94 protein-coding genes, 3 tRNA genes and 2 rRNA genes (1 of these 99 running past the window's edge) are annotated in these 91,773 nt (G+C 49.3%); 56 read left to right on the top strand and 43 right to left on the bottom strand.

Features of this window, described 5'->3' with window-relative positions:
* The 7 genes from J9260_RS17890 to dapA all read right to left on the bottom strand — a co-directional run bounded on the left by J9260_RS17890 (nucleotide 1) and on the right by dapA (nucleotide 7,783).
* A 23S ribosomal RNA gene (locus J9260_RS17890) occupies nucleotides 1–2,444 on the bottom strand.
* A 270-nt stretch (nucleotides 2,445–2,714) separates the two neighbouring features.
* A tRNA-Ala gene (locus tag J9260_RS17885) sits at nucleotides 2,715–2,790 on the bottom strand.
* A gap of 23 nt (nucleotides 2,791–2,813) precedes the next feature.
* Nucleotides 2,814–2,890, bottom strand: a tRNA-Ile gene (locus J9260_RS17880).
* A 90-nt stretch (nucleotides 2,891–2,980) separates the two neighbouring features.
* Nucleotides 2,981–4,477 (bottom strand): 16S ribosomal RNA (locus J9260_RS17875).
* The 16S and 23S rRNA genes sit together here with 2 tRNA genes alongside, the layout of an rRNA operon.
* 522 nt (nucleotides 4,478–4,999) lie before the next feature.
* Nucleotides 5,000–5,764 carry an MBL fold metallo-hydrolase gene (locus J9260_RS17870; RefSeq protein WP_210219048.1) on the bottom strand — a complete coding sequence of 255 codons (765 nt, stop codon included), beginning with the start codon at nucleotides 5,762–5,764 and terminating at the stop codon, nucleotides 5,000–5,002.
* Nucleotides 5,764–6,879 (bottom strand): outer membrane protein assembly factor BamC, encoded by a 1,116-nt coding sequence (gene bamC, locus J9260_RS17865; RefSeq protein ID WP_210219047.1) that lies wholly within the window; start codon nucleotides 6,877–6,879, stop codon nucleotides 5,764–5,766. The genes J9260_RS17870 and bamC overlap by 1 nt, the downstream gene beginning before the upstream one ends.
* A 16-nt stretch (nucleotides 6,880–6,895) precedes the next feature.
* Nucleotides 6,896–7,783: a 4-hydroxy-tetrahydrodipicolinate synthase gene (gene dapA / locus J9260_RS17860; RefSeq protein ID WP_210219046.1), complete on the bottom strand. Its 888-nt coding sequence runs from the start codon at nucleotides 7,781–7,783 to the stop codon at nucleotides 6,896–6,898.
* An 89-nt stretch (nucleotides 7,784–7,872) separates the two neighbouring features.
* On the opposite strand from dapA, the gene J9260_RS17855 reads away from it, so the two are divergent.
* Genes J9260_RS17855 through J9260_RS17845 form a run of 3 tightly spaced genes read left to right on the top strand, consistent with a single transcriptional unit; the run spans nucleotide 7,873 to nucleotide 10,400 of the window.
* Nucleotides 7,873–8,352, top strand: a complete 480-nt coding sequence (locus J9260_RS17855) for a peroxiredoxin (protein ID WP_210219045.1) — start codon at nucleotides 7,873–7,875, stop codon at nucleotides 8,350–8,352.
* Nucleotides 8,353–8,365: 13 nt separating this feature from the next.
* The gene (locus tag J9260_RS17850) at nucleotides 8,366–9,784 is read left to right on the top strand and encodes a PhoH family protein (protein WP_210219044.1); all 1,419 of its coding nucleotides are present in this window, start codon (nucleotides 8,366–8,368) and stop codon (nucleotides 9,782–9,784) included.
* Nucleotides 9,785–9,797: 13 nt separating this feature from the next.
* A complete protein-coding gene (locus J9260_RS17845) occupies nucleotides 9,798–10,400 on the top strand; it encodes a DedA family protein (RefSeq protein WP_210219043.1) in 603 nt (200 codons plus the stop codon).
* Here the strand turns inward: J9260_RS17845 and J9260_RS17840 are convergent.
* Nucleotides 10,397–11,287 carry a LysR family transcriptional regulator gene (locus J9260_RS17840; protein WP_210219042.1) on the bottom strand — a complete coding sequence of 297 codons (891 nt, stop codon included), beginning with the start codon at nucleotides 11,285–11,287 and terminating at the stop codon, nucleotides 10,397–10,399. The genes J9260_RS17845 and J9260_RS17840 overlap by 4 nt on opposite strands.
* 103 nt (nucleotides 11,288–11,390) lie before the next feature.
* On the opposite strand from J9260_RS17840, the gene J9260_RS17835 reads away from it, so the two are divergent.
* The 3 genes from J9260_RS17835 to J9260_RS17825 are packed head-to-tail and all read left to right on the top strand — an operon-like array spanning nucleotide 11,391 to nucleotide 13,227.
* Entirely contained in the window at nucleotides 11,391–12,086 is a 696-nt protein-coding gene (locus J9260_RS17835) for a pirin family protein (RefSeq protein WP_210219041.1), read from the top strand.
* A 10-nt stretch (nucleotides 12,087–12,096) separates the two neighbouring features.
* Nucleotides 12,097–12,645, top strand: coding sequence for a cytochrome b (locus J9260_RS17830; RefSeq protein ID WP_210219040.1), 549 nt, complete (start codon nucleotides 12,097–12,099; stop codon nucleotides 12,643–12,645).
* A 21-nt stretch (nucleotides 12,646–12,666) separates the two neighbouring features.
* Nucleotides 12,667–13,227 (top strand): YceI family protein, encoded by a 561-nt coding sequence (locus J9260_RS17825; protein ID WP_210219039.1) that lies wholly within the window; start codon nucleotides 12,667–12,669, stop codon nucleotides 13,225–13,227.
* A 19-nt stretch (nucleotides 13,228–13,246) separates the two neighbouring features.
* Here the strand turns inward: J9260_RS17825 and J9260_RS17820 are convergent, their stop codons facing one another.
* From J9260_RS17820 to J9260_RS17805, 4 genes are read right to left on the bottom strand one after another with little or no spacing between them, the layout of a single operon-like run.
* Nucleotides 13,247–14,839, bottom strand: coding sequence for a sensor histidine kinase (locus J9260_RS17820; RefSeq protein WP_210219038.1), 1,593 nt, complete (start codon nucleotides 14,837–14,839; stop codon nucleotides 13,247–13,249).
* 22 nt (nucleotides 14,840–14,861) lie between these two features.
* Nucleotides 14,862–15,773 carry a ribosome small subunit-dependent GTPase A gene (gene rsgA, locus J9260_RS17815; RefSeq protein WP_210219037.1) on the bottom strand — a complete coding sequence of 304 codons (912 nt, stop codon included), beginning with the start codon at nucleotides 15,771–15,773 and terminating at the stop codon, nucleotides 14,862–14,864.
* Nucleotides 15,774–15,817: 44 nt separating this feature from the next.
* Nucleotides 15,818–16,141 (bottom strand): c-type cytochrome, encoded by a 324-nt coding sequence (locus J9260_RS17810; RefSeq protein ID WP_228292336.1) that lies wholly within the window; start codon nucleotides 16,139–16,141, stop codon nucleotides 15,818–15,820.
* 12 nt (nucleotides 16,142–16,153) lie between these two features.
* Complete coding sequence (locus J9260_RS17805) at nucleotides 16,154–17,392, bottom strand: M48 family metallopeptidase (RefSeq protein WP_210219036.1); 1,239 nt, start codon at nucleotides 17,390–17,392, stop codon at nucleotides 16,154–16,156.
* A 65-nt stretch (nucleotides 17,393–17,457) separates the two neighbouring features.
* On the opposite strand from J9260_RS17805, the gene orn reads away from it, so the two are divergent.
* Nucleotides 17,458–18,003: an oligoribonuclease gene (orn, locus tag J9260_RS17800; RefSeq protein ID WP_210219035.1), complete on the top strand. Its 546-nt coding sequence runs from the start codon at nucleotides 17,458–17,460 to the stop codon at nucleotides 18,001–18,003.
* Here orn and gloB read toward each other — a convergent pair.
* Complete coding sequence (gloB, locus tag J9260_RS17795) at nucleotides 18,000–18,779, bottom strand: hydroxyacylglutathione hydrolase (RefSeq protein ID WP_210219034.1); 780 nt, start codon at nucleotides 18,777–18,779, stop codon at nucleotides 18,000–18,002. The genes orn and gloB overlap by 4 nt on opposite strands.
* Nucleotides 18,780–18,928: 149 nt before the next feature.
* Here gloB and cysQ point away from each other — a divergent pair, with 149 nt between their 5' ends.
* Nucleotides 18,929–19,720 (top strand): 3'(2'),5'-bisphosphate nucleotidase CysQ, encoded by a 792-nt coding sequence (cysQ, locus tag J9260_RS17790; protein ID WP_210219033.1) that lies wholly within the window; start codon nucleotides 18,929–18,931, stop codon nucleotides 19,718–19,720.
* Here cysQ and J9260_RS17785 read toward each other — a convergent pair.
* Nucleotides 19,712–20,107, bottom strand: coding sequence for an SseB family protein (locus tag J9260_RS17785; protein WP_210219032.1), 396 nt, complete (start codon nucleotides 20,105–20,107; stop codon nucleotides 19,712–19,714). The genes cysQ and J9260_RS17785 overlap by 9 nt on opposite strands.
* Before the next feature lie 132 nt (nucleotides 20,108–20,239).
* On the opposite strand from J9260_RS17785, the gene J9260_RS17780 reads away from it, so the two are divergent.
* The 3 genes from J9260_RS17780 (at nucleotide 20,240) to J9260_RS17770 (ending at nucleotide 22,069) form a co-directional block, all read left to right on the top strand.
* Nucleotides 20,240–20,542: a hypothetical protein gene (locus J9260_RS17780; protein WP_210219031.1), complete on the top strand. Its 303-nt coding sequence runs from the start codon at nucleotides 20,240–20,242 to the stop codon at nucleotides 20,540–20,542.
* Between the two features lie 116 nt (nucleotides 20,543–20,658).
* Complete coding sequence (locus tag J9260_RS17775; RefSeq protein ID WP_210219030.1) at nucleotides 20,659–21,060, top strand: hypothetical protein; 402 nt, start codon at nucleotides 20,659–20,661, stop codon at nucleotides 21,058–21,060.
* Entirely contained in the window at nucleotides 21,050–22,069 is a 1,020-nt protein-coding gene (locus tag J9260_RS17770) for an amidoligase family protein (protein ID WP_210219029.1), read from the top strand. Before J9260_RS17775 ends, J9260_RS17770 begins: the two co-directional genes overlap by 11 nt.
* Here the strand turns inward: J9260_RS17770 and J9260_RS17765 are convergent, their stop codons facing one another.
* Nucleotides 22,070–23,854, bottom strand: coding sequence for an ABC transporter ATP-binding protein (locus J9260_RS17765; protein WP_210219028.1), 1,785 nt, complete (start codon nucleotides 23,852–23,854; stop codon nucleotides 22,070–22,072). It abuts the gene before it with no gap.
* Nucleotides 23,855–23,941: 87 nt separating this feature from the next.
* A complete protein-coding gene (locus tag J9260_RS17760) occupies nucleotides 23,942–24,844 on the bottom strand; it encodes a c-type cytochrome (protein WP_246499533.1) in 903 nt (300 codons plus the stop codon).
* Nucleotides 24,845–25,060: 216 nt separating this feature from the next.
* On the opposite strand from J9260_RS17760, the gene J9260_RS17755 reads away from it, so the two are divergent.
* A tRNA-Arg gene (locus tag J9260_RS17755) sits at nucleotides 25,061–25,136 on the top strand.
* An 11-nt stretch (nucleotides 25,137–25,147) separates the two neighbouring features.
* On the opposite strand, the gene rluB is transcribed toward J9260_RS17755, so the two are convergent.
* The 3 genes from rluB to J9260_RS17740 are packed head-to-tail and all read right to left on the bottom strand — an operon-like array spanning nucleotide 25,148 to nucleotide 27,661.
* The gene (gene rluB, locus J9260_RS17750; RefSeq protein ID WP_210219027.1) at nucleotides 25,148–26,059 is read right to left on the bottom strand and encodes a 23S rRNA pseudouridine(2605) synthase RluB; all 912 of its coding nucleotides are present in this window, start codon (nucleotides 26,057–26,059) and stop codon (nucleotides 25,148–25,150) included.
* Nucleotides 26,060–26,069: 10 nt separating this feature from the next.
* Nucleotides 26,070–26,864: a glutamate racemase gene (gene murI, locus J9260_RS17745; protein WP_210219026.1), complete on the bottom strand. Its 795-nt coding sequence runs from the start codon at nucleotides 26,862–26,864 to the stop codon at nucleotides 26,070–26,072.
* Between the two features lie 2 nt (nucleotides 26,865–26,866).
* Nucleotides 26,867–27,661, bottom strand: a complete 795-nt coding sequence (locus tag J9260_RS17740; RefSeq protein WP_246499532.1) for an inositol monophosphatase family protein — start codon at nucleotides 27,659–27,661, stop codon at nucleotides 26,867–26,869.
* 52 nt (nucleotides 27,662–27,713) lie between these two features.
* Here J9260_RS17740 and J9260_RS17735 point away from each other — a divergent pair, with 52 nt between their 5' ends.
* From J9260_RS17735 to J9260_RS17720, 4 genes are read left to right on the top strand one after another with little or no spacing between them, the layout of a single operon-like run.
* Complete coding sequence (locus tag J9260_RS17735; RefSeq protein WP_210219025.1) at nucleotides 27,714–28,127, top strand: phosphate-starvation-inducible protein PsiE; 414 nt, start codon at nucleotides 27,714–27,716, stop codon at nucleotides 28,125–28,127.
* Nucleotides 28,124–29,236, top strand: coding sequence for a ferrochelatase (gene hemH / locus J9260_RS17730; RefSeq protein ID WP_210219024.1), 1,113 nt, complete (start codon nucleotides 28,124–28,126; stop codon nucleotides 29,234–29,236). The genes J9260_RS17735 and hemH overlap by 4 nt, the downstream gene beginning before the upstream one ends.
* A complete protein-coding gene (locus J9260_RS17725) occupies nucleotides 29,233–29,973 on the top strand; it encodes a competence/damage-inducible protein A (protein ID WP_210219023.1) in 741 nt (246 codons plus the stop codon). The genes hemH and J9260_RS17725 overlap by 4 nt, the downstream gene beginning before the upstream one ends.
* A gap of 8 nt (nucleotides 29,974–29,981) precedes the next feature.
* Nucleotides 29,982–30,902: an LpxL/LpxP family acyltransferase gene (locus J9260_RS17720; protein ID WP_210219022.1), complete on the top strand. Its 921-nt coding sequence runs from the start codon at nucleotides 29,982–29,984 to the stop codon at nucleotides 30,900–30,902.
* On the opposite strand, the gene sctJ is transcribed toward J9260_RS17720, so the two are convergent.
* The 7 genes from sctJ to J9260_RS17685 form a co-directional block, all read right to left on the bottom strand.
* Nucleotides 30,896–31,525 carry a type III secretion system inner membrane ring lipoprotein SctJ gene (gene sctJ, locus J9260_RS17715; protein ID WP_246499530.1) on the bottom strand — a complete coding sequence of 210 codons (630 nt, stop codon included), beginning with the start codon at nucleotides 31,523–31,525 and terminating at the stop codon, nucleotides 30,896–30,898. The genes J9260_RS17720 and sctJ overlap by 7 nt on opposite strands.
* Nucleotides 31,525–32,085 carry a hypothetical protein gene (locus tag J9260_RS17710; protein WP_210219021.1) on the bottom strand — a complete coding sequence of 187 codons (561 nt, stop codon included), beginning with the start codon at nucleotides 32,083–32,085 and terminating at the stop codon, nucleotides 31,525–31,527. The genes sctJ and J9260_RS17710 overlap by 1 nt, the downstream gene beginning before the upstream one ends.
* A gap of 12 nt (nucleotides 32,086–32,097) precedes the next feature.
* Entirely contained in the window at nucleotides 32,098–32,463 is a 366-nt protein-coding gene (locus J9260_RS17705; protein ID WP_210219020.1) for a tetratricopeptide repeat protein, read from the bottom strand.
* Nucleotides 32,464–32,531: 68 nt separating this feature from the next.
* On the bottom strand, nucleotides 32,532–32,750 hold the full coding sequence (locus tag J9260_RS17700; protein ID WP_210219019.1) for a hypothetical protein: 219 nt from the start codon (nucleotides 32,748–32,750) through the stop codon (nucleotides 32,532–32,534).
* Nucleotides 32,751–32,870: 120 nt separating this feature from the next.
* Nucleotides 32,871–33,086, bottom strand: a complete 216-nt coding sequence (locus tag J9260_RS17695; RefSeq protein ID WP_246499528.1) for an EscE/YscE/SsaE family type III secretion system needle protein co-chaperone — start codon at nucleotides 33,084–33,086, stop codon at nucleotides 32,871–32,873.
* The gene (gene sctD, locus J9260_RS17690) at nucleotides 33,083–34,408 is read right to left on the bottom strand and encodes a type III secretion system inner membrane ring subunit SctD (RefSeq protein ID WP_210219018.1); all 1,326 of its coding nucleotides are present in this window, start codon (nucleotides 34,406–34,408) and stop codon (nucleotides 33,083–33,085) included. Before sctD ends, J9260_RS17695 begins: the two co-directional genes overlap by 4 nt.
* Before the next feature lie 9 nt (nucleotides 34,409–34,417).
* Entirely contained in the window at nucleotides 34,418–35,089 is a 672-nt protein-coding gene (locus J9260_RS17685) for a hypothetical protein (protein ID WP_246499526.1), read from the bottom strand.
* Between the two features lie 231 nt (nucleotides 35,090–35,320).
* Here J9260_RS17685 and J9260_RS17680 point away from each other — a divergent pair, with 231 nt between their 5' ends.
* The 10 genes from J9260_RS17680 (at nucleotide 35,321) to sctO (ending at nucleotide 44,723) form a co-directional block, all read left to right on the top strand.
* A complete protein-coding gene (locus tag J9260_RS17680; protein WP_210219017.1) occupies nucleotides 35,321–36,394 on the top strand; it encodes a hypothetical protein in 1,074 nt (357 codons plus the stop codon).
* A gap of 52 nt (nucleotides 36,395–36,446) precedes the next feature.
* Nucleotides 36,447–37,505, top strand: a complete 1,059-nt coding sequence (locus J9260_RS17675) for a FliM/FliN family flagellar motor switch protein (RefSeq protein ID WP_246499524.1) — start codon at nucleotides 36,447–36,449, stop codon at nucleotides 37,503–37,505.
* 3 nt (nucleotides 37,506–37,508) lie between these two features.
* Complete coding sequence (gene sctR, locus J9260_RS17670) at nucleotides 37,509–38,162, top strand: type III secretion system export apparatus subunit SctR (RefSeq protein ID WP_210219016.1); 654 nt, start codon at nucleotides 37,509–37,511, stop codon at nucleotides 38,160–38,162.
* A gap of 4 nt (nucleotides 38,163–38,166) precedes the next feature.
* A complete protein-coding gene (sctS, locus tag J9260_RS17665) occupies nucleotides 38,167–38,439 on the top strand; it encodes a type III secretion system export apparatus subunit SctS (protein ID WP_210219015.1) in 273 nt (90 codons plus the stop codon).
* Nucleotides 38,439–39,221, top strand: a complete 783-nt coding sequence (sctT, locus tag J9260_RS17660; RefSeq protein ID WP_210219014.1) for a type III secretion system export apparatus subunit SctT — start codon at nucleotides 38,439–38,441, stop codon at nucleotides 39,219–39,221. The genes sctS and sctT overlap by 1 nt, the downstream gene beginning before the upstream one ends.
* Entirely contained in the window at nucleotides 39,218–40,276 is a 1,059-nt protein-coding gene (locus J9260_RS17655) for an EscU/YscU/HrcU family type III secretion system export apparatus switch protein (protein ID WP_210219013.1), read from the top strand. Before sctT ends, J9260_RS17655 begins: the two co-directional genes overlap by 4 nt.
* A 76-nt stretch (nucleotides 40,277–40,352) precedes the next feature.
* Entirely contained in the window at nucleotides 40,353–40,880 is a 528-nt protein-coding gene (locus J9260_RS17650) for an NfeD family protein (RefSeq protein ID WP_210219012.1), read from the top strand.
* A 21-nt stretch (nucleotides 40,881–40,901) separates the two neighbouring features.
* Entirely contained in the window at nucleotides 40,902–42,953 is a 2,052-nt protein-coding gene (sctV, locus tag J9260_RS17645; protein WP_210219011.1) for a type III secretion system export apparatus subunit SctV, read from the top strand.
* Nucleotides 42,950–44,287: a type III secretion system ATPase SctN gene (gene sctN / locus J9260_RS17640; protein ID WP_210219010.1), complete on the top strand. Its 1,338-nt coding sequence runs from the start codon at nucleotides 42,950–42,952 to the stop codon at nucleotides 44,285–44,287. The genes sctV and sctN overlap by 4 nt, the downstream gene beginning before the upstream one ends.
* 7 nt (nucleotides 44,288–44,294) lie before the next feature.
* A complete protein-coding gene (gene sctO / locus J9260_RS17635; protein WP_210219009.1) occupies nucleotides 44,295–44,723 on the top strand; it encodes a type III secretion system stalk subunit SctO in 429 nt (142 codons plus the stop codon).
* Here the strand turns inward: sctO and sctL are convergent.
* The 3 genes from sctL to J9260_RS18740 all read right to left on the bottom strand — a co-directional run bounded on the left by sctL (nucleotide 44,677) and on the right by J9260_RS18740 (nucleotide 46,698).
* The gene (gene sctL / locus J9260_RS17630; RefSeq protein WP_210219008.1) at nucleotides 44,677–45,294 is read right to left on the bottom strand and encodes a type III secretion system stator protein SctL; all 618 of its coding nucleotides are present in this window, start codon (nucleotides 45,292–45,294) and stop codon (nucleotides 44,677–44,679) included. The two genes, sctO and sctL, sit on opposite strands and share 47 nt — an antisense overlap.
* Entirely contained in the window at nucleotides 45,272–45,967 is a 696-nt protein-coding gene (locus J9260_RS17625) for a SctK family type III secretion system sorting platform protein (RefSeq protein WP_210219007.1), read from the bottom strand. Before J9260_RS17625 ends, sctL begins: the two co-directional genes overlap by 23 nt.
* A 476-nt stretch (nucleotides 45,968–46,443) precedes the next feature.
* Nucleotides 46,444–46,698 carry a hypothetical protein gene (locus tag J9260_RS18740; RefSeq protein ID WP_246499522.1) on the bottom strand — a complete coding sequence of 85 codons (255 nt, stop codon included), beginning with the start codon at nucleotides 46,696–46,698 and terminating at the stop codon, nucleotides 46,444–46,446.
* 22 nt (nucleotides 46,699–46,720) lie between these two features.
* Here J9260_RS18740 and J9260_RS18735 point away from each other — a divergent pair, with 22 nt between their 5' ends.
* The 6 genes from J9260_RS18735 (at nucleotide 46,721) to J9260_RS17600 (ending at nucleotide 51,437) form a co-directional block, all read left to right on the top strand.
* Nucleotides 46,721–47,548, top strand: a complete 828-nt coding sequence (locus J9260_RS18735; protein ID WP_246499520.1) for a hypothetical protein — start codon at nucleotides 46,721–46,723, stop codon at nucleotides 47,546–47,548.
* 12 nt (nucleotides 47,549–47,560) lie between these two features.
* Nucleotides 47,561–48,061 carry a hypothetical protein gene (locus tag J9260_RS18730; protein WP_246499518.1) on the top strand — a complete coding sequence of 167 codons (501 nt, stop codon included), beginning with the start codon at nucleotides 47,561–47,563 and terminating at the stop codon, nucleotides 48,059–48,061.
* Nucleotides 48,062–48,183: 122 nt separating this feature from the next.
* Nucleotides 48,184–48,552: a hypothetical protein gene (locus tag J9260_RS18725; protein ID WP_246499517.1), complete on the top strand. Its 369-nt coding sequence runs from the start codon at nucleotides 48,184–48,186 to the stop codon at nucleotides 48,550–48,552.
* Nucleotides 48,553–48,680: 128 nt separating this feature from the next.
* On the top strand, nucleotides 48,681–49,949 hold the full coding sequence (locus tag J9260_RS17610; RefSeq protein WP_210219006.1) for a glycosyltransferase: 1,269 nt from the start codon (nucleotides 48,681–48,683) through the stop codon (nucleotides 49,947–49,949).
* 29 nt (nucleotides 49,950–49,978) lie between these two features.
* The gene (locus J9260_RS17605; protein WP_210219005.1) at nucleotides 49,979–51,067 is read left to right on the top strand and encodes a glycosyltransferase; all 1,089 of its coding nucleotides are present in this window, start codon (nucleotides 49,979–49,981) and stop codon (nucleotides 51,065–51,067) included.
* A 67-nt stretch (nucleotides 51,068–51,134) separates the two neighbouring features.
* Nucleotides 51,135–51,437 (top strand): DUF2288 domain-containing protein, encoded by a 303-nt coding sequence (locus tag J9260_RS17600; protein WP_210219004.1) that lies wholly within the window; start codon nucleotides 51,135–51,137, stop codon nucleotides 51,435–51,437.
* A 123-nt stretch (nucleotides 51,438–51,560) separates the two neighbouring features.
* On the opposite strand, the gene acs is transcribed toward J9260_RS17600, so the two are convergent.
* Together acs and J9260_RS17590 are read right to left on the bottom strand one after the other, a co-directional pair.
* Nucleotides 51,561–53,510 carry an acetate--CoA ligase gene (acs, locus tag J9260_RS17595; RefSeq protein ID WP_210219003.1) on the bottom strand — a complete coding sequence of 650 codons (1,950 nt, stop codon included), beginning with the start codon at nucleotides 53,508–53,510 and terminating at the stop codon, nucleotides 51,561–51,563.
* A gap of 150 nt (nucleotides 53,511–53,660) precedes the next feature.
* On the bottom strand, nucleotides 53,661–54,413 hold the full coding sequence (locus J9260_RS17590) for a tRNA 2-thiocytidine biosynthesis TtcA family protein (protein ID WP_210219002.1): 753 nt from the start codon (nucleotides 54,411–54,413) through the stop codon (nucleotides 53,661–53,663).
* A 268-nt stretch (nucleotides 54,414–54,681) separates the two neighbouring features.
* On the opposite strand from J9260_RS17590, the gene J9260_RS17585 reads away from it, so the two are divergent.
* The 12 genes from J9260_RS17585 to J9260_RS17530 all read left to right on the top strand — a co-directional run bounded on the left by J9260_RS17585 (nucleotide 54,682) and on the right by J9260_RS17530 (nucleotide 67,328).
* Nucleotides 54,682–55,110 carry a pilin gene (locus J9260_RS17585; protein ID WP_210220832.1) on the top strand — a complete coding sequence of 143 codons (429 nt, stop codon included), beginning with the start codon at nucleotides 54,682–54,684 and terminating at the stop codon, nucleotides 55,108–55,110.
* Nucleotides 55,111–55,241: 131 nt separating this feature from the next.
* Nucleotides 55,242–57,248: a hypothetical protein gene (locus J9260_RS17580; protein ID WP_210219001.1), complete on the top strand. Its 2,007-nt coding sequence runs from the start codon at nucleotides 55,242–55,244 to the stop codon at nucleotides 57,246–57,248.
* The gene (locus J9260_RS17575; protein ID WP_210219000.1) at nucleotides 57,205–58,149 is read left to right on the top strand and encodes a glycosyltransferase family 2 protein; all 945 of its coding nucleotides are present in this window, start codon (nucleotides 57,205–57,207) and stop codon (nucleotides 58,147–58,149) included. Before J9260_RS17580 ends, J9260_RS17575 begins: the two co-directional genes overlap by 44 nt.
* Before the next feature lies 1 nt (nucleotide 58,150).
* Entirely contained in the window at nucleotides 58,151–59,362 is a 1,212-nt protein-coding gene (locus J9260_RS17570) for a glycosyltransferase family 4 protein (protein ID WP_210218999.1), read from the top strand.
* Nucleotides 59,363–59,366: 4 nt separating this feature from the next.
* Nucleotides 59,367–60,254 carry a glycosyltransferase family 2 protein gene (locus tag J9260_RS17565; protein WP_210218998.1) on the top strand — a complete coding sequence of 296 codons (888 nt, stop codon included), beginning with the start codon at nucleotides 59,367–59,369 and terminating at the stop codon, nucleotides 60,252–60,254.
* Nucleotides 60,255–60,263: 9 nt separating this feature from the next.
* On the top strand, nucleotides 60,264–61,310 hold the full coding sequence (locus J9260_RS17560) for a TDP-N-acetylfucosamine:lipid II N-acetylfucosaminyltransferase family protein (protein ID WP_210218997.1): 1,047 nt from the start codon (nucleotides 60,264–60,266) through the stop codon (nucleotides 61,308–61,310).
* A 4-nt stretch (nucleotides 61,311–61,314) separates the two neighbouring features.
* Nucleotides 61,315–61,893, top strand: a complete 579-nt coding sequence (locus J9260_RS17555; protein WP_210218996.1) for an acyltransferase — start codon at nucleotides 61,315–61,317, stop codon at nucleotides 61,891–61,893.
* Nucleotides 61,877–63,028, top strand: coding sequence for a dTDP-4-amino-4,6-dideoxygalactose transaminase (rffA, locus tag J9260_RS17550; protein WP_210218995.1), 1,152 nt, complete (start codon nucleotides 61,877–61,879; stop codon nucleotides 63,026–63,028). Before J9260_RS17555 ends, rffA begins: the two co-directional genes overlap by 17 nt.
* On the top strand, nucleotides 63,003–63,698 hold the full coding sequence (locus J9260_RS17545) for a class I SAM-dependent methyltransferase (protein ID WP_210218994.1): 696 nt from the start codon (nucleotides 63,003–63,005) through the stop codon (nucleotides 63,696–63,698). The genes rffA and J9260_RS17545 overlap by 26 nt, the downstream gene beginning before the upstream one ends.
* Nucleotides 63,655–65,160: an MOP flippase family protein gene (locus tag J9260_RS17540; protein WP_210218993.1), complete on the top strand. Its 1,506-nt coding sequence runs from the start codon at nucleotides 63,655–63,657 to the stop codon at nucleotides 65,158–65,160. Before J9260_RS17545 ends, J9260_RS17540 begins: the two co-directional genes overlap by 44 nt.
* Nucleotides 65,148–67,070 (top strand): asparagine synthase (glutamine-hydrolyzing), encoded by a 1,923-nt coding sequence (asnB, locus tag J9260_RS17535; RefSeq protein WP_210218992.1) that lies wholly within the window; start codon nucleotides 65,148–65,150, stop codon nucleotides 67,068–67,070. Before J9260_RS17540 ends, asnB begins: the two co-directional genes overlap by 13 nt.
* Nucleotides 67,071–67,088: 18 nt before the next feature.
* Nucleotides 67,089–67,328 carry a hypothetical protein gene (locus J9260_RS17530; protein WP_210218991.1) on the top strand — a complete coding sequence of 80 codons (240 nt, stop codon included), beginning with the start codon at nucleotides 67,089–67,091 and terminating at the stop codon, nucleotides 67,326–67,328.
* Here J9260_RS17530 and J9260_RS17525 read toward each other — a convergent pair.
* Nucleotides 67,303–67,989, bottom strand: coding sequence for a class I SAM-dependent methyltransferase (locus J9260_RS17525; protein ID WP_210218990.1), 687 nt, complete (start codon nucleotides 67,987–67,989; stop codon nucleotides 67,303–67,305). The genes J9260_RS17530 and J9260_RS17525 overlap by 26 nt on opposite strands.
* Nucleotides 67,990–68,002: 13 nt before the next feature.
* A complete protein-coding gene (locus tag J9260_RS17520) occupies nucleotides 68,003–68,938 on the bottom strand; it encodes a glycosyltransferase family 4 protein (RefSeq protein ID WP_210218989.1) in 936 nt (311 codons plus the stop codon).
* Between the two features lie 136 nt (nucleotides 68,939–69,074).
* Between J9260_RS17520 and tviB the strand changes: the two genes are divergently transcribed.
* The 4 genes from tviB to J9260_RS17500 all read left to right on the top strand — a co-directional run bounded on the left by tviB (nucleotide 69,075) and on the right by J9260_RS17500 (nucleotide 74,412).
* Nucleotides 69,075–70,352: a Vi polysaccharide biosynthesis UDP-N-acetylglucosamine C-6 dehydrogenase TviB gene (gene tviB / locus J9260_RS17515; RefSeq protein WP_210218988.1), complete on the top strand. Its 1,278-nt coding sequence runs from the start codon at nucleotides 69,075–69,077 to the stop codon at nucleotides 70,350–70,352.
* A gap of 106 nt (nucleotides 70,353–70,458) precedes the next feature.
* On the top strand, nucleotides 70,459–72,168 hold the full coding sequence (gene pilB, locus J9260_RS17510) for a type IV-A pilus assembly ATPase PilB (protein WP_210218987.1): 1,710 nt from the start codon (nucleotides 70,459–70,461) through the stop codon (nucleotides 72,166–72,168).
* Nucleotides 72,169–72,257: 89 nt separating this feature from the next.
* Nucleotides 72,258–73,517, top strand: a complete 1,260-nt coding sequence (locus J9260_RS17505; RefSeq protein WP_210218986.1) for a type II secretion system F family protein — start codon at nucleotides 72,258–72,260, stop codon at nucleotides 73,515–73,517.
* A 19-nt stretch (nucleotides 73,518–73,536) separates the two neighbouring features.
* Complete coding sequence (locus J9260_RS17500; protein WP_210218985.1) at nucleotides 73,537–74,412, top strand: prepilin peptidase; 876 nt, start codon at nucleotides 73,537–73,539, stop codon at nucleotides 74,410–74,412.
* 21 nt (nucleotides 74,413–74,433) lie between these two features.
* Here the strand turns inward: J9260_RS17500 and J9260_RS17495 are convergent, their stop codons facing one another.
* Both J9260_RS17495 and J9260_RS17490 read right to left on the bottom strand, forming a co-directional pair.
* Nucleotides 74,434–74,733, bottom strand: coding sequence for a hypothetical protein (locus J9260_RS17495; protein WP_210218984.1), 300 nt, complete (start codon nucleotides 74,731–74,733; stop codon nucleotides 74,434–74,436).
* A 97-nt stretch (nucleotides 74,734–74,830) separates the two neighbouring features.
* Nucleotides 74,831–75,250: a hypothetical protein gene (locus tag J9260_RS17490; protein ID WP_210218983.1), complete on the bottom strand. Its 420-nt coding sequence runs from the start codon at nucleotides 75,248–75,250 to the stop codon at nucleotides 74,831–74,833.
* A 76-nt stretch (nucleotides 75,251–75,326) separates the two neighbouring features.
* Between J9260_RS17490 and ubiE the strand changes: the two genes are divergently transcribed.
* A complete protein-coding gene (ubiE, locus tag J9260_RS17485; RefSeq protein ID WP_210218982.1) occupies nucleotides 75,327–76,079 on the top strand; it encodes a bifunctional demethylmenaquinone methyltransferase/2-methoxy-6-polyprenyl-1,4-benzoquinol methylase UbiE in 753 nt (250 codons plus the stop codon).
* Nucleotides 76,080–76,098: 19 nt separating this feature from the next.
* On the opposite strand, the gene opgC is transcribed toward ubiE, so the two are convergent.
* The gene (opgC, locus tag J9260_RS17480) at nucleotides 76,099–77,277 is read right to left on the bottom strand and encodes an OpgC domain-containing protein (protein WP_210218981.1); all 1,179 of its coding nucleotides are present in this window, start codon (nucleotides 77,275–77,277) and stop codon (nucleotides 76,099–76,101) included.
* 140 nt (nucleotides 77,278–77,417) lie between these two features.
* Between opgC and J9260_RS17475 the strand changes: the two genes are divergently transcribed.
* The 3 genes from J9260_RS17475 (at nucleotide 77,418) to mdoH (ending at nucleotide 81,409) form a co-directional block, all read left to right on the top strand.
* Entirely contained in the window at nucleotides 77,418–78,959 is a 1,542-nt protein-coding gene (locus J9260_RS17475) for an OpgD/OpgG family glucan biosynthesis protein (RefSeq protein WP_210218980.1), read from the top strand.
* A gap of 87 nt (nucleotides 78,960–79,046) precedes the next feature.
* The gene (locus J9260_RS17470; RefSeq protein WP_210218979.1) at nucleotides 79,047–79,382 is read left to right on the top strand and encodes a hypothetical protein; all 336 of its coding nucleotides are present in this window, start codon (nucleotides 79,047–79,049) and stop codon (nucleotides 79,380–79,382) included.
* Between the two features lie 5 nt (nucleotides 79,383–79,387).
* Nucleotides 79,388–81,409: a glucans biosynthesis glucosyltransferase MdoH gene (gene mdoH, locus J9260_RS17465; protein WP_210218978.1), complete on the top strand. Its 2,022-nt coding sequence runs from the start codon at nucleotides 79,388–79,390 to the stop codon at nucleotides 81,407–81,409.
* Between the two features lie 15 nt (nucleotides 81,410–81,424).
* Here the strand turns inward: mdoH and J9260_RS17460 are convergent, their stop codons facing one another.
* On the bottom strand, nucleotides 81,425–81,988 hold the full coding sequence (locus tag J9260_RS17460; protein ID WP_210218977.1) for a rhomboid family intramembrane serine protease: 564 nt from the start codon (nucleotides 81,986–81,988) through the stop codon (nucleotides 81,425–81,427).
* Between the two features lie 2 nt (nucleotides 81,989–81,990).
* On the bottom strand, nucleotides 81,991–82,560 hold the full coding sequence (locus J9260_RS17455; protein ID WP_210218976.1) for a DUF1415 domain-containing protein: 570 nt from the start codon (nucleotides 82,558–82,560) through the stop codon (nucleotides 81,991–81,993).
* Nucleotides 82,561–82,598: 38 nt separating this feature from the next.
* Here J9260_RS17455 and J9260_RS17450 point away from each other — a divergent pair, with 38 nt between their 5' ends.
* Together J9260_RS17450 and J9260_RS17445 are read left to right on the top strand one after the other, a co-directional pair.
* A complete protein-coding gene (locus J9260_RS17450) occupies nucleotides 82,599–83,072 on the top strand; it encodes an invasion associated locus B family protein (protein ID WP_210218975.1) in 474 nt (157 codons plus the stop codon).
* A gap of 3 nt (nucleotides 83,073–83,075) precedes the next feature.
* Nucleotides 83,076–83,471, top strand: a complete 396-nt coding sequence (locus J9260_RS17445; protein ID WP_210218974.1) for a hypothetical protein — start codon at nucleotides 83,076–83,078, stop codon at nucleotides 83,469–83,471.
* A 7-nt stretch (nucleotides 83,472–83,478) separates the two neighbouring features.
* On the opposite strand, the gene J9260_RS17440 is transcribed toward J9260_RS17445, so the two are convergent.
* The gene (locus J9260_RS17440; RefSeq protein ID WP_210218973.1) at nucleotides 83,479–83,784 is read right to left on the bottom strand and encodes a hypothetical protein; all 306 of its coding nucleotides are present in this window, start codon (nucleotides 83,782–83,784) and stop codon (nucleotides 83,479–83,481) included.
* A gap of 108 nt (nucleotides 83,785–83,892) precedes the next feature.
* On the opposite strand from J9260_RS17440, the gene J9260_RS17435 reads away from it, so the two are divergent.
* Both J9260_RS17435 and J9260_RS17430 read left to right on the top strand, forming a co-directional pair.
* A complete protein-coding gene (locus J9260_RS17435) occupies nucleotides 83,893–84,546 on the top strand; it encodes a protein-L-isoaspartate O-methyltransferase family protein (RefSeq protein WP_210218972.1) in 654 nt (217 codons plus the stop codon).
* Nucleotides 84,547–84,584: 38 nt separating this feature from the next.
* Nucleotides 84,585–86,090, top strand: a complete 1,506-nt coding sequence (locus tag J9260_RS17430; protein WP_210218971.1) for a TolC family outer membrane protein — start codon at nucleotides 84,585–84,587, stop codon at nucleotides 86,088–86,090.
* 75 nt (nucleotides 86,091–86,165) lie between these two features.
* On the opposite strand, the gene J9260_RS17425 is transcribed toward J9260_RS17430, so the two are convergent.
* The 4 genes from J9260_RS17425 to J9260_RS17410 form a co-directional block, all read right to left on the bottom strand.
* Complete coding sequence (locus J9260_RS17425) at nucleotides 86,166–87,458, bottom strand: ribonucleotide-diphosphate reductase subunit beta (protein ID WP_246499516.1); 1,293 nt, start codon at nucleotides 87,456–87,458, stop codon at nucleotides 86,166–86,168.
* Nucleotides 87,459–87,536: 78 nt separating this feature from the next.
* The gene (locus tag J9260_RS17420) at nucleotides 87,537–89,024 is read right to left on the bottom strand and encodes a hypothetical protein (protein WP_210218970.1); all 1,488 of its coding nucleotides are present in this window, start codon (nucleotides 89,022–89,024) and stop codon (nucleotides 87,537–87,539) included.
* A complete protein-coding gene (locus tag J9260_RS17415; protein WP_210218969.1) occupies nucleotides 89,021–89,686 on the bottom strand; it encodes a type II restriction-modification system restriction endonuclease in 666 nt (221 codons plus the stop codon). The genes J9260_RS17420 and J9260_RS17415 overlap by 4 nt, the downstream gene beginning before the upstream one ends.
* A protein-coding gene (locus J9260_RS17410; RefSeq protein WP_210218968.1) for a ribonucleoside-diphosphate reductase subunit alpha crosses the window boundary here: on the bottom strand, nucleotides 89,686–91,773 show its 3' portion. 789 nt of this gene lie beyond the right edge of the window; only the last 2,088 of its 2,877 coding nucleotides appear in the window; the start codon falls outside the window, past its right edge; its stop codon occupies nucleotides 89,686–89,688. Before J9260_RS17410 ends, J9260_RS17415 begins: the two co-directional genes overlap by 1 nt.

Raw genomic sequence — 91,773 nt, 5'->3', positions numbered from 1 at the left:
TCGAGGTGCCAAACTCCCCCGTCGATATGGACTCTTGGGAGGAATCAGCCTGTTATCCCCGGAGTACCTTTTATCCGTTGAGCGATGGCCCTTCCATTCAGAGCCACCGGATCACTAAGACCTACTTTCGTACCTGCTCGACTTGTCTGTCTCGCAGTCAAGCGTGCTTATGCCTTTACACAAACCTCTCGATTTCCGACCGAGATTAGCACACCTTCGCGCTCCTCCGTTACTCTTTGGGAGGAGACCGCCCCAGTCAAACTGCCCACCATGCACTGTCCCTGACACTGTTATGTCGAGGTTAGAACATCAAAATTGCCAGGGTGGTATTTCAAGGATGACTCCACCAGAACTGGCGTCCCGGTTTCATAGTCTCCCACCTATCCTACACAAGCAAGTTCAATGTTCAGTGCAAAGCTACAGTAAAGGTTCACGGGGTCTTTCCGTCTAGCCGCGGGTACACTGCATCTTCACAGCGATTTCAATTTCACTGAGTCTCGGATGGAGACAGTGCCGCCATCGTTACGCCATTCGTGCAGGTCGGAACTTACCCGACAAGGAATTTCGCTACCTTAGGACCGTTATAGTTACGGCCGCCGTTTACCGGGGCTTCGATCAAGAGCTTCGCTTGCGCTAACCCCATCAATTAACCTTCCGGCACCGGGCAGGCGTCACACCCTATACGTCCACTTTCGTGTTTGCAGAGTGCTGTGTTTTTGATAAACAGTCGCAGCGGCCTGGTCTCTGCGGCCCCCAACAGCTTTAACACCGTCAGGGGCGTACCTTCTCCCGAAGTTACGGTACCATTTTGCCTAGTTCCTTCATCCGAGTTCTCTCAAGCGCCTTGGAATTCTCATCCAGCCCACCTGTGTCGGTTTGGGGTACGGTCAGCACTAACCTGAAGCTTAGGGACTTTTCTTGGAAGCATGGCATCAACCACTTCAGCACCGTAGTGCCTCGTCATCACGCCTCAGTGTTAAGGGTTCCCGGATTTGCCTAAGAACCCCACCTAAACGCTTAAACAACCATCCAATAGGTTGCTGGCCTAGCCTTCTCCGTCCTCCCATCGCAGTTAGTGCCGGTACAGGAATATTGACCTGTTTCCCATCGACTACGCATTTCTGCCTCGCCTTAGGGGCCGACTAACCCTGCGCCGATTAACGTTGCGCAGGAAACCTTGGGCTTTCGGCGGACGGGTTTTTCACCCGTCTTGTCGTTACTTATGTCAGCATTCGCACTTCTGATACCTCCAGCAAACTTCCCAGTTCACCTTCACAGGCGTACAGAACGCTCCTCTACCACCATGCTTTCGCATGATCCACAGCTTCGGTATATGGCTTAAGCCCCGTTGAATCTTCCGCGCAGGCCGACTCGACCAGTGAGCTATTACGCTTTCTTTAAAGGATGGCTGCTTCTAAGCCAACCTCCTGGCTGTCTGTGCCTTCCCACATCGTTTCCCACTGAGCCATAATTTGGGGACCTTAGCTGGTGGTCTGGGTTGTTTCCCTTTTGACAACGGACGTTAGCACCCGCTGTCTGTCTCCCGTGCTCGCACTTCCTAGTATTCGGAGTTTGCAATGGGTTGGTAAGCCGGTCAGGGCCCCCTAGCCATAACAGTGCTCTACCCCTAGGAGTGATACACGAGGCGCTACCTAAATAGCTTTCGAGGAGAACCAGCTATCTCCGAGCTTGATTAGCCTTTCACTCCTATCCACAACTCATCCCCTACCTTTTCAACGGGAGTGGGTTCGGTCCTCCAGTGTATGTTACTACACCTTCAACCTGGTCATGGATAGATCGCCCGGTTTCGGGTCTACTCCCAGCGACTGAACGCCCTGTTCAGACTCGCTTTCGCTACGCCTCCCCTATCGGTTAAGCTTGCCACTGAAAGTAAGTCGCTGACCCATTATACAAAAGGTACGCAGTCACCCCGTAGGGCTCCCACTGCTTGTACGTACACGGTTTCAGGTTCTATTTCACTCCGTTCACCACGGTTCTTTTCGCCTTTCCCTCACGGTACTGGTTCACTATCGGTCGGTCAGTAGTATTTAGCCTTGGAGGATGGTCCCCCCATCTTCAAACAGGATTTCACGTGTCCCGCCCTACTTAATATGTCCTCTATGCCGTTTCGTGTACGGGGCTATCACCCTGTATCGCGAGCCTTTCCATACTCTTCCACTACAACATAAAGATTCGGCTGTTCCCCGTTCGCTCGCCGCTACTGGGGGAATCTCGGTTGATTTCTTTTCCTACAGGTACTTAGATGTTTCAGTTCCCTGCGTTCGCTTCCCTTGCGGGATACCACTAAAGTGGTGGGTTTCCCCATTCGGAAATCCTCGGATCAATGCTTATTTGCAAGCTCCCCGGGGCTTATCGCATGCTATAACGTCCTTCATCGCCTCTGACCGCCTAGGCATCCACCGTATACGCTTAGTCACTTGATCCTATAACCCTGAGCAGTCTGTACCTTTTGTGCAACAGACTAGGGTTATAGAGCGCCTATTCTCTCGTAACGATCATTCTTGAGATTTACAGTTTTTCATTCAGTAAAAATCTCGCCTTGATTACTTTTCCGTTTTGTTAAAGAACGACCCTTTAGGGTTGTACCGACAAAAGCCAGTGCTAGACACTTTACCGTTGTAAAATAAAGTGCCTTGCAGTGACTTTTCGAGGTTTGCCTAGTGTTAACAATTACTGCTGTGCCCCGTGAGGGATGGTGGAGCCAGACGGGATCGAACCGACGACCTCCTGCGTGCAAGGCAGGCGCTCTCCCAGCTGAGCTATGGCCCCATGTAACCTTGACTATGCAAGAGTGGTGGGTCTAGGTGGACTTGAACCACCGGCCTCACCCTTATCAGGGGTGCGCTCTAACCAACTGAGCTATAGACCCGTATTCGGTACTAAAGCGCTTGCAGTAATTGTTTGGTCTGCCAGAATAAACTTGTGTGGGGGCTTGTGGATTGCCTTGAGCGTTTCTCGTAAAGGAGGTGATCCAGCCGCAGGTTCCCCTACGGCTACCTTGTTACGACTTCACCCCAGTCATCGGCCACACCGTGGCAAGCGCCCTCCTTTCGGTTAGACTACCTGCTTCTGGTGCAACAAACTCCCATGGTGTGACGGGCGGTGTGTACAAGGCCCGGGAACGTATTCACCGCGACATGCTGATTCGCGATTACTAGCGATTCCGACTTCACGGAGTCGAGTTGCAGACTCCGATCCGGACTACGGACAGCTTTCTGGGATTTGCTTGATCTCGCGATTTTGCTTCCCTCTGTACTGCCCATTGTAGCACGTGTGTAGCCCTGGTCATAAGGGCCATGATGACTTGACGTCATCCCCACCTTCCTCCGGTTTGTCACCGGCAGTCTCCCTAGAGTTCCCACCATTATGTGCTGGCAACTAGGGACAGGGGTTGCGCTCGTTGCGGGACTTAACCCAACATCTCACGACACGAGCTGACGACAGCCGTGCAGCACCTGTGTTAGTGTTCCCGAAGGCACCAAAACATTTCTGCTAAGTTCACTACATGTCAAGACCAGGTAAGGTTCTTCGCGTTGCATCGAATTAAACCACATGCTCCACCGCTTGTGCGGGCCCCCGTCAATTCCTTTGAGTTTCAACCTTGCGGCCGTACTCCCCAGGCGGTCAACTTAATGCGTTAGCTGCACCACCGACCTCTAGAGTGAGGCCGGCGGCTAGTTGACATCGTTTACGGCGTGGACTACCAGGGTATCTAATCCTGTTTGCTACCCACGCTTTCGTGCCTCAGCGTCAATGTTGGTCCAGAGAGCCGCCTTCGCCACTGGTGTTCCTTCCGATCTCTATGCATTTCACCGCTACACCGGAAATTCCACTCTCCTCTCCCACATTCTAGCCTCCCAGTATCAGATGCAGTTCCCAGGTTAAGCCCGGGGCTTTCACATCTGACTTAACAGGCCGCCTACGCACGCTTTACGCCCAGTAATTCCGATTAACGCTTGCACCCTCCGTATTACCGCGGCTGCTGGCACGGAGTTAGCCGGTGCTTCTTCTGTTGGTAACGTCATTATCTTCCCAACTGAAAGTGCTTTACAACCCGCATGCCTTCTTCACACACGCGGTATTGCTGGATCAGGCTTGCGCCCATTGTCCAATATTCCCGACTGCTGCCTCCCGTAGGAGTCCGGGCCGTGTCTCAGTCCCGATGTGGCTGGCCATCCTCTCAGACCAGCTAAAGATCGTCGCCTTGGTAAGCCTTTACCTTACCAACTAGCTAATCTTACGCGGGCTCATCTATTAGCGCATTGCTGCTTTCCCCCGTAGGGCGTATGCGGTATTAATCCAGCTTTCGCTGGGCTGTCCCCCACTAATAGGCAGATTCCCACGTGTTACTCACCCGTCCGCCGCTCTCAAAGGCCGAAGCCTTCTACCGCACGACTTGCATGTCTTAAGCATACCGCCAGCGTTCAATCTGAGCCAGGATCAAACTCTTCAGTTCAATCTCTATATAAACATTTGAAATTGAAGAGCAATCCGTCGAAATTACGTAATTAACGTGAACTTCTTGGGTTGCTTGCTTCTGTGCTCAATGCACTTTCCGCAAGCCCCCACACAAGTTATCTGGCTTCTCTTTTTAAAGTGTCGCGCTGAACTGTTTCAGCGAGGAGGCGAATCTTATAACGTTTTCGATGTTGGTGTCAAGCACTTTTTTTCAAAAACTTTCTTCGCCGAAGAAACTGTTAGATCGGAGATCTTTCACTTTAAGCGATTGATTTCCTTTCTGTTTTCAGGTCGTTTCCGGCCTGAGTGAGGTGCGCATCTTAAGGACTTCAGAATCAAGTGTCAAGCACTTTTTTCTACCTTTTTCGCCACCCCAGAAAGTTAATCTATTTTCACCTAAGTGATTGATTTCTTTTCCGTTTTCAGTGCCGTTATGCCCTGAAGAAGGTGCGCATTATACGGATCCCTTCTCAACCGTCAACTCCTTTTTAACCCTTTTTTAACTCATTTTAAAAAAACTTTAACGCACTTCTCTCCAGTCAATCCCATCCTGTTGATTTGCAAGCTGAATCCACTTTTCGCTGGAATCCACCCCTAAACACAGGGCTTGATAGGCATGTGATGGCAAATTGTTATTTTCGCTCAAATGCATTCCAACAAGGTGCTGTAAACGGCTGACATCAAGCTGTTTCAGCAAATCACTGGACTGACGATTATCCAAATGCCCGTAACGCCCCGCCACCCGCGACTTCAGTGATGGTGGGTAAACACCATCTGCCAGCATCTGTGCATCGTAGTTACACTCTAAGAGTAGCGCGTCGAGATTCTGTAACATCTGCGTAATAAGCGGCGTGTGACTGCCTACGTCGGTTAGCAACCCAACCCGATGGTTGCCGTCACTAAATACAAACTGACATGGCTCACGCGCATCGTGAGGCACAGGAAAAGGGGAAACTAACAGATCATGAATAGGGAGCGACTGGTGAACATTAATGTAATGCGTTTGGGCGAAGCGAATATCACGCATGGCATGATAGGTACCAACGGTTAACCAGACGGGGATATTATAGCGACGTGATAAACGCCCCACGCCGGATGCGTGGTCGCCGTGCTCATGCGTAACGAGAATGGCGGTTAATGATTGCGGTGGGCAACCGAGACGATGCAGGCGCATTTCAGTTTCTGCCAAACTAAAACCGCAATCGACAAGAATCCGGGTTGCCCCGGATTCTATTAGTGTGGCATTACCTTTACTGCCGCTCCCTAATGAAGCGAAACGCAGCATCAGCGTTCAAATTCAGACTTCAGGCGTTCCAAAATGCCTCGCGCAGCAGCAGGCTTGAGTGGCGTGCCGTCAACGTCGCCGACAGTAATCAAACTGCGATTACCGGCATCAGCGATCATCACTTGGTAACGACCACCAATTTTCATGACTTCGCGGTCAGATTTAAACATACGTGTAAACAGACCTTGCTTCTCACCACGATCAGTATCGCCGCGATAAGTTGCAACGTATATACCTTTATCACGCTGCTGATCTTCGATGCTTAAGCCAATACGACCCAGCATTACGCCAGTACGCACCCAAACGTCATTAGCACTACCGCCCAACGTCAATGCAGGATAACCACCTTCTAAGGTTGTCATTGCAACAGGTACGGAAGTTAAGCTGGCTTCAGGAATAGGAGCTGACTGCCGCCCTGCATCGCCACCTTGCATGAAAATCATCAGGCGATTGAGCATTTCACCTTCCAGCTCAGGCTTGGAAGGCTTGTATTCCCAGCGCGTGCCAGTACCACTCACATGCTCTTCCGCACGTTCGTGACTTAGGTAAACCTGAGTAACTCCAGCTGAAGGACGTTCTAAACGCACTTTATAGCGGTCACGGCTACCTGCGTCGTACATACCTTCAAAGGCTTTACCCAATAATTTACGCACACCATCCATTGGGATTTCGGCTTTATTTTCTGCCCAATCCGTTTCCATCACACCGACACGTGGTTCATCACGCTTAATGTCGATACCGATGACGCGCCAGAATTCTTGCAGTTTCGGCCATACGGCATCAGCAGGCGCATTCACTTGCAGCCAACGTACATTACCGTCACGCATTACTTGCACACCGGCATTGACTGGCAACACCGCACGCCCATCGCTACGGGCTTGACCGCGTGCCAATGCAGAAGCACTGACAGAACCGCCAGGGATCGTGGCATAAGTCGGGTCGTAATCGGGTGAGCTGAGGTCAGGTGGAACTTCTAGCGTATTGACACTTTTGTTGTTCTTATAATCAATCCGGTCGCCAACGTCGAAATCAAGCATTTGGCAACCAGACAAAACCAACGTTGAGCTGACAATCAACGCAACAGAAGACAGATGGCGGATATTCATGGGGTTCATTGTATATACCGTTTAATTAACTAATACAGTTTATTCCTGCTAGACGCATCGCTGCCAGTACTTTTGGCTGAACAGCATCAGAAAGGGGAACGAGTGGCAGACGGATACCCTGCACATCACCGTAACCCATTTGTGCCAACGCCCATTTCGCAGGAATCGGATTAGGTTCGAGGAACAAGCTGGTGTGCAAACCTTCCAGTGTCGCATTGATCCGCGTTGCTGTTGCACGATCACCAGCCAGTGCTGCGGCACACATGTCGTGCATAGCTTGCGGTGCGACGTTAGCGGTCACGGAAATGTCACCTTTGCCACCCATCAAAATAAATTCCATCGCGGTTGCATCATCACCGCTGTACAGATCCATGCGATCACCGCAAAGCTCCATAATTTGCCTAGCTCGCTCTAGGTTGCCGGTAGCTTCTTTGATACCAATGATATTGGAAATAGAGGCAAGGCGTTCAACCGTTTCTGGCAACATGTCGCAAGCGGTACGCCCCGGCACATTGTACAAAATTTGTGGAATCGCTACTCGCTCAGCAATCGCTTTGTGATGCTGGTATAAACCTTCCTGCGTAGGTTTATTATAGTACGGTGTCACCAAAAGACAGGCATCCGCGCCATCTTGCATGGCGATTTCTGTCATTTCAATGGCTTCTGCCGTGCTATTGGAGCCTGTTCCGGCGATTACGGGGATTTTTCCCGCCACCAGATCAATCACACGTTTCATCACATGGCGGTGTTCCTTGTAATTCAAGGTCGCCGACTCACCGGTTGTACCAACGGCCACAATAGCGTCCGTGCCATTTTCAAGATGGAAAGCTACCAGAGCTTCCAACGCTGCCTCATCGACTTCCCCGCTTGCTTTCATCGGGGTTATGAGTGCCACCATACTGCCGCGAAACATGCGATCCTCCAAAAAATAATTTGACAGCATACTACTGGCGCGGTTAATGAAACACAAGCATTACACTCGTGACTAAATAGGAGAAACCCATGACGACCCCAACCCTTGGCAACCCGGTTCCAGACTTTAGCTTGACAGCTACTTCGGGGAAAACCTTCCGCCTGTCTGAATTCAAAGACAAGGCATCGGTTGTCCTTTATTTTTACCCGAAAGACAGTACGCCCGGCTGCACCACTGAAGGGCAGGATTTCCGTGATGCATATCCACAATTCGTTGCAGCTGGCGTGGAAATTTTCGGAATTTCGCGCGACTCACTGAAATCGCATGAAAACTTCAAGGCGAAGCAGGCATTTCCCTTTGAGTTACTTGCTGATACGGAAGAACTGGCCTGTCAGTTGTTCGATGTCATTAAAATGAAAAACATGTATGGCAAACAGGTTCGTGGCATTGAACGCAGTACGTTTTTAATTGACCAGCAAGGTGTGTTGCGGCGCGAATGGCGTAAACTAACGGTCAAGGGACACGTTGCCGAGGTACTTGCTGCGGTGAATGCGCTTTCATCAACCTAACCGAAGGATCCTCATGAATTCTACTCAACACCAACATCCACAACGCTTATTCGTGCTTGATACCAATGTGTTGATGCACGATCCGACCGCCTTGTTTCGGTTTCAGGAACACGATGTATTTTTACCGATGGTGGTCTTGGAAGAACTGGATCAGCATAAAAAAGGGGTATCTGAAGTCGCACGCAACGTGCGGCAGGTGAGCCGCTTTATCAATGATATGTTGTCGGCGGCGGGGATTGATGCGATTCACGCGGGTATTTCCCTGCTGAATCAGCGACTCAGCGGTACGGGCAAAGGGGCGGCAAGCGGCTATTTACTGTTTCAAACGGAAGCGATTGCATCGCAGTTGCCCGCGCATTTGTTGGGAGATTCAGCGGATAACACTATTCTGGCAGTAGCGTTGAGCTTGCGCGATAAGCATCCGAACCGGGATGTGGTGCTGGTTTCCAAAGACATTAATTTACGTATCAAAGCCACCATCATTGGGCTGAAAGCGGAAGATTATTTCAACGATCAGGTGTTGGATGATGCGGATTTATTACCAACGGGGTTTCACGAATTACCCAACGACTTCTGGGAAACTCACAGCAAAGAGATGAAATCTTGGCAGGAACATGGGCATACCTTCTACAAGCTGTCAGGGCCGATGACAACGAGCTGGTTGCCGGGGCATTTCATTGCGGTAACGGGTGACGCGCCGTTTCAGGCAATTGTACGTAAAAAGTCGCCTGATCATGTAGTGATTGAAACGGTGCGCGATTTCACCGAACCACGCCACGCGGTTTGGGGAATTAATGCGCGGAATCGCGAACAAAATTTCGCACTGAATTTACTGACTGATCCTGAGATCGACATTGTGACTTTGCTGGGAACTGCGGGGTCGGGCAAAACTTTGCTGACCTTGGCGGCAGCGTTAGCGCAAACCTTGGATGAACAGCTTTACAAAGAAATCATTATGACCCGCGTTACCGTGCCGGTGGGTGAGGATATTGGGTTCTTACCGGGAACCGAAGAGGAAAAAATGGCTCCTTGGATGGGTGCGTTAATGGATAACCTCGAAGTGCTCACGCAACCCACCACTGGCAGTAAATGGGGACGTAACGCCACCGACGAATTCCTGATGAGCAAAATCAAGGTAAAATCGTTGAATTTCATGCGCGGGCGCACCTTTTTGAATCGCTTTGTGATTATCGACGAGGCGCAAAATCTCACCCCGAAACAGATGAAAACCTTGATTACCCGTGCAGGCCCCGGAACAAAAGTGGTGTGCCTTGGCAATATTGCCCAGATTGATACGCCTTACTTGACGGAAACTTCATCTGGTCTAACCTATGTAGTCGATCACTTGAAAGGCTGGGAACACGCAGGGCATGTGACGTTGCAACGCGGTGAACGTTCACGCTTGGCGGATTATGCTTCCGAGCATTTGTAATTAAAGGATTTTTATGTTGCACGATTTTATTAACTGGATACTCGCCACGGTTGAAGCTTGGGGATATTGGGGCATTTTCATTGCGATGGCGATGGAATCGACAGTATTGCCCGTACCCAGCGAGTTAGTGGTAATTCCCGCTGGAATGCTGGCTTATCAGGGTAAAATGAGCTTATTCGGAGTCATTATGGCTTCAACCTTCGGTAGTTTGCTGGGCGCAACCATCAACTATGTATTTGCCATGTGGGTGGGACGACCATTTCTGGAAAAATACGGCAAGTATTTCTTTGTACGCCCTGCACTGTTACACAAGACAGATGTTTTCTTCACCAAACACGGGGCGATTTCGACCTTTACCGGGCGTTTGATTCCGGGGATTCGTCACTTGATTTCGCTGCCCGCCGGATTAGTGGGAATGAATTTTGCTTCATTTGCCTTTTACACCACCGTCGGTGCTGGTTTGTGGTCGATCGTGCTGGCACTGTTCGGCTACTTCATCGGCGGCAGTCAGGAAGTGATTGCTGAAAATAAAGGGCTGATTGTATTGGGAACCTTGGGTTTTGTTGCTTTGGTCATCGGTGGTTATTACTTCTGGCAAAAACGCCGCACCGCCTAAGCAATTTGCAGGGTACTAATCAAAAAATCGACCAATACCCGCGTCTTTTCTGGCAGAAATTGGCGCGAAGGATAGACCGCGTAGACCGATACGGTTTGCGCGGAATAGTCCGGTAAAATCCGCACCAACTCACCCTTTTCCAACGCCGCGATCAATTCAAAATCAGGCAGGAGCGCAACGCCCATGCCTGCGATGGCGGCTTGTTTCAGCACTTCACCGTTATTGGCGCATAATTGCCCGCGTATTTGTACATTGCTGGCGTTTCCGGCTTGATCATAAAACGTCCAACCTTCGCGGTGACTAACATTGGTGTAATGCAGGCATTGGTGCTGGGCTAACTCGGCTGGCGTTTGCGGTGTGCCGTGGGTTTGCAAATAGGCTGGCGCGGCAACGGGCAACAAGTAGGCATTTTCCAGCTTGCGAGCCACCAGACGCGAATCGTCCAACACGCCGATACGGATGACCACATCGTAATCACCACTCGCCGCGTCAGTGTAAGCATCGTCCAAATGCGCGGTCAGGTGAATATCGGGGTGTTGCTGCAAAAAGCGAATCAGCAATTTCGTGAGGCGCACTTTGCCATAAGTCATCGGCATATTGATGCGTAACTCGCCACTGAGTTTGCCCTGCATCGCCAGCAAATGTTGATCAACGCGGTTCACTTCTTCCTGAATTTCGCGGCAATGTTGGTAGTAATAATGCCCTGCTTCGGTCAAAGACAGTTGGCGGGTGTTACGGGTCAGCAGGCGTACACCCAGCTCGGTTTCCAACATTTTCAAGCGTTTGCTGACAGCAGCAACCGTCAGTTCCAATTGATCGGCGGCAGCAGTGATGCTTCCCTTATCAACGACAGCAACAAAATTAGCCATGTAATCCAAGCGACTCATTGTTAACTTCCTGTTGAGAGTTAATGTAGTTTTTGTGTCTTTATCAAAAACCCATTAAACCTTATTCTTTTACTCAGGTAAAGACGGTTTCAAGGAGCAGGTTATGGAACTTATTCGTGCAGATTCACGCGGGGCATTCACCAACGACTGGTTGGATAGCCGCCACAGCTTTTCGTTTGGCGATTATTATGATGCCGAACGGATGCATTTTTCATCGCTGCGGGTGATCAATGAGGATTGGGTGGCGGCGAAAGGCGGCTTCCCGATGCACGGGCATCGTGATATGGAAATCGTCACTTATGTGATGGAAGGTGCGTTGTCGCACAAGGATAGCCTCGGCAATGGCAGCACGATTCGCCCCGGCGATGTGCAGCGCATGAGTGCAGGACGTGGGATTTTGCATTCGGAATTCAATCATTCGGAAACCGAAGCGGTACATTTGCTGCAAATCTGGTTATTGCCCAAGTTTACGGGGATTCAACCGGGGTATGCGCAGGAACATTTTCCGCTGGAACAACGGCGCGGCAAGCTGCAATTGCTGGTGTCAGCGGATGGGCATGACGGGTCGTTGCAGATGAATACCGATGCGAATTTATACGCCAGCATCTTGGCAGCGGGCGAACAGGTAACGTATCTGCGCCCGGAAAATCACGCGGTTTATGTGCATGTCGCACGCGGCAGTTTGCAGGTAAATGGCGTAACGTTACAGGCAGGCGACGCACTGCAAATTCGCGAGGAAACGGAATTGATGTTTGGTACGGCGGATTCGGCGGAATTTTTGGTGTTTGATTTGCCGTAGAAGGTGATTTATGCAGATTGGAAATTCAGCAAAAACGTATGGTCTGGTGTCGATTGCACTGCACTGGGTAATGGCGGTGGCGTTGATTGGCATGTATTGCGTCGGCGATTACATGGTGGAACTGGAGTATTACGACCGTTTGTACCACACGCTACCGGGATTGCATAAGGAAGTCGGCGTGCTATTAGGCGCGTTATTGTTGGTGCGCGTAACGTGGGTCACGGCACAACCACGCCCGCAGATAGTGGGCAATGCACCCGCGTTTACCCACACGCTTGGCAAATTGGGACACCTTGTGCTGTACGGTTTGCTGATCGTGATGCTAATCAGCGGCTATTTGATTTCGACGGCAAAAGGGCATGGCATTAACGTGTTTGATTGGTTTGAAGTACCTGCCCTGTTGCCGCAAAGCAAGGAACGCGGTGAGCTGGCGGGCGATATTCACGAAATTGCCGGAACCTTGTTTATTTTACTGGTTGGCGTACACGCGCTGGCTGCTTTTATCCACCATTTTTATTGGAAAGACAACACCTTGACCCGCATGTTGGGCAAGGGTTAATGACACACAAAGGAGATTCACATGAAAAAAGTACTCGCCACTTCACTGTTAGCACTGGGTTTGTTCGCAGGCTCAGCGGCACACGCGGATGATTACACCATTGACACCGAAGGGATGCACGCTTTCATCCAATTCCGCATCCAACACTTAGGTTATAGCTGGCTGTACGGGCGTTTTGACAAATTCAGCGGCAATTTCAGCTACGATGAGAAAACACCCGACGCGGCTAAAGTGGAAGTGACCATCGACACCACCAGTGTCAACAGCAACCATGCGGAACGCGACAAGCACTTGAGCGGTGAAGATTTTCTGGACGTTGCCAAATTCCCGGAAGCCAAATTCGTCAGCACTAAGTACAGCGGCGGTAAGCTGGAAGGCAACTTAACCCTGCACGGCGTTACCAAACCGATCACGATCGACGTGAAAGAAATCGGTGCAGGTGCTGACCCGTGGGGCGGTTTCCGCCGTGGTTTTGAAGGCAGCACTAAATTTGCCCTAGCCGATTTCGGCATTGAAAAAGATTTGGGGCCAGCGTCTAAAGAAGTCGAGATGATTTTAGCGATTGAAGGCGTGAAAAAGTAACCACGTAGGGGTACGACGTTTAGCGAGCCGGTAAGGTAAACAAAAACGTCGTGCCCTGCCCTTGCATAGACTCCACCCACAATTGCCCGCCGTGCGCTTCAATAATCGAGCGGCACAGGGCTAAACCAATGCCCATCCCGCCATCGCCCTTGGTTGTGACAAAGGCATCAAATACGGTAGCTTGCAGTGATGCATCCATCCCCGCCCCCGTGTCACGAATTTCGATTTGAAAATAATGTTCTGGATTCATGAAAGCGCGGATCAAAATTTGCCGCTGGTGACTCGGCGTGGTTTTCATCGCATCCAGCGCGTTTTGCACAATATTTAAAATCACCTGTTCGATTTGAATGGTATCGACCGATGCAGGCGGCAAACCTTTGCGCACATCCAACAAGATAGGCACTTGCATTCGATCCGCCTGATGTTTAATCAACACCAAGGCATCACGAATCAAGGTATCCAGTGGGGCTTGAACTTTTTGCGGGTGCTGTTTGCGCACAAACGAGCGTAAGCGGCGAATAATCTGCGAAGCACGCAGGGCTTGCTGCTGAATACTTGCCAGCGGCTCCGCCAAGCGTTCCGGGGAATCACCGTTTTGCGACAACCGTTGGCAAGCGGCGGCGTAGTTGGCGATAGCGGCTAACGGCTGGTTCAACTCGTGTGCCAAACCCGAAGCCATTTCCCCCATGGTGTTTAAACGCGCCACGTGCGCCAAATCGGATTGGTGTTGACGTGCGGCTTCTTGTGCTTGGCGGTATTGCGTTTCCTGATGATCCAAGCGATACGCCAAACGTACCACCGCCACCACACTACCCAGCAACAATACGGTGGCTAACACAGATTCAACTTCTTTGTGGGTAAAGGCTTCTGTCGCCAATACCAGCGGCAACCACCCCAATAAAAACGGGAACAACGCAATCAGGCTGATCACGCGCCGCGCAACTACTCCACCTGCGGTATCTTGCGCCATCACCCGCAACATACTGCCTTCCACCCGCGCCAATACAATGCCCCAACCCAGAATCGCAAAAGCGGTTGCCGAGTGTAACGCCATGCCCGCCTCCCCGAATAAGCGGAAAAATACATCCTCTTGGTAAGCGTATCCCAAAAACACGCTAACCAACGCCATACCACCCAATAACGCGGAAACTTGCGCGATTTGCACCAATAAAGCCCGATTGGAACTCAGCAACAACAACGCAATATTCGTCAGGGTAAAAATCAACGCGGGGTGCGGCGACATATTGCTGCCGGGAACTTCGATGCTCAACCACTGAGCCAAGCGGGTCCCGATCAAGTCACCGTGAACCCAACCGAAATATTCCGCCAAACCCATACAGCCCAACACGCAACCCAATACCGCTAACCCACGCCCCGCATACAACTGCGTTACCGACACACTAACAGGCTGCAAAACCAGCAATGCTAAACCGGTCAACATAAACGCCACCGCCGAAGTAGGTTCCACCTGCGGCAATTGTGGGCTAATGCGGTACAGCACAGGAATATCCAGCCACCAACCGCACAACACCAGCCAGCCCGCGCCGATGACTACCAACGCTGCCAATTTGGACAATATATGTAAACGACTCAAATAATCTGCATTGACCATCGTCTTACCTAAATCCCGCTCATCACCCGTTGCAATCTGCCAATAAATTCAAATAACGGGCAAACCGACGCGGTGGAATTTTCCCCGCACTCACTGCCGCCTTAATCGCGCACCCCGGCTCATGATTATGGGTGCAATTGTTGAAACGGCATTCCCCCAAATACGCACCAAATTCAGGGAAACCGCCCTGCAACGTACTAAAGTCCAGCCCCACCAAACCAAAATCGCGCACCCCCGGCGAATCAATCAGCGTACCGCCGGAGGGTAAACGATATAAAGTGGCGGAAGTGGTGGTGTGCCGACCTTCGCCGGTTTGCCCGATTTCACCCACGCGGATTGCTTCATCCGGCAACAGTTGTGCTGCAATCGAGGATTTTCCCACCCCGGATTGCCCCACCACAATCGCGGTGCGCCCCTGAATCGCGGCAGACACCGCGTCGATACCCGCTTGCTGATCGGCACAGACGTGTAAAATCGGGTAGCCGACAGCTTCGTATTCCGCCAAACAAGCTTCCATTTCAGGGGTGGTTTGCGCGGCACGTAAATCGGCTTTATTCATCACCACCAGCACTTCAGCAGGTAAACGCCGTGCGGCAATCAAATAACGATCCAGCATTTCCCACAAGGGTGCGGGTTGCCAGCTTGTGACCACAATCAATAGATCAATGTTTGCCGCAACGGGGCGCAATTTACCGCGAAAATCCGGGCGTTCCAACACATTGCGGCGCGGTAATATCTCGGTAACAGCGGCATTGCCTTGGGCTTGGCGTTCCCAGCGCACCGCATCACCGCAGGCTACCTGATCAAGCTTACGCCGCGTGGTACAACGCAATAATTCGCCGCCAGCGGTTTCAACCAAAAGATCAGCACCAAAGCGGGTAATCACCTGCCCAGTGCCGGAAGGGGGGAGAAGAGTGTGAGTGTTTTCCGTCATACTGACTATTGTGACGGAAAACACGCGGATTGCGAATGCCTAACTTACTGAGTGCCTGCATTTGGCACAGGTGCGGCATTCGTCGTCGCTGCTCCAAACTTGTAGTAAGTGTCATTCAGATAAGCAACGACATCCAAAATTTCGTCATCAAACCAATTCGTAGGAAGATTGGCATCACAGCGACGCACTTGGCTTTCCAATGCGTTTAAATCGCTCACCTTACGGTCGGCACGGGTAAAAACCTCCGTCCCGTGGCAACTCAAACATTGCGAGGCCGCGAACAGTTTTTTCCCGTTAGCGGGATCACCACCCGCCACGGCAGTCTGCATCAGCAGCAAGCCACTAAAAAATATCAAGACAGCTTTCATTTCACTACTCTTTCAGGGTTGTTGTTGTAAATGCGCAATCCGTATCGCTGCGGGCGGATGCGAATCATAAAACGCCGAATACCAAGGATCAGGTGTCAAGGTACTGGCATTCTCTTTGTAAAGACCTACCAATGCCGCAATCAGTTCCGCACTGCTGGATTGTTCCGCAGCAAACGCATCCGCCTCAAACTCGTGCTTGCGTGACCACCACGCCATCAACGGCCCGATAAAAAACGTAAACGCCGGACTCACCAATAAAAACAACAACAACGCCATGTAGGTAGAATCCTGCACCCCAAACGCCGCGTAAAACCACGTCTGCTGCATCAACCACGCCAACACCGCAAATCCCGCCAAGGTCATGCTCATCGACAACACCATGCCTTTCACAATGTGCTTGCGTTTAAAATGCCCCAACTCGTGCGCCAATACCGCCTCAACCTGCGCCGGAGTCAAATGCTTTAACAAGGTATCGAAAAACACAATGCGCTTGTTTTTCCCAAAGCCAGTGAAATACGCATTGCCGTGCGCCGAACGCCGCGAACCATCCATTACAAACACACCGTTGCTGTTAAACCCAGCGCGGGTCAGCAGCGCATCAATCCGCGTCGCCACCTCGCCTTCTTCCAGCGGGTTGAATTTATTAAACAGCGGCGCGATAAATTTCGGGTAAGCCCAAGTCATTAACAACGAAAACGCCGTCAACGCAGCCCAGGCATACAACCACCAATACGCCCCCGCAAACCCCATCAACCACAATATCAGCATCACAAAAGGCACGCCGATCACCAGCGACAGCGCGGTACTTTTCAGCAAATCACTCGCAAACGTCAGCGGTGTCATTTTATTAAAGCCAAAGCGTTGTTCCAGCACAAAACTGCGATACAACGATGCGGGCAAATCCAGCACACTGGAAATCAGCAGTAAACTCACGATCACCGCCGTACCGGTATACAAATCACTCCAGCCCAAGCTGCGCCACACACTGTCGAGCCAAGCCAAGCCGCCCGCCAATGTCCAGCCCAATAAAATGACCAAACCCAACACCACCTCAATGCGCCCGAAACCACCCTTTGCCAAGGTATAATCGGCTGCCTTTTGATGTTCCGCCAAAGTCACTTTATCAGCAAAAGCCGTAGGCACAGCGGCACGGTGCGCGGCAACATGCTGCTTTTGGCGCAACGACAAATACAGTTGCACCAAGGTAGACGCAAAGAGAAAAACTAAGAAAAGGTAAGTAAATGTTTGCATGGTATATCTGTTAGAATTTCGGATTCCCCAAAGTTTAAGCAAGTCTAGGCAAAGCAGCAAAATATATGGCTATAAATCAGGAAAATTTAATCTGGATTGATCTGGAAATGACCGGATTGGACAGTTTCAACGATGTCATTATCGAAATCGCCACCATCGTCACCGACAAACACCTCAATATTCTCGGCGAAGGCCCGGTGATTGCCATCCATCAGCCGGATGAAGCCCTCGCAAAAATGGACGACTGGAATCAAAAACAACACGGAGGTTCGGGTTTGGTAGCGCGGGTACAAGCGAGTCAATGGAGCGCACGCGAGGCGGAACTGGCAACACTGGAATTTCTGCGCGAACACGTTCCGGCTGGAGCATCACCGATGTGTGGCAATACCATTTGCCAAGACCGGCGTTTCTTAGCACGACACATGCCGGAGCTGGAGAAATTCTTCCACTACCGCCATTTGGATGTCAGCACTCTGAAAGAATTAGCCAACCGCTGGAAACCCGGCCTAGCCGAGGGCTTTAAGAAAGAATCGCGGCATCTGGCAATGGACGACATCCGCGACTCGATTGAAGAACTGAAGTTTTACCGCGAACATTTTATTCGGCTTTAATCATATTCGGTATCTTTCCAAATCCGCAGCACTGCGAAAATATCTGCCGGGGTATGGGTTTCCCGCCCCGCGATTTCTTCGGCTTTCACAATCACTTCGGGGATGTGAGTGCGCAAAAACGGATTGGTGTCGAATTCATCCCCCAAGGTAAACGGCACAGTAGCGCGGCCTGAATCCAGCAACTCCCAACACGATTGCAAGCGCACTGCCAGCGCGGCATTATCCGGCTCCACCCATTTCGCAAAGCCAATGTTATCCACGGTGTATTCATGGGTGCAATACACCAAGGTTTCGGCGGGTAACTGCGCAATGCGTTGTAATGATTGATGTAAATCGCCCAGCGTGCCGTCAAACACCCGCCCACAGCCGCAACCAAACAAGGTATCACCACAGAACAAACTATCTTCACCGTAATAGGCGATATGCCCTGCGGTATGCCCCGGCACATCCATCACTGTGAAACTCAGCCCCAATTCTTCCAGCACCACCTGCTGACCTTCTCCCAAGGCACGAGTCATATGCGCAATATACTCACTGGCAGGGCCGTAAACCGGCAAACCGGGGTAAGCTTCCAACAGCTTTTCAATACCGCCGGTATGGTCACGGTGATGGTGGGTAATTAAAATCGCTACGGGCGACATATTGCGCCGTTGCAATTCCTCAATCACTGGCTGGGCATCACCCGGATCCACCACTGCTGCGAACTGACGCTGCTCGTTGGTAATCAACCAAATGTAATTGTCTGTAAAAGCTGGGACAGAAATCACCTGAATCATGCTGCACCTCAAACGTTGACGTTCACTCGCCCATTCAACTATAGCTTGCGCAGTCTTATCATCGCATATTTACGCTTGATCGGAGTAGATTTTCGGATGGGCGAATGCCCTATGCTAAACTCAGCATCAAACAATACCAGAGAACACTCATGCAGTTACCCACATTAGTCACCGCCGTTGTCCGCATTGCCCAAGACGCTGGCGACAAAATCATGGCAGTCTACAATTCGCCCGACTTCGCGGTGGAACACAAAGCCGACGATTCCCCGCTCACAGCGGCAGATATGGCATCGCACCATCACATTGTGGATGCCTTGACTGCACTCACCCCGCAATATCCGGTGCTTTCCGAAGAATCCGCCAGCCTGTCCTTTAGCGAACGTAGCCAATGGCAAACCTACTGGCTGGTTGACCCGCTGGATGGAACCCGCGAATTCGTCAAACGCAATGGCGAATTCAGCACCCTGATTGCACTGATACACAACCACGCCCCCATTCTCGGCGTAGTCCATGCCCCCGCGTTAAATGAAACTTGGTTTGCACACCAAGGCGGCGGCGCATTCAAGCAAATGCACGGGGAAACTTTCCCAATCAGCACCCGTGCCACCGGCAAGCCGCTCAAAGTCATGGGCAGCAAATCACACCGTGACCCGATCATGCCGCAGTTTCTGGAACGCATCGGCGCACACGAATACGCGGTGATGGGTAGCATCCTCAAAGCCTGCCGCGTCGCTGAAGGTTCTGCGGACATTTACCCGCGCCTCGGTTTAACCTCGGAATGGGACACCGCCGCTGCGCAAATCATTGTGGAAGAAGCCGGTGGGCACTTCACCCGCGCTGATATGCAACCGCTGCGTTACAACACCAAAGACTCCCTACTGAACCCGCATTTCTTCGTGTTCGGCAAGGATTATCACGACTGGTCGCAATATTTAGTGTAGGTTTTGCAGCATCCCCACTTCCAGATCAATCCCCATCTCATGATCGGGGTTGATCGAAATGCTGTAACCCACCCCGACTTTCTCGATAATCCACTTAAATTCTGCCAGCAAGCCGCCGCCGTAGCCGGGGAAATCGCGCACAAATACCTTGGCACGATCCGGGCTGGTGAACAAAATCAGAACTTTATTGCCCGCATCATCATCCAACGTCAGCGGCACGGCCTGATCGCTGGTCGTCGGTTGCAAACCGCCAATTTGGTGCTTTTCGTAAATCGGCATAAAGAGCGTAACTTCCATCAATTGCTGAATGAAAGCTTCGCTCTCCAATTCGCCGGACTGGGCTTTGACTAACAGCTCTTCGGCTTCGTTCATGGTTTGCGGGTTCATCGCGGGGTATCCTTTAGTTTGAATGCCCGCAAAGGGTAATCAATACCCGCCGCTGACACAATGCCACATAGGAATCATAAGGGAAAACCTTCATACTTCGGGGTAACGAACATCACCCGGTACACACGCATTATGGAAAATCCGCTCATTACCGTTCAGCATGAGCATATTGTCATTACCAGCAAAGCTCACAAACAACTGCGCTTACACGTCAGCCACTACCTCCAGACACCCGCCCATTTGCTGTGCCAATTTGCTGAAAACGAAAACAATTTATTTGCTGCCGTCTTTGCCAATTCGCACGATACGCCGCAACTGGCACGCCGCGCCACCTCGTTTATCCGTGCTTATTTGTTCATTGCCGATGTCGGCGCGATGGAAATCGCAGTGTTACAAGCGATTGATGCCAGTTTGCGCAATCGTCCGCGTTCTTAGGCACTTTATCCTTTATTTGCCCTGAGTATTTGCGTTACGCGCGGCGAGGGTCTACACCTAAAAGCTACAACAATACAAAACGGTTTTGCGAGTACCAACCCCAAAGGAAGTCCATCATGAGCGATAAAATCGAAAAGCTTTCCGAGCTTGATCTGCAATTCAATGCTTATGCCAAAAGCAATTACACCTACAACGATGCGGAACTGTTAGCCTCGCTGTGGAACATTGATATTGTCGATGCTAAAAAAACCATAGGCTATAAAATCATCAATAAAATCGAACACTTATTACCCGAAAAAATCATCGGCGGCTCAGGCAAGTTTGAAGGCGAAGAGCGCAAATACGACCTGCCCGCGTTAGGTACATTTGTACTCAGCCCTTACACCTACAGCGATGCCGAAAAATTGGCGGAATTGTGGGAAATCGGCGTAGTAGATGCCAAAGAAGTGATTGGTATCAAAATCATGTACGGCAACGAAGATTTATTACCCGAAGAAGTGCGCATCGTTGGCTGCTAATATCGCAAACGCTGCCTGCGCCACGGTAGGGATTGAGGTGGAACTGCTGGCTCCGGCTGGCAGTGACCGCCGCGCACTCGCTGAGTTAATCGCCAAACGCTTAAATGGCAGTGTGCGGGCGTTTTTCCACACCGATTCCGAACCCAGCAAGGTGCAAGGTAAGCCCTTGTTTTATCATCTTACCCAAGGTTTTGCGGTGCATGACGCGCACGGCAAATTGATTGCCAAGTGCGTAGATGACATTACCTTGCAACACGATCTCAACAAAGACGCGCCAGCCGCCCCCGGTTGGTATCGGCTGGTGAGCGACGAAATTCGCCTGCTGCGGCTGATTTCTCGCCACAGCCAAGCGGATTTACCCATTGCTGCCAGCTTACAAGCCGTTGGGGAATTGTTTGGCACGCAACCGCAAGCCAGTGCGGGCGGGGTGTATCGCTTGAGTGATAGCACTGGCGCATCCATCGCCCTTGCCGCCCCCTTACCCGGTGAACGCGAACGGGCTTGCGAGTTGATTACCGCGCCGCTGGCAGCCGATGATCACGACACCTTGGCATTATTGCTGGATTGCGCCACCGAACTGGGCTTTTTATTGCCACTGGAAGGCGCGACGCACCTGCACTTTGACGGCACGCCGTTTTGTCATCCAGCCACGTTGCAACAGTTGGTCAATACACTCCACCCGCAGCGAGAAGCGTTACGCCAACAATTACACACCAATCCGCACTGCCGCCGCTTGGGGGCGTGGTCTGAAAGCTTGCTTGCCAGTGTTAACGCTGCCGATTTCAGCCAGTTAACGTGGGACGAAGCGCGTCCTCGTTTAGCCCAACTATCCAAGAAAGAGCTGACCAAATACTGCGATTTCAATATTCGCAATATCATTGTGCCAACAGCGGGCAAACACACCGTGGAAGTGCGTATTTTACCCTCAACATTAGTGGCTGACGTTATTCAGGCAGCGATTGATCAATTTCAAACGTGCTTTGCGCAAGTGATTGCCGAAACCCGCTAATCACGCGCCGCCATACAATTTGCGATACAAACCATCTTGCTGAAGCAATTCGTGGTGGCTGCCCTGCTCACTAATGCTGCCGTCTTCAAACACGAAAATATGATCCGCTTGCCGCACCGCGCTCAAACGATGTGCAATGATCAAGGTAGTGCGTGCTTTAAGGAAATCCGCCAAAGCATCGTGCAATTTCTGTTCGGTTTCCATATCCAATGCCGACGTTGCTTCATCGAGAATCACCACGCTGGGGTTGGATAAAATCATCCGCGCAATCGCCAACCGTTGCCGCTGCCCACCGGAAAGGCGCATTCCCTGCCGCCCGACAATCGTATCCAAACCGTGCGCCTGTTCGCGTACTGTGTCAGCTAATTGCGCAGTGTGTAACGCTTCCCACAACTGCTCATCCGGCAATTCACGCCCCAAGGTAAGATTCAAGCGAATGCTGTCATTAAATAACGCAGGGTGCTGCAACACCGTTGCTACGTGTTCGCGCACCACATCCAAACCAATTTCCGTGACCGGCACGCCGTCAAAATACAACTGACCTTGTTGCGGCTGATACAAACCCAGCAGCACCTGCACAAAAGTTGATTTCCCTCCACCACTTGCACCCACCAACGCCACCACACTGCCAGCGGTAATGGTTAAATTCACGTCTTTCAATACCGGCGGTTTATCACCGTAAGCAAAGGTAATGTGTTCAGCTTGCACACTCACGGTAGTTTTTCCCGCAAACGGGTTGTGCAGGTGCGGATATTGCGGCTCTGGTTGCATCGCCAACAACGTGTTAATGCGTTGCAGTGCTGCGCGTGCCCCGTACCAACCGTATTGAATCGCCAATACTTCTTGCACCGGAGCCATCATAAACCACAGGTAACTGAAAACCGCGAGCATTTCCCCAATACTCAAATCCGAAAATACCACCATCAACATGCTCACGGCACGAAACACATCGAATCCGGCAATAAACAAGGTAAACGACAAACGGTTAGCGGCATCGCTACGCCACGCAAACTGCCCCGCATGAACTTTCACCGCTTCGGCGTGCGTCGTTACCCGCGCAAAGAAATTACGCGCCCGGTTACTGGCACGGATTTGCTGCACGGTATCCAGCGTTTCGGTCAAGGCTTGCTGAAACAATTCAAACGCGCTGTTTTCTTGGGTTTTCAAGGTTTTGACATACGAACCCAGCTTGGTGGTCATTAAAATCACCACCGGATTGAGTAATAAAATAAACAGAGCCAACTGCCAGTGTAACCACAGCAGCACTACCACTACACCAATCAGGGTTAAAATCGCCACCACGAATTTGCTGATACTAATGCCAAGAAATTGATCAATAGTTTCCACATCCACCACCAGCCGCGAACTCACCGTGCCGCTGCCCAAGGTTTCGTACTCGGTCATGGAAATGGTTTCAATGTGACTCAGCAAACGTTGCCGAATTTGGAAGGTAATATTCTTGCTGATTAACGTGAATTCACGGGTTTGATAGACCGAAGCCACCAGCCACAGCAGGCGCATTATCATGGTCAACACGGTAATTGCAGCAATATACAACACCGCCCCGTGCCAATCTGCCGGAAACCAAGCATTCATCCAGCCAACCAGCACGGCAGGTTTATTCAACAAAACCTCGTCCACCAGCAACGGAATTAACAAAGGAATCGGCACGCTGATCAAGGCCGCAATAATGGCAATGCTGTTAGCGATGATGAGGGCACGACGATGCTGCAAAACTTGCTGAAATAATTCGCGCCAAGTGTATTCGGTCAGGGGTATTTTCATTGCGTCATCCTACTCGGAATTAATTGCGACGCACAAAAAAAGGCACTGGAGTAGTGCCTTTCTTTGATTATAAACCGTAAAGGCTTATTACTTGGACTTGCTAACCATGAAGTCAACAGCCGCTTTGATTTCAGCATCAGACAAGGCAGGGTTGCCGCCTTTCGCAGGCATTGCATTTTTACCATTAATGGCAGTGCCATACAGTGTGTCATTACCCGTTGCGATACGTGGTGCCCAAGCTGCTTTATCACCTAATTTCGGTGAACCTGCAACACCAACGTCATGGCAGGAGAAGCAAATGCCTTTGTAAACTTTCTCGCCATCAACAGCAGCCGCTGGTGCTGCCGCAGCCGGTGCTGCTGCTTGTGCCGCTGGAGCCGGAGCCGCTGCTGGAGCCGCTGTTTCTGCTGGCGAAGCCGCTGCTGGTGTTGCCGCTGCCGCAGGAGCCGCAGCCTGTTCTGCTGGTGCTGCTGCTTGTGCCGCTGGAGCTGCTGCCGGTGCTTTTACTTGTGAAGACAGATCGTGACCTGCTTTGCCTGTCATATAAACGATGGCATTGCTTAACTCTTCATCGGTAATGCTCGGATCACCACCACGCGCAGGCATGGAGTTCAGGCCGTTGATAGCATTTTTCATCAAGCCATCCAAGCCGTTCGCAACACGCGGAGCCCATGCACCTTTGTCATCAATTTTAGGCGCATTCAGCACACCAGCCGCATGGCAAGACGTACAAACTGCGTTATAAACCGCTTCACCGCTACGTGCAGCTTTAACGATAGTCTTATCAACCGCGTTAACTGAACCAATCGGCGCAAGGTTAACATCAGCCGCAGCCGCCTGCATGGTGGTATCTGCTTCGCCTTTGATGGAATTTTTTTCAATCGTAGTGAACAAATTATAAGCCAACACAGCAACCGCCGTGCCAATCAAAAGCAGACCCCCAATCAAAACGGGTTTCGCCATAGGGTCGTTAGGTGTCGAGTGAGCCACATTATCCTCCTGTAAACCGGGTAAAAATTTGCCCGGCAATCAGTCTATCTAAAGAAGTCAGAAAATCGGGAACTGGCGGATTATATTTAATATTTCTAATATACGCTATCTATCAACGCAGAAATCTTGACATCTATCATTCAAATCTCCGCTCATTCCCACAGAAACGCGGATAGACGTACAGCCGTTCCTTGGGTATGATGCACACTCTTCAAAGCACCCGTAGCTCAGGGGATAGAGTATCGGCCTCCGAAGCCGAGGGTCGCTGGTTCGATTCCAGCCGGGTGCGCCACATTCACGCTCCTATCCACGCCCACGCGGTGACGGACGTTTCCCCATCCCCGAACGATTGCCGCCTCCATCCCAACGTGATTCCGCACGTGCGCTGCTTGCACCAGATCGCGCTTGACCACTACGATTGCTGCCAGCGTGCGCCGGTTTAAAGTTAGCACTGGGTTTAAAGTCGGAACCGTCGTCAAACGTCATACCCACCAAAGCATACAATTTGCGCAACTCTCTTACATCCAGCTCTTTGTGATGTCCGGTGCGTAGGTAACGGGGCAAATCCATATTGCCGTAACGTACCCGAATCAAGCGACTCACTTTGACACCTTGCGATTCCCACAAGCGGCGCACTTCGCGATTGCGGCCTTCGGCGAGTACCACGTGATACCAATGGTTCGCGCCTTCGCCACCTGCGTCTTTGATTCTGAGGAAATTGGCTTTGCCGTCATCCAGCTCGACACCTTCTTGCAGCCGGATTAGCATTTCGTTGTCCACCTGCCCCAGCACCCGCGTGGCGTATTCGCGCTCAATGCCGGAAGATGGGTGCATCAGTTTATTCGCCAATTCACCATCGGTGGTAAACAGCAATAAACCGTCGGTGTTAATGTCCAGCCGCCCCACCATGATCCAGCGTCCGGCGCGGATGGGTGGCAATGCTTCAAACACGGTTTTGCGGCCTTCCGGGTCAGTTTGGGTACACACTTCACCCGCCGGTTTGTTGTACATCAGGACTTTCGGCGTGGCTTGTAAGCGCGAACTCAGGTGTAAACGTTGCCCACGCAGCGTGACCTGATCATGCTCATCAATGGCTTGACCGGATTCTGCACGTCGTCCGTTTACAAGGATTTCACCTGCTTCAACAAGGCGTTCGATTTCACGGCGCGAGCCGTACCCAGCACGGGAGAGGAGTTTTTGGATGCGTTCTTTCATGGGGGTAATATTAGCACGGTAACTCACGGGGCGTAACAGCGCGTTGCCACAACACTTGCAGGCTTAACAAGTGTTGTTCATCCTGCCGTCCGGTAAAAAATGTCACATCACCACCTGCCGTTTGGGTGGCTTGCAGCGCGTGGCGTTCCAGCACCCGCATTAATTGATGGGTAACGGGTGTGCTAGTTTCCAACACCGTCATGCGCCCGTGGGTCACTTCATGAATCAACTCAGACAAAAACGGATAATGCGTACACCCCAACACCAACGTATCCGCCCCCGCTTCCAACAATGGTAAGGTGTAATGCTTCAACAATTGACGCACCGCCGTGCTACTAAAATCACCGGCCTCCACATGTTCCACCAAACCCGGACAAGCTTGAGTCAACACCTGCACCGCGCCCGCATGGTCACGAATTAATTGCTGTAAACGCGGACTATTGACCGTTTGCTGGGTCGCCAATACCCCAACTACGCCGGTTTGGGTCATTCGCGCTGCCGGTTTTACTGCCGGTTCAATCCCCACCACCGGAATCGGCAAGGTTTCGCGCAAAAAATCCACCGCATGAACTGTCGCGGTATTGCACGCCACCACCAACACTTTCACCCGCTGTTGTAATAGAAAATGGGCAATGTATTGACTACGTTCACGGATGTAATCTGATGTTTTACTGCCATACGGCGCGTGCGCGGAATCTGCCACGTAAATCAACGACTCCTGCGGTAACAGGCGATGAATTTCGCGCAGCACCGAAATCCCCCCCAAACCGGAGTCGAATACGCCAATCGCCTGTTCTGCTGCCATGCTTATTGATTTTCCTGCAAATACGCAAACCAAGCTTCAAACAACGCCCGATCCGGCGAAGCCACCACCGAACGCACCGCCATTCCGCTTCTGAAAACCGATTCACCTTGTAAAGTACAAGCGTAGCCGCCCGCCTCCGCCAAAATCAGCGTACCAGCTGCCAAATCCCACAATTTCATTCCGCCGTGCAAATACAAATGCCCGCGATTCGCCGCCATCCACGCCCATTCCAACACGCAACTGCCTAAATTGCGCTGTGAACCGTAGGGTGCTGCCTCGCTTAACGCGCGTTTGAGTGGGGTCGATAATCGCTTAAAATCCACGATTGCCACCGCATTCCGCAAGGTAAACGCGCTGGGCTGGCAACGTAACGGCTGCCCGTTTAACCACGCCCCCTGCCCCCGCGCCGCGCTAAACATTTCATCGCGCACCGGGTCGTAAGTCAGTGCTAACACCACTTCGCCGCGCTCAAACAACGCCAGCGATACCGCAAACAAAGGCAACCCCGCTGCAAAATTACTCGTGCCATCCAAAGGATCAAGACACCATAACGCATCGGCTTCGCGCAATAATTGCTCCTGCGCGTCCAACTCCATTTCCTCGCTCAAAAACGCGATGTGCGGCCAATGTTGCTGCAAAAACGCCTCGATACGCCGATTCGTGGCTAAATCCGCCTCGGTTAATAAACTACCATCTTGCTTAACCGCAAAACCTATTTTGGCAAACCGTGGCAAAATCTCATCACGTGCAATTTGACGTATTTCCTGCACCAATACTTGCAAATCAGGCTGCATCATTTAACCTACTAAAGCGTTAACCGAAACGCTAACAATACAAGGATACCCACGCATGGACAAACCGAACCTGCCGGTCAGTCAGAAATTGTTACACGCAATCGAATATTTATTACTTATCATCATCACGATCGCCACCGTTATCGCGGTCGGACAAGAAATTGCCACGATTATAATCAACCTGAAAGTCCAAATTGCGGACTTACTGTTGCTGTTTATCTACTTAGAAATCATCACGATGGTCGTGGTTTACCTGCAATCCGGCGAAGTTCCGGTGCGGATGCCGCTCTACATTGCGATGGTGGCTTTGGCGCGTTACCTGATTCTTGACATGAAAGCCATGAGTGAATGGCAAATGTTAGCCATCGCCAGCTCCGTACTCCTGATTTCACTGGCGGTGTTAATCGTGCGCTTTGGTCACGTGAAATACCCTTATGAAAAAACCCGCAAAGGAAGCTCGCATCCATGAGTCGTTTTATCAATGAACAAGACTATTTCCACGGAAAATCCGAATGCACGGGCGTTTTGCTGGTTAATCTAGGCACACCGGACGCGCCCGACGCGCCATCCTTGCGACGTTATCTGAAAGAATTCCTGTCTGACCCGCGTGTGGTGGAAATTCCGCGCATTATCTGGAATGTGATTCTTTACGGCATTATTCTCAACACACGCCCTGCCAAAAGTGCCGCCAAATACCGTAGTGTGTGGACAGAAAACGGTTCACCGCTGATGCATATTTCACTGCAACAACAAAAAGCCCTGCAAAAAGCGATGGATACACGCTTTAACGGCCCGGTAAAAATTGAGCTGGCAATGCGTTACGGCAACCCCAGCATTGCATCCGGGCTGCTGAAACTCAAAGAAGCCGGGGCGCGACGTTTGCTGATTTTACCGCTTTACCCACAATATTGCGCCGCCACCAACGCCACCAGTTTCGACAAAGTGTTCGATGAACTCAAACGCTGGCGATGGGTTCCTGAGTTGCGGCTGGTCAATCATTACCACGATCATCCCGGCTATATCGAAGCCCTTGCTAGTAGCGTGCTGGAACATTGGGAGCAGCACCCACGCGGGCAACAATTAATCATGTCATTTCACGGCATCCCCAAACGCAACCTAATGCTGGGCGACCCGTACCACTGCGAATGCTACAAAACGGCACGTTTACTCGCCGAAGCGTTAAATCTTAAAGCGCACGAATGGCGCGTCACCTTCCAATCACGCTTTGGCAAAGCCGAATGGTTACAACCTTACACCGATAAAACCTTACAAGCCCTGCCAGCGGAAGGCATCAAAAACGTCGATATTATTTGCCCCGGTTTTGCTGCCGATTGCCTTGAAACCCTAGAAGAAATTCAGCAGGAAAATCGCGAATACTTCCAGCACGCGGGCGGCGAAAACTACCATTACATCCCCGCGCTTAACGCCAATAGTAAACACATTCACGCGCTGGCAGACATTATCCAACAGCATACCCAAGGCTGGGCAGAAACCTCGGCGCACTGGTCAGAAGCCGCACAACAACAAAGCGCGGAACGCACCTTACAATACGCCAGCGCACGCGGAGCCAAAAAATGAAAGTAGGTCTGATTCTGATCGGTGATGAATTACTCAGCGGTTTACGCCAAGACAAACACATGCCGCAAGTCCTCCAATTTCTCAAAGCTCGCGGTCTGTCCTTGGCATGGGTGCGCATGGTCGGTGACGATTGGGACTTGCTGGTGCAAACCTTGCGTGAAACCTTCGCTACCAAGGAAATGGTTTTCAGCTTTGGTGGCATTGGAGCCACCCCCGATGACCTGACCCGTCAAGCCGCCGCCACGGCTGCCGGGGTACGCTTATTACGTCATCCGCAAGCCGTGGCGTTAATCGAAGGGCGATTCGGTGAAAATGCCTACCCCGACCGCATCCGCATGGGGGAATTACCCGACGGCTCCAGCCTGATCCCTAACCCGGTTAACCAAATGGCTGGGTTTAAATTACACCACCACCATTTTGTACCGGGCTTTCCCAATATGTCTTGGCCGATGGTGGAATGGGTACTCGACACCCATTATGCGCAATATGCTGACCCTACACCGCCAGTCGAATACCGTTGGTTATTACGTGACGTGCAGGAAAGCGACTTAATCCCGATGATGGAAGCCTTGCTCAAAACCTTCCCCGAAGTGCGCTTATCCAGCTTGCCCAGCACCACCGAACGCCGTCAAATTGACTTTGGTTTAAAAGGCAAAGAAGCAGCGGTAGCAGCAGCACAAACTTGGTTTGAAGCTTACGTGCAACGCATCGGCACTGCTTGCGAACGTTTGGCGTGAGCTTAGGTGTGAGCAAAAAACTCGACTTCCCCACAGCACTACTTCACCCACGTCACTGGCTGACTTGGCTGGGTGTAGCGGCATTTGCACCACTGGCATGGCTTCCTTGGAGAACACGCCGCTGGCTGGGAATGCGCATCGGCACTTGGATTTACCGACGTAATCACAAACGCCGTCAGGTAGTACTCACCAATCTGCGGCTGTGCTTCCCCGCATGGGATGAAGCCCGACGCGAACAATTAACCAAACAGCATTTTCAAGAATATGCCTGTGCACTGCTGGACTACAGCCTGTTGTTTTTCCGACCACGCGGTTGGTTATATCAACGTGTCAAAATACAAGGGGGGGAACACATTGATCAGGCAATTGCAGCCCACCAGAATGTTATCCTGCTGGTTGCGCATTCAGTTTGGCTGGAATTTGCCGGAATGGGCATGGGGCAAAGCTACCGCTTACAATGCTTTTATAAACCGTTTCGCAATGCGGTAATCAATTGGTTAGTCACCTGTAGTCGTGCCAAAGATGCGGAATCGCTTGCGGCTCGCGAGGAAGGCATGAGGAAACTGGTTCGAGCATTGGAATCAGGCTGCCTGTTATTTTTCCTTCCTGATGAAGATCACGGCAACAAACATTCTGTATTTGTACCGTTTTTTTCCGAACCCAAAGCAACCTTAACCACACCCATGCGCTTAAGTAAGCTAGGCAATGCAAAAGCTATTCCTGTCATGGCCTATTTTGATTCAAAAACGGGAGATTATCGTATCCAAGTCAATCCCCCGCTAGACAATTTCTCGCCAGACGATCCGGTGGAGGCCGCAACCACCATGAATGCGGCACTACAGAACTTAATTGCTGACGACCCTAAACAGTATATGTGGACACTGAAGCTATTTCGTACCCGCCCAGCTCATCAGAAAGGTGTTTACTGAGTGGCAGGCAATTGCGCCGGAACCATCACCACTGACACCTTATCGTAACTCAAACCTTCGATACTTTTTTCAACAATCATTTTAATTTCAGAGCGCATGTCTTCGATGCGATAAGCGGGATTGTATTTAATAAATACCGAAGCCGAAGACGGTTTTGGTGCTTCATTCGCTGAGAATTTTTCCGGCATAACCACGTGTACCCGCGCGATTAATACACCATCAATTTGACTGAGAGTTTCTTGAACACTTTGAGATAGAGCAAAAATAAAACGGGCACGTTCCTCCAATGGTGAAGAAATCAATCCTTCCTTTTTAAACATTTCGCCCATGCTCACGGATTTTTCTTTGGGATAACCGTGATCGCGCAATAAACCCACTGCCTGTGGGATACGCGAATCATCAACGTGCAAAAAATACGTGCCTGCTTTTTTATCCGCAAGCTTTTCCGCACTGATATTATTGTTGAGCAAAATCGCCAACATGGCGTTAGCGTCACTTTCGTCTAATTTACTGTAAAGCTCAGTTTTACAACCACTTAATAACAGTAAAACGAGCAAAAAACTCGCCGAATAGCTTTTTTTAGTTATCATTGTTAACCTCTTGATCCGCTCAAACGAAAACATTAACCTCCAGAACGAAACAAGGTTTTAAAGCCTTCTGCTAAGTTTCGGACAGCGGAAGTAATTGCCTCAAAATTCGCCATAAATATTTTTGATCTAGATAAGGAATTTGCCATCATTCCTTGATATTCTAACGAAACCGCAGCATAAGCTCGGCTACGCTCCAGAACACTCTCATAACGCGCACCACGATCTTGTATTGATCCCGTAGGTAATTCAGGATAGCTGCGCGTTTGGTTAACCTTGGTAGATGATTTATCCAAATTAGCCGCAAGGAATTCATTAAATTTAGGCAAATCCTGCGAACCGCTAACGACCTTATTGTAGGCACTATCCAAGTTAGCAATTTTATTCAACAAAACATTTTTCAGATCAGATGAATTCGCGGCATCGCTATCATTGACCTGCAACAGCGTTGTATTTTCAACCGCTGGAGCCTGATCAGATTGCGTCATCATAGCTTCAAACTTCATCACTTGCGCATTAGGTGGAGCAGGCAATTGCAACAACTTATCGCTTTGGGGCTGCAATGCCACCCCATTTATCATACCTGTTTCAACCATCGCACACCTACCTTAGATACCCAAATGTACCGAAGCAATAACGCGCTCATCATCGTTGCCGTTTTTAACAACGTGATCAAAAATATCTTTAGCTTCTGAGTCCTTACCGGACATTTTCAAAGCCATACCCAAAAAGCATTGGGCACTCATGTGATCAGGTTCGCGCACTAACACATAATTTTGTAGTGTATCAATGGCTTTATCATAACGACCCGAATACAAATCAACCAATGCTACGCCCATTTTCGTTGGCACTTGATCACCTGCTATCGCATCAACACCATCCATGATTATTTTTGCGTTTTTGGTATCATTTTTGAAGCAGGACATATAACCCACTTCTGAGAGTAATTGTAATATTTCGACACTAACGTTCATTTTATAATAACCCCGATTTCATAAGGCATCACAGAATAATCCATGATGCCTTTTATTTTTACATTTTATTAACCGCGAGAAATAGTTTCGATCAACTGCGCAACCGCATTATCACGTGCTACTTGATACTGCATAGCAGACTCTTCTGCTTGCGTTTTTTGGTTAAGATCAGCCATTTGTTGTTGAAACTGCAACGATTCAGCCGCTTTTGCCTTCATCTCAGTTATTGCAGTTGCAAATTCACTTGAACCAGTAGTGGTTCCACCACTTGTGACCGGATTAGCCATATTTTCATCTCCTAAAAATTAATCATCCGTAAAAATTCCCGGTGCTGAATACACCAAACGCAGGGAATGGACTACTTCCTGTAAACATTGCGCTCCATGCTCATGATGGGTACTCATCCGTTAATGGACTTGTTCCCAAACCTGTTCCACCACCTCACAACTCGCTTCCAATGCTTGTAAAAAGCTATTTAATTTATTGTATTCATCCGGGGAAACCCCCTGATTCAGCTCAAATCTTACTTGTGACGCTGTTTGATTAAATTTGTCCAGTAATTCATTTTTATACATGCCGGACATATCATTGCGAAGATTTTGCTCAAGCTGCAACATCATCATTTCCTCCCCTCCTCAATACCGTAGTAGAATGGGATTTCCATCCCTTTGTTAACCAATACAACATGATCAGGCCTTATAGATTTTACAAAATAATTTTCGCCTATTGCCGAACCTTCCATGTATTTCTTACCGTCCTTGGCCACCAGAAATGGCACTTTCCCTACACTGGCACTGCGTATCGCCAGCTTAATTTTCGATCTAACGTCAACCACATCCAGTTGAATCGCTGGCTCAGCACCGTAAGTGTCAATAAACTCCTTACGCAGGCTGCCAATCTTTTCGATTTCCTGCTGTGTTAACTCGCCTTTAACTATAACGCGCTTGCCGTCAGTAGTAATTTTAAGCCTGCCAGACAGTCCATTTTTTTCGACGAACTGTACAAAAGACGCTAAATAACCGTCCATCGACTGCAACTTGTCATCGTCAATCGACTGAATTCCGCCCACATCCGCCAAAATCACTCCGCGTATCCGATCCCATGCAGCCGATTTACTCACAAAGCCCTGCACTTTCAGACTACCCACCGCCTCGCCAGCACTGACTTTGATTCCCGGCTCATCCAAGGAACGCGCAATGGTTCCGGCACTGGCAACCATTTCCTCTTGTGACCAAATGGACAACTTCGCTTGAATCCCTGCTTCTTGCATTTGACGCATCAACGCATTTCTTTCCGCTGTGGTGCGGGCGTAACCACGCAAGCTAACTGAACCATCAGATCCCGTCTGCAAGGTAAAATCATCACGTCCCAATTTTGCCAGCCACGCCGCTGCCCGTGTTTCCGGGGAAGCCACCACCCCACTACGCTCCAGCATTGCCGCTAATTGAGGGTAAAAGAAGATAGCATTCCCTAACAGCAGCAATCCCAAACCCAAGGCTAAATAGGTTTTGGTTCCCCACGCTGATGCCGATGCAGGCGTTTTAGCATCGCCACCCACTCGCGCTTGTGACGGTGATACTTTGGCTTGTCCCGCTAATGCAGCATCAGCAACACGGGTGTGCATAGCCGCATTACCACTTTTCGCATCGACCACCATGAATTCGACGCTGCCGAGGCGCACGGTTTGGTAAGGCTTTAACTCCATCTCATCGACCGCAATCTCTGTCGACTCGACAAATACCGGACGTGCCAACGGATGCAAGGTAATGCCTGTTTCAGTCACCGACAAACGTACATGCTGATCAGCAATGGCTTCATCATGCAAAATAATGTCGCAGTTCATCGAACGTCCAATGATGGAACTGCCTGTTTTTAACCGAACGGATGCGCCAGCGTTAATCCCGCTAAGCACCTTAAGAATAAACGCCGTGTGTTGGACTGACATAGACTTGTCCTATTGCTTATTTTTCACTACATCAACCATGTCAAACCCCGGAAACTTGTCACCGGTTTTCACATCCCAAGCCGCACCCATATTGCCAACAGGGTCTTCAGAGCTGAAATTAATCACGCCTTTTTTATCTTTCCAACGGTATATTTGACGCTTATCCAAAGCCTGCGTATCCATCGTGGCGGCGGCACTCAATACCGAACTGACGAAACGTTCGGGGCCGGTGAAATAAATAATGTTATCCACCTCCGATACCTGCCACTGAAAACGCTCATCCAAGATTTCCAAGCGTTTGAGTGAGTTCGTGAACACTTCCGGGGACATTTTTTTCAGGCTGACCGTGGCGGTTTGCACCTCGTCTTCCTTGTAAACGAAGAGCGACTCCTTATCGTAGTACCACACCAAACCGTAAGTTTTGACCAGCTCCTGAAAGATAGCCTCCGGCTTGCGCTGTTTAAAATGCAGGCTAACAACCTCTTTCACCTTCGGACTAATGACAATCGGAATATCCTGAAACGCCGCCAAGGTTTTAAGCATGTCAGCGAGCGGCTCCTGATCAGAAAAGTGGGAATACACATCCGCCTTCCACGGCACTGCGGCAGCAAAAGCCGAACCGCCACCGTGCAGTAGCAGCGCGAACATCATCCACCCGGAGAACCAAAGTTGCTTACCCATATCAAAATAATCACGATAAAACCTAGATACGCTCAATATTATGTATTCTCGCGCCCGCGTCCATTTCCGCCAGATCAACGCACCAGAAACGCTAATCAATGGAAAGCAAACTACTGATTCAACCAAATTATCTGGCGAACCCTTCCACTCATCCAATAACACAAGCCCTCAACCCACGACGCGCTTATAGTTCACGTTAAAGAACTACCAAAGCTCAAAGGAGAGGTCGCCATGCCCATTGGAACTCACTATTCCACGTCATTGAATCGCCAAGATCGTTATGCGCAAATCGCAAACGGTGGGGCGAATCGTGAACGCACGCCCAGCATGATGACGTTAAGCAACAACCTCACCACCAACATGACGGGCTTAGAAAATCTGTTGACGCTGCTTTATACCCTGATGCAACAAATCAGCGGACAAACATTCAACACACCACAACAGCCAGAACCACAACCCGCGCCACAGGTAACGCCGCCACTGAGCGATGCTCAATACGATCAACAATTTCGTGACAACTTGCTGAAAAACGTCGGTGAGATTGGCGATGGCTGGGAGTTCAGTGACAAACTGGTCGAGCTACCTAACAGTGCCTTAAACCAACCAGAAACGCGCCAATACCGCGACACTCAGGGTAAACGCCAGCAAGAAACCGTGCTGGAGCGCAATAATTACTGGGAAGTGGTACAACGTGGTGCAGACCGTCACCTCGTGATGCGTGAAACCGACAACGCAGGCCAAGCCGTCAAGCCCTCTGAAGCCCTGCAAGACATCTTTGCTCACCGCGAAAACTACCAGTTTGACTGCGCCACCCCGATGCGGTTACTTAATTTAAAAGCAACACTAGACACCGTGGGCGCGGATGACTTCGATCAGCATTCAGGTCGCCTACAACTATCCTCATGGTATGATCAGCACGATAATTCGCGCTTTGACGGTGGCTTTATTTCCAGCGTGCGTACCGCCGAAGCCGGAACCATTAACGTCAAAGACAAAACCAACAATGCGGGTGAAACTGCCCTGTTTGATCCCGGTAAAGGCGATAAATTAACACCCGGCAATATCTATTACTTTGATTTACCGGGCGATACCTCATCTGAACGCCAAGGGTGGAATGCCGTTTATCTTGGGACTGGCAATAATGGATCACACCAGTTCTGGAGTTCCAGCATTGGGGAGGTAGCGGTTAATTTCGCCAATAGCGGATGGATTGCCAGCGCAGGCTTTGATGATTATTACCTTGGAGCGGCAATAAGCGCACCTAATACAGATCGTCTGCGAAGCTGGGACACAACCCGTGGCTAATACCCTACATTATAAGCTGACTAAATAGGTCAAACTGGGAATAACTAAAATAATGGATACCCCTCAAGCTCGTTACCAACCGTTATCGCTGCCGAATCAGACAGTCCATGCGGTGCGCCTGAATAACTTGCTGCTCAATAAAACCGTGGGTTACGGCATACAACTAGCGGATGGCAAAGCCTTTCGTTTTCGCATGACCACGGGCGACATCCAGACCCAACAACGCTGCCCAATTAGCTTAACCCTCGAACTGGGCAACACGACCGCTGGTTTATGGCTTACCGAATGGCCGCTACAAGACCGTATCAATCAATTTGTACCTGACAGCATGTTAAAAACGCTGCCAGAAAATCTTGCGATCAGCGTGATCGAAAATGCGCTGGCTCCACTGTTACTGCAAGCGGAACAAGGTCTAGACTTAAAACTAGGCATTCAATCCATGTCTGCTGGTATGCAAAGCCCGCTGTATTCGATGCCGTTTGGCTTTGAAATGCAGATTGCCGCCATACCCGAAAATACCGTGCTTTACCAAGGCACCGGATTGTTGTTACTCGACCCGCAACTTTACCCGCATTTGCAACAACGGCTGAGCTTGTGGCCCTCTGATAGCAATGCCGATTGGGAAGAACACCACACACTGCTGCGTATGGAAATCAGCCGCAGCATTCTTACCATGCAGGACATTAACCAACTGCAACCCGAAGACCTGATCCTGTTGGAAGACACGCGCTTTCAACAACACGGCACGATTAATTTGTGTCTGGATTCAGGTTATTGCTGCGAAGCCACGTTTACCTCACCTGCAAAAACCGCATTAAGCATCAACACTGGATGGACTCCCATGAGCGACAACGAACAAAAACAAAGCATCGAACACATCAGTCAAATCCCGGTGCAACTGTCCTTTGATTTGGGGCAAAAAACCCTATCCTTCAACGAAGTGCGTCAATTGCGCCCCGGCTATATTATTGAACTAGGCATGACCTTGCCGGAAGTGGTGCAAATTCGCTCCCAAAACCGCCAAATCGGCACTGGGGAATTGGTTGAAATTAACGGGCGCATCGGGGTGCGCATTCTCAACCTCTTCAACAAGAAAGCCAAGGGCAGTTGAGGCATGGAAACCTTACCCAACCCGATTATCCTGCTTGCCATTGTCACGCTGCTGGGGCTTGCGCCGTTCATTGCGATTATGATCAGCTCATTCGTGAAACTGGTCATTGTGATGCACTTAATCCGCAGTGCCTTAGGTTTGCAACAAGAACCGCCGAACATTGCGCTCAGTGGCATTGCGATTATTCTCTCGGTTTACATCATGGCTCCGGTGGCGATGGAAACCTATGAAATTTTCAATACACACAATGTCAATATCGAGGACATACGTAACCCTTTACTAATGGACGCGCTCAAAGCCAGCAGCGACCCATTGCGGGATTTTTTAACGAAACACTCCACCGATAGTGAACGCCAGTTTTTCGTCGATACCACGCAAAAAATCTGGCCTGAAAAATACGCCAAAGAAATGACTGCCGACAATCTGTTGGTGTTAACCCCTGCCTTTATGGTGAGCGAGTTAACCAATGCGTTTCAGGTGGGGTTTTTGTTATTTCTACCCTTCATTATTATTGACCTCATTATTTCTAACATTTTGATTTCAATGGGGATGATTATGGTGTCGCCAATGGTCATTTCCCTGCCTTTCAAACTATTGCTGTTTGTGCTGGCGGACGGATGGTCACGCCTGATTCACGGCCTGATTCTGAGTTATTGATGCCATGAACGAGACCCAAATCATCCACTTCACGGCACAAGCGATGGAATTGGTATTGTACCTGTCAATGCCTGCGATTATTGCTGCCACGGTGGTGGGCTTGATTGTCGGCTTATTTCAGGCACTGACTTCCATTCAGGAACAAACCCTACCCCATGCGTTTAAGCTCATCGCGATTATGTTTGCGATTGCTGCCACCGTGCGCTGGCTGGGGCCTGAATTACTGCTATTCACCCAAAATGCCTTCGATCAAATCGCCCAAGTGCGGCATCGCTGATGGAAACGAGTTTATTACAATCGTGGTTAATGGCATGGGCATTCACCGCCCCACGGGTGTTGATTGTGTTTGCGATCCTGCCTATTTTAACTGAACCGGTTGTACCACAAACCTTGCGTAATGGCATTGTGCTGATTTTATCATTGTACGTGCTGCCATTAACCCATGAGCAATTTCTTAATATTGACCTCAACCTCATGAATATGATGGCAATTGTGGTGAAAGAAGCGTTGCTGGGATTAATGATTGGTTACGTCTTAAGCGTGCCATTTTGGGCGGTAAAAGCCACTGGTTTCCTGATTGATATGCAGCGCGGTGTCATGAGTGCGCTGTTTTTCTCACACACCACCGGCAATATGGTGTCGCCTTTAGGTAATTTATTCAGCTTGTTACTCACCACCCTGCTGCTCACGACGGGTGGCTTTCTGACATTGTTAGAAACCCTGTTTTTAAGTTACCAAACTTGGCCGATGGATCAATTTGTATTTGGTACAAGCCCGGAAATTGTAACCTTTTTCCTAAAACAACTGGATTTATTACTTTACACCAGCTTATTACTCGCAGGCCCGTTACTTGGCATTATGTTCTTAATTGATATTGGCACGGGTCTGGTGGGGCGTTTCCTGCCACAATTAAATATCTTTTTAGTGGCTATGCCAATTAAAAGCGGTGTTACCTTTTTGATGCTGGCGTTGTATATCTCGTTTTTAGCGGATTATATGAAAACCAGCTTTTTCACCATCGGACAAAACTTGCCGGGACTGGCGGGGCTATTGCGATGAGCGGGGATAGCAGCCAAGAAAAAACCGAAGAAGCCTCGCACCGCAAACTCGAAAAAGCGCGGGAACATGGTCAAGTTGCACGCAGCACCGACTTACCATCGACGCTGGTACTAACCGTGGTGATTTTTTACTTATGGTTTACCTGGGACTGGACTTTGGAGCAATTGCAGGAAGTTTTTGTGCTCACGCCGCAACTATTCGCGATGGACTTTCATCAAGCCCTGCAAGCTGGTTTGCAAACCATTATTTACCAGCCGATGTTAACCATTGCACTGCCATTGGCACTGGTAGCAACACTAGCGGGCATTATTGGTAACTTGATTCAATTTGGCTTTTTGTTTTCTTTTGAAAGCATTACCCCCAATTTTAGCAAAATCAGCCTATCCAGCGGTTTTCAGCGGATGTTTTCTGCCAAACAAGCGATAACTACGCTGCTGTCATTGTTCAAAACATTAATCATCGGCGGAATTACCGTTTGGGTGCTTTATGTGGGCATGAGGGAGTTACTGCACGCGGTTGAACAATGTGACGTTGCTTGCCAGCAACACATTATTGAATACCTGTTGCGGCAATTGGTGATTTTTGTGTTGCCCGTTTTAGTGGTCATGGCGGTATTGGATTACCTATTTCAACGTTCGCAATTTATGAAAGAGCAGCGCATGACCAAGGAAGAGGTCAAGCACGAAATGAAAGACTCGTTTGGTGACCCGCACGTGCGTGGTGCACGCGACGGAATGCGCCGGGAACTCGCCGAACATGACATCCAGCAACGGATTCGTACAGCTCGTCTTCTAGTTCTCGACATGGGCACGGCAATTGCGTTGCAATACGAGCAAGGTGTTACGCCGCTGCCGGTCATTGTGGCAATTGGCAAGGGCATGATGGCACGTAAAATGGTGGAAATTGCGACCAAGGAAAATGTTACGCTGGTCACTAACCCCACACTAGCACAAGCATTGATCAAGGAAGGCAAGGTCGATCAGTACATTCCTGACAGCACCATCAATGCAGTAGCGCAAGCCATGCGCCAGACAACTGCTAAACCGAAACGCTAATAACAAGACAAACGCGGTCTATTTGACGATGGGTAAACAACCCGACAGCCCGCACGCCAGTTATAATGAGGGCACTATGGAACAAGAAAAGCAAGATTTGAGTTTTGCCCAACGCCTGCAACAATCGTGGCAAAACCTACAGCAGGCCAACCTGCGAGCTCAAGCACATTACGCGGTCTTTCGCACTGCGCAGCACCTCAAGCAACAAAACAGCCTGCTACTTTATTACAAGCAACGTTTTCTCGCTGACTGGGCAAAATGGCTCGGCATCGGCGTGGGCTTAACCGGCATTTTGATGTTATTTAACCCGGAAGGCATTTGGCGATGGCAATGGTTTTGGGTCGCTAGTGGTGCGCTTCTCGCGCCATTGTTTGCCGATGTCTGGCTGATGTTACAACGCCTGTTTACCGAATACCCCGGCAAACACTTTATCGGGCAAGTCATTACCCTCGAAGAAGGCATTGTCGACGGTAAAGGCAACATTCGCCTTGATAACCAAGCTTGGCAATTGGCAGGCTCGGACTGTCCGCCGCAAACTCAAGTCAGGGTCATTGCCATTAATGACCGGACACTGCACGTCACCCCACTTAGCCCCGTGGCTTAATCGCTCATCAGGAGTTCGCTCATGCAGTCCGGTCAATCGCTTGCCTTCCTAGAATCGCTTACCCGTCGCAGCGACGTGGTGTTGACGTTGTTAATCCTGTCGATCATCGCCATGATGATTTTACCCATGCCAACCTTGCTGCTCGACTTGTTGATCGGCTTGAACATGGGTATTTCCATTTTGCTATTGATGGTGGCTATTTACATTCCCAGCCCGCTGGCTTTTGCCTCATTCCCTTCGGTATTGTTAATCACCACCTTGTTCCGGCTTTCACTGGGGATTGCCTCTACCCGTTTGATTTTGTTGGAAGCTGACGCTGGGAAAATTATTCAAACCTTTGGGGAATTCGTGGTTGGCGGTAATTTAATTGTGGGTTTGGTTATCTTTTTAATCATTACCATCGTGCAATTTATCGTGATTACCAAGGGTTCCGAACGGATTGCGGAAGTCAGTGCGCGGTTCTCGCTTGATGCCATGCCCGGTAAACAAATGAGTATTGACAGTGATATGCGTGCCGGAGTTATTACCCTTGCCGAGGCACGTCACCGCCGCGAAAACCTGACCCTCGAAAGTCGTTTGTTTGGCTCAATGGATGGCGCGATGAAATTCGTTAAAGGCGATGCCATTGCGGGGTTAATTATTATTCTGGTGAATATCATCGGCGGACTTTCGATTGGCACGCTGCAAAACGGCATGACAATGAGTGATGCGTTGCAACTGTATGCCATTTTGACCATTGGTGACGGGCTGGTAGCGCAAATTCCCGCGCTGTTTATTGCGATTACTTCCGGGATTATTGTGTCGCGAGTCAAAGTCGACGACGACAGCAATTTAGGCAGTGACATCGGCAAACAATTACTCGGGCAACCCAGTGCCTTAATCTCGGCGGCGGGCATTGTGGCGGCAATGGGGTTAGTACCCGGCTTTCCAACTACAGTATTCTTATTCTTAGGCATTTTGCTTGCCATTACCGGTTTTGCATTACGCAAAGCGCAAAATCGCATGGAATTTGCCGCGAGCGAAATTACCACGGTAATGGGACAAGAAGTTGCCAATACCGATTCATCCGCTGTGCCGGACAAAAATACGTTGGAAGACATGCACCCGCTGTCGCCAGTTTTAGTGGAATTACCCACACAAGCACGTGCCTTATTTTCACCGGAAATCCTCAGCCAACGCTTTACCCTGTTGCGCCGTGAGTTTTATCTGGATTTGGGCGTACCCATTCCCGGCATTAGTTTGCGGATTGTTAACTCGCTGGCAGCAGATGCCTACCGCATTTCAATTCGTGGCGTACCGGTAGCGCAAGGTGTGCTTAAAACACAACGCGGAACCACCAGCAACACCGAATTACCCAGCGAAACCGCTGCTGCTACCGGCGCGGAATTGACCACCAGTAATCCGGCAAACGCACGCGAAACCCCGGATAACCTCCAGAGCATTCACAATCACCTTGCCTATTTACTGCGTAAACACGCGGCAGAATTTATTGGGATTCAGGAAATTCACACCCTGTACGCCAAGTTAGAGCAAGCAGGTTATCTGGAACTGGTGCGCGAAGCCCAACGCGCCACCAACAGCACTAAAACCGCTGATGTGTTGCGCCGCTTATTAAACGAAGGGGTGTCAGTACGCGATTTACGCCAGATTCTGGAAACGCTTGTCGAATTCGGCGAAGCAGAAAAAGACACTGGCATGTTAACCGAACGGGTGCGGATTAGCCTGAAGCGACAAATTTCCTACAGCTTCACCAATGGCACGGGCGTATTACCGGTGTATATGTTCGCACCAGAAACCGAAAAGTTACTGCAAAACAATTTGCGCCAAACCCCGACCGGAGTATTTTTCGCGTTACCGCCGGAAGTCGCCCAGCAATTTACCAACACCTTGCAAGAGCTGGAAACGCAACACAGTAGCAATACAGTACGTCCGGTTATTCTCACCGGGCTGGAGTTACGTCGCCACGTGCGCCGCCATCTGGAAAGTACTTTCGGGCATATTCCGGTGTTATCGGTGCAAGAATTAACCTCGACCATTTCCCTTAACCCAATGGGCGAGATCCGACTCACATGAATGGACAAACCTTCAACTTTCGCCCATTAACTAACCGTTTACGCGAAGTCGTCAGCCATTGCCAGCCATTAGTGTTGCATGGGCGCATTGTGCAGGTAACGGGAACCGTGGTACGTGCCATTGTGCCGCGTGTCAAATTAGGCGAGTTATGCTTGCTGGTTAACCCCGGTGACGGGCGTGAAATTCCGGCTGAAGTGATTGGTTTTGAACAAAATATTGCACTGTTAGCACCGATTGGCGATATGCAAGGTGTTTCCGCGCATACCCAAGTGATTACCACGGGGAAAGTGCTGGATGTTCCCGTTGGCGAAGCCCTCAAAGGTTGCGTACTGGATGGCATTGGGCGTGTACAGGAAGGTATTGGCAATCCTCACCCGGTTTTGACCGAACGTTACCCGATTTACGCTAATCCGCCTGATCCGCTATCGCGTCAACGGGTAAACCGCCCGTTATCGTTGGGTATTCGTTCTTTGGACGGGCTGATTACCTGCGGTATTGGGCAACGCATCGGGGTATTTGCCGGAGCGGGCGTAGGCAAAAGCTCGCTGTTAAGCATGTTAATTACCCATGCCGAAGTCGATGTTTACGTGATTGCCCTGATTGGTGAACGTGGGCGCGAAGTGCGCGAGTTCATCGAAGAAGCACTCGGCAAAGAAGGCATGGAAAAAACCGTAATGGTAGTGGCAACCTCAGATCGTCCTGCGATTGAGCGTCTCAAAGCCGCCTACGTTGCCACCGCAGTAGCAGAATATTTCCGCGATCAAGGCAAAAATGTCTTACTGCTGATGGATTCCCTCACCCGCTTTGCACGTGCACAACGTGAAATCGGGTTAGCCGCAGGCGAAGCTCCGGCACGGCGCGGCTTTCCGCCATCGGTATTTTCCGAACTGCCCAAATTGGTGGAACGCGCCGGTAATTCTGCCCAAGGTTCGATTACCGCCTTTTACACTGTATTAGTGGAAGGCGATGATATGAGCGACCCGATTGCTGACGAGGTGCGTTCATTATTGGATGGGCACATTATGTTGTCGCGCGATTTAGCTGCTGCCAATCATTACCCAGCGATTGACGTACTGGCAAGTTTGAGCCGGATTATGCCGCAATTGGTGTCAAACGAGCATCGCGCTGCCGCCGCGCACATTCGCAACTTACTGGCAAAATACAAAGAAATTGAGTTTCTATTGCGGGTGGGTGAATACAAACACGGATCTGACCCGCTGGCTGATGAAGCCATTCGGAAAATGGAAGCGATTCAACATTTCCTCAAACAACCACCCCACGAACACACCCACTTTAACGACACCGTAACGCACTTAATCCACTTGGCGGGATAATAACAATATGGACATGGATCTAGGTCAGCTCAAAAAACTTCGCGCACGCCGCGTTGAGCAGTGCTTTATTGAATTGCAAACCCAACGCAAAATCCTCAACGAATGGATTGTTTACCAGCAAAAGCAGGAACAACACCTGATTGATTTCCAACAATGGCGATTGAATTACCAAGAAACCTTGTTTGCTGCCCTCAAAAACCAGACCTTTGACCCGCAAGCTCTGCTCGAATACCGCCTCAAATTGGATGAACTGCAACAAGAGGAAAATCGCCTGCGTGATGCCTTAAAGCAAACCTACGAATCACTCAAAGCGGCGAGTATGCAAGTCGAAGTTGCCCAGCAAGGCTCTAGCAGTGCCAATATTAAACTGGAAAAACTCAAAGAAATTATCAAGTTTCACGACGCGAAAACGCCATCCGAAGAGCCTGCTCAATAACCAGCAATTGCGACCCGACACCGGCATTCACAATCCCTAAATCTGACTCCAGAATGCAATCATCCGGCTGTAACTCCTGATCACCCACCACTTCCAGATTGCTAAAACGGTGTTGGATGCTGTCCAGTTGCGCAGCTACGGCGGCCTGCTGCTGAGGATGTACGCGCACCAATAATTTGTGACTACCGCGCACTAACTCCAACCCTGCCAACACGGCGTTACGCACTTTCTCCTCGTGATCGAAACCAAGAATAACTTTGCGCACCGCCGCCGTCACCACTTCGACCAACTCATCTTCAATCCGCGTCAAGGTGTCATTCACCCGCCCCGCAAATAACACCATTTGTTCTGCTGCCTGGCGGTTGGCACGTTCTTGTCCTTCTTCCAAACCGCGCTGAATGGATTTTGCCAGTGCTACCGCCGCAACTTTTTCACGCTGGCGGTAACGCTGCTCCAACTGCTGCAAATGCTGTTCATAGGTTAAGATTTGCTGATAATCCGCCGCTTTTAATACCCGCTGATCCGCCTGAAATTGCGCCCCAAGGGGTTTAATTGAAAAGAATTTTTCCATCGCGCCCAATTCCTATTTTGATTTCAATCGCCACTTTTTGCACCAATACCGCACATTCGCCCGCAATCGTATCCCAGCGTTTACCGAAGCGGGCGTGACTTTTCCACTGCACATACCATTCACGTTCCAGCTTAAACATTAACCGCAACCAAAATGCATCAGGAAACTGCTGGAATGCCGCCCGCAAACACAATAAACCCGCCAATGCCATGCGGCTTTTCAACGGCATTGCCCCCGGAAATACTGGCGGATTACCAACCTTATGGGTTAGTACCGGCGCACGTTGCTGCATGAAAGCGTATAAATCTTCGCCCACCGTGTGCCGCAAGCGTGTAATGTCTTCACGGGTAATTACCAAACGCACTAAATCGCGGTACAACGTTGCCCCGATGTACTCAACCAACTGCCGAATATCATCCCCGCCCCACAATGCCAGTTGCGACAACGGGCTACGAAAATCGAAAAAAACGCTTTCCGCAACGCCCAAGCGCGTCAGCATGTATTGCGCCAAACGACTTTCGGTGGTGCGCTGAGACAATAAACGTTGTAACACCTCACCTTCGGGCATGGCTTTTAACCAACTGTCATGCACGTACAAATCCGGGCGAAAATTAAACCGCCACACCGCCCGCGTCAGGGTGTCATCAATATCAAAGGTTTTAGGAACCTGCATAGCACATCGCGCTCCGATTACTTATAAGGCCATTATCCACAGCAACTCCCAAACTCACATACGCTTCCAGATAAGTGGGGTAATAACCGCTTACAAACCGTTCGTAAGGCACTTTTACGCACTTATCCCGGTTGGAGAATCATCCGTTTACGACTTGTTTCATACTCCGAAGCACCAAGAGCCACAAACCCTAATGTGCACTCCTGACAAATATTTACCTGGCCAGTGGCGAGATGGCGCAAGTTTTCGGAAAGGAATCTGAAGCCAGAACCACGCACCGTAACGTGCACCACGTCTGGGTAAAACAATAGGTTGGAATGAATCCAATCAACTCATGGTTCAAAACAAAGGAGCAAACAATGCTTAACTTGAATACGCAAAACACGTCCTCTCACAATGTAGGGCAAAGTCAGAACAATAACGCCTCAAACACCAGTTCATCCTCCAGCAGTAACAACATCGCTTCACTGTTCAGCTCACTGTTCAGCGGCATGGGCAGCAGCAGCGCAAGCGGCGGTAGCCAGCAAACAATGATGCTGATGATGGCTCTGATCAACGTCATGATGCAGATGATGAGCCAGCTTCAGCAATGCAACACTGGCAACGGCAATGGTGCTGGCAACGGCGGCAACGGTAACGGAAATGGCGTTGGTAACGGCGGCAACGGCAACGGAAATGGCGTTGGTAACGGCGGCAACGGTAACGGGTGTGGCGTTGGTAACGGCGGACATGGACACGGTCATCACCATGTAGGTGCAACTGGCGCAACTGGCGCAACTGGCGCAACTGGCGCAACTGGCGCAACTGGCGCAACTGGCGCAACTGGTGCAACTGGTGCAACTGGTGCAACTGGTGCAACTGGTGCAACTGGTGCAACTGGTGCAACTGGCGCAACTGGCGCAACTGGTGCAACTGGTGCAACTGGTGCAACTGGTGCAACTGGTGCAACTGGCGCAACTGGTGCAACTGGTGCAACTGGCGCAACTGGCGCAACTGGCGCAACTGGTGCAACTGGCGCAACTGGTGCAACTGGTGCAACTGGCGCAACTGGCGCAACTGGCGCAACTGGCGCAACTGGCGCAACTGGCGCAACTGGCGCAACTGGCGCAACTGGCGCAACTGGCGCAACTGGCGCAACTGGCGCAACTGGCGCAACTGGCGCAACTGGCGCAACTGGCGCAACTGGCGCAACTGGCGCAACTGGCGCAACTGGTGCTACAGGCGCAACTGGCTGTAATGGTGCAACTGGTGCAACTGGTGCAACTGGTGCAACTGGTGCAACTGGTGCAACTGGTGCAACTGGTGCAACTGGTGCAACTGGTGCAACTGGTGCAACTGGTGCAACTGGTGCAACTGGTGCAACTGGTGCAACTGGTGCAACTGGTGCAACTGGTGCAACTGGTGCAACTGGTGCAACTGGTGCAACTGGTGCAACTGGTGCAACTGGTGCAACTGGTGCAACTGGTGCAACTGGTGCGAACGGTTCAAATGGTCAAGGCTTCTTTGACTGGTTCAAGGCAAACGTTGGCGATCAAGATGGTGACTGCGATGTTGACCAATTTGACGTACAAAAATGGTTGAAAGGTGACACTGGTGCTACAGGTGCAACTGGTGCAACTGGTGCAACTGGTGCAACTGGTGCAACTGGCGCAACTGGTGCAACTGGTGCAACTGGTGCAACTGGCGCAACTGGTGCAACTGGTGCAACTGGTGCAACTGGTGCAACTGGTGCAACTGGTGCAACTGGTGCAACTGGTGCAACTGGTGCAACTGGTGCAACTGGCGCAACTGGTGCAACTGGTGCAACTGGTGCAACTGGTGCAACTGGTGCAACTGGTGCAACTGGTGCAACTGGTGCAACTGGTGCAACTGGCGCAACTGGCGCAACTGGTGCGAAAGGTGCAACTGGTGCAACTGGTGCTACAGGCGCAACTGGTGCTCAAGGTGCTCAAGGTGCTCAAGGTGCTCAAGGTGCGAAAGGCGCAACTGGTGCTCAAGGCGCACAAGGTGCTCAAGGTGCTCGTGGTCCTCAAGGCGCAACTGGTGGCACAACACCACGTCCTCCAGTATGGGATCCGGTTGCTATCGACCTGAACCGCAATGGCTCTATCGACACCACCGGCGTATCCACTGCACGTGACCGTACTTCCAGCACTATCGGCACAACAGTTAGCTTCGACTTAGATGCCAACGGAACTGCTGAACAAGTTGAATGGTTGCGCGGCACTGGTGACGGCTTCTTAGTTGACACCAGCAAAATTGGTGCAAACAACGCCATCAACGGTAATGCATTGTTCACCGACAACAACCACCAAAGTGGTTTCGCTCAAATGGCAACTAAAGATGCCAACGGCGACGGTAAACTGACCGGTGCTGAGTTGAACAACATCTCTGTCTGGGTAGACAACGGTGATGCGAAACTGCAAACTGGCGAACTGAAAACACTGAGCTCTCTCGGTATCTCTGAGTTGAACCTCCAAACTACTAACCCGCGCAATGCCGCTGGTGAAACCTTGGATCGCTCAACTGCAAGCGGTACTGGCGGAACCTTCATCACTGAAGATGTGTTCTTAGCTCGTCGCTAATCCTCTAAGCTAAAGCTGCCGGGATGGCCTGACTATCCCGGTGGACTGAGGAACAACAAGGCTCTATTGGTTCACATCAATAGAGCCTTTAACGTAAAAATAAATAAAATAATCAAAGGTAAACGTGTATGCGCTTTAGTATCTTTACACCTACCCACAAAGCGGATTACCTCCTAGACGTTTTTGAATCCCTTACAAAACAAACCTTTAACGATTGGGAATGGGTTCTCATCCCGAACGGTAAAAAAATCATTATTCCCAATGCTATTCGTGCCCATCCACAAGTGCGGATCATTCCAGCACCCAAAGGACTGAACAAAAAAGGCATTGGCGCACTAAAACAATTTACGTGCAGTCAGTGTGCAGGTGATTATCTCGTGGAACTTGATCACGATGACCTGCTGACACCCGATGCCCTAGCAGTCATTCACACCACTGCAATTAATACCGGCGCAGGTTTTATTTACTCTGATTTCAGCAATTTTTACCCTAATGACACATGCCAAGTTTTTGGCAATGCTTACGGCTGGCAACATTATCCGGTGCAAGTAGCAGATCGTGAATACACTGCGATGCGAGCCTTTGCCACTAATCCCAGCAGCTTGCACCAAATTTATTACGCACCCAATCACGTGCGGGTGTGGTCGCGAGAAGCTTATCTAAAAACAGGCGGGCACGACCCCAAGCTGCATGTCGTTGATGACCACGACTTACTGTGCCGCACCTATTTAGCAGGAGTGGAATTCGCGCACATTCCCCAATGCTTATACCTTTATCGCCTACAGGCCAATGATCAAAATTCTTACTTGCAAATGAATGCCGACATTCAAACCTTGCAGCATGAAGTGGCGAATAAATATATCTACCAACTGGTAATGGAGTGGTGCAGACGCAACGCTTACCCAATGGTGGATTTAAACCAAACTGCCATGATTCCGGGTTTCATCACCCTGCCCTCATCGCATGATTTCAAACACGGCATTCCTTTACCGGATAATTCGGTGGGTTGTATTCGGGCTTATGATGTATTTCAGCAGGTACGCGCCTGCCAAGGGCATGACTGTGATCACGGCACGGATGGCGAAGACTTATGCATCGTCGGTATCATGAACGAAATTTACCGCGTACTAGCTCCCGGTGGCTGGCTGTTTTGCGGCGTTCCCGCTTCAGAAATCACCCGCGACCCGGCGCAAATGGTATGGAATAACCACAGCTTCCTGCATTTCACCGATCAAAATCACGCCAAATACATTCAGGGTCTGCAATGCCGTTTTCAAGAATCACGGATCTGGCAAGCCTACGCCTCGGATTGGCACGAACAAAACGACCGCCCTCACATTTACGCCAATTTAGTCGCTCTCAAAGGGCAAGAACAACCCGGCATTATCAGTATTTAACGTTTCAAACCGTAGCGGAGTAAACCACAATGAATAACAAACCCAGTGTTTGCTTAAATATGATCGTCAAAAACGAAAGCCAAATCATCACCCGGTGTTTGGATAGCGTCAAAGACCTGATTGATTATTGGGTAATCAGCGATACTGGCTCGACCGATGGCACACAACAACTCATTACCGATTATTTTGCCCAGCATGACATTAACGGCTTACTGATTGAAAATGAATGGAAAAACTTTTCACACAATCGCAATTGTGCTCTGAACCCGGCTTTAGGTAGGGCAGGTTATATTCTGATTATGGATGCGGATGATTACCTCATCCAAGCCCCGGATTTTCAGTGGCCACCGCTGTCGGCGGGAAGTTACATGCTCAAAATGCAGCGCGGCAATACCGATTACTACAATACCAAACTGATTCGCGCGGATTTGCCTTGGCGATGGGAAGGCGTGTTGCACGAGTACTTAACTTGCGACACCGCACATGACAGCGAAAATTTAGTGGGCGAATGCCTGATTGCCTCCACCACTGAGGGTGCGCGTAGCCAAAACCCCGACAAATACCAACGCGATGCTGACATTTTAGAAACCGCCTTAGTGGAAGAACCCAACAATGCCCGCTATCGCTTTTATTTGGCACAAAGCTATCGTGATGCGGGGAATTACCCCAAAGCCATCGAAAATTACCAGCAGCGTGTCAACATGGGCGGTTGGGAAGAAGAGGTTTACCGCGCCCTATTAGAAATCGCTCATGCCAAACACGCGCTAGGCGAAGACCTTTTCAGTATTATTCGCGCTTATACGGATGCACATTGTTACCGCCCACAACGTTTGGAAGCTTTGTATTACGCAGTAAAATTATGCAGAGAACACCAATACTACAGCCTTGGGTGTCAACTGGGCTGGGAGGCACGCCACACCCCGATGAGCGAAGATATTTTGTTCGTGGAAAAAGGCGTTTATCAGTGGCAGTTTGTAGATGAACTCTCCATCTGTGCCATATACGCGCACAAAAAAGCGGCGGCGGCCGAACTCATCCATCAATTACTGGAGTCGCCTTTAACCCCTGCTTACGAACGCCCGCGTTTGCAAGCCAACTTAAGCTTCGCACGTTCCTAAGAGGCACTTGCGCCCAGCTTGCGCCAAGGTAGAATGCGCCGCACACGATTGACGAAAGGAACAACACATGGATGAAGAATCCCTACCCTTGCGGGAACGCCTAAATTTAGAAACGGCACGCATCCACTGGCGCGAACTGGAACGTTATTTTGCAAGCGGCAAAGTCATTCAGGTAAATACTGAGTTGGATTTGATTGATGTAGCGGTGTGCTTGGCAGAAGATCAGGTGCAGCCCCTGAAAGCATGGATGGCAGCACAACAAGTGCAATTACTGCCCGATGAAACGGCGAAAACTTGGGCGGAACAATTACCCGATAATCTGTGGGCGGTAGTCGTCGCCCCTTGGGTATTGGTACAAGCGCGGGCTTAAAGTCCCTCACCCCAACCCCTCTCCCGCGAAACGTGAGAGGGGTTAGACAGAAATAGATGACCGCAACCCCGTCTACTCCCCCTCTACCGCTGAGCGGGAGAGGGGGTTGGGGGGTGAGGGTTCTTATGACTTGTTTTCGCGGCAGTCGATCAGGTTATCCACTACGCTTGGATCAGCCAAGGTGGAGGTATCGCCCAGACCGTCGATTTCATTCGCAGCAATCTTACGCAGAATCCGGCGCATGATTTTACCAGAACGGGTCTTCGGTAAGCCCGGAGCCCACTGAATCAGGTTAACCTTAGCAATTGGGCCGATTTCTTTACGTACCAAATCGCCCAGTTCTTTCTTCAGCGCATCCGTACCCTCTTCGCCCGCCATCAAGGTGACGTAAGCGTAGATGCCTTGACCTGTCAGTTCGTGCGGGTAGCCAACAACGGCTGCTTCGGCGACTTTCGGGTGCAGTACCAACGCAGATTCGATTTCCGCCGTACCCAGACGATGCCCGGAAACGTTCAATACGTCATCCACGCGCCCGGTGATCCAGTAGTAACCATCTTCGTCACGACGTGCGCCGTCGCCAGTGAAATAGTAACCCGGATACATCGCGAAATAGGTTTCATAGAAACGCTTATGGTCGCCGTAAATGGTGCGCATCATGGAAGGCCACGGAGCTTTGATACACAGCAAACCTTCTACGCCATTGCCTTCGATTTCCACACCTTTGTCATCCAACAGGCAAGGTTGTACACCGAAGAATGGGGTAGTCGCAGAACCTGGTTTCAATGCAGTAGCACCCGGTAATGGGGTCAGCATGTGTGCGCCAGTTTCAGTCTGCCACCAAGTATCCACGATCGGGCAACGACCACGACCGACGACACGGTTGTACCAGTGCCATGCTTCTGGGTTGATTGGCTCACCGACCGTACCTAACAAACGTAGTTTTTCGAGTTTGGAACGGTTAACCAGCTCCTCGCCTTGCCCCATCAGCATACGGATAGCAGTTGGCGCGGTGTAGAAAATGGAAACGTCGTGCTTGTCGCACACATCCCAGAAACGCCCAGCATCCGGGTAGGTGGGGATGCCTTCAAACATCAGCGTGGTTGCGCCGTTGGTCAGCGGGCCGTACACGATGTAAGAGTGACCTGTTACCCAGCCCACGTCAGCCGTACACCAGTAAACTTCGCCGTCTTTATAGTCAAACACGGTTTTGTGGGTCATTGCCGCTTGCAGCAGGTAGCCGCCAGTTGTGTGCAATGCGCCTTTAGGCTTACCGGTAGAACCGGAAGTGTAGAGAATGAAGAGTGGGTCATCCGCTTCCATGTCTTCCGGCGGGCAATTTGCATCCGCAGCAGCCACAGCTTCGTGATACCAAACGTCACGTGCGTCGTTCCATTTAACCGGATCACCACCGCGTTGTACCACGATGCAAGTGTGAACGGTTGGGCATTGATCCATCGCTTTGTCGGCATTGCCTTTCAATGGCACTTTCTTGCCGCCGCGCATGGATTGGTCAGAAGTAATGACCACGCCGCATTCCGCATCTTGGATACGGTCACGCAGTGCATCCGGTGAGAAACCGCCGAATACGATGGAGTGCATTGCGCCGATACGTGCACACGCCAGCATTGCTACGGCTGCTTCTGGAATCATTGGCAGGTAAATGGATACGCGGTCGCCTTTTTTCACGCCACGGCCTTTCAGCACGTTCGCAAATTTAGATACTTCGGTATGCAGTTCACGGTAAGTGATTTTACGGTCTTCGTTCGGGCTGTCGCCTTCCCAAATGATCGCTACTTGGTCGCCACGGGTGTCAAGGTGACGGTCAAGGCAGTTATAAGAAACGTTCAGTTGACCGCCCTTGAACCAGTTAATGTGCAGGTCATCTGCCCCAAAGCTCCAGTCGAGTACGGTATCCCACTTCTTTGACCAGCTTAGGTATTTTTCCGCTTGTTCGCCCCAGAAAGCCGCCGGATCGTCAACCGATTGCTGATACATAGCAGCGTATTGCTCGGCATTGACGTTGGCTTGCGCCGCAAATTCGGCAGGTACTGGGAAGATTTTCATCTCTGACATTATTGTAGACTCCTCATCTCTAGTCGGGTAAAGCTTCTAACGTAGTGCGGTGCTGTGGCTGATGCCGTGATTGTTGTCGACGACTATCTTTATACAATCTATGCCAAGTGTCCAGCCGAATGGAGGAAAAAGACGGGAATTGTCAACAATTCAAGTGTTTTCCAAGCCATCACGCAGCAGCGGTTGCATCGCAGTCAACAGACTTTTGAACAAATTAGTGTTTTGTTGCTCCTCGCCTGCCAGCAGTTCTTTCATGTGTTGGCGTTGGGTTGGCATATCGAAACACATCGGGCAATTTTCCACGATCACCGGCAACGCGGCGGCTTTGGCAAAGTCCGCCGTCTGACGTTCGCGCACCATCACCAGCGGACGAATGACCCGTAAATCCCCCGCATCAATACGGTAATGGGCTTTCATGGTTTTGAGTTTGCCGCCGTGAAACGCTGACATCAGGAAACTTTCCGCCAAATCATCCAAATGTTGTGCCAGTGCCAGCACGTTATAACCGTGTTCGCGAGCGGTGCGGTACATCAAACCCCGCTTCATACGCGAGCAAAACGCACAGTAGGAATCGTTATCCATGTGGGTTTCCGCCAACTTCACGATCGGTTCGCGCACATAATGGTAGGGAATGCCCAAACTCTCCATGTACGGAATCAGCGGTGACGGGTCAAACGTGTCGGCTTGCGGGTCAATGGTGACGGCAGCAAATTCAAACTTGATCGGTGCGTGCCGCTGAAAATGATGCAAAAGGTGCAGTAACGCCAGTGAATCCTTACCACCGGACAGCCCCAGCAAAATCCGGTCGCCTTCACGGATCAAACGGTACTCGCTAATAGCTTTGCCCACTTTACTCAGCAACGATTTTGGCGGCTTGACGAACTCAACAGCGGATGACGACATTTTTACTCTCACGGCAGATACATGTCTTGCAGTATAACAAGCGGACTGGGCAGTGACAGCTTTTAACGCCTGACACAGACTGCCAGCCTGTCACAAAGTGACACACCTGTGACACAAGCACCGTCCACAACTACCATTTATCGGCAGAATCCAGCCATTCACAGGCGAAATTACCTTGGCACGCTTCCTGCAAAAGTATTTCCGTCAGAAAAATTGACTGACCCAAAATCCAAATTCAATCCTAATAACAAGGAGTTTCTCAATGAGCATGAAAGCAAAAGCCCAACAAGGCTTCACCCTGATCGAATTGATGATCGTTGTCGCCATCATCGGCATTCTGGCAGCGATTGCCATGCCAGCTTACCAAGATTACACCAAGCGTTCACACGTTACTGAAGGTTTGAACTTGGCTGCCAGCGCAAAATCTGGTGTTACTGAATTCTTTGCAGACCGTGGTGCATTCCCAACAAGCAACGTAGAAGCAGGCTTGGCTACCGCAACCAACATCGGTGGTAACTCCGTACGTTCTGTTGCCGTAGGTGCCGCAGGTGTTATCACCATTACTTACCGCACTAACGTAACACCCGGCGCAACTCTGCTGCTCACGCCAACCAATAGCAGTGGCTCTATCACTTGGAGCTGTAAATTAAACGGCACTGTAGCGCAAAAATACCGTCCATCAAGCTGCCGGACATAATACAGCCTTAGTAAAGCTGCAAGAAAGCCTCCTCTGGGGGCTTTCTTCGTTAACCAATCTAACCACGTTCATCACGGATTCACCTATCGACACCCAAACTCAGCACTTAAACTCATTATAAAAACACTAAAATGACGTATACCCACTCGAATCTCACAACCAGCAAACTGCTAGCAATCGCACTGTTTGCCTTACTGGCAATAACCCTATTTCTTTACAGTAGCGGTTTACACAGCCCCTTTATCCTTGATGACACCCCTAACCTAAGCAGCATGGGACAACATGAGCGATTAGGTATTTGGCACGACCTCGCCCTGTATATTTTAAACAGCAATACAGGCCCCACCGGAAGACCCATCAGCCTTGCCAGTTTCTACATCAATGACTCAAGCTGGAGCGGCGCGGTTGCCGCAGACTTCAAGTACACCAATCTGATGCTTCATCTACTGAATGGAGTCTTATTATTTTGGCTTTCCATGAAATTGGCAGCATTAACTTCACTGACAGACAAAGCTAAAGCAGGATTGGCATTCGGTGCAACGGCACTATGGCTATTACATCCCATGCAGGTGAATACCGTGCTGTACGTTGTTCAACGCATGACGGAACTCAGTGCGTTATTCACTTTGACTGGCCTGTTATTTTATTTACACGGTCGTAAACAGCTTGCCACATCCCCTGTGAAAGCTTGGGCAAGCTTAGTTCTGGGAGTTGGATGCAGTTTACTACTGGCAATGCTCAGTAAAGAAAATGGTATTTTGCTGGTGGTTTACATCTTGGTGGTGGAATACTTTTTGTTACGCCCCCTGAATGCGTCCGCAGCACCCGGCCTGATAAAACCTTTATTGCTGATGGTATGGCTGCCCTTCGCAGCATTGGCTTTTTTCTTGCTCTTTGTTGTCACACAAACAAAAAATTATGCGGAACGCCCGTTTACTTTGGAAGAACGCTTACTGTCAGAAACGCGGGTGTTATGGGATTACATCGCCAACATCCTGCTACCACGTTTAAATGGCAATACCTTATTCCATGATGATTTCGTGACATCCACGAGCTGGCTTACACCGCATACCACCCTGCCTGCCGTATTGGGTATTATCCTGCTGATATTAATTCCGTTTCTTATCCGCAAATCACAACCTGTTACCGCTTTTGCGATTGCTTGGTTCTTGGGTGGGCATTTATTAGAGTCCACCACCATCGCATTAGAGCTTTACTTTGAACACCGCAACTACCTGCCGCTGTACGGTTTTGCCTTTGCCATCGCTTACTACCTATTGTTAGGCATTCAACACTTGCCGAAATTGCAAATGGTATTCAAAGCCACCTTTGTCGTTTACTTGCTGCTGTTGGCGGGCATAACATTCCACAATGCCCAACGTTGGACTAACCCAACAGAGATGGCATTGAGTTGGCTGGAACAACATCCACGCTCCCAACGCACTTTAGAAATGGTGGAAAGCTTAGTCGGTGAGCACCTCGCCCCTGAAGTACGGCAAAACTTACAAACTCAACTCAAACAATCTAGCTTAGATAGCAACACCTCATCTTACTTGATCATCAAAAAACTCATTGATGAGTGCCAAACGGCCTCTATCACGCCGCAACATCTTGAAACAGCATTAACGGAACTCCAAACGGCCGGATATGTCGATGTAGCATCTGAACTGTATGCCAACCTTGCCGCTCAATGGACAGAACATCAGTGTCAACAACAACTGACCGCTAACAATATGCTGAAATTCAGCCATGATCTGCAACAAATTGCCGGGTTACAGAAAGGTCATATGCCCTACCTATTAGCCTACTGGCAAGCACAGATTCAGCTAACTCAAGGTAATCTTGAAGAAACCATGCAACACATGGAGGCTGCATACGCGCTACGCCCGGACGTTGATTTGATGCTATTACAGGCCACGTACTTGGCTTCCGCTGGGTTAGTAGAGCAAGCCATTAATAAACTGGCACAAGCAGAACATGACTTATGCAACCATTGGCGTTCATGCCTCATATTAAAAGTCCGCCAGCCTGACATTGATAATATGAAGGCCGTGCTCGAACAACGATTACAACAAGAAATAAAGGTGACGAAGCATGAACAAGCCAAACTTGTCGATTATCCTGCCCGCCAAGAATGAGGCAGACGGCTTAAAAAGCTTTCTCCCGCGCTTGCGTAAGCAATACCCTGATGCAGAAATCATCGTGGTCAATGATGGCTCGACCGACAACACTGCGGAAGTCTGCCTTTCCAATGGTGTTTTCGTCGTCACTCACCCCTATAGCATGGGTAATGGTGCAGCGATCAAAAGCGGAGCGCGTCACGCTTCCGGTGAAATTCTGGTGTTTATGGATGCGGATGGGCAACATCAACCGGAAGACATTCCGCGCTTGCTGACTCACATCCACAACGGTTACGACATGGCGGTCGGAGCGCGTGATGGCGACTCGCAAGCCTCCAAAGCACGCGGTTTTGGCAACGCACTGTATAATCGCCTCGCGTCTTACATGACAGGGCATACGGTGAAGGATTTGACCTCTGGCTTCCGCGCAGCACGGGCGGAAAAATTCCGCGAATTCCTGCATTTACTACCGAATGGTTTTTCCTACCCCACCACTTGCACGATGGCGTTTTTCCGCTCCGGCTACAGCGTGGTGTATGAACCTATCACCGCGCCAAAACGCATTGGCAAGAGCCATTTGAACATTACCAAAGACGGTTTCCGTTTCCTGTTGATTATTTTCAAAATCGGCACATTACATTCACCGCTGAAACTGTTTTTACCGATTAGCCTGAGCTTTTTCGCGCTGGGCATGGCGTATTACCTCAACACCCTGATTAGCGTGGGGCGGTTCACCAATATGAGTGCATTGCTCCTATCCACCTCGGTGCTGATTTTCCTGATTGGATTAGTGTCGGAACAAATCACCAGCTTAATTTACAACCAAGGCAATACCGCCACGCCATTGCCGTTGGGTGGAAAAATCGCAGAAGACGCTTGCGATGAACGCGCACCCCACACCGCTCAACCGGTAGCCTGAAATGGCAAGCAAGCCTACGTTACTCGTCACCACCTCCACCTTTCCGCGCTGGAAAGGCGATAGCGAGCCGCGTTTCGTCTATGACCTCAGCCGCCGTTTGACGGAAACGTTTAACGTGGTGGTACTTGCTCCTCATGCTGCGGGTGCAAAAGTGGATGAAATGTGGGACGGAATGCAGGTTTACCGCTACCGTTACGCGCCCACTGCGTGGGAAACCTTGGCTTACAATGGTGGGATTTCAGCCAACCTGAAACAAAACCGCTGGAACACCTTGTTGTTACCGCTGTTTTTTATCGGACAATGGTGGGCATTGCGTAAGCTACTAAAAACTTATCCTGTTGACACCCTACATGCGCATTGGCTGATTCCACAAGGTTTGGTCGCGGCTTTAGCGTTATGGGGGAAAACCACCAAACCAACATTGATTTGCACCTCACACGGTGGCGATTTATTTGGGTTGCAGGATGCCATCAGTACCCGTTTGAAACGCTGGGTGGTGCAACGTTGCCAAGCCGTCACAGTGGTCAGCCATGCCATGCTCGCCCCCATTCAGGCATTAGCTGGTGCAAATCCACCACCAGTCAGCGTCATTCCAATGGGGACAGATTTACAGCAAACCTTTATCCCCAACCCACAAGTGAGTCGCGCAGCTAATCAATTGCTGTTTGTCGGGCGATTAGTGGAAAAAAAGGGCTTGCCGTATTTGCTACACGCTTTGCAGCAATTATTACCGACTCACCCCGATTTACAATTGGTGGTAGCAGGCAGCGGCACGGCACTTGTCGACCTTATGCAGTTAAGCGAAACGCTCGGCATCAGCCAACACGTGACCTTTTTAGGCAGATTGGAACACTCTAGCCTCGTGCGGCTATACCAAACCTCAACGCTGGCGGTGTTCCCGTTCATCCAAGCAGCGGATGGCGATATGGAAGGGCTGGGTTTGGTGATGGTGGAAGCGATGGGCTGCGGTTGCCCGGTGATTGCCAGTGATTTGCCTGCGGTGCGGGATGTGATACGCCACGCGGAAACGGGATTGCTGGTGGAAGCTAATAACAGTAACCTTCTGGCTGGTAGCATAAAGGCATTGTTAAATGAACCAGAACGAGGCAAACAATACAGTAGAAATGCATTATACCAAACAGTACATCAATTCGACTGGGCAAATTCAATACAATCTTATACTTTACTTTTAACCTCATCTACTGGCAGGTAAACCCATGACAACAGCTCCTATTGTTTCCGTTATTATTCCAGCCTATAACGACCAAACAGGTTTGGATTATTGTTTAGACGGGTTAAAAAATCAGACCTTTCCATGCACTGATTTTGAAATCATTATCGTTGATAATGGTTCAATGCCAGCCTTACACACAAAGCATCACCCTGATTTAAAAACTGTGCTAATTGTTTGTAACACCAAGGGTTCATATGCCGCTCGCAATGCAGGCATTACTGTAGCGCGTGGAGAAATCCTCGCTTTGCTGGATGCCGATTGCAAACCTATAGCTGAATGGCTAACACAGGGTGTTGATGCTTTAAATAATGCCCCCTCAAAAGCCATTATCGGTGGAGAGATCTATTTTTCCCCCTCATCAAACCCAAGCACTACCGAACAATACCAATTGCTAACAGGCTTTGGTCAAAGGGAAAATATTTCAACTAGCTATTTTGCAGCCACTGCCAATATATTGGTAAGACGGGAATCAATTGAAGAAATTGGCTTTTTTGATGAACGGCTGCTATCTGGTGGGGACAGAGAATGGTCATGGCGGGCACAACAGTATGGTTTTCAGCTAATTTATTGCCCAACCGTATTGGTGCATACCCATCCGCGCACGACGTTACAGGGAGCAATTAAACAGACCCGCCGGGTTGCGGGAGGTCGTTACCAAATTAAACAGCTTCGTCTAATGGAGTCAGTTGAATCTATCAGTCGCTTATCGCCCCGTCGGAGCGTATGGGAAGCCACACACTGGCTACTGACACGACCACAACTGAGTATATTCCAACGCATAAAGCTACTGGGCCTGGCATCCTTGTTGAAATTGACCCACACGATCGAAACCTTACGCCTCCGACTGGGCACAATGCCCGAACGTTGTTAGGGGAACATGATGTCTAATTCCACTATCTTACATATCATGGAGGATGATAAATTCATCGAGCCATTTATTCGGTTTGTTGAGGATCATCACAAACCACAAGTTCATCACTTCATTATTTCTGGAAAGAATCCACACTCCACACTACGCGCTCGAAAAAACCTGACCACCATTCATGGAATGCAGCAAACATTGCGCTTACTTTTTTCTATTGCCAGCAAAGGACTTATAGCCAATAAAATTATTTTGCATGGCTTACACAATAAAAGGCTGATTCTGTTGATTTCGCTTATGCCTTGGTTGCTGAAGAGAAGTTATTGGTTTATATGGGGAGCTGATCTATATGCATTTCAGACAAAAGATCATACTTGGCGCAATAAAGTAGATGATTTTCTACGCCGCTGTACCATACCTAAAATAGGCCATCTCGTTTCTTATTTACCCGGCGATATTGCATTGGCTCGTCAACACTATCAAGCTAAAGGCATTTACCACGAATGCTTGCTCTATCCTAGCAACATTTGTAACGCATATGAGCTACCAAAAAAAGAAGATCTCAATACACATATTCTTATTGGAAACTCCGCCACCACATCTAATAACCACCTTGAGATTTTTGAGAAAATAAAGACTCTGAGGCAAAATAATTTAATTTTACATTGCCCATTATCCTATGGAAACCAGCACTATGCCCTTCATATTGCAGAGCAAGGAAGAAAGCATTTCGGCGATAACTTTAATGCCCTATTAAGTTTCATGGACTTCAATAGCTACCTAAAACTATTAGGGAGCATTGATGTCGCAATTTTTGCTCATGCGAGGCAACAAGCCATGGGCAACATAATAAATCTTATCGGCGCAGGAAAAACAGTATTTTTGAGAGAAAATACATCATCATGGGCATTTCTCAATCAAATGGGATTTTATATAAAAACATTTGAAGCTTTCAACTTTGAAAAAATCACACAAGCTCAAGCCGAACATAATCAACAACTGGCAGTAAATATTTTTAGCAGCAAAAATCTATCCTTACAACTAAGTCAATTATTTGATAGGTAAACTTATGCCCTACTATACCCAACCAGAACTAGAGAATCTCGGATTTAAGTCACTAGGTAAAAATATCAAAGTCAGTACATTAGCCAGCATCTACAACCATGAACAAATAATACTTGGCGACAATAGCCGAATTGATGATTTTTGCTTGCTTTCAGGAAAAATTAAAATCGGCAATTTTGTACATATTACACCCTACTGCCTATTGGCTGGAGGAGAAAAAGGAATTACAATAGAGGACTTTTGCACACTTGCTTACGGCGTAAAAGTCTTTACACAATCGGATGATTATAGTGGAGTCACCATGACCAACTCTACCATTCCAAAAAAATATAAAAAAGAATTTAAAGCCATTACATATATTAAACGCCATAGCATTATTGGAACTGGCGCAACTATTATGCCAGGTGTCACCTTAGAGGAAGGAACATCTATTGGGGCAATGGCACTCGTATTAAATAATACACAACCTTGGAAAATATACACAGGCACTCCAGCAAAACCTCTAAAAGCAAGAAAAAAAGATCTACTAAAACTAGAAAAAGAATTTTTATTTGAGATAAATCAACATGATTCCATTCAATAGACCACCATTAACTGGTAATGAAGCAAAATATGTTTTGCAAGCGATACAAAGTGAAAAAATATCAGGAGATGGGCAGTTTACTTTAAAGTGCCATGCATGGTTTGAAGAAAAGCTAAGTTGTGCCAAAGCATTGCTCACACCTTCTTGCACTCATGCGTTAGAAATGGCAGCATTATTGCTTGATGTCAAACCCGGCGATGAAATTATCATGCCTAGTTACACATTTGTCAGTACTGCCAATGCCTTTGCTTTACGGGGAGCGACTATTGTATTTGTTGATATTCGACCTGATACATTAAACATTAATGAGAACCTCATTGAGCAAGCGATCACATCACGAACAAAAGCTATCGTCGTAGTCCATTATGCTGGCATAAGCTGTGAAATGAATACTATTATGTCTATTGCCATAAAGTATAAATTGTTCGTCATTGAAGATGCTGCCCAAGGCATGATGTCTACTTATGATGGAAAACCATTAGGAACATTTGGGAACATGGCAACTTACAGCTTCCATGAAACCAAAAACTACACTAGTGGTGGCGAAGGTGGATTACTTATAATCAACGATCCTGAATTTGTTAGTCGTGCAGAAATTATTCGTGAAAAAGGCACGAACCGTAAACAATTTTTTCAAGGAATAGTAGACAAATATACTTGGGTAGATATTGGAAGCAGCCTCTTACCTAGCGAATTACAAGCTGCTTACCTATGGGGGCAATTGGAAGAATGTGAAAACATCTTATCAAACCGCATGAAAACATGGAATAGTTACCATAGTGCTTTATCTGAGCTAGAAGAAGATGGTTATCTTCGCCTTCCTTCAGTTCCCAAAGAATGTAAGCATAATGCCCATATGTTTTATATTCAGACAGAACATAGAGAAACACGCACAAAATTATTGGAAAAGTTCAAGGAACAATCCATTTTAGCTATTTTTCATTACATTCCTCTACATAGCACAATGGCTGGTATAAAATATGGTCGATTTAATGGCGAAGACCAATACACAACAAAAGCAAGTCAGTGCATCATTCGCTTACCCTTGTTTTATGGCTTACAGAAAAATCAACTAAATAAAATAACCTCAACTATTGTAAATTTTTATCATGATGCCATCGCAACAACATCCTAATCGTCAAGCACATAATTGGCTAATCTATAACATTAGTGATGCTCTATTATTAAAAAACACCTCAATTATAAAAGGGGTACTATTAGACTTGGGGTGTGGCAAAAAAACGCCCTATAAATCTTTTTTTATGAAGTATGCAGCAACATACATAGGCATGGATTGGCAACAAGCACCCATTGAAAACATAGATATAGTAGCTGATTTAAATAAGACTTTACCACTAACCGACCATTGTGTTGATACAATAGTATCTCTTTCAGTACTTGAACACATTAAAGAGCCTCAACAATTAATCGATGAAATGTTCCGTTTATTAAAAAATGAAGGCAACTTAATCATTCAAGTACCTTGGCAATGGTCACTGCATGAGATGCCTCATGATTACTTTCGTTACACGCCATCTGGCCTATATTACCTATTGCAAAAATCTGGATTTTCAGAAATAAAAATTACTGCCCAGTCAGGAATTTTTACAACGATTATATTAAAAATAAACTACTTTATTAAACGTTTTATCCCTAAGGGAAAGTATTCAAGTCAACTTATACATTACACTTTTCTTCCATTTTGGTTTTTTGGGCAACACCTTGCTCCTTTACTGGATAAATTGGATAGAAAATGGAGTTATGAGAGTTCCGGGTATTATCTTACTGCAACAAAAAATAGCTAACAAAATGTTGAAACAACGCATTTTTACCGGAATCAAATGGAATACCCTTGCATTCACAAGTCGTGCAAGTAATCAGATTTTTCAGTTATTATTGATAACCCATTATTTATTGCCGAGAGATATGGGAGTACTAGCCATAGCTTTTGCACTATTTTCTTTTATTCAAAGCTTTTCAGATGGAGGAGTAAGTCAAGCTATTTTTCACTATCAACAACTCCGCAATGAACAACTTCGCCAATTATACTGGTTTAATTTACTGATTGCTGCATTACTAGCCGCCTGCTTGATACTCCTATCACCACTTGCTGCATTACTGTACCAATCACCTGAACTATCGAGTTTAATAACCATCTTGGCTGTCATTCTGATTATCAACGCATCATCACAACAACTTAAAATATTAGCCCAAAAAAACTTAAACTTCTCCATACTGGCAAAAATAGAAATTTTTAGCAACACTAGCGGTTTACTATCAACCTACATTGGATTATCTTTAAACCTAGGCATTTATTCACCTATAGTTGGATTGTTAACAACAGGAATATGCACCTCTGTTTCTTCTTGGATTTTCATAAAGCCCGAATGGAAACTTCGAGGACAAATAAATTTCAAATCCATTCAAGAACCAATTTATTTTGGCAAGAACATTTTAATAAGCAATCTAATAGATACGTTAAACTCAAGATTGGATGTGTTACTAGGAGGAATATTACTAAACCATGTAGGAATTGGGCTATATAGCCTTGCCAAAGATATTAATTTGCGCATTTCTAGCATTATAAACCCAATTGTAACGCAAACCACATTACCTGTAATGGCAATACTTCAGAACAACCCATTAGCGTTACAATCTTTATACTATCGAACTTTACAATTGACCAGTTCTATTAGCATTCCAATTTATGGGATAGTTTTCCTTCATGGACATGACATTATAACGCTCTTATTTGGAGAAAATTGGCTTGCCATGTTGCCACTCCTAAAAATACTAAGTTTATGGGGAATGTTAAATGCCATAGGCAATCCGATCGGCAATTTATTAATTGCAAAAGGCGAAACACTACTAGCGGTAAAGTGGAATATTGGCTTGGCATTTTTCACTATCATCATGGTAGCTATTGGCGCAAGCTTTAATGTATTTCAACTAGCCTTAGCCATTACTTTACTATTTTCATTAAGCTACATCCCAAGCTGGTATTTTCTAGTAAAACCGTTATGTGGTCTAAGCTTCATGAATTTCACCAAAGCATTATTTACCCCCCTAGTCTTAGCTATAATTAGTGGATTTATTAGCCACACACTGACCTTTGACATTAAAGCAGAAATCATCCATTTAATAGTTGGAATATTAATTTTCGGAACAACCTACATAATGCTTAGTTATCGCTATAATTCTTACTGGCTACATATAGCACGAGACTTTATTATTCACCATAAAGGAAAAAAAATATGTGTGGCATAGCAGGTTACAGCCTTTCAACCATGAAAAATACGGTTTTTGACCTTAAAACGCTATCTCATCTTATTGCACATCGAGGTCCAGATGATGAAGGCTTTGTGCTAATCGACCGTACACGACAAGAACATTTCAGTTATGCTTCATCTCGTAGTCCATCCACTATAAAAAATATCCTACAAGAGTGTCCACCATCAGATTGTCCTCCACACAATATTGGTATGAGTCATGTGCGTTACTCAATTATTGATCTATCGACTGATGGACATCAACCCATGTGGAGTCAATGCCAATCCGTTTGCCTTACTTTTAATGGAGAAATTTATAATTATATTGAGTTACGCCAAGAGCTAAGCAACAAAGGGTATGTTTTTCTAACAAAAACTGATACTGAAGTCTTGCTTGCTGGCTATTTAATATGGAAAGAGCACGTTTTTGAACGTATAAATGGTTTTTTTGCTATCGCACTTTATGACAAGAAAAAAAATTCCATATTACTAGCGCGTGACAGAATTGGCAAGGCTCATCTATATTACGTAAAAAAAAATAATCATTATTATTGGTCATCAGAAATAAAATCATTATTAGGGATAAATATCATTAGTCGAGATGCCATACGTCAAGAAGCCATTCAGGATTTTGTCATACATGGGCAGCGTGATACCAATGGAACTTTCTGGCAAGGTATTTATGATTTCCCTCCAGCTCATTATTCATGGATTCAACATGACCAACCTTTCCAGCCTATTCGCTATTGGCAATTACCTGAACAGCGTCAAACATCCAATGAGATAGGAAGACAAGAAGCAAGTGAAGAATTAAGGCATCTACTACAAAACGCATTAACTCTGCGGATGAGAGCCGATGTAAAAGTTGGCTTTGAACTGAGTGGTGGTTTAGACTCCTCAGCTCTAGTTGGTATTGCTTGTGGCATGATGGGACAAACCATTGATGCTTATACAATCAAATTTAATGACCCATCCGCAAATGAAGAAGGCTATGCCAGACAGGTCGCTCAACATTATCCAAAGCAACTAAACTACCACGTAATTGAACCACAAAACACGGATTTTTGGGAGGAAGCTAATTATTTTGTTGATTTGCAAGAAGAACCCTTTCACTCCCCTAACCTGCACACCAATCAAACATTAAGAAGGCATTTAAAAAAACAGGGTATTCATGTGGTTATCACAGGAGCTGCCAGCGATGAATTACTAGCAGGCTATGCCAGTGAATACCAAGGCGTATATTTAAAATATTTATTGAAAAACCAGGAGTATCAAAATTTTTATCAAGCATTAATGCATAACAATGAGTCAACCATGACATATGGATTAAAAAAATTAGTCATGAGTCAATTTAACGATAATACCATTAATCAAGTAACTACACTGCTTTCACCTGCCAGACATATTTTAAGAAATACCACATCAGCAACCCGTTTCCCTATGGCTGGAAATACTTTTAATCAACGTGTTATGGCAAACATGACATACCGCATGATGAACTATTGGTTACGTTCCAGCTCCAAATCTGATTATGGAATACCTATTGAAACCCGCTCACCATTTCTTGATTACCATATCATTGAATACTGTATGCAACTTCCGCCTGAATACTTGATTCATCAAGGTTGGCAGAAGCATATATTACGTTTAGCCGTAGAACCATTGCTGCCGTCAAGTATAGCTTGGCGTAAAATTAAAATGGGATTTCCCTTTCCATATAAAACATGGTTAACACAAAATAAAACAATTTTCCTCGAAAAAACAAAAGACATTGATTGTCCATTTATTGACATCAAAAGCCTATACTCTCGTTATGATATACTCGTAAGAGATGCTCCTATTTTACTGTGGCGTATATTTTCCACTTTATTGTGGTGGAAAAAGGTAATTGAACAACGCCAATTATAAATGTAACCGTTCACCAACTTGCAACACACATGGGAAGATGCTGGCATCCAATCCGCCACACAACGTCTTGCCGCTTACGGGCAAGACGACCATGTACGGTTGTTTGGACAGGATATTTTCGCGATATTTGAGGCTGCGGGCTTTGCCTCCCAATGCCGCGCCCACGCTGAGCTGCTGCCCGATCATTGCCCCACAACTTACGGGGTAAATCGTGACGAGCCTTTCATGGCATTCAGCAAGGTAACACTGCCTCCATAAAAATGCGGGCTTGGAAATACTTCCCCACCCAAGGCAGCCCTGACAACCCGTGTAAAAAACGCAAGATATTGTAGTGGGGCAACAGGTGTACCGCACGGGCGTGGAAACCGCTTTTCTCGACCAAGCGGACATTGTGTTCCGGCGTTCGCACCGCAATATGCTCAGGGAACTGCTTGACGATAAAATTCCGTGCTTTCATTTGCTCCAAAAAAAACGTGGCATTGGGAGTATGCAAATACAACCGACCGCCCGGTTTCAGACTGGTTTTTATTGCCTTTAATAGCATTACCCAGGCTTCGTCATACACGTGTTCAGAAAAATCCATCGCAAATGCCACGTCAAACTTTGCAGGATTTTCAGCACAAAAGTCGATAATGTCGGCACACACAAAATACGCCCCTGCCACACCGCTAGCGGCTTGACGTGCTTGTGCCGCGGCGATGAAATCTTGGGAAAAATCCACCCCAGTATAGGATTGCACCCGCCCCGCCACCATCGGTAGCAACATCCCATTTCCACACGCAAAATCCACCACATGATCAATGGGTTGCAATTTCATGAGTGGAACTAGGCGTGCCAAACGCTGCTGGGACTGTTGCGCCCCAAAGGCTTCCACATAGGTCTTGCCGTATAGCTCTTTTAATTCTTGTTCGGTCAACATTTTATTGTCCTGATTAACCTATTTCATTAAACAACGCTTGGTACGCCGCTACAGTAGTTGTCAACCTAAACCGTGTTTCCACTTGGGCGCGATTGAATGCCCCCATGCGTAAACGTAAAGCTGCATCTTCTGCCAGTGTCTGGATCGCTGCGGCAAAGGCTCCCACATCCCCCACCGGACACAAAAAACCACCCTCACCGTGGACAATTTGCTCACGCAACGCGGGCAAATCCGATGCCACTACGGGCAAACCACTCGCCATTGCCTCTAACACCGCAATGCTGTGCCCTTCAGTCACACTGGGTAATAATAAAATGTCCATGCTTTGGTAAAGCTTGGGCATCGCTGAGTGCGCCACACGCCCCAATGCCCGCAAACGGGGATGAGAACCCACCGCCGCTTGCTCTTGTAACCCTGCGGTATAATGGACGCTGATGGATTCATCCAAACCCGCCAATATCGGCAACAGCCACTGCACCCCTTTGCGGCGTTTCGCATTACCACTGAACAGCACCCGGATTTCCCCATCTTCGCGCGGCTCAACCGGCACAAACAGGGTTTCATCTACCCCGTTGTAAATGACTTTTATCGGTTGGGTAATGCCGAAAGCCTCTCCCAAAGCTTCAGCAGTAGCATGGCTGACAGTCGTCAAAACATCTGCTCGCCGCGCAGCTTGCTGATACAACCACCACAAATCAGTCTTAGCATGGAGATTTTGCAATAGACTGCTGTATGGATAAACCGCTTTATCCAAGGTAAAACCGTGCGCCGTAACCACTAAGGGCGCACCTTTACGCTGATGGAAAATTGCTGATTCCGGCACGGCATGAATAAGTCGCGCAGGTAGCTTACGCCCCAAGGGATAGTATGACGGTGGAAAATAGCTACGTTTCGGTGAATATGGCAACAACTGATAGTTAGGCAACCGCTGAGCCAATTGTGAATGCACTACAAACGCACCATTACCCCTTGGTACTGGACTTAGAATCATAATTATTGCCCATCTCGTCATTCGTCGTATCTACATGGCATCACTCGTTAATGTAGTGATAGCATCAGCTAATGAGTATAATGAGAAAAATAAAATGAAACCACTACAACACACCACCATCGCCATCATTGGCCTCGGCTACGTCGGCCTGCCCCTCGCGGTCGAATTCGGTAAACACTACCCCACCATTGGTTACGACATTAACCCCGCCCGTGTTGCGGAATTGCAAAGCGGCAACGATCATACCCTAGAAACCACACCCGCCGAGCTACAGGCAGCGCAACACCTGCATTACACCAGTCACTTAAACGATTTACGTGATGCCAATGTGTTTATCGTCACCGTGCCAACCCCGATAGACCGACACAAACGCCCGGATCTGACTCCGCTTATCAAAGCCAGTGAAAGCGTAGGCAAGGTGATTAAGGCCGGTGACATCGTTATCTATGAATCCACAGTGTATCCCGGTGCGACTGAAGAAGACTGCCTGCCCGTGGTGGAAAAAATATCGGGACTGACATTCAATGTCGACTTTTTTGCAGGCTACTCCCCGGAGCGTATCAATCCCGGTGACAAAGAACACCGCGTCACCACTATCAAAAAAGTGACCTCTGGCTCTACCCCAGAAGTGGCGGAATTTGTTGACCAACTGTACCGCAGCATCATTACCGCAGGCACGCACAAAGCCCCCAGTATCAAAGTAGCGGAAGCCTCAAAAGTCATTGAAAATACCCAACGTGACTTAAATATCGCACTCGTCAATGAATTAGCCCTGATCTTTAATCGCATGGGAATCGACACCGAAGCGGTGTTGCAAGCTGCCGGAACCAAGTGGAACTTCCTGCCGTTTCGACCCGGTTTAGTCGGCGGGCATTGCATCGGCATTGACCCGTATTATTTGACCCACAAAGCAGAATCGTTGGGCTATCACCCGGATATTATTCTCGCTGGGCGACGCATTAACGATGGCATGGGCGCGTATGTCGCTTCCCAACTGATCAAAGCCATGGTGCAAAAAGACATTCCCGTTGCTGGGGCTAAAGTGCTGATTATGGGACTGGCGTTTAAGGAAAACTGCCCGGATTTACGCAACACCCGCGTGGTCGATATTCTCAAGGAATTGCGCGGCTATCGGATTCAAACAGAAGTTTACGATCCTTGGGCTTCGACAGAAGATGCGCAGCGCGAATACGGCATTACCCCCGTGCAAGTACTAGAAGACAGTCAATACGATGCCATTATTCTCGCGGTAGCTCACCAACAGTTTCGCGACATCGGTGTGGCAAAAATACAAGCCCTTGGCAAACCAGCACACGTCATTTATGACCTGAAATACCTGTTTGCCGCTCATGAAACTACCTTACGGCTATAAACCACCGTTTATCCTAAAACCACCACCAACACCATAAATTCATTTCATAGCCATTTTCAGCAAGGTATCATCACCGTAACACCATAAATATTCTAACAAGTGAGCCATGATTCCTCTCAATGCATCGATTCCATTACCCGGTTTGCTACGGCAGTTGGTTGCTCAGGAAATTCTCAGCAATGAGCAAGCCAGTCAAGCCCTGCAAAAAGCACGGATTGATAAAATGCCGCTGGTGTCCTGGTTGGCAAGGTCACGCCTTGCCAGCACAGCGGATATTGCTTACGCAGCAAGTGTGGAATACGGCCTAAGTTTTGTTGATATTGACCAAGTAAACATCACCCCGGCTATCGCCAACTTGTTGAATGCCGAACAAATGCAAAAATTGCATCTGATTCCGCTGTATCGTGGTGCAAAAACACTGATGGTCGGGCTGGCAGACCCGGCATACCTCACGCACTTGGATGACGTGAAATTTGCGACCGGGCTAACCCCCGAACCGGTTTTTGTCGAATACGATAAATTACAACGTTATTTAAATGCCGACAGCGGCGAAATCACCCAACCCAACCCGGTAGTCGCTGCGCAGCAATACAATTCCGCACCGTCGATTGTGCTGGACACGCGCGACCTCAAAGGTAAAAACGACAACGAAGAATCTTCCGTCGTTGAGTTTGTCGATAAGCTGCTGGCACACGCGATCAACGCCAAAGCCTCCGATATTCATATTGAAATTTTTGAGAAAAGCCTGCGCATCCGCTACCGCATTGACGGTATTTTGCAGGTTGTGGCAACCCCACCGAACGATTCCGCCCAACAATTGATTTCACGGATCAAGGTATTAGCGCGTATGGACATTTCCGAGCGGCGTGTACCACAAGACGGGCGCATTCGCTTTACCCTCAATGCCAAGAAAAAAATCGACTTCCGGGTCAACACCCTGCCCACACTTTACGGCGAAAAAGTGGTCATGCGGATTCTTGATTCCTCCAACGCCACCCTCGGCGTGGAAAAGTTAGGGTTTAGCCCACGCCAACAACAGGATTTCCTCAAAGCCTTGCAAAAGCCGGATGGGATGATTTTGGTCACGGGGCCAACGGGAAGTGGTAAAACAGTAACCCTGTACACTGGGCTTGGTATTCTCAATACCCCTGAGCGTAATATTTCCACTGCCGAAGACCCCGCTGAAATCAATATGCCCGGTGTTAACCAAGTCAACGTCAACGCCAAAGTCGGGTTAACTTTTGCGGACGCACTGCGCTCATTCTTGCGCCAAGACCCGGATGTAATCATGGTCGGAGAAATCCGTGACCTTGAAACCGCTGAAATCGCCATCAAAGCCGCGCAAACCGGACACTTGGTGCTATCCACTTTGCACACCAACAGCGCACCGGAAACTCTGACGCGCTTACTAAACATGGGCGTACCACCGTTTAACATTGCTTCGTCAGTACACTTGATTGTGGCGCAACGCCTTGCACGGCGGTTGTGTGAAAAATGCAAACGCCCTGCTACCAATATTCCGCCCGAAGCGTTACTGGATCTGGGATTTAAAGCCGAAGAAATCCCCAGCCTCACGGTTTACGAACCCTGCGGCTGCGAGGAATGTTCCCACGGTTACAAAGGTCGGGTCGGGCTTTACCAAGTCATGCCAATCTCGGCGGAAATGGGGCGCATGGTAATGAATGGCTGTAACTCAATGGAATTGGCAGACCAATCCCTCAAAGAAGGCATTTTCGATTTACGTCAATCGGGTTTGGAAAAAGTACGCCTCGGCATTACCTCGTTAGCGGAACTGTCGCGCGTCACCACCGATTAAGCCCACCAGTTATCCATAAAGAATCCACGGGTCATCATGCTCATGCTAGACTGGGGCTAAGATTATAAAAATAATGCAGAAAACAACCCATGCAAAGCGTTAATCCAAGCCGTAAGCCCTTGCCGCGTGCTGCTGTACCAGCACCAAAGCCCGCTGCCCAGCCCACCTACATCTGGGAAGGTGTTAACCGTAATGGCGTAAAAATTCGTGGAGAAACCCAAGCCGTCAATCCCAACTGGTTACGCGCTGAATTGCGCCGTAAAGGGATCAATCCCGGTCGGGTATATCGCAAACCGCGTACTTTGTTTAAACCTGCCATCAAACCCGCAGACATTGCCCATTTTGCGCGGCAAGTTACCACCATGATGCGTTCCGGCGTACCAATGGTGCAATCATTGCACATGATTGCCAGTAGTGGGGACAACCCTTCGGTACGCGATTTAGTGAAACGCATTGCGGGTGATATTGAAAGCGGCGCAAGTTTCGGTGATGCCTTGGCGCGTCATCCGCGTTATTTCGATAAATTATTCGTCAATCTGGTAAAAGCCGGGGAACAAGCCGGTACACTGGAAACCATGCTCGACAAGGTGGCGACTTACAAAGAAAAGAGCGAGTCGCTCAAAGCCAAAGTCAAAAGTGCCATGATGTATCCGCTGATTGTTATTATCGCGGCGTTGGTGGTATCGAGTATTTTGCTGATTTGGGTTATTCCACAATTTAAGGAAGTTTTCAGCAGTTTCGGTGCCGATTTGCCCGCCTTCACCTTAATGGTCATTGGCATGTCAGACTGGCTCAAAGCGAACTGGTGGATACCGCTGCTCGGCATGATTGTGGTTGGCTACAGTTTCAGCACTGCACGCCGCAAATCCAAAGCCTTTGACCGTTTTGTGGATCGGGTATCACTGAGTCTGCCGATTATTGGCAATATCCTGAACTTGTCAGCAATTGCACGCTTTGCCCGCACCTTAGCCACCATGTTTGCCGCAGGTGTGCCCTTGGTCGAGTCAATGGATTCGGTCGCTGGGGCAACCGGCAATGCGGTGTATGAAGAAGCGACGTTACGGATGCAAGAAGACATCTCGCGTGGTGTACAATTAAACACGGCAATGCAAACCACGCAGGCATTCCCCAATTTCATTATTCAAATGACTCGCATTGGTGAAGAATCCGGGCGGGTGGAAGACATGCTCAGTAAAGTAGCGGATTATTACGAAGAGCAAGTGGACACGTTGGTGGACACCTTATCCAAGCAAATTGAACCGCTGATTATGGCGGTACTTGGGGTCATTGTTGGGGGGTTGGTCATTGCCATGTACCTGCCGATTTTCAAACTGGGTGCTGTGGTTTAACCCATAACAAGCGATAACGATGGAACTGATAAATTTATTAAGCACCAGCCAAACTTGGCTGTTGGTCATGGTCGGGCTATTTTCTTTACTGATTGGCAGTTTTTTAAACGTGGTCATCTACCGCCTACCAATCATGCTGGAACGCCAATGGAAACAAGATTGTCAGGAATGGCAAAATGACGCACCGACAGAAGTTCCCACCAGCGACTTTAATTTAGTCGTGCCGCGCTCCGAATGCCCGACCTGCGGTCATCGCATCAGTGCGTGGGAAAACATTCCGGTGATCAGTTACCTGTTTTTGCGGGGGAAATGCGCAGGGTGCCAAACCCCTATTTCCATCCAGTACCCACTGATTGAGCTGACAACGGCATTATTGTCGGTATTAGTCGCTTGGAAAACCGGCTACGGGGCAACATTGCCCGCATTACTCGGTTTTACCTGGGTGCTGGTGGCGTTAGCCATGATTGACGCAAAAACCATGTTGCTCCCTGATGTACTGACTTACCCGTTATTATGGGCGGGCTTGCTGCTGAACATGGATAGCTTATTTACCAGCCTGCCCAACGCGGTCTTGGGTGCGGTATGGGGCTATTTATCGCTGTGGCTGGTGTTTCATTTATTCCGCTTACTAACGGGCAAAGAAGGCATGGGTTACGGTGACTTCAAGCTACTCGCGGCACTCGGTGCGTGGGGTGGCTGGCAAATCTTACCGTTTGTGATTTTCGCAGGCTCATTACTCGGCGCAGTGTTCGGCATCGCTTGGATGATTATCAAACGTGAAAAGCACAGCGTACCCATGCCATTCGGACCTTGGTTAGCCATTGCCGGATTCATCGCGCTGATTTGGCACGCTGAGATTTTGCGCTACATGACCCAAATGTTTATGCCGTTTTAACGGATAACCACCGCTGAGGACTTATTTCGCGGGAATTTCATGCCAAAACGGTAGCGCACGTGGCGGATCAATATTACGTGCCACTGGCGTATTCATCGGATCAACCGGCGGCGTAACGACTGCTACGGCTGGTTGCTCCTCACGCACTTTGGCACGTATCGCAAATTTTGGTTTGATCTTCGCGGCATACCACGAATTAGCCGGAGCTTGATAACTGTAAGCTGCCATCGGGTCAACAGCCGTACCTTCGGCGAGTGCAATGCTGGCTCCGCTGAAACTGGCCACAAACAAAATGGTAGTCAATAGTGTGGGTGATTTCATAACAGTACTCCTTGTACGTAACAATACATCCTGTGTTGATAGCACATCCGACGGAAAACGGGGTAAATCGGGTGATATTTACCCCGTTTTTCTGCCATTAACGCAATGGGCAGGTGTTAGCCGGACGACGATACACCCGTTGCGTATAGGTTTTTTCGCTGACCACGCCCTGAGTACGCTGATAAACAGGTGATGGGCGACTCACGGGAGCAGCATGATGATAAACCACTTGTTCACGATGCGCGGATGAACGCACGGAGCGGTGCATTGCTGGTTGCGGGCAACGCGCTACTGGCTGCGGGCGGTGTCCTGCCGCATGACGTGGTGCGTGGCAACGTACCCGTTGATGGCTGACTCCACAGCAACCATTAGACGCAATATTGGTGCCTTTAATGCGCAAAATCGGGCCACTTTGGTTGGCTTCCATCGTGCGCATATCCTCAATACCACCTGTCCATGCCTGTGCTGCCGGGGATGCTAAAAATGCTAAGGCAAAACCCGCGATTAACTTTTTCATAATTCAACTCCATGAAGAAATAACGACACCCTGTTACAATGCTGACAATGCCCACTACTTTCGGAAACCATGCCGCATGACAGAACAGGAAAAAACCACTCATTTCGGGTTTCAACAAGTACCCGTTACTGAAAAAGCTAATCGGGTTGCCGAGGTATTTCACTCAGTAGCCGACAAGTACGACATAATGAACGACGTAATGTCATTCGGGGTACACCGCTTGTGGAAACGTTACACAATTGATGCCGCCGGAGCGAAACGCGGTAATCGGGTACTCGACCTTGCGGGCGGCACAGGTGACTTAGCAGCAAAATTCGCCCGTATCGTTGGTGATGACGGCGAAGTGATCCTTTCCGACATTAATGCGTCGATGCTGGAAAACGGGCGGGAACGCCTCACCGATAAAGGCATTGGCGGTAATGTGCGTTACGTGCAGGCGAACGCAGAGTGTCTGCCGTTTACGGACAACCATTTTGACATTATTACAATGGCATTCGGGTTGCGTAACGTGACTGATAAAGATGCTGCGTTGCGCTCCATGTACCGCGTGCTGAAACCGGGCGGACGCTTGTTAGTGCTGGAATTTTCCAAGCCTGTCGTACCCGGCTTATCGCCGATTTACGACCAATACTCGTTTAAATTCCTGCCGATGATGGGCAAATTGATTGCCAATGATGCAGAAAGCTACCGTTATCTGGCGGAATCCATTCGGATGCACCCCGATCAGCCGACCCTCAAAGGTATGATGGAGGCAGCGGGATTCGAGCGCGTTACTTACACCAATATGACGGGCGGCATTGTAGCCTTACACAAAGGCTACAAGCTCTAACTTGACAGGTCGTGGCTTATCAGCCCGACACCAACGCTACTGGCATGGTCGGGCTAAACTCCGACCGGCGGTTTTGCTGTTGTTTCTTGCGCTGTAAATACGCCTTATGCCACAGCGCGGGCAAGCTTAAACTGGCTAAGAAAAACACCAACGCCACCCATTTCTGATTATCACTCAACGCCCAATCGCCCCAACGGAACGGGATATAGCAATACAAAACCACCAAATGAAACGCAAACACCTGCAAGGAATGCTGCCCTAAAAACGCCAGCCACCGCCCCGGCAATGCCAGCAGCTTGAACACCCCAAAGCGTTTATGCCATGCAATCAAACCTGCCACCACATACACCATCGCGAGGAAATTCAACAAGCGCATCCATGCCATATTGTCGCGGGCAATATGACGGTATTCCTGCAACCACGACACCGCCGCCGCATCACCTATCCAGCCATGAATATAACCGTGACGTTGCAAAAACAAATACGCCACAATCGCAACACTCGCACTAAACAACCACGGATTAACACGCGGCGTAGCATCTTTGCTGTCAAAGCGTAAAAAGCCCAGCACCATACCCAGCACAAAAACCAATTGCCAGGCGAATACATGGAACGCACCATTACGCAACATCAGCGCGTCCGGTAACAAACGCTCAAACGCATTCCCCAAACCGTATTGCGCCCACCACCACAAACCCACGCTGCCAGCCAAGACCATTGCCACCCCGACCGTGCGGTATTGCGTCATCCAGCGCAACGCAAAGGGCGCGGATAACATCAAGATAACGTATAACGGCAACACATCCAGCATCGGCGGTTTATAACCCAGTGCCATGCCCGACAGTAAACCCCGAATCGGCTCAGCCTGCATTTCCGTGGCAAAACTTTTCCAATACGCCCCCGACAAATCCGTCGCCACCGTGAACACAAACACCGCCAGCAGCACCATTAAGTGATACAAGTAAATCACCCCGGCACGATGCCACACCCGCTGCTCCAGCACGTAACCACCCGCGCTGTGATAGCGGCTATACACCAATGCCACCAGCATTCCCGACAAGAATACAAACCCTTCTGCCGCACTCACGTAACCGGCAAATTCGTACAAGTGCTGGAAAAGCGGCTCACCAAAATGGTCAGCCGCCATAATTATTAGCATGATGCCTCTCAACACATCCAACGACAGATCACGGTTCATCGAAATATTTTTTCCTTGCCTAACGCTGTTTTATTAATAATCTGCACGTAACGCTGTACGTGTAGCGCATTCTACTCTACAATTCCCGCGCCATATCCTTGGCCTATTTCGGTATTCAACCGTTTCGGACTCCCGACAGCATGAAATCAGCCATCCATTCCATTTCACTCAGTTTCACCTTCGCGCTACTGGTGCTGGCATTGCCTGCAAACGCCAAGGATACAGGCTGTTTCCCGCATGTCCAACAGATCGCCGCACAAAAAGCGAGCGAAGCCTTCGTCAAAACACCCATGATGAAGGTGGATACCGGACGCATCACCTACGACCATTACCAGCACATCAAGTTCCTTGGTAATCAAACCTTCTGGCGCAGCGAAAACCTACCGTTCCAACTGGAATTCATGCATCCGGGAATGCACTTCATCCGCCCGGTCAAGCTGTTCACGTGGGAAGATAACGCAGAAAAACCCATTACGTTTTCCAAAAAATACTTCGACTACACCGAAGTTAAAGATTTACACCTCGAAAACGACGAAGCCAATATGGGTTTCACTGGATTCCGTATTCTGTCCAAACTCGGACAGCCTGGAGCCAGCGCACCTTACAATGAAACCGTGGTTTTCCAAGGTGCGAGTTATTTCCGAGCATTAGGGCAAGACCAGCGTTACGGTTTATCGGCACGCGGACTCGGTATTAATACCTCATTAGAAGGCCAGGAAGAATTCCCCGATTACACCCAGTTTTGGATGGAAAAACCGGAAAAAGACGCAGAAGAGTTGGTAATATGCGCCCTGCTAGACAGCCCATCACTCAGCGGCGCAACCCGTTTCGTCATCAAACCGGGCAAAAGCACCGACATTGAAATCGAAACACAATTGTACCCGCGTAAAGACAGTATCAGCGAAGTCGGCGTCGCACCGTTGACCAGTATGTTCTTCCACGGTGAAAATTCGCCGCACCAATACGGTGATTATCGCCCGGAAGTGCACGATTCTGATGGTTTATTGATTCACAATGATGACACTTGGCGGTGGCAGCCGCTGGCGGAAGTACCTTATTTCAATGTGAAGTCGATTCCCACCAACGCGCTGCAAGGGTTTGGCCTGATGCAACGTGACCGTAATTTTAACAGCTACCAAGATTTGGAAGCTTGGTATCACGCACGCCCCAGTGTGTGGGTCGAGCCGTTGAATGCGTGGGGCGATGGTCATGTTCAGCTCATGCGTTTACACACCGAGTCCGACACTGTGGATAATATGGTGGCCTACTGGAAAGGCGAAACCGGCAAAATTCCGCAACGCCTGCACTACCGCTTGTCCTGGCGCAGTGAAGACCCCAGCGCACACCAACTCGGTAAGGTCTATGCGACGCGCATTACTAACCGCGCGGTGGATTCTTTACCGGGACACAAGGGTAGTATTCGTTTTATTATCGACTTCCATGACTTACCTAAATTGAGCAAAGCACCCAAGGCAGAAGCGAGCTTGCAGGGTGCTGGCAAGGTCAAAGAACCGGTTGTTCAGGAAAACCCTTACATCAAAGGTTGGCGCGTCATCGCTCAAGTTTTCCCGCAAAACTGTGAAACACCGCTAGAATTGGACATTAAGCTGACAAACGGTGGAACCCCAGTGAGCGAAACATGGTCTTACCCGATACCACAGTCATTGTGCATTGCACCATGATTGCAAGGAACCCCAAACACTGGCATGGTAATTGCCTCACTTTTACGATCTCTACTTAGACAGAAATACAAAGCAATGAAAGACACAATGACTTCCGTATCCTCCCAATACGTTACCGATACTGGCCTGCGCAGCGAGGCGTGGGCGCACGCTCGCAAACGCGCAGACGATTATTTGAAGCTGCATCGCTTACCTAGCGCAGAACACGAGCAATTACTGACGCAAGTAGCGCAAAAATTAACTCGTGCTGCGCCATGTGATGATCAAGCGTTGATTCAACTGTTTATTAGCACCGTACAGCAAGAACTCGTTGCCCAACAAGCGCAAGCACGCACTCAGACTGGCCCGCGCTTTGAGCGCAGCAGTATCCGGGTTGCACCGTTGCGAGCGATTACCTTGTTGCCACGTTCACTCCAAGCTTAAGCGTAATGGAAGAAAAGCCATCCCTGTGGCGTGATGCAGCCAAACAACGACGGCAGGGTTTCTTTGCCGTCATCGCCCTGCTGACTGGATTAGCCAGCTTTTGGTTAGGTGTTAACCTGCCCAATGGCTTGCCATTGATCTGGAAAATCTTGGTAACAGTACCGTTTGCGGTGCTGTTCTTTTGGTTGGCATTGGGTTTCGTCACGGCATTAGCGGGGTGGTGGGTATTACGGCGCGGCGACCGTTATCGGATCGCCAGTGCCCCCGGCACACCGTTACCAGAACTGTGTACGGTAGATACCACGGCGATTTTATTGCCGATCTATAACGAAGACATTGCCTACGTTTACGCGGGCTTAAAGAGCATTTATCAATCGCTGGAACGCAGCGGTAATCTGCAACATTTCGAGTTTTACATTCTGTCCGACTCGGATGATGCAAGTAATTGGTTACGTGAGGAAGCCGCGTGGTCGGCCTTATGTCGCGATCTTGGGCAAACCACCCGCATTCATTACCGTCGCCGCAAACACCGCACCAAGAAAAAAAGCGGCAATGTCATGGATTTCTGCCGCCGCTGGGGTCGTCGTCACCCTTACATGGTGGTGCTGGATGCTGACAGTTTAATTACCGGCGATGCTTTAGTGCGCATGGTCGATGCAATGGATCGCAACCCGCGTGTGGGCTTGGTGCAAGCACCGCTGTACACCATTGGTTTAGACACCTTGTATGCACGTGGGCAACAATTTGTTAACCGCTTGTACGGGCCAATATTTTTCGCAGGGCTGCATTTCTGGTGGTTAGGCGAAAGCCAATATTGGGGGCATAACGTCATTATCCGCACCCAAGCGTTTATGGCGCACTGCCACCTACCGAAACTGAAAGAAGGTGGCTCGTTAGGCGGGGAAATTCTCAGCCATGACTTCGTAGAAGCAGCACTCTTAAATCGTGCAGGCTGGGAAACTTGGCTGGCTTACGATCTGGAAGGCAGCTTTGAACGCCCGCCACCGACGTTAACCGACGCATTAAAACGTGACCGCCGCTGGTGTCAGGGCAACTTGCAGCACTGGATGATCATTTGGTCACACGGCATTTCCAACCTGCATCGGTTTTTATTGCTGGGGGGCATTATGTCCTACCTCAGTTCGCTGATTTGGTTCGGTTGGTTGTTGATATTAACCATCATCGCAGTTTTTTACCCAAAACTGACGTTGATTCCGTTAACGGCGGGGAATACCGCGCTGTTGGTAATGACATTGATTCTGCTGTTTTTCTACAAAAGCTTTGGGGTTGCGTTATCAGCACGCCGCGCCAATGTCGCGCACTTCGGCGGTAAAACGGCACTCACCGCCAGTATTTTGACGGAAACGTTTTTGTCGATGCTGACCGCCCCCGTGCGCATGATGTACTACAGCAAGTTCGTGGTGGAAATTTTACGCGGCAAACGTGCGGTGTGGGGTACGCAACAACGTACCGGCGGCGGCTTGCAGTGGATGGATGCTATCCGTGAATTTGGCTGGGTTAGCTTGACTGGCTTCGGCTGGGGCTTGCTGCTGTTAATCCTCAATCCAATGGCGTTTTGGTGGATGTCGCCCGTGTTGGCGGGGCTGTTACTGGCAGTACCGTTGGGAATGCTCACCAGTGTGCAAACCAGTTTGGAAAATCCGCTGTTCCGCACCCCAGATGAAGCCGCACCGGATTTCATTTTGCAAAAATTCGAGCAAAACTACGCCGAATTGCAAACTCATCCATGCATTTCCACCCGTGACTTGTTTATTCGGATCGCGGTTGACCCATTGGCTTTCCGCCAGCACATGAGTTACATCCCGCAGCGTACCAATGTACCCGCCTCCACGCGCCAACAACGCGCTGAATGGTTGGAACGCTTGCTCACCCAAGGCCCGACGGCGATTTCTAACAGCGAACGTCTGGTGATTTTGGAAGATGCGGAAATGTTGACGCAATTGCACGCACAAGTGTGGCAATTGCCGGAAGCACAATTTAATGAGCAGTGGATGTCACAGATTTAACATTCAACCCCTGTGTCAAGGCACGGGGGATTTGCGCACTAACAACCATGCTACCAAAGCACCAGCGATACCACCGAGCAAATGCCCGTCCCACGATACACCCGATTGCCAAGGCAATATTCCACCTAACAATGTCCCACCATAAACAAACGCGACCAGCACACTGATAAATAGTGGCATGATCCGCTGCTCCCGAAGACCCGACACGATCAAAAACACCGCCAGCCCGAACACCAAGCCGCTGGCACCAATATGCAACGCGTGACCACGCCCAAACAACCACAGCAACACGCCTCCCAACACTGTCACTGCCACGACTACCAAGCGCGAATCCGCCCGCGACCCTGCCAGCAAGGTTAATAACACCGCTAATGGCACACTGTTATTCAACAAATGCGAAAAGTCAGCGTGCAAAAACGGCATTGTTACCACGCCCAGTAAACCGCCAAAATCACGCGGCACCAAACCAAAACGCTCCAGCGGCAAAATCAAGTCCAGTAAAAACACGCCCCAGATTGCCAGCAAAAATAACGCTACCGCTGGTAACTCTTCACGAATACGATGCACATGACTTTGCATAATTACGCCTCATCTGTCTGCTGTAAACACCCCGCCAATACCGCCTGATGGTGTGGTGCACCCAGCGCGTTCATGGTGTCGATATTACGTTGCGGAATCGCATCCACATCCGGGTAATGCGTCACTGCCTGTTCCAGAGAATCTTCACGAATCAAATGCAGCATCGGATAAGGCGAGCGATTGGTATAGTTTTCTGCGTCTTCGGGGCGCGTCCCCTCAAACTGATAATCCGGGTGAAAACTTGCCACCTGAAACTCACCTTCGTAACCTTCCTGCACCAACAAACCTTCCACCAAATCGAAAAAGTCGTTGTAATCGTAAAAATCTTCCAATACACCGGGGTGAATTAACAAAGTTGTTTCCACTTCAGCCACCGGCACAGAGCGCAGATAGGCTAATTCCTGCTGTAAATCTTCTAACAGGAACTCTACCCGTGCGGAGTCGGTCACAACATAGCGGACTTGCCCACCGTTAAACGGCTTATGCGCAAACGGGCATAAATTGTGTTTCAGGACGACATTTTCTAGCCAGCAGCGAGTCTGGGCAATATAAGTAGCATTGTTGTATTTCATGGTAAACTGATCTAATGGGTACAAAAGAGGATTTCAAGATGCATCTTGGCATAAAAGGGCTGGTATTGGCAGGCTTGTTGTGCGGCACATTGCCCACCCACGCCGCAGGCAACATTCAGGGAATGCGCTTTGGTGACTGGGGCGGTAATTGCGACGCACAAGTGTGCTATATCCAACAGGTGCTTAGTCAAGGCGACGCGCCGTTAATGATCACCGTCATTGGCTACGCCCCCGGCAAACCTGATCCCACGGTGATTTTTGAATTACCAGCGGGCATCCACATCAAAGCTGGGGTGCAGTTGCAGGTGGACAATAACCCGCCGGTGAAATTCACTGGCAGTTGCGACAAAGATTATTGCCGCGCAGGTTTCGCACTGGATCAAACCATCATTCAGCAATTCCAAAGCGGGCGCAAAGCCAGTTTGAGCTTTACCCCAGCACCGAAGAAAAAACCGACAGTCTTACCGTTATCCCTTATCGGTGTGACCAAAGGTTTGAGTATGTTGCGCTAAATCATGCAGCTATCAGCCTATCGTTTACTGCTCTACCCGCTGCAACCTACGGAAGCCGCGATTTTGCCCGCGTTGCAAACCTGTGGGCTGTTAGGCGCACCGTTAGCGGCAGGCGTATTCGCCACGGGTGAAACTTTTCTTGATCACCTGTGTTTTTTGGGGTGTTCACCACACATTGAGCTGGAACCGTGCACTGACCGGGTATTTTGTTACGTGCAATTACCTGCGGATAATACGGAAACCACGTTTCAGCCGATTCGTAAACCGGCATTAAACCTCAAACAATGGCTGGTCATTGGTAATGTCCACGAAGCCGAGGCCGTTCCCGACGCAACTTTATTGAGCTTGCTGGAAACGGCTACGGCGTGTCGCTGGAAATTTGCCTACCTGAAACCCTGAAAAGTTTTCAGCGGCACTCCCCGGCAACGTAGCCCATCACCCGCGAATCCGCACACGCCGTGCAATCATTGGAATACACCGCCTGCTCTTGCGATGGGCAGGGCGTGGTTACACACCGAATGCCGCTGTCACGGGTAGCGCACACCGGGGCGTACACCTCGTAACAAATTTCCGGGCGCGGTTCACGACATGAGGTAAATGCACCAGCAATGACGGGTGTAGCAATGGCTTCTTGCGCATCAGAACGGCTGCACCCCGACAGGGCAAACAGACTCAGAAGACTGCCAAACAGCAGCATTTTTGACACTTTCATAAAACGACCTCGCAAAGGTTTTGTTTTGATAACACTCAATAGCTTGCAACAACTCACCGTTATCCGTACCCTTGTCACAACCTTTCGTCTGGAATCTGGAGCCTGCACATGAATATTGAACAAGCCCGTTTTAACATGATCGAACAACAGATACGTCCGTGGGACGTACTTGATCAGACCGTGCTAACGACTTTTGGTTTTATTCCACGTGAAGCCTTTGTGCCAGATGCCTGGAAAAACCTCGCTTTCGCCGATGTGGAAATCCCACTGGGTCACGATGAAACCATGATGCACCCCAAAGTAGAGGCACGTTTATTGCAGGCACTCAATGTGACACCTGACGATAATTGTCTGGAAATCGGCACGGGCAGCGGGTTTGTGACCGCGTGTTTAGCGCATCTTAGCAAACATGTGGACAGCGTAGACATTCACGAAGACTTTACCCGACAAGCGGAACAACGCCTGCTGGATAGTGGTCTTAAAAACTACAGCCTGCATACCGGCGATGCGCTGCGTAGTTGGAGTTCGGGGCAGTTGTATAATGTCATCGCAGTGACAGGCGCATTACCCAACTACTTACCGCGCTTTGAAGAGCAACTCGCGGTGGGTGGACGCTTATTTATTGTCATCGGCACTGCGCCTGCGCAGCACGCGATGCTGGTAACGCGCCAAGCAGAGGGCGAGTTTACCCGCCAGATGCTATTTGAGACCGGCTTAAAGCCATTACTGGGTGCAGTTACCGAAAGCCGCTTCGTGTTTTAAGATGCGTCATGGCTTTTTATTAACTTATGGAACGACTTATGAAAAAGCAGATTCTGGCCATGCTGATTGCCGCTTCTTTGGCAGGCATTAGCCATAACGCAGCAGCGGAAAACCTGCTGCAAGTTTACCAACGCGCGAAAGGCTATGATGCCCAGTTCAAAGCGCAAGAAAGCAGCCACTTGGCCATTTTAGAGAAGAAGCAGCAAGCTCTCGCCGCCAGTAAACCGCAAGTCAACTTGTCCGGCAAAGCGGGTTACAGTGCCTCACGGGACAGCATCACCAATAACACCGTCGATGGCGAAAATGCCAACTACACGCTGCAACTGGAAAAATCCCTGTACAATAAAGGCATTAATGCCTCGATTGCAAAAACTGACGCGCTCGTTGGGCAATCGAACGCGGCATTAGAGTCTTATCGCCAAGACTTGATTATGCGCGTCGCAGATGCTTATTTTGCTGCACTCATAGCACAAGACAGCCTCAATTTTGCCAACGCCGAAAAGGCAGCGATCAGCCGCCAATTGGAACAAACCACCGCTTACTTTGAAGCCGGACGCTCGGCGATTACCGATGTCAAAGAAGCTGAATCCAGCTATGCTGCTGCGATTGCTCAAGAAATAACTGCAACACAACAATTAGACGTGGCACGCGAACAATTGCGGGTTATTACCGGCGGCTTTTATCCAAGTTTAAACGCGCCGCGCAGCAATATGCCGCTGGCAATGCCTACCCCTAGCAGCATCGAAGCATGGGTAAATACTGCCAAACAAAACAACCACTTGTTACGTGCCAGTAAACATGCGGTCACAGCAGCGCAAAAAGAAGTCGAAGCACAACGTGCCGAAAAATTCCCGCGTGTCGGCTTATACGCCAATCACACTGGCTCGTATCTGGATAACGACACCTTTAACAGTCGTAAAACCAACGACGCAGCAGTCGGCTTGAGCATGAGTTTACCGCTGTACACGGGTGGTGCAACCTCCTCTAAAATCCGCGAAGCCCGCCACAAATTACAGCAGTCGCAGCAAGAAGGCGATTTGCAAGCACGTATGACTGAGCAACAAGCACGTTCAGCATTCCTCAGCGTGCAATCCAGCATTAGCCAAGTCAAAGCCAATCAACAAGCCTTGTCTTCGGCTGAAACCGCCGCAGAAGCTACCCAAGCCGGATTTGAAGTCGGCACACGTACTGCTGTAGACGTGCTGAACTCCTTGCGGAGTGTGTTCCGGGCGCGGCGCGACTATGCCAGTGCGCGTTACAGTTACCTGCAAAACAACTTAGCGTTGCGCCAAGCAGCGGGTACTTTGAGTGAAAAAGACGTGGTGGCCATCAATGCGTTCTTAACCGAAAGCCCCAAAGCCCTAGTGAGCGAACCGCAAGCCGATGCAGCCAGTGCGCCCGCAGCGGATAACATCGCGGTAACGCCAAAGCAATCTAAAGTGATGCCCGAACCCGCAGAGCAAGCCCAAGCAGTGGCGGAACCTGCGTCAGAAACAGGTGCGGAAAGTTTTGATTATTACGTGATGCCGGGAACGCCTAAGTAAGTCTCTCACTGTGGAAGAAATCCTCCCCCAGCCCCTCCTTTTTCAAAGGAGGGGAGCAAGAGGAAAGTTAGTGGGTTAGTCCCAGTTCAACGCTCCGCCCGTTTGATATTCGGTCACGCGGGTTTCAAAGAAGTTCTTTTCCTTACGCATATTGGATTGCTCGTCCAACCAAGGTAGAGCGTTTTGCGCACCGGGGAACGGTTCATCCATGCCTAACTGACGCGCCCGACGATTCGCAGTAAAGCGGAATTGCTCGTGGTGATCTTGCTGGCTGTAACCCAGAATTGGCGTAGGCAATAAGAATTTAGCGTAATTTACTTCCGCCGCCTCTGCCTCATCCCACATGTCACGCACCGCTTGCGGGTCGAGCTTGACGTTCTCTTCCTGCATAATCTGGCGCACCACACGAATGCCAAATGAGCAGTGCAACACTTCGTCACGCATAATGTATTGCAATTGCTCACCCGTACCTTTCATCAAACCACGACGCTGCAACGCAAAAATCGGCGAGAAACCGTTGTAGAACCAGCAACCCTCAAAAATGCCCGCAAAAAACGTGTACGACATCACGAAATTATGCAGATCATCACGGTTTTTCAGGTCAATATCATGGCGCAAGGCATCGTTTAAACGGCGGTTAGCAAGCTGGATTTTACCGTTGATTTCCGGCACAACGCGGTAACGGTTATAGATTTCCGCCTGATCCAGACCGATGGTTTCGATGCAATGCTGGTATGTCCAAGTATGCAATGCTTCTTCGTACACTTGGCGGGCTTGGTAGATTTGCAACTCCGGCGCGGTCATTTTTTCCATGACAGCCAAACCGATATTACGCATCGCCAGAATGTCAGATGTGGTTAAGTAAGCAAGCACGTTTTCGTAAACATGGCGTTCGGCGGTGCTGAGGTTGTGATGGTAGTCATGCACATCCTGCGCCATATTGATGTCGAGCGGTGTCCAATGGTTTTTGTTGGCATTGAGGAAAAATTCCCATGCCCAAGGGTATTTGAAGGGTGCGAGCTGATTAATGTCGCCACTGCCGTTAATAACGCGCTTGTCTTCGGCACGAACCGGCTGCTGAGGTTTGAAAGGTTCTTGCGTAAACGTTTTACGTTCGGTACGCAAGGCATGTGCTGTTGAAGCGGCTTCCATTGACTCCGAGCCGGAAGCCGCACCAATTACCGACGCTGCAAGCGTCGCCGACTCCGTTGGCGATTCAATTGCAACTTGGGTTTTTGCACTGCGCTCACTTTCAACTACCTCCACAGTAGGTTCATCAACAAACGATTCATCAACTAAATTCAATGACGGTCTGTAGCCGTTCGTGCGCGGCACGGAAGCGGCAAGGGGGTTGTCCCAGTTCAACATGTATTTTACTCTCCTGAATGCTTAATGCCAACTAAACCATGGTTTAGTGTCAACAAATAGTAATTTTGTACGGGTTATTTATGCACAAATACCCAAGGGAAGCTGACTTTGCTGAGGTGATTTAATCTTCCCCTCTTGCATCAATGACCAATCCAACATATTCAAGATACTAGCTTTCACAGGTCTTTTTTCATCCCAAAAAATGAGTGAAGACAATAATTCTTTTGCTGCATCAGAATGCAATAGTGCAAAAACCTTTTGCGCTACCGCCTCTTCATCAAATGACAAGTAATATACCGTGTCATCAAACATGACAGGCTTTCCCTCTATGGGCGCAATCAACCTAAAATCCAGTGACTTATACAACCCACAAATGGCGATACGCCACGGTCGAAAAGAATAAGTGCCAACGCCAAAGACCGAAAATTGCGGGTTTTTTATATAAATAGAGCTGGCACGCGCTCCTAAAATATCCGCATGTTTTTGCAAGTATCTCCATGTTTTTGGTGTACGTGTACGGATACTATCTGTTGATTCACCGACATACCGCTGAGTAACCAGCAGGTATTTCTTCCTCCAACCTTTACCACTACCAATATCAGAACCTTTCATCAGGGGGTAAAGATAATCCGATTCCAGATCAACTGTTTCACCATAGCCGTTTTGCAATGTTTGCCCATGACGAGTCAGTTCCATTACCGCAGCCGCATCATGCTTGACACCAGAACGCCACTTTTCAGGGCTTTTCCCCACCAACGCAACATGAGCATCGAACGCATCCAAATCAGCAATACTCAACCCCAACCGATGCCCGACACGCTGCCCCTGTGTCGATTCTAAATTATCAAATACTTGGTACTCATCTGTTGCTACCACGGCATTGTTGAAACGCACCACCAGCAAACAAGCGTCGACCGACACATCAAAAGCCTTCTTCGCGTCTATTTTAATGATGCAACTACTAGCTAATGCCAAGCCCTGCCGTTGGGCATGGGCAAGTACTTTACGGGCAACAGCAGTTTTCACCAGCATTGCCACATCACCTTGCCGCCCTTCCATCCAACGGAACACCTCCAGCAGCATCCATTCCGAAATATCGAAATTGGCTTTGCCCGTAATAGCATCAAGCCCGTTATGGTGTTGGAAATTGGCTTTACGCGGCAAGTTGACCCCACCGATGCCACTTTGGACTGAGTTTGTTACCCAAGGAAAATTTCCCAATACCAGCAAAGCACCTGAAGCTTGTTCCAAAATAGCTTGCCAGCGGGTTGCAAAAAAATCAGCTTGAGCCAAATAAACACGCCCTGATTCCAGTTCATGCTGCAAACGTAAACGCGAGGTTTCCAAATAGTCGCTATTAACCTCAAAACCCATGATTTTTTTTGCTGTTGGGAAGGACTGAACGGCAGCAACAACAAAAGCACCAACACCACAAGTTGGCTCAATCACTACGTCAGGACAAATACCCAACGCAGTCAAACGCTTACACACAGCCAATGCCAACGAATCAGGTGTTTGGAAGTCACCGAATTCAATACGTTGTTTGCGTGCAGCAGCGGTAGTCATACTTGCTGCCCCCGATACACAGCTCGAACACCGTCAACATTTCCTGCTTTTTCAATAACACGAGAGTATTGCAACCTCCATTGCAGAGCATTGGAAATCGTTAAATAGCCTTGCTTGGGTTTATTTTGCAGAATTTCTGCCACCAGATTATCCAAACCAACGTCATCCACAGGCAGATTTTTCTCTGACAGAAAAGCGACTAGATCATCCCTGTTACCATCATTCTCCAGAATGTCACGGATGCCCTTGGTCATTTGGAAATCAGCCGTATTTTCTGCTTCCACAAAAATCGTATCAGAAATATTCAGATTAGCTGTACGGGCAAACTCATCATCCGTTTTGCCGTACACGAAAATGATTAACGAATAACCTAGTCCATACACTTTTTGCCGTGCTGATCTGAACGGGCATGATGACTGCGGCTGACGAATGCTGGTGACTTTCATATCGACCAGCAAACTGGGGAAGTCGATGCCATTGGCAGAATTCCCCTCCTCGAATTGATACCCTCGCCCACGCAGAAAGGCACTGAATTTGTGCTCGAGATATGTACCGACAGCCTTACCGTCCGTCACGCCGAACAGCGATGGCTCAGGATGTTGACTTTCGAGAGCAGCAAATCGTGCAGCTTCGGAGCAAAGTGATTCAATGCTCAATTGCATTACTGGCAAGCCTCACACTCTGGATCCAGCAACGAACACGCCTTCGGTGCTTCCGACCCCACCGATACCAAATTCGCCGCCCGCTTAATCCCTGCCACGCTATTCGCTGCCGACGAATCATCCGAGCTGGTCTTTTCCGCGCCTGTCGCCCCCAAAGTACGCAGGTAATAGGTGGTTTTCAGCCCACGTACCCACGCCAGTTTGTACAAATTGTCCAGCTTCGTGCCATTCGGCTCTTTCATGTACAGGTTGAGCGATTGCCCCTGATCAATCCATTTCTGGCGGCGGCTGGCAGCTTCAACCAACCAACGTGCGTCGATTTCAAACGCGGTAGCGTACTTGGCTTTGAGCGCGTCCGGCACACGATCCAGTGGTTGCAAGGAGCCGTCGAAGTATTTGAGGTCGTTGATCATCACCTCATCCCACATGCCGAGTGCTTTCAAATCCTGCACCAGATACGGGTTGATGACGGTGAATTCGCCCGACAAATTGGATTTGACAAACAGGTTCTGGTAAGTCGGCTCGATGGATTGCGACACGCCGCAAACATTGGAAATGGTCGCGGTCGGGGCAATCGCCATCACGTTGGAATTGCGCATTCCTTGGGCTTTGACTTGGTTGCGCAGTGCATCCCAATCCAGCGTTTGGGTATGGTCAACGATGAAATATTCGCCGCGCTCTTCGCCCAGCAATTCCAGCGAGTCGATCGGCAGGATGCCTTTGCTCCACAATGAGCCGTTGTAACTGGGGTACTTCCCACGCTCAACCGCCATGTTGCTAGAGGCACGGATGGCGAAATAAGACACCGCTTCCATACTTTGGTCGGCAAACTCCACCGCCTCCGCCGAAGCGTAAGCGAGGTTCATTTTGTACAGCGCGTCTTGGAAACCCATGATCCCCATGCCAACCGGACGATGGCGCAGGTTGGATTTCCGCGCTTGCGGCACGCTGTAGTAATTGTAGTCAATCACGTTATCCAGCATCCGCATCGCGGTGGTCACGGTGCGTTCCAGTTTTGCCACATCCAGTTTACCATCGTTGACGTGCGCGGTCAGGTTGACTGAACCAAGATTACATACCGCAATTTCACTGTCATTGGTGTGCAAGGTAATTTCAGTACACAGGTTGCTGGAATGCACCACACCCATGTGCTGATTGGTATAGCGCACATTGCACGGGTCTTTGAAGGTAATCCACGGATGCCCAGTTTCAAAGATCATCCCCAACATTTTTCGCCACAATTGCACCGCTGGTACTTTACGGAACAATTTGATGTCACCACGTGCTGCTTTGGCTTCGTATTCAACGTAACGCGCTTCAAACGCTTTGCCCGTCAAATCGTGCAAATCGGGCGCATCGTCGGGAGAAAACAGCGTCCACTCGGCTTCTGCCGCCACCCGTTTCATAAACAGGTCGGGAATCCAGTTCGCGGTATTCATGTCGTGGGTACGGCGGCGTTCGTCGCCCGTGTTTTTGCGCAGTTCGAGGAAATCTTCGATGTCGATGTGCCATGTTTCAAGGTAAGCACAGACTGCCCCCTTGCGTTTGCCACCCTGATTCACCGCGACCGCCGTATCATTCGCCACCTTCAAAAACGGCACAACACCTTGCGATTTGCCATTCGTGCCTTTGATATGCGCCCCCATGCCGCGCACCCGTGACCAGTCATTGCCCAAGCCACCCGCGTATTTCGATAGCAAGGCATTGTCTTTAATCGCGTCGTAAATCCCTTCCAAATGGTCAGGCACGGTAGTCAAATAGCAAGACGACAATTGCGGGCGCAATGTCCCGGCGTTAAACAGCGTCGGCGTGCTGCTCATGAAATCAAAGCTGGACAGCAGGTTGTAAAACTCAATCGCCCGATCTTCGCGCTCGACTTCGTTAATTGCCAAGCCCATTGCCACGCGCATGAAAAACACCTGCGGCAATTCAAAACGCACCCCATCGTGATGCAGGAAATAACGGTCATACAGCGTTTGCAAACCGAGGTAAGTAAACTGCAAATCGCGTTCCGGCTTGATTGCCGCGCCCAGTTTCGCCAGATCGTAACGCCCTAAATCATCCGCCAAACGCTCGACCTTTACCCC

It is taken from the genome of Thiothrix unzii, assembly GCF_017901175.1.
GTDB lineage: Bacteria > Pseudomonadota > Gammaproteobacteria > Thiotrichales > Thiotrichaceae > Thiothrix > Thiothrix unzii.
This window is presented reverse-complemented; position numbering and strand designations above follow the sequence as displayed.

What these genes read in the sequence shown, in the direction of transcription:
- J9260_RS17580 (WP_210219001.1), top strand. Translation starts at nt 55,242, where the DNA reads ATGACGTATACCCACTCGAATCTCACAACCAGCAAACTGCTAGCAATC.
- dapA (WP_210219046.1), bottom strand. Translation starts at nt 7,783, where the DNA reads ATGTTTCGCGGCAGTATGGTGGCACTCATAACCCCGATGAAAGCAAGC.
- gloB (WP_210219034.1), bottom strand. Translation starts at nt 18,779, where the DNA reads ATGATTCAGGTGATTTCTGTCCCAGCTTTTACAGACAATTACATTTGG.
- J9260_RS17585 (WP_210220832.1), top strand. Translation starts at nt 54,682, where the DNA reads ATGAAAGCAAAAGCCCAACAAGGCTTCACCCTGATCGAATTGATGATC.
- sctL (WP_210219008.1), bottom strand. Translation starts at nt 45,294, where the DNA reads ATGGAAAAATTCTTTTCAATTAAACCCCTTGGGGCGCAATTTCAGGCG.
- J9260_RS17685 (WP_246499526.1), bottom strand. Translation starts at nt 35,089, where the DNA reads ATGGGTAAGCAACTTTGGTTCTCCGGGTGGATGATGTTCGCGCTGCTA.
- J9260_RS17565 (WP_210218998.1), top strand. Translation starts at nt 59,367, where the DNA reads ATGACAACAGCTCCTATTGTTTCCGTTATTATTCCAGCCTATAACGAC.
- J9260_RS17445 (WP_210218974.1), top strand. Translation starts at nt 83,076, where the DNA reads ATGCAGCTATCAGCCTATCGTTTACTGCTCTACCCGCTGCAACCTACG.
- J9260_RS17835 (WP_210219041.1), top strand. Translation starts at nt 11,391, where the DNA reads ATGGAACTTATTCGTGCAGATTCACGCGGGGCATTCACCAACGACTGG.
- J9260_RS17460 (WP_210218977.1), bottom strand. Translation starts at nt 81,988, where the DNA reads ATGCAAAGTCATGTGCATCGTATTCGTGAAGAGTTACCAGCGGTAGCG.
- opgC (WP_210218981.1), bottom strand. Translation starts at nt 77,277, where the DNA reads ATGAACCGTGATCTGTCGTTGGATGTGTTGAGAGGCATCATGCTAATA.
- J9260_RS17470 (WP_210218979.1), top strand. Translation starts at nt 79,047, where the DNA reads ATGACTTCCGTATCCTCCCAATACGTTACCGATACTGGCCTGCGCAGC.
- J9260_RS17540 (WP_210218993.1), top strand. Translation starts at nt 63,655, where the DNA reads ATGAGAGTTCCGGGTATTATCTTACTGCAACAAAAAATAGCTAACAAA.
- cysQ (WP_210219033.1), top strand. Translation starts at nt 18,929, where the DNA reads ATGCAGTTACCCACATTAGTCACCGCCGTTGTCCGCATTGCCCAAGAC.
- J9260_RS17555 (WP_210218996.1), top strand. Translation starts at nt 61,315, where the DNA reads ATGCCCTACTATACCCAACCAGAACTAGAGAATCTCGGATTTAAGTCA.
- rluB (WP_210219027.1), bottom strand. Translation starts at nt 26,059, where the DNA reads ATGAAAGAACGCATCCAAAAACTCCTCTCCCGTGCTGGGTACGGCTCG.
- J9260_RS17415 (WP_210218969.1), bottom strand. Translation starts at nt 89,686, where the DNA reads ATGCAATTGAGCATTGAATCACTTTGCTCCGAAGCTGCACGATTTGCT.
- J9260_RS17675 (WP_246499524.1), top strand. Translation starts at nt 36,447, where the DNA reads ATGGATACCCCTCAAGCTCGTTACCAACCGTTATCGCTGCCGAATCAG.
- J9260_RS17810 (WP_228292336.1), bottom strand. Translation starts at nt 16,141, where the DNA reads ATGAAAGCTGTCTTGATATTTTTTAGTGGCTTGCTGCTGATGCAGACT.
- sctR (WP_210219016.1), top strand. Translation starts at nt 37,509, where the DNA reads ATGGAAACCTTACCCAACCCGATTATCCTGCTTGCCATTGTCACGCTG.
- J9260_RS17450 (WP_210218975.1), top strand. Translation starts at nt 82,599, where the DNA reads ATGCATCTTGGCATAAAAGGGCTGGTATTGGCAGGCTTGTTGTGCGGC.
- J9260_RS17710 (WP_210219021.1), bottom strand. Translation starts at nt 32,085, where the DNA reads ATGGTTGAAACAGGTATGATAAATGGGGTGGCATTGCAGCCCCAAAGC.
- tviB (WP_210218988.1), top strand. Translation starts at nt 69,075, where the DNA reads ATGAAACCACTACAACACACCACCATCGCCATCATTGGCCTCGGCTAC.
- sctO (WP_210219009.1), top strand. Translation starts at nt 44,295, where the DNA reads ATGGACATGGATCTAGGTCAGCTCAAAAAACTTCGCGCACGCCGCGTT.
- J9260_RS17840 (WP_210219042.1), bottom strand. Translation starts at nt 11,287, where the DNA reads ATGAGTCGCTTGGATTACATGGCTAATTTTGTTGCTGTCGTTGATAAG.
- J9260_RS18740 (WP_246499522.1), bottom strand. Translation starts at nt 46,698, where the DNA reads ATGTCCGCCGTTACCAACGCCACACCCGTTACCGTTGCCGCCGTTACC.
- J9260_RS17420 (WP_210218970.1), bottom strand. Translation starts at nt 89,024, where the DNA reads ATGACTACCGCTGCTGCACGCAAACAACGTATTGAATTCGGTGACTTC.
- J9260_RS17425 (WP_246499516.1), bottom strand. Translation starts at nt 87,458, where the DNA reads ATGTTGAACTGGGACAACCCCCTTGCCGCTTCCGTGCCGCGCACGAAC.
- sctT (WP_210219014.1), top strand. Translation starts at nt 38,439, where the DNA reads ATGGAAACGAGTTTATTACAATCGTGGTTAATGGCATGGGCATTCACC.
- J9260_RS17855 (WP_210219045.1), top strand. Translation starts at nt 7,873, where the DNA reads ATGACGACCCCAACCCTTGGCAACCCGGTTCCAGACTTTAGCTTGACA.
- murI (WP_210219026.1), bottom strand. Translation starts at nt 26,864, where the DNA reads ATGGCAGCAGAACAGGCGATTGGCGTATTCGACTCCGGTTTGGGGGGG.
- J9260_RS17430 (WP_210218971.1), top strand. Translation starts at nt 84,585, where the DNA reads ATGAAAAAGCAGATTCTGGCCATGCTGATTGCCGCTTCTTTGGCAGGC.
- sctJ (WP_246499530.1), bottom strand. Translation starts at nt 31,525, where the DNA reads ATGTTTTCGTTTGAGCGGATCAAGAGGTTAACAATGATAACTAAAAAA.
- J9260_RS17490 (WP_210218983.1), bottom strand. Translation starts at nt 75,250, where the DNA reads ATGAAAAAGTTAATCGCGGGTTTTGCCTTAGCATTTTTAGCATCCCCG.
- J9260_RS17505 (WP_210218986.1), top strand. Translation starts at nt 72,258, where the DNA reads ATGCAAAGCGTTAATCCAAGCCGTAAGCCCTTGCCGCGTGCTGCTGTA.
- J9260_RS17475 (WP_210218980.1), top strand. Translation starts at nt 77,418, where the DNA reads ATGAAATCAGCCATCCATTCCATTTCACTCAGTTTCACCTTCGCGCTA.
- hemH (WP_210219024.1), top strand. Translation starts at nt 28,124, where the DNA reads ATGAGTCGTTTTATCAATGAACAAGACTATTTCCACGGAAAATCCGAA.
- J9260_RS17845 (WP_210219043.1), top strand. Translation starts at nt 9,798, where the DNA reads ATGTTGCACGATTTTATTAACTGGATACTCGCCACGGTTGAAGCTTGG.
- orn (WP_210219035.1), top strand. Translation starts at nt 17,458, where the DNA reads ATGGCTATAAATCAGGAAAATTTAATCTGGATTGATCTGGAAATGACC.
- asnB (WP_210218992.1), top strand. Translation starts at nt 65,148, where the DNA reads ATGTGTGGCATAGCAGGTTACAGCCTTTCAACCATGAAAAATACGGTT.
- rsgA (WP_210219037.1), bottom strand. Translation starts at nt 15,773, where the DNA reads ATGACGGAAAACACTCACACTCTTCTCCCCCCTTCCGGCACTGGGCAG.
- J9260_RS17605 (WP_210219005.1), top strand. Translation starts at nt 49,979, where the DNA reads ATGAATAACAAACCCAGTGTTTGCTTAAATATGATCGTCAAAAACGAA.
- J9260_RS17435 (WP_210218972.1), top strand. Translation starts at nt 83,893, where the DNA reads ATGAATATTGAACAAGCCCGTTTTAACATGATCGAACAACAGATACGT.
- sctD (WP_210219018.1), bottom strand. Translation starts at nt 34,408, where the DNA reads ATGTCAGTCCAACACACGGCGTTTATTCTTAAGGTGCTTAGCGGGATT.
- J9260_RS17500 (WP_210218985.1), top strand. Translation starts at nt 73,537, where the DNA reads ATGGAACTGATAAATTTATTAAGCACCAGCCAAACTTGGCTGTTGGTC.
- J9260_RS17455 (WP_210218976.1), bottom strand. Translation starts at nt 82,560, where the DNA reads ATGAAATACAACAATGCTACTTATATTGCCCAGACTCGCTGCTGGCTA.
- J9260_RS17775 (WP_210219030.1), top strand. Translation starts at nt 20,659, where the DNA reads ATGAGCGATAAAATCGAAAAGCTTTCCGAGCTTGATCTGCAATTCAAT.
- sctV (WP_210219011.1), top strand. Translation starts at nt 40,902, where the DNA reads ATGCAGTCCGGTCAATCGCTTGCCTTCCTAGAATCGCTTACCCGTCGC.
- J9260_RS17780 (WP_210219031.1), top strand. Translation starts at nt 20,240, where the DNA reads ATGGAAAATCCGCTCATTACCGTTCAGCATGAGCATATTGTCATTACC.
- J9260_RS17695 (WP_246499528.1), bottom strand. Translation starts at nt 33,086, where the DNA reads ATGATGATGTTGCAGCTTGAGCAAAATCTTCGCAATGATATGTCCGGC.
- J9260_RS17705 (WP_210219020.1), bottom strand. Translation starts at nt 32,463, where the DNA reads ATGAACGTTAGTGTCGAAATATTACAATTACTCTCAGAAGTGGGTTAT.
- J9260_RS17625 (WP_210219007.1), bottom strand. Translation starts at nt 45,967, where the DNA reads ATGCAGGTTCCTAAAACCTTTGATATTGATGACACCCTGACGCGGGCG.
- J9260_RS17805 (WP_210219036.1), bottom strand. Translation starts at nt 17,392, where the DNA reads ATGCAAACATTTACTTACCTTTTCTTAGTTTTTCTCTTTGCGTCTACC.
- bamC (WP_210219047.1), bottom strand. Translation starts at nt 6,879, where the DNA reads ATGAACCCCATGAATATCCGCCATCTGTCTTCTGTTGCGTTGATTGTC.
- J9260_RS17825 (WP_210219039.1), top strand. Translation starts at nt 12,667, where the DNA reads ATGAAAAAAGTACTCGCCACTTCACTGTTAGCACTGGGTTTGTTCGCA.
- J9260_RS17820 (WP_210219038.1), bottom strand. Translation starts at nt 14,839, where the DNA reads ATGGTCAATGCAGATTATTTGAGTCGTTTACATATATTGTCCAAATTG.
- pilB (WP_210218987.1), top strand. Translation starts at nt 70,459, where the DNA reads ATGATTCCTCTCAATGCATCGATTCCATTACCCGGTTTGCTACGGCAG.
- J9260_RS17785 (WP_210219032.1), bottom strand. Translation starts at nt 20,107, where the DNA reads ATGAACCCGCAAACCATGAACGAAGCCGAAGAGCTGTTAGTCAAAGCC.
- sctS (WP_210219015.1), top strand. Translation starts at nt 38,167, where the DNA reads ATGAACGAGACCCAAATCATCCACTTCACGGCACAAGCGATGGAATTG.
- J9260_RS17870 (WP_210219048.1), bottom strand. Translation starts at nt 5,764, where the DNA reads ATGCTGCGTTTCGCTTCATTAGGGAGCGGCAGTAAAGGTAATGCCACA.
- sctN (WP_210219010.1), top strand. Translation starts at nt 42,950, where the DNA reads ATGAATGGACAAACCTTCAACTTTCGCCCATTAACTAACCGTTTACGC.
- J9260_RS17525 (WP_210218990.1), bottom strand. Translation starts at nt 67,989, where the DNA reads ATGTTGACCGAACAAGAATTAAAAGAGCTATACGGCAAGACCTATGTG.
- J9260_RS17610 (WP_210219006.1), top strand. Translation starts at nt 48,681, where the DNA reads ATGCGCTTTAGTATCTTTACACCTACCCACAAAGCGGATTACCTCCTA.
- J9260_RS17680 (WP_210219017.1), top strand. Translation starts at nt 35,321, where the DNA reads ATGCCCATTGGAACTCACTATTCCACGTCATTGAATCGCCAAGATCGT.
- J9260_RS17725 (WP_210219023.1), top strand. Translation starts at nt 29,233, where the DNA reads ATGAAAGTAGGTCTGATTCTGATCGGTGATGAATTACTCAGCGGTTTA.
- mdoH (WP_210218978.1), top strand. Translation starts at nt 79,388, where the DNA reads ATGGAAGAAAAGCCATCCCTGTGGCGTGATGCAGCCAAACAACGACGG.
- acs (WP_210219003.1), bottom strand. Translation starts at nt 53,510, where the DNA reads ATGTCAGAGATGAAAATCTTCCCAGTACCTGCCGAATTTGCGGCGCAA.
- J9260_RS17495 (WP_210218984.1), bottom strand. Translation starts at nt 74,733, where the DNA reads ATGAAATCACCCACACTATTGACTACCATTTTGTTTGTGGCCAGTTTC.
- J9260_RS17545 (WP_210218994.1), top strand. Translation starts at nt 63,003, where the DNA reads ATGATGCCATCGCAACAACATCCTAATCGTCAAGCACATAATTGGCTA.
- J9260_RS17560 (WP_210218997.1), top strand. Translation starts at nt 60,264, where the DNA reads ATGTCTAATTCCACTATCTTACATATCATGGAGGATGATAAATTCATC.
- J9260_RS17735 (WP_210219025.1), top strand. Translation starts at nt 27,714, where the DNA reads ATGGACAAACCGAACCTGCCGGTCAGTCAGAAATTGTTACACGCAATC.
- J9260_RS17740 (WP_246499532.1), bottom strand. Translation starts at nt 27,661, where the DNA reads ATGATGCAGCCTGATTTGCAAGTATTGGTGCAGGAAATACGTCAAATT.
- J9260_RS17700 (WP_210219019.1), bottom strand. Translation starts at nt 32,750, where the DNA reads ATGGCTAATCCGGTCACAAGTGGTGGAACCACTACTGGTTCAAGTGAA.
- J9260_RS17570 (WP_210218999.1), top strand. Translation starts at nt 58,151, where the DNA reads ATGGCAAGCAAGCCTACGTTACTCGTCACCACCTCCACCTTTCCGCGC.
- rffA (WP_210218995.1), top strand. Translation starts at nt 61,877, where the DNA reads ATGATTCCATTCAATAGACCACCATTAACTGGTAATGAAGCAAAATAT.
- ubiE (WP_210218982.1), top strand. Translation starts at nt 75,327, where the DNA reads ATGACAGAACAGGAAAAAACCACTCATTTCGGGTTTCAACAAGTACCC.
- J9260_RS17650 (WP_210219012.1), top strand. Translation starts at nt 40,353, where the DNA reads ATGGAACAAGAAAAGCAAGATTTGAGTTTTGCCCAACGCCTGCAACAA.
- J9260_RS17655 (WP_210219013.1), top strand. Translation starts at nt 39,218, where the DNA reads ATGAGCGGGGATAGCAGCCAAGAAAAAACCGAAGAAGCCTCGCACCGC.
- J9260_RS17600 (WP_210219004.1), top strand. Translation starts at nt 51,135, where the DNA reads ATGGATGAAGAATCCCTACCCTTGCGGGAACGCCTAAATTTAGAAACG.
- J9260_RS17850 (WP_210219044.1), top strand. Translation starts at nt 8,366, where the DNA reads ATGAATTCTACTCAACACCAACATCCACAACGCTTATTCGTGCTTGAT.
- J9260_RS17440 (WP_210218973.1), bottom strand. Translation starts at nt 83,784, where the DNA reads ATGAAAGTGTCAAAAATGCTGCTGTTTGGCAGTCTTCTGAGTCTGTTT.
- J9260_RS17765 (WP_210219028.1), bottom strand. Translation starts at nt 23,854, where the DNA reads ATGAAAATACCCCTGACCGAATACACTTGGCGCGAATTATTTCAGCAA.
- J9260_RS17575 (WP_210219000.1), top strand. Translation starts at nt 57,205, where the DNA reads ATGAACAAGCCAAACTTGTCGATTATCCTGCCCGCCAAGAATGAGGCA.
- J9260_RS17830 (WP_210219040.1), top strand. Translation starts at nt 12,097, where the DNA reads ATGCAGATTGGAAATTCAGCAAAAACGTATGGTCTGGTGTCGATTGCA.
- J9260_RS17590 (WP_210219002.1), bottom strand. Translation starts at nt 54,413, where the DNA reads ATGTCGTCATCCGCTGTTGAGTTCGTCAAGCCGCCAAAATCGTTGCTG.